This is a genomic window from Paenibacillus nuruki (assembly GCF_001721045.1).
Classification (GTDB): Bacteria; Bacillota; Bacilli; order Paenibacillales; family Paenibacillaceae; genus Saccharibacillus; species Saccharibacillus nuruki.
Genome location: NZ_MDER01000002.1, coordinates 1 through 115,343, shown reverse-complemented (window position 1 = coordinate 115,343; position 115,343 = coordinate 1). Strand labels below are relative to the sequence as shown.

Genomic DNA, 115,343 nt, shown 5'->3' with positions numbered 1-115,343 from the left:
TCGCCAATTTTATGAATTATTAGCTGAAGATCCTCGTATCACGGCTACATCTATTCAGACGGTAGGTAGTAAAGGGTATGATGGTTTTGCGATTGGAATTGTCATCTAGTTAGTGGATTAGATAGACCAGTACATCGGAGCTTCTACACCTAATGTACCTTCAACAGGTCCGCCTTCTTTACGCCAGTATTCGATTCCACCGAGTAATTCTTTAACTGGAAATCCGAGGCGGGCTAATTTGGCAGCGGCTTTGGTTGCTCCATTACAAGCAGGACCCCAGCAGTACGTTATAATCGTTGTGGTTGGATCTAAATGGGCTGTCGTTTTCTCATTGATCTGTCGACCGGTAATATGGATTGCACCCGGAATATGACATTGCTGATAAGTTGATTCGTCTCGTACATCTACTATTACAAAGGGCGGATTTCCTTTTTGACAATCGATCATGACATCGGCGACATCTGTTTCATAAGCAGCTTTAGCTGTGAAATAGTTGTACGCATCGGTTGTATTCGCAGCGGGTGTTTCAAGTGTAAGGGAAAAGCGTGGAGAATGGTTCATCAGTAGACAACTCCTTCAGTCGTAGGTTATGTTGAACACGGATAGGCTATCGATGTTCTGTTATGATTGTATAAAAGACAAAGCATACAAGTGCTGTAGAGTTATAGATACCAACTATCGATCTTATCGATAATACATACGCTATGCGAACAATACAGTACTATCCTTGTGCAAAGGAGTGATCTTAATGGAACTGTTATATCTCAAAACATTTTGTGAATTGGTCAAATGGGGCAACTATACACGTACTGCGCAAGAGCTAGATTATGCGCAATCCAGTGTGACCCATCATATTCAGCGATTAGAACAATTGTATGGTGGACAGCGCTTATTTCAGCGCAAAGGAAATGTTGTGATTTTAACCGCAGTTGGACAAAAGCTGTTACCTTATGCTCGTCAAATGATTGAATTGCAAGAGCAAGCGAAGCAAGCACTTTCTACTACAGATTTGGATCAGACTACACTAACGATAGGTACGATTGAGAGTCTGTCTTTATATTATTTGCCATCTATCTTAGAACAGTTCCGGCAACAGTATCCACATGTACAAGTCAAAATTATTTTAGATCAAGAACAGCAGTTAATTCGCCGTGTGCGAGAGCAACAATTAGATATTGCTTTGATTTTGGATACACCATGTCAGGCATATGGTATCGAAGCCATATCTCTTTTTGATGCGCAAATGAGAGTCGTTATGCACCCACAGCATCCGTTAGCAAGACAATCCTCTATATCTTCGCTAGATCTGCATCAACAACCGTTGATTGTGACGGAAGAAGGATGTACGTATCGAGCGTACCTTATCGACAAAATGAAATCACAAGGACATGCCAGTGATATTCATTTAGAGCTCGGAAATATCGAAGCCATCAAGCAATCGGTCGCTAAAGAATGGGGAATCGCCTTTTTACCTCAGTTTGTGTTGGAACAGGAAAGAAATAATCAGGCACTATGTATAGTGCCTTGGGCAGAAGAAGATCCACAATTGTATAGCCAAATTATTTACAATTCTACAAAATCATTGAGTAGTATAGCGACAGAATGGGTTACTTTATGTAGAGCACATTCGATAATGAAAGTATAAAAATAAAAATTTATACAGTTATTCCTATACAATTAATAGGAATAAACTTCATTTTCATTTGAAATCAAGGTATACTATGGAAGGAAACTTTGAAAAAAGGATTATCTTTTTTTCGCCAAAACAGATTACGAAGGAGTGTCATTATGTCAAAAGTATTAGTTTTTGGTCATAAAAATCCGGACACGGATACGATTACAGCTGCGATTGCGTATGCAGCATTGAAAAAAGAATTAGGTGTAGATGCTGAAGCGATTCGTCTAGGTGAAGTGAACGGCGAAACACAATACGCTTTGGATTATTTTAAAGTAGAAGCTCCACGTCTTGTGGAAAAAGTAGCTGTAGAAGCGAAAGAAGTTATTTTGGTCGATCATAACGAGCGTCAACAAAGCGCTGATGATATTGATGAAGTAACAGTTATCGAAGTGATCGATCATCACCGTATTGCTAATTTTGAAACAAGTGGCCCGTTGTACTACCGTGCAGAGCCTGTAGGTTGCACAGCGACCATTTTGAACAAATTATACAAAGAGCATGGCGTATCGATCTCCAAACAAAATGCAGGATTGATGTTGTCTGCAATTATCTCTGATTCGTTGTTGTTCAAATCGCCTACATGCACACCACAAGATGTAGAAGCAGCGAATGAATTGGCTCGAATTGCTGAAGTGGATATCGCTAAATACGGTCTGGATATGCTTAAAGCTGGAGCAGATTTGAGTGACAAAACCGTAGAGCAATTGATCACTTTGGATGCAAAAGAATTCCAAATGGGTGATGCTAAAGTTGAAATCGCTCAAGTTAATGCTGTAGACGTTAATGATGTATTGTCTCAACAAGCAGCGATCGAAGCAGCACTAACAGCAGTTATTGAGAAAAAAGGTCTGGATCTATTTTTGTTCGTAATCACAGACATTTTGAACAACGATTCTGTTGGTCTTGCTCTAGGTAAACGTACCGATGTTGTCGAAGAAGCATATCAAGTAAAACTTGAAAATAATCAAGCAGTGCTTAAAGGTGTAGTTTCTCGTAAATCTCAAATCGTACCTGTGTTGACAGATACATTTGCTAAATAATAAAATCGTATGCTACATAAGCATATTGTAATCACGAAGGCGGTTGGAGCTAGATTCCAATCGTCTTTGTTGTACATCATATAGGTGTAGGAGGACATATTATATATGAAGACACAAGCTAAATTGATCGGACCTGCACGCTTTAGTGTGGCAGTACATACCCTTGCTGGACTGGCTTCAAATGGTGGGACGTTATCCAGTGCTATGATTGCAGCTCAAGTTCATTCTCATCCTACCTTTTTGCGAAGAATATTAGCGACGTTAGCCAGTCACAATATTGTAGACACCCGTGAAGGAAGAGACGGTGGTTATACGCTACGTATACCTGCGGATCAATTAACATTGTCTGCTATTTATCTAGCAATTCGGATAGAGCAGCCTATTCATGATCTACCTCAGTCCGATGGGATTCAAGATAGTGAAAAGATGAATCAACGGCTGAGTAGCATTATGAAAGGAGCCGAACAACAAGTGATCGATTATCTTGGGCAGTATACACTAGCTGATGTAATCGATGATTCAGATATCACAAAGATGCCTGATAAGTAACTCGTATTAGGTCTATTAAAGTAATCATTACGATATAAAACCACCTATTGATCAAAAGCCTGTAGCCTCTTGATCGATAGGTGGTGGTTGAACGATGATATGATTTTATTATCCTTTGGATGGTTCCGGTGTAGGTGTGCTTATAGCAGTAGGTGGAGCACCGGGAAATGGCTTTTCAGAATGAGCAGGTGAAGATGTTTTTTGAAGTTTGGCTAGTTTTTGCTTTTCCCATAATCCTCTAGCAACGACTAGCATAGCCAGAACAGCTACATACAACATCATCGAACCTAACTCTGGTAACATTTCTTGAAAAGAAGCTCCTCGTAATCCCATACTGCGAAGAAATTTGAACATCCATACAAATGGGAAAAAGTCGCTAATTTGCAAAGCCAAAGGTGGAAAAAGTGCTCTTGCCATCGTGCCACCTGATAGTACAAAAGCAGGCATAAAGATAAAGATCATTCGCCCTATCGCTATGCCTGGATGTGCGGCTCCCCAAGCTACCAGTATATTAATACAGACAGAACCGAATACATAGAGTGCAACAGGGATCATAAATAAAGCCACATTGCCTTCAAATCGACTACCACCGACCCATTTCAAAACCCCCATCGCAAAAATCAATCCTGCTGTTGAGAACAATACATAAGGTAATATACGAATAAGTGGATTGAATGGATTACGGAGTTCACCCGCTAATCGATGCGATACCCGAAGTCTAGCGATGATAGGAAGACTGTTAATATTGAGCATCATAAACGAGAACATACATATAAATGTAAGAATGGACGTATTGTCGTAACTACTGGTCGGATTGAATAATGATCTGACTTCTACCGCCAGATTACTAGCTGTCCCTTGTGCTTGCTCTATACTCATGCCTGTTCTGGATAAGGCAGGGATAGCCAATTGAATATTTTCATAGCCTGTAATTTCTTGCATTGCGGTTCGAATAAAGGTAACTGCTTGAGAATTGGTATTATCTAAAATCAACCCGATTCGATTCGGTAAAGAGCGATTATGATTTTCTTCAAGTCCTTTGGGCAAAGAGATTACAGCTAGATATTGCTCATGGTAAAAGTAAGATTCAGGATTATTCGTATAGGAAATAATCTGATCGACCTGTATATATTGAGAAGCATCTATCTTCTGAATCAATTGCCGGCTATAGGACGTATTATCTTGATCCACTACAATCACTTTGGATTCATTGATCTGGCTGCTTGGCAGTAGCAAAGAGTAAGCTAACACAGCTACCAATGGGAAAATGATCGCAATGATAGGATATTTCGATTTGATTAGATAATGCCATTCATCAAGAAGTGATTTCATCAATATTCACCTCAGTAGTCATGCCGGGCAATAAGCTAGCTGACTTGTCTACATAAATACGAACCTGAAAAGTAGCCACATCGGCTTCGCCTTTTTCGCGTGCCATTTTAAGATTTGCAAATTGAGGAGCAGCGGTAATATAACGAACTTCACCATTTAAGTCTTTGCGAAGAGCAGGAATATTCACTTTTATTTTTTGTTTAGCATGGAATTTGGTGGCTTGATCTTCACTCACATAAAGATCAAAATACATTTTATTCGTCTCTAAGGTAACGATAGGTGCGCCTTGACTGATATTTTCGCCTACTTCTGTACTGATTGCTGTAATTTTGCCGTTACTTGGGGCTTTGAGAATCAATCTTGATTTTTTGAGCAATAATGTTTTTAATTCGATTTGTTGTGCATCTTTTTGTTGTTGAAGTAAATCTACAGCAAGTTCTTGATCTGCTAATTGTTGACGTGCTTGTTGGACAGTATCCAATTGGGTCTGAGAAGTCTGAATCGCTAATTCTGCACCATGTAATTCTGTCTGCGCTTGCGTTACACTTACATTTGCCTGATTGGATTGTTCTACTGCTTGTTGGGTACGTTCATTGGCTTGTGCTCGTTCTTCTAAAGTTGCACCGTTATTCAGCTTCGCTAGCGCTTCTTGTTGTTGGTTTAATTGATTTTTAGCAAGGGTCAAAGACTGTTCTACATTGTCCATATCGGCTTTGGTACTGAGCCCGGAATTGTATAATTTTTGTGTACGATCATAATTGATTTGAGCCGTTTGAAGACTTTGGGTCGCTGATTGGATAGCAATTTGTTGTTGCTTGATATCTTCTGCGCGTGCGCCATTGTTGACTTCTTTTTCAGCCGCTTGTACTTGACGATGAGCAGACTGTGCTTGGCGCTGAGCCGCTTGAGCACTTTTGAGAGCAGACTGACTTTTGCTCTGAGATACTTGGGATTGTTCTATCGCTAATTGGGCTTGTTTTTCCTGTGTGCTTGCTTTGGAATAACCCAATTGAATCGATTTTTGCTGTTGCATGATTTGTGTATCATACTGTTTTATTTGTTTTTGAAGTTTTTCAATTTGCAAGTCGACATCTGTAGAATCAAGAGTCATTAAGATGTCTCCTTTTTTAACTATTTTTTCTTCTGTAAAAGGAATGTTGACGACTTTACCACCTACTTCTTCAAAAGAAACATGGACGCTGTCTGAACTTAAAGTAGAACTTTTGGAAGTCTGTGAGACAGTAACTTGATCATGCCCTTTGGCTTGCAACAAGAATCCACCACTAAGTAAACATACAATAGAAATAACAGGAATAATAAGACTAGCCACTTGACTGCGATTCATGAATTAAACGCTCCTTAATCTAATATAGAGAATGTTATAATGGATTTCTGAAAATAAAGTAAGCCGGCTAACTAAATGATGGAAAAGACACTATTTATGTCTGATCTGATAAGAGTTATAGACTTCTTCACCTTCAGGAATACCTAATTTGATTTTTTGAAGCAATAACAATAGCATTTCTTTTTCTTCTTCAGAAAGACCGCTCATAATCTTAGAAGTACTGAGAAAATGAACAGGTAATAACTCATTCATTAATGCCATGCCGGTATCTGTAAGATGCGCAATACTCATACGACGATCAGAAGGGTGATCTTTTCTAAAAATCAGATGATCACGTTCCATACGTTCTAACAATCCCGTTACGGTTGCTTTGGTAATACCCGCTCTTTCAGCTAGTTCTGATGCAAGAAGCCCTGTATTTTGATTGCGATATAACAAGATCAATAGAGCAAACTTGCCACTAGAGACATCGAATTTTTCAAATCCATTCGAACTGACTTTGAAAATGTTAGAAGCTGTACGCATAAAAAGAAGCATGGCTTCTGTAGCCGAAATATCAATTTCAGGTACAGATTTTGAAAATTCTTGAAGCATTTCTCTGGTAGGTAGATCACGTATATCAAAGTCCATATCTAATTCGTCCCTTTCAAACAGATTAGCCGTCATATCCATGTATAGTGAAGCAATTTCGACAGCTGCCCGATTCGTTATCACCTGATTATACAATGGAAGTTCTTGAGATGTCTCATGTTCTGACGAAATTAAATAATCCAAAAATACCAAACTCCTTCATTGTTTATTTTTTTAGTAAGCCGGCTAACCATTTGATAAAAAAATATAGAACGACTTTTAGAATAGGATTGTGATTCCTTTAGCTACGTTATAATAATTCAAATTTATTCTTTTGACAAGCTAAATATTTTTGAATATCCTACTTCTTAGCATCCCCAAACCTGAAGAGGCGCATATGTAAACGCCATCTCCAGAAGGGAACAAGATCATTTTTTAGCTGTTATTATTTCTTAATCCAATCGGTTGTCTGTTGCTCTTCTTTAGCAGCGCGACGTGCAAACCATGTGGCTAACAATGATCCGGAAATATTATGCCATACACTGAAGATTGCGCTTGGAACAGCCGCTAAAGGATTAAAGTGAGCTGCGGCAAGACTTGCACCTAGCCCTGAATTTTGCATACCAGTCTCAAAAACGATCGCTTTACGTTGAGCAGGATTCATACGGATCGCTTTGGCAAATAAATAACCAAGCAGATATCCTAGCCCATTATGTAAAATCACTACTAGGAAAATCAATAATCCTGTTTCTACGATTTTGTCACGATTTAAACCGACCACTATCGAGACAATCAGTACGATTGCGAGTGTAGATACAAAAGGCAACGCCACGGTAGCTGCTTCAGCTTGTTTGCGAAATAATGATTTTACGATTACACCCAGTACAATCGGAACGATAACCACTTTAAGAATATCAAGAATAAGACTGCTCGCACTGATATCCATCCATTGTCCAGCAAGTAATGAGATCATCGCAGGTGTAGCTAGTGGAGCAATCAAAGTCGATACAGAAGCAATAGATACCCCAAGCGCTACATCTCCTTTAGATAGAAAAGTCATCACATTAGAAGATGTTCCACTTGGACAACAACCGACTAGAATAACACCTACAGCAATATCCGGTGGAAGTTGTAACGCAATCGCTAGACCATACGCAAGTAAAGGCATAATAATATAGTGTCCAACTACCCCGAGCGCTACATCCAGTGGACGGCGAAAAACTTCGCGGAAGTCAGCGGAAGATAATGTTAACCCCATACCAAACATCACAATTCCAAGCAATAACGAAATCTGTCCTTTCAAACCGGTAAATAAAGTGGGCATAAAAAATCCAAGTAAAGCAAACAATATTACCCAGATCGAAAAGGTATCCCCTACAAACTTACTTACTTTGGCAACAGCATTCATGATGTGATCTCCTATTCTACGTAATATAGTTCATCCAACGTTGATTGTCTCGACAATAATATTCAGGTAGATAGCACCTTAATTATATTATTCTCCACCAACGCTTTAATGCGTAAAAACTAAAGTATGCAAATTTTACTATAAAAGATTTTACATGGCTATTGTTTTTTATTTCACATATAAGGCATGATAGATACATAAAAGCCAACTCGTAACCTCATCACCATCAGAGTAATCGTGATAACTGTCTATTTCATTTGATAAAAAGGAGAGTCAAATATGCCTACAAACAATGATATTGCTCAGCGTTATCAAGTCGGTATTTTGTTATTTGATGAAGTAGAAGTGATGGATTTTGCAGGACCATTTGAAGTATTTTCGCTTGCTGAGACTGTGGATAAGCAGAAATTATTTCAAGTCCATACGTTATCTCCAGATGGTGAACTTATCAGCGCTCGTAATGGATTAAAAGTACAACCTGACTATGCGATTCAAGATATGCCAATACTTGATATTTTGATTATTCCGGGCGGGTATGGGGCGGAAGAGATCATTATTCATGATCCAGTGATTATCGAGTGGATTCGTACACAAGCCACTCAGGTCAAGGTACTAGCTTCTATCTGTACAGGCGCATTGGTGTTAGCAGAAGCGGGATTATTGGATGGACGGGAAGCCACCACACACTGGATGGATCTTGATCGGTTACAACAAGATTATCCTGAAGTAATCGTCAAATCAGGTGTGAAATTTATAGATCAAGGATCGATTATGACCTCCGCAGGCATCTCCGCAGGGATTCATTTGGCATTACATATTGTAAGTAAATGGGTTAATATAGAGTGTGCTCGTACAGTGATTAGACGAATGGATATAGATATTGAGATGTAACAGAAAGCACTTATTATGGAGAAAAGAGTGATTAACGATGTTTCACGGTCAGGCGATTTTGCCAGCAGCCAAAAGTATGAAGCAATTCGAACAAATCTTATCCAGTTCGTATGAATATGGTGTGTTTTTGGATACTCATATTGCACAACTCAAAAATATTTATAAAATGGCAAATCAACATCAGAAGAAAATGTTTTTGCATGCCGATCTGGTACACGGGCTTAAAAACGATGAATATGCCGCAGAATACTTATGTCAGGAAATTAAGCCTCATGGGATTATTTCTACGCGTGGTAATATGATTTTGAAAGCCAAGCAAAAAGGGGTAATTGCGATTCAGCGTGTATTTATGCTGGATACAATCGCATTAGAAAAAAGTTATGCTCTACTGCAAAAAACGCAACCTGATTATATCGAAGTGTTGCCGGGTGTAGTGCCACATATGATTAAAGAAGTGATTGAACGGGCGAATATCCCTGTTTTTGCAGGAGGCTTAATTCGGACTGCTGATGATGTAGAACAGGCGCTTGCGGCAGGTGCTACAGCGGTGACGACATCTAACGATCATCTGTTTGCTCACTACCGTACAGACAAGTGAAAAACACCAATCATGAAGATCACATGAAAATTGTCATGTTGACACCGCTTACATGTTACGATATGATGAACTTATCAAGTTAATAATGTGACGGAGAACCGGAGAGCCACGCAAAGACCCCCTGTACCTAATGGGGTGGTTTGCAGTGGCTTTTTCTGTTGTCTATCGGTTGAAATAACTTGCTACTTTGAATGGAGGGAATTTAATGTCACCATTTATAGCTGAATTAGTAGGAACCATGATTCTTATTGCATTAGGTGCTGGCGTTTCTGCAGGTGTTGCTTTAAAAGGATCATTTGCAGAAAGTTCAGGCTGGATGGTTATCACTGCAGGTTGGGGTCTTGGAGTTGGAATGGCGGTGTATGCCGTAGGCGATATTAGTGGCGCACACTTGAATCCAGCTGTAACTTTAGCACTTGCGTTTAATGGCGATTTTGCATGGAGTCAAGTTCCATCGTATATTTTGGCACAGATGATCGGAGCGATGGCAGGTGCATTGCTGGTCTACTTACAATACTTACCACACTGGAAAGCAACTCCAGATGCGGCTACCAAATTAGGCGTATTTTCAACGTCTCCAGCGATTAAGCATCCTGTGGGAAATATGTTGAGTGAAATTATCGGTACATTTATTTTTGTCATGGTATTGTTATCTATGGGTGCAAATCAATTTACAGAAGGTGTTCATCCATTAATTGTAGGTTTATTAGTCGTTAGTATCGGCTTATCGCTTGGAGGAACAACCGGATATGCGATTAATCCAGCGCGTGATCTCGGACCTCGTCTGATGCATACTTTATTACCGATTGCAGGCAAAGGACCTTCCAATTGGAGATATGCTTGGGTTCCATTTATCGGCCCATTGTTAGGCGGTTCAATTGGCGGCTTATTTTACAAAAATGTATTCCAGGGTCAAAGCACACCGATATTATGGGTGCTGTTAGTGGTGACGGCTGTTTGTTTATTTGTCGCTCATCGTTCAGGTCGCAAAACACAAGATTCTGTTTCTCACAAAGCAACAGCTTAAATTAAATACATTCATATTACGTATATCACTCGAGGAGGAACTTATTTATGGAAAAATATATTATGGCACTGGATCAAGGAACAACAAGCTCACGCGCAATTTTGTTTAACAAAAAAGGTGAAATTGTGTATATGGCACAACGTGAATTCCCGCAATATTTCCCTAAACCAGGTACTGTTGAGCAAAATGCGAACGAAATTTGGAGTTCAATTCTAGCGGTTATCGCTTCTTGCCTTTCTGAATCGGGTATCAAGCCTGTACAGATCGCAGGAATCGGTATTACAAACCAACGGGAAACGACAGTAGTCTGGGATCGTAAAACAGGTGATCCAGTCTATAACGTACTGGTATGGCAATCTCGTCAAAGTGCTGAAATTTGTGATGATCTTAAAAAACGTGATCTTGAACAGACATTCCGTGACAAAACAGGATTGTTAATCGATCCTTATTTCTCTGGTACCAAAGTCAAATGGATTCTGGATCATGTAGAAGGTACACGTGAACGTGCAGAACGTGGTGAATTGATGTTCGGTACGATTGATACATGGCTCATCTGGAAATTATCTGGTGGTAAAGCACATGTGACGGATTACTCCAATGCTTCTCGTACTTTAATGTACAATATTTATGAGCTGAAATGGGACGAAGAATTACTGGATATCTTGGGTGTTCCTGCTTCCATGTTGCCAGAAGTACGTCCGTCTTCCGAAGTCTATGCACATACCGTTGATTATCATTTCTTTGGTCAAAATATTCCGATTGCTGGCGCAGCAGGAGATCAACAAGCTGCATTGTTCGGACAAGCTTGCTATGAAAAAGGATCGATCAAAAACACATACGGTACAGGTTGCTTTATGCTGATGAACACAGGGGAAGAACCGATTCGTTCAGAGCATGGTCTAATTACAACGATTGCTTGCGGTGTAGACGGCAAAATTCATTATGCGCTAGAAGGAAGTATCTTTGTAGCTGGTTCTGCTATTCAATGGTTACGTGATGGTCTACGTATGTTCCGTGATGCCGCAGACAGTGAAGCTTATGCTGCTCGTGTAGAATCGACAGATGGCGTATATCTTGTCCCTGCTTTTGTCGGATTAGGAAGTCCATACTGGGATAGTGAAGTCCGTGGAGCGGCTTTCGGTCTTAGCCGTGGCACAACCAAAGAACACTTTATCCGTGCAACACTTGAGTCATTAGCGTATCAGACCAAAGATGTATTAACCGCTATGGAAAGTGATACAGGGCTCAAAGTCGAATCACTTAAAGTGGATGGTGGGGCAGTGAAGAATAAATTCTTAATGCAGTTCCAAAGCGATATTCTGGGTGTTCCTGTAGATCGTCCTGTAGTGAATGAGACAACTGCTTTAGGCGCCGCTTACCTTGCAGGACTTGCAACAGGATACTGGACAAGTCTAGATGAGATTGCAGCAACACATGAAGAATTGAACGATCAATTTACACCGAATATGGAAGAATCTCGTCGTGAAAGTCTATATGCTGGCTGGCAAAAAGCGGTTCATGCAACTATGGCTTTCAAATAAACGATCCATTTTTATAGCTCTAAAGTAGAACCCTTTCTCGCAGTAAGAGAAGGGGTTTTGCTCTGCCTATTTTCAAAAAGTTAATGCAATACCATTTATAATATGCTAACATTTCAAATGATAATGATAATCTTTATCATTTGAAAGAATCATATACTATAAATAAAAGGCGGTTATAGAGCATGTCTATTTTCAAAACATTCGGTATGATCTTCACCACAATTCTCTGTGTGGCAATTCTAGTAGCTTGTGGTCAAAGTACAACACCAACAGCTTCGACATCTGCACCAACATCAACAGATACACCTGCACCAGTGACTGATTCCACCATTACATATCAAGCGGCAAATGGAGAAGTTAAGGTTCCTAACCATCCTCAGCGTGCTGTAGTACTTGCAGATAGTTATTATGGGTATTTATATGCGCTAGGGATTAAGCCTATTGCAACGATCGATTATGTTTTTCAAAGTACATTTTTGAAAGAGTCAACAGAAGGTGTCACTAATCTTGGCGATAAGCCAGATGTAGAAAAAATATTAGCCCTGGATCCAGACTTGATTGTCGTCTGGGATAATGATGCGAATATAGAAAAATATCAGCAAATTGCACCTACAGTAGCGATTAAGTATGGTCAATATACGTATCAAGAGCAATTACAAGAAATCGGCAAAATGACAGGTACAGAAGATAAAGCCAAAGACTTAGCAGCAACATGGGAATCTAAAATTAAGGAAGCCAAACCTAAAGTACAAGCGGCTGTAGGTGACAAAACCATTTCTATTCTTCAGCCATATGCAAAAGGCATCTATGCTATGGGTGATACCTATGGTCGTGGTGGAGAAATTATCTATGGAGCACTAGGTCTCAAAGCTACACCAATGATGCAAAAAGAAGGAATCGATAGCGGTGCAGGTTTTGCGAGTATTTCTTTAGAAAATCTACCTGATTTTGCAGGCGATTATATTTTCACTTCACCATGGGGTGGAGATGATGATAAAGACGGGAACACCGTATACAACAGTAGCCTATGGAAAGACTTGCCGGCTGTGAAAAGCAATCATGTGTACCGAATTGATCCGGTCGCCTATTATTTCAACGATCCTATTTCAATGAATGCACAGTTTGATTATATTGTGAAAAGCTTAACTCAATCCCAATAGATCGCTCAAAATGTCTAAAAAATTGTCTAAATTCTTTGCTACCCTAAAGCATCTATGGTACAATAGAGTTAACAAGTTAATAATAACGTCATGAGACTTTGGAGAGACCACGAGTACACGCGGTAGATAGTAGCCGTTTTAGTGTAATTATTCGTGGTCTCTTTTTTATTGCTTATGATTGGTAAAATAAACCATGTACAGCGTTAAAAATAAGGAGGACGTAAAAATGAATACAACATTTTCGGCACAAAATAGAGCAAATGCTTTGGAGCATATGAGTAGTGAAGTACTAGATGTATTGGTTATCGGTGGCGGAATCACTGGATCAGGAATTGCACTAGATGCGGTCACACGCGGTATGACAACAGGTCTAGTCGAAATGCAAGATTATGCAGCAGGTACATCCAGCCGTTCTACCAAATTAGTGCACGGTGGATTGCGTTATTTGAAGCAATTTGAAGTGAAAATGGTAGCTGAAGTGGGTAAAGAACGTGCAGTCGTTTATGAAAATGGCCCGCATGTCACTACACCGGAATGGATGCTTCTTCCTTTCCACAAAGGCGGAACATTCGGTAGCTTCAGTACTTCGATCGGTCTACGTATATACGATTACTTAGCAGGCGTCAAAAGAAATGAACGTCGCAAAATGTTGAGTGTCAAAGAAACAATGGGTAAAGAGCCATTGATCAAAAAAGACGGTCTGCAAGGTGGCGGTTATTATGTAGAATACCGTACCGATGATGCTCGCTTAACGATCGAAGTGATCAAAGAAGCGGTAAAACGTGGTGCTTATGCAGCTAACTATACCAAAGCTTCTGAATTTATTTATGAAAATGGCAAGCTGAAAGGTGTTAAAGTCACCGATACGATCAGCGGTCAAGAATATAGCATTTTCGCACGTAAAGTGATTAATGCAGCAGGTCCATGGGTGGATACGCTTCGCCAATTGGATAAATCCAAAAAAGGTAAAGTGTTACAAATGACGAAAGGAATTCATTTGGTGATCGATCATGAGCGTTTCCCACTGGAACAAGCTGTGTATTTTGATACACCAGATGGTCGGATGGTATTTGCGATTCCTAGAGATGGCAAAACGTATGTAGGAACAACCGATACGGTCTACAAAGCAGATCCTATTCATCCGCAAATGACACTGGAAGATCGTGATTATGTATTGAAAGCGATCAACTATATGTTCCCAACAGTTAAAGTAACAGCGGCTGATGTCGAATCAAGCTGGGCAGGTGTACGTCCACTGATCTATGAAGAAGGTAAAGATCCTTCTGAAATTTCGCGTAAAGATGAAGTATGGCAATCGGCAAGTGGATTGATCACCATCGCAGGTGGTAAATTGACCGGATATCGTAAAATGGCTGAAATGGTTATCGATCTAGCTGCTGAATTGATCGGTAAAGAGCAAGGCAAAAAGTTCAAAGCTTGTCAGACCAAACACATGGCGATGTCTGGTGGCGATGTTGGTGGTTCCGCTAACTTACCTGCTTTTATTTTGCAACAAGGGGATAAAGGTAGACAAGCAGGCTTAACACATGAACAAGCTGAATATTTAGCAGGATTCTACGGATCAAATGTAAGTAAATTATTTGATCTGGTACGTCAAGCCGATCCGATTGCAGATGAGCTAGGATTACCAGCAGATATTCGCGCACGTATTGCTTATGCGATTCAAGAAGAAATGACTGTAAAACCTGTCGATTTCTTTATCCGTCGTACAGGCGCATTGTTCTTCAATATCAACTGGGTACATGAATGGAAACAACCTGTGATCGAGTATATGTCTAGACGCTTCAACTGGACAGCTGATCAAAAACGTCGTTATACAGATGAACTAGAAGGTCATTTACATGATGCTGTAGTGCCTTCAGATGCTCCAACTAAAAGCGAATTTGCTGTTTAAAATGGATTGAAATATAAATGTTCTCTAATCCAAGACTCTTCCTTTATAGGGGGAGTCTTTTTTTGTATTTAGAGTAGTCAACTACGACTTTAGTCTAGGGTCTTTTTCTTCTATAGACTGATGAGTTGCTGATCAAGATATGCTACAGTGTAATTAAGAAAAAAGGTATAGAAAAGGGGTGTGTAAGGATTATGATTAAACGGGCTGTTCTTGCACCAGTATTGTTGTTATTAGGAGTATATTTATTTTTGAATCCAGGTGGATCGACAGGAGTAGGTACGATTTTTGCTACATTTTGGCCAACACTATTTGTGATTCCGTTAGGGCTATTTTTTCATTGGTTACACTTTTCGCTTTTGGAATCGAAAAAGACAGGGTTGTTAATTCCAGGAGGTATTTTACTTGGAGCAGGTGTAGTGAGTCAGATTGCTGCATTATTTGATCTATGGTCAGTCGTATGGCCGGGTTACATACTGGCAGTAGCAGTAGGATTATTTGAATTTTACTGGTTAGGTTCGCGTAACAAATGGTTGTTGATTCCGATTAATATTTTAACGGTATTGGGATTGTTGTTTTTGGCTGTATTCTCTTTAGATTCGATGTTGCATCATGTGGTATTTGTACAACCTTTAATCGCACTGGCTTTTCTATTAGGTGGAGCATGGTTGTTAGTAGATCGGAAGCATAAAGTAAAATAACATATCGTACGATGTGCCAAAGGAAAAGTACAAAAAAAAGCGATTAGCCCCTACATAGGATGCTGATCGCTTTTTTTGTGCTTGATATCTAGCCTTTTTTTGAATTTTCTAAAGCATAATTAGCAAAAATGGGTAATATACTTCATATGTCTACATGTATACATACATTGATCTTATATATAGATAGATCATACAAAGGGGAGCAAGGTATGGAATTTTTGAATTTGATATTGGTTATTGTGCTTATTTTATTAACAGCCTTTTTTGTAGCATCTGAATATTCGATTATTCGTGTACGTATTTCTAAGATTAATCAACTGGCTGAAGAAGGCAATAAAAATGCAGTCGCTGTCCAGAATATTATTTCTAAATTGGATGAATTTCTATCTGCTTGTCAGTTGGGGACAACATTAACCTCGCTAGCACTAGGTTGGTTAGGGGAATCGACAATTGAAGAATTACTGCATCCTGTATTTGTTTGGGTACAAGTACCAGCAGGATTGGAATCGATTATATCGTTTATTATTGCTTTCTTATTATTGACCTATTTCGAAGTGTTGATCGGCGAACTGGTTCCCAAATCGTTTGCGATTCAATTGGCAGAGCCGATGGCGTTATTTTTTGCTCGTCCGATGATGGTCTTTTACCGAATCACATATCCGTTTAACTGGGTGTTAAGTCGTTCGGCACGTCTGATTACAGGTTTATTCGGAGTTAAGCCGATCTCTGAGCAAGATGCAGCGCAAAGTGAAGCTGAATTGCGGTTCGCTCTGTCTGAAGGATTCAAAAGTGGAAATATTACACCGACCGAATATCGTTATTTGAATAATGTATTTGAATTTGATGAATTAGTCGGTAGTGAAATTATGGTTCCACGTACAGAGATGAAGTATATTGGACATGAAGCCCAGTTGACTGACTTCTATGAGCTGGTTAAAGAAGAACCGTACAGTCTTATTCCGGTGGCTCTAGATGGAGATAAAGATCGAATTATTGGTTTGCTCAATGTCAAAGAAGTCTTGCGCGATGCTGTTAGTCATCCGCATACACCAACAGATCCTATCGCTCCCTTTATCAAGCCAGTACTACAATTAATAGAGACGGTCCCTGCTCGTGAATTGCTCGGACAAATGCAAAAACAAAATATTCATATGGCGGTATTACTAGATGAATATGGTGGGACAGCAGGTATGGTGACATTGGAAGATATTTTGGAGGAAATTGTTGGTGATATTCCGTCCAAGTCCGATATCGAACCCGCGGCTACGCCTGCTATTCATAAGCTAGGTGACAAGCATTATCGTCTACAACCGTTAGCATTGATTCATGAAGTGAATCGTCGTCTAGGCACAGATATTGAAGCGGGTGAAGCCTATACGATTGGTGGTTGGATCTGGGCGCAGAAATTCAATATTCATGAAGGTGAATCGGTACGTGTGGAAGATTATGAATTTACGGTGACTCGTATGGAAAATCGTCATATCAAAGAAATCGAAGTGACTACGTTTGAGGAAGAATATGAAGAAGAGCAAGACTAATCATTTTCGTCTATTCCATGAGAATGGTATACTATAACAAGTTCGTATACTCAAAGAGGTGATTATAGATGGCTAAGAAAAATAGAGCATCTGCAAGACCGACAGCTACACCAGCACAAGATCGACCAGCCACACTCAAAGACATGCTAAGCGCTGATGTACTGGATAAGCTCAAAGCACAAGCCAATGAGCTTAAAGTCGAAGAGCAACAACGCAAAGAACAACAGCAACAAGAAGCAGATGATGCACGTAAAGCAGAACAAAAACGTCGTGATAACGATTTTGAATATTTGCTTGAAAACACCAAACAAGACTGGAAAAAGTTCAAATAAATAGATCAGTTATGGTGCTGAATCTATAAGCATTATAGTCTTGAACAGGTATACAGAAATGAACTAAATGCCGGTATTGTGCTCGCAGGAGTGCCGTATCGGCATTTGTTATACACATGCTAAATACAGAAAGTAGGAATGAGTTATGAGCGGGCAGACAAGAGCAAATATCAAACCAGGCATTGAAGTCGATATTGTACTCAAACAAGATCAACGAACCAATAAATTAACAAGAGGGATTGTCAAAGATATTTTGACTAATTCACCGAATCATCCACATGGAATTAAAGTGCGTCTTCAATCAGGAGATGTAGGACGAGTTAAAAATATTATTAATAGCAACGTGTAATGTTTAATGTCTAGTAGAAACAGTCGAAAGGATGATCACTAATGAAAAAGAATAGACTCGGTACATCCGATTTAATCGTAGGTGAGATTGGACTAGGTTGTATGTCTCTTGGAACAGACGAGAGCCAAGTAATTCCGCTACTTCATGAAGCGCTTGATCTAGGCATTAACTTTTTGGATACGGCTGATATTTATGATAACGGGCACAACGAAGAATTGATTGGAAAAGCGATCAAAGGTCGCCGCAGTGAAGTGATTATTGCTAGCAAAGTAGGAAATACCCGTGTAGAAGGTCAAGAAGGCTTAGTCTGGAATCCTTCCAAAGCGCATATTATGGAAGCTGTGAAAGACAGCTTACGACGCTTACAGACAGACTATATTGATCTATATCAATTGCATGGTGGTACATTGGATGACAATATGGATGAAACGATCGAAGCTTTTGCGCAATTAAAAAGAGAAGGGCTTATTCGCGAATATGGTATTTCGTCGATTCGTCCGAATGTTATTCGCGAATATGTGGATCGTTCGCATATTGTCAGTGTCATGAGTCAGTACAGTATTTTGGATCGTCGTCCTGAAGAAGAAGTATTGCCATTACTCACGCAAAAAGGGATCAGTGCGATCGTACGTGGAGCTGTCGCAAGTGGAGCATTAGCAGATGGACGTGAAGACAAAGCACAGAAGGGCTACTTGGACATTAGCGGGGAAGATGTTGTAAGTCTACGACAACAATTAGAACCTCTTACACAGGCAGATAGAAGCCTTTCACAGACGGCTATTCAATATGTACTGTCTCATCCAGCAGTTGCTGTACTTGCAGCAGGAGCAAGTTCTTCCCAGCAACTTCGTGAAAACGTAGAAGCAGCTTCTTCACCTGCGTTAACCGATGATGAATTGCAATTGATTCGTTCAATTCGTCCGGCTAATCAATACACACAACACCGTTAAACTTAATCGTTAAATATATGAAAAAGCATTCATATTCGCATTTTAAATAATTATTCTATTTTTTTGTGCTCATATCGGTCTAACGGTCTTATTTTGGGTTAATAATAAGACAGTGTAGTTGAGAGGAGAATAACAATGTGGAATGCGCTAATGTGGGGTGCGATAGCAGGCTCTGCTGTTTTATTGGGAGCTTTAGTTGCAATGTATTTCAATATGCCCAAAAAGATTATCGGCTGGATCATGGCATTTGGTACGGGAACACTGATCGGTGCGGTTGCTTTTGAATTACTATCGGATGCGGTAGAAGATGGAGGGATCTGGGCAACAGGTATAGGATTTATGGTAGGTGCGATTGTATATACGGCATTTGATCTATACATATCCCGTAAAGGGGGAGCCAACCGTAAGCGTTCCTATATGAGCAATGGAGAACCTTCTTCATCGTCTACGTCATCATCCAAAGAAAAAGAAGGAAGCAGTCAAAGTGGACTTGGGATATTTGCCGGTACAGTAATGGATGCAATTCCTGAATCGATTATGATCGGAGCTAGTCTACTTGCAGGTCAAGGTGTTAGTCTGGTATTGGTTATTTCTATCTTTGTCAGTAATATTCCTGAAGGGTTATCCAGTACCGTAGGACTGAAGCAAAGTCATTACTCACGAGGCAAGATTTTTGGTATGTGGGCAGTCGTGTTAGTGATCTCTGCATTAGCATCGATGGCAGGCTATCTATTCTTAGAACTACTACCTAATGAGATCAAAGCAGGTATCGGTGCTTTTGCCGGTGGAGGGATTATTGCCATGATCTGTTCTACGATGATGCCAGAAGCTTATGAAGACGGTGGTCCATTAGTAGGATTGATCGCTTCACTAGGTCTATTAACAGCACTATTATTAAGCATTGGATCGTAATTGTTAATCACATTCTAGCTGTGTTACAAAAAGAGCTTATTCGGTGTATATTCTATCGATAAGCTTTTTTTGTCATCTTCTCAATCATTTGGTATACTAATTGATAATCATTATCAGTAGGGGGAGAGAGTCGTATGCGGGGAACACTTTTTACAGAAATGTACGCAGGTAGAGACTTGCTGATTTATTTACCACCTTCTTATGATAAAGCATCGTATCCGTTGCCAGTGGTATATGTCCATGATGGTGGAGATGTATTTGATTTGGTATTGAACGGGACATTATATAATTTAGAACAACGCTTTGCTGCTGGAACTTTACCTGAATTAATTCTAGTAGGGATTACTGCATATGATCCTCTGGTTGAATATACGCCGTGGTATGCACGTGCTCTTTATCCGGGATTGGGTCATGGGGATTTTGGCGGACGAGCAACTGAATATTTGAATATGATTGTCCATGAGATCAAACCGTGGATTGATCAGCACTTTTATACAGATGATCGTCCAGAGATGACAGGGATTGTGGGTAAGTCTTTGGGTGGTCTGGTGTCTTTATTTGCCGCTTATGTCTATCCCCATGTATTTGGTAGAATCGGATTAATGTCGGCTTCGCTCTGGTATGAAGGCTTTATCGAATTTATGAGAGAGCGTCAGCATTTATCTTCTGATCTGCGGATCTATATGGATCTAGGCAATCTAGAAGGTGTAGGCAAAGCGAATCGTCAGCGCTTGATTCAAACCTGTACAGATGAAGCAGTGGATATTTTGTTAAATAATATTCCAGCATCACATTTCTACTTTGAACGCATCAAAGGTGATGATCATGATCCAGAAACGTTTTATCAGCGTTTTCCTGATCTGATGGGCTGGTTATTTGATAAAAAAACAGTCGGTTTATTGAAATAATGAATCCTTTTAATCCAGTGATCATATACTATTCTTGCTAAATAGGCATAAAGAGCAGATAATAAAGATAGCAACATCTTCATATTAAGAGATTATATTTAGTTATTGTTGCTTTTTAATATCCTAAATCTAAAGGAGGCTTCACTTCCTAATGGAAAGAATAGAATCGGAAGATCAATACCGCAATTTGATTAATGGTGATGACCTGACTGTGATCAAATTTGATACCAACTGGTGCCCGGATTGCAAAACGCTTGATCGTTTTATGGTCGATATTATCGAAAAAAACAACGATAAGCAGTTTTTTGCCATGGATGCTGAGAAGTTTCAAGATTTGGCAGAGCAAAATGAAGTAAGAGGTATCCCAAGTTTATTGGTATATCGCAATGGTGAGAAAATCGCTCATTTGCATAGTAAATTTGCTAAAACACCCACCCAAGTTGCTGAATATCTAGCAACTGTAGAGTAAGACACACAAAAACGCCCGAATGGAATAATTTCCGTTCGGACGTTTTTATATACATATTATAATGCTATAGAGATATAATTAGCTTTGTACAGATAATTCACTTACCGTTAAATCTTTACGCTTCATAATTAAATGTTCCACACTTCTGAAATGCCCTAACAATTCATGAGCCTCATCATCACTTAGACCACGAATACTTTCAACTAATTTATTAGACATGATTTTGTACATGCCATCTAGTGCTTCTTCACCTTTACTGGTGATCGAAATACTCACATATCGGCGATCCTGATCGGATCGTGTACGTTCAATCAACTCTTCTTGTCCTAACTTATCGCAGATTTGTGTAACGGCACTAGTAGTCAGACCTGTTGCCCGGACAATGTCTGTACCATATTGACTGCCGTTTGCTAGCAAGAAGTGTAGGATATACACTTCTGTAGCATTGGACTTAAGTTGTCTCATCAAGGTGGGAAGTTCCATAATACGTGGCATACGATCCACAAGTGTTAAATAACTTTTGAGAAGTTCATTAGACGTTTCCAAATTGTAAATCCTCCTTCGATATATATAAATAAAACTCTTAATTAACTATCGTTGCATACTGCACTATACAACAACAATTAACAGTAAAAAACGAAAGTAAATATGAAAAAGATACTAAGGTTTCGAACATTCTTAAAACTTCCTTAACATTATAGTAATTTGTTACCATACTATCGTCAATGCAAATTCGACAGATTGAGACAAGTAAACGTTATCATTGACGTAAAATTGAACATTTTTTATAATTAAAACTAAAAATATTGTATTTGGCTATCATTTGGTGTGATGACCAATCTATTACAAATCATAAAGGTGGCTGCTATACATTGAATAATTCTTCACTTTCTTTTATAACGATGGATGAAATTGTGCGTGAAGGTGATCCGATTTTGAGGAAAGTGGTCGATCCTGTCAAACTTCCATTATCAGAAGAAGATCGAAAACGCGCGAATCGAATGATGGAATTTCTAAAAAAATCACAGGATGAACAGTTAGCCGAAAAATATGGGCTACGTCCGGGCATTGGATTGTCAGCTAACCAGATTGGTTGGAATGGAAGAGTGTTTGTTGTGTACTTTACGGATGATCAAGATCGTCAACTGGAATATATTTTTTGTAATCCCAAATTAGTGAGCCATTCAACAGCAATGGTATATCTTGAGCATGGAGAGGGATGCTTGTCGGTTGATCGTGATGTAGAAGGGTTCGTACCACGATATGAGAAAATAACAATTAAAGCATTTAATCCTGAGGGTAAGCCGTTTACTTTGAAGTTAAAAGGTTTTGCAGCTGTGGTGATGCAGCATGAATTAGATCATTTGAACGGTGTGATGTTCTATGATCACATGGATAAAAAAGATCCTAACCGCTTGCCAGATGTCGAATTTATCCGCCCACTGTAATGAAGATTGCGGTTATATGTTCTTATTATAACACACCGTTGGATATTATGGATGAAAATGGATTAATATTATTAATAAACTAAGTTATTATTATATCGGTGAAAAGACTGCTGTTATGAAGGCAGTCTTTTTAAATTCGTTATATGATATGATAAATAGAACGAAACAAAATCTCAAAGTATGGTATGATTCTGATTTCTGTAAGCGTTTTATCTAAAACGGCAAACAGATGTTGTAGAAAGTAGGGTGAGTCATGTGGAAGCCGTTTATTGAACGAATTAATAATGTGAAAATAAAAAACAAATTGATTTTTGCATACATTTTTATTGTTGCGCTTCCTATATTGGGAATAGGTGGGGTTGTAGTCGATTATTTTAGACAATCCGCTTTGGACAATGCGATTGCACAGACCACTAATAATGTAGAACGTGTCAAAAACCAGATGGATACGATGTTACGTGTACCGATCGATATTTCCAATAAGTTATTATTTGATTCCAGACTTAGCGATGTAGTCAATACAAGGTACACCAAAGTATATGATCTTGTGGTGGCTTACAATAATTATCAAGAATTTCAAGAATATCTACGCTTATACTCTGAAATCTCAGCAATCCGATTCTATACCACTAATAATACGATTCAAAATAATTTAGAGTTTATGAAAGTAAATAGTGAAGTACGGGATAGTAAATGGTATCAGACCGCTATCAATAGTCGCAAAATCAACTGGATCTATCGTAATGATGTGGAGATTAGTGAGACCAAAAAATTAAGTCTGGTACGCAAAATTAATTTTACTGACTATACAACCAATGGTGTGTTAGTGATTGAACTTAGCCAATCGTATCTTAATTCGATATTGAGTGCAGAGCCATTTGAGACGATGATTCTGGATAACAGCGGGTATGTAGTCGCTGCTAAAGATGTGTCTTTAATCGGCAAAACGTTAGGTGACCCCGAGTTAGGGATTGGAACAGATCTACAAGGTAAAGGAATCTATGAACGCAGTGTCAAAGGACAACTGTCCAATATTGTTGTCGATGAAGTGATGCCAGAAAGCAGTGACAATGGCTTGAAGATCATTTCAGTCTTTGCGAATGAAAGTATTGTTCGAGACTCGAATCGTATTATTCTTATTGGTACTGGGTTACTGGTGTTAATTTTATGTACAGGATTAATGTTCTTATACTTGATCTCTCGCCTGATTACACGCCGTCTATCCGGTCTAAGCCGTCAAATGAACAAAGTAGGTACCGGCGACCTCAAAGTGGTCTCTCATATTGCAGGAGCCGATGAGATCGGTCAATTATCACGTAAATTCAATGATATGGTAGTCAGTATACGGACATTGATGGATCAAGTATATGAATCCAATGAACGTAATACTCGCCTTGAAGTCAGTCAAAAAGAAATTAGCTTTAAAATGTTAGCCAGTCAGATCAATCCGCATTTTTTATTTAATGCGTTAGAATCGATCCGAATGAAAGCTCATATTCGCGGAGAGCAAGAAATCGCTTATATTGTACGTTTACTAGGCAAATTGATTCGTAATAATTTAGAAATTGGTATGAAAAATACAACCTTACAAGGTGAAATGGAATTAATTAAATCATATCTGGAAATTCAAAAGTTCCGATTTGGCGAACGATTGAATTATGAGTTACTGATTGATCCTCAGACCAAAGATGTAGCGATTCCGCCGCTGATTATTCAGCCACTTGTCGAAAATGCGATTATTCATGGTCTGGAAAGCCGTGAAAATGGTGGACTGATTATTATTCGTACACTGCGTATTGATCATGATGTCATGATTGATGTGATCGATAATGGAACAGGAATATCAGAGGAACGATTACAATGGGTCAAAAATTCTCTTAAAGTGGATGAAAGTCAGGAAGGCGATCGTATCGGACTACGCAATGTGCATCAGCGCTTGATTTTGTCTTATGGTGCGTCCTATGGACTTCATATCTCAAGTATGATCGGAGAAGGCACTCAAATCTCATTTAAAGTACCAGCAACAGATTGAATAAAGTCAGGGGGCAATAAATAATGTTTAAAGTAATGATCGTAGATGATGAACCGGCGATTCGTGAAGGACTAAAAACAATTATTAATTGGAACGAGATTGGATTTGAAGTAGTGGATGCTGCGGTGAATGGACGAGATGCACTACAAAAATTTGAGCGTTGGAAACCAGATTTGACGATTATGGATATTCGTATGCCAGGGATGAGCGGGCTGGAAGTGATTGAACAGATCCGAGAACAGTATCAACATGCTCATTTCTTGATTTTGAGCGGACATGCAGACTTTGAGTATGCACGTAAAGCACTTGGATACGGGGTCGATGGATATTTACTCAAGCCTGTTGATGAAGATGAGATGCAAGATGAATTACGCCGTGTGTATGGATCTCTTCATCGGCAACAGCAAGATATGATTGTTCATATTCCTGAGACACCATTATATGAAAAAGTAGAACAATTTCTAGGATCTTCTTCTGCTTCTCAACAAGGAGAGGACATACTTGATCTAGATTGGGAACGTTACCAAATAATTATATTGGAGTTTTGCCATTTGCATGGTGAGGAAAGTATTCAATTATTTGCTCAATTGCAGAAGTTCTCAGATTGTACTTCCGATCAACATCATCGCCTGATTTTTCGAGCAGGTCAATATATCGGGCTACTTACCGAAAAGCCGTATGTCCAAAATCATGAATTAATACAATTGAAAGAACAGCTATGGTCACTTCTACATGCTCAACCTGAAATATATCTAGGGGCAAGTGATGTGGTTAGCGATCAGGAGGATCTTCGTTCCATCTATCAAGAAGCATTATCTTTTATGGGGCAACGATTCTGGTCTGATGATCATGGCGTATTATCGAAAGAACTGGCTGAAATCTGGAAAAAAGAAGAATCCAGTGCTGAAGCTCCGTTAGCAGGAGAATGGTCAGATCGTCTTTATTACACCGTTGATATTCGCAATCTAGCTGCGGCAGAACGTGTACTGAATGAATTATGTGATGTATGTTGGAAAGCTCGCTTATCCGAACGTGAAGTAAAAAGCTTGTGTTCTCATGTGTTATCGCTGGCGCTTAGTCGATTACCTGCTAGTGTGCCAGGTTCAGGATCGGCTGTACAACAATGTCTATCTTTGATTCCTGAATTGTATGCTGTATCTACAACCAAACAGATGATTGCTCTGGTGGTGAGTCGATTAGATCAATTGTTACAGTCGATCAATCATGGGACTCATGAATCGGTGATGAAGCAGATGACTGATTTTATCCAGCGTAATTACAGTGACAATCTCAAGCTTGAACTGCTGGCTGAAATTTTTAACTATAATAGTGCTTATCTTGGCAAAATGTTCAAAACCCATACGGGTGAGTCATTCAACCATTTTCTAGATCAGGTACGGTTAGAGCAAGCCAAATCATTGTTGGCACAAGGAATGAAAGTGCATAAAGTAGCTTCACAAGTTGGCTATGCAAATGTTGATTATTTTCATAGTAAATTCAAAAAATATACAGGAATATCTCCTTCTGCGTATCGAGATCAAGAAAGTACAGACTCCTAATCACTAATTAGCAGGGGGTGTTTAATCTATTTTGGACAAGCTATGGAGGGATAAGTTTACTTTCAAACTGGTAATGTAAGCGATATCTAATTTTTATATGAATTTATGTATAATTTAGAAGGTATAAATAGAAAGCGCTTTCTTTTATAATCGGTATATACCCCTAAGTCGTATGACAATAGGGATGAAGAAGCGGACCCGTAAGGGATGAATGATCGATTATAGGAGGGTGGACTGTATTATGGACACAACAACCAAGCGTGCTTCTTCTAAAAAGGGAGAGCGAGTATCCAAAACAACGATCAAAAGAGGCGGCGGCTTCTGGAAATTATTTAAACAGCAAAGATATCTTTATCTGATGTCACTGCCGTTTGTGATCTGGGCATTTATTTTTAGTTATGTTCCTTTGTGGGGCTGGACCATGGCTTTCCAGAATTATAAGCCAGCCAAATCGTTTTTTGATCAGAAGTGGGTTGGATTTGATCAATTTACAGCCTTATTCGCAGATCAGCAGTTTTACTTAGCTCTCCGCAATACGTTAGCGATGAGCTTTATGGGTCTGATTTTTGGATTCGTTGTTCCTGTAATCTTCGCTATTTTACTTAATGAAGTGAAAGGGATGTTTTTCAAAAGAACGGTACAGACCGTTTCGTATCTTCCTCACTTTGTATCATGGGTCGTTGTAGCAGGTATTGTAACCAAATCGTTATCGACTGATGGTGGTATTGTCAATGAACTATTAGTATCGATGCATATTATAGATCAACCGATTCAATTTATGGCTCAGGGCAAATGGTTCTGGGGAATTGTAACCGCTTCAGATATTTGGAAAGAGATGGGTTGGAATACGATTATCTATCTTGCAGCTATCACGGGTATTGACCAGGAACAGTATGAAGCTTCTCGTGTAGATGGAGCAGGACGCTTCCGTCAGATGTGGCATATTACACTTCCAGGTATGCGCACCACGATTACCGTGCTGTTGATTATGTCGATCGGACATTTGGTGAGTATCGGTTTTGAGAAGCAATTCTTGCTCGGTAACAATTTGGTACAGGATTATTCACAAGTGCTTGATTTATACGCGTTGAAATATGGATTGGAAATGAACCGTTATTCTTACGGTACAGCTATTAGTATTTTCAACTCGGTGATTAGTATTATCTTGTTGTTTACAGCTAATGGAATTTTCAAGAAAACAACCAAAGAAAGCATTATGTAAATAATTCGTATTCAAAAGGAGGCGAGCGACCATGGCAGCAAACAAAGCATTTAATGCGACCAGAGGCGATAAAATATTCGATATTTGTAACACGATAGTGATGTTAATGGTACTTATAGTCACGTTATATCCTTTCTTGAACGTACTGGCTATTTCGTTAAATCAATCGACAGATACGGTTCGAGGCGGTATTCATATTTTCCCAAGAGCGTTCACTTTAGAGAACTATGCAACTATTTTCCAGTATCAAGGATTGTTAACAGGGGCATGGATCTCGGTACTCAGAACAATTGTAGGGACTATACTTGGATTGCTTAGTGCTTCGATGCTGGCATTTACACTAAGTCGGGTCGATTTTCAAGCTCGTAAATTCATTTCTACATTTCTAGCGTTAACGATGTATGTGACTGCTGGTCTTGTGCCTACGTTCTTGTTGATGAGAGATTTGCACTTGATCGGAACATTCTGGGTCTATGTATTACCTGGTATCGTCAGTGCATTTAACGTATTTATTATCCGCTCCTTTATCGATGGCTTACCGTACGCATTACAAGAATCAGCGAAGCTAGACGGAGCGAATGATTTTACAATCTATTGGAAAGTTATTTTGCCACTATGTAAGCCAGTACTAGCTACGATCGCCTTGTTCTTGGCTGTTGGACAATGGAACTCATGGTTTGATACGTATCTGTATAATGCGAGCAGTCCAGAATGGACTACCCTACAGTACGAGTTGATGAAAGTATTGCAACAAAGTACACAACAAAGTGGTGCAGTCAACGCAAACGATATGGCAAAACAGATGGCAAGTATTTCACCAGAATCGATTCGTATGGCGATCACGATTGTAGTAACGTTACCGATCTTGGCTGTGTATCCGTTCTTGCAAAAGTATTTTGTAAGCGGTATGACACTGGGTGCTGTTAAAGCTTAATGTTGGCTATCGGGTGGTGTCTCACCACCTTAGCATATAGTGTTTTCTAACCTGCTCTATGATCAAAGTAATATCTATATTCAAAAGGGAGGCAATTTTAATGCCGAGAAAATTATTCAGATATGCTTTAGCTCCACTATTAGTGGTAGCACTTGCGAGTGTCACTGCATGTGGAAGTTCAGATCCAGTAGAAACAGAAACATCCGATGTATCTACACCGATGACGATTTCATTTTTTGGTTCTGATGCGAACCCAACGTGGAATGGTATGCAAGACGAAGTTGGTAAAGAAATCACAAAAGCAACCAATGTTACAATCAATGCCGAGTACGATGTAAGTGGCGGCGGTACACAGAAAATTGCTTTGATGACGGCTTCAGGTACGTATCCAGATATGATTTTCCCTAAAGGCTCCATTACCAAATTAGTCGAAGCAGGGGCATTGATTGACCTGACTGACCTTATTAATAAATATGGCCCAAATATCAAAAAAGTATATGGAGATGACCTTGCTCGTCTACAATACAGCAAAGAAGATCCTTCGATCTATGTATTGCCAACCAATGCTGGCGTAGGGCAAACAAGCTTTGACGCAGGTGGTGGATTTGAAGTTCAACATGCTGTGATGAAAGAAATGGGCTATCCTAAAATCGAAACTGTTAAAGATTTCGAAAAAGTATTAAAAGATTACAAAGAAAAACATCCAACGATCAATGGACAACCAACGATTCCATTGTCATTGAATGCTGATGATTGGAAAATTATGATTACGGTTACAAACCCTGGTTTCTTAGCGACAGGTGCACCGGATGATGGAGAATTCTATATCAATCCTGAAACGTATGAAGCACAACTTCATTACAAACGTCCAGAAGAAAAAGAATACTTCCGCTGGTTAAACCATATGTATAACGAAGGTTTGTTAGATCCTGAGACGTTCACACAAAAAACAGATCAATACAATTCTAAAATTGCGAGTGGACGTGTTCTAGGTCTAATCGATCAAGATTGGGATTACCAACAAGCTGAAAATGCTTTGAAATCTTCAGGTATGCCTGAACGCACATACGGTCATTATCCTGTACAGTTAAACACAGAAACAAAAGATCGTTCTTTCCAAGATATCGGAGCACCTGTAGGTTATGGTGTAGGGATTACAACATCTGCTAAAGATCCTATTCGTATCATCAAATTCTTAGATTGGATGTCTTCTGATGAAGCTCAAATCTTGAATCAATGGGGTATCGAAGGTAAGCACTATGAAATGAAAGATGGCAAACGCATTATTCCTGCGGATGTTCAAGATAAAAAAACCAACGACAACACGAACTTTGTTAAAACAACGGGTGTCAGTGGATATACTGCATTTGGTGTTCATTATGGGGATGGAGTAAAAGATTCAACAGGTAACTACTACACTACCAACTTCCCTGAACAAATCATTGCTGGTTACACTGCTGCTGAAAAAGAAACATTAAAAGCTTATGGTGCAACAACATGGAAAGATATCTTCCCACAAAAAGATGAATTCCCTGTTAAACCATGGGGTGCGGCTTATAACTTACCAGCACCAGATGATCAAGAGTACACAGTAAACTTCCAAAAAGGACAAGATATTGTTCGCAAACGTATTCCTGAAGCAATCTTAGCTTCTCCAGAAGAGTTTGATACTGTTTATGATGAAATGGTTGCTGAGCTAAGTACAGAACCGATGAAAAAAATGGAAGCATCGTATACACAATTAATCAAAGATACGGTTGAATTGTGGAGCAAACCTGTAGCTGCCAAATAAACAGAAACTACACATCACAAAAAAGGTAACACCATAACAAGAGGGGCTTCGGATTCACGAAGCCCCTTTATGTATGAATTGAATAGGGAGGTCAAAATATGATCGATCAACAGAGCAAGCCATTATGGCAACTATGGTACAACCAACCTGCGCAACTCTGGGAAGAAGCGTTGCCTATTGGAAATGGTCGTCTGGGTGGAATGGTATTCGGAGGAATCCAGCATGATCGTATTCAATTAAATGAAGATACATTATGGTCAGGTAAGCCTCGTGAGACAGTCAACAGAAGTAGCCTAACTCAACTGTCCAAAGTACGAGAACTTATTCTGGATGAGCAATTAGAAGAAGCACAGTCGATTATTAATACTCAAATGTTAGGGCAAGATACAGAAGGGTATCAACCGGCTGGTGATCTGTGGGTGGATCTCGAGTATTCTTCCGATGAACCTGTGATTACAGATTACCGACGTGAGCTACTATTGGATCAAGCTCTAACTCGTACTTCATGGCAAGCAGATGGACAATATATAGAAAAAGAAGTATTTGTCAGCCATCCGCAACAAGTTATGGTCTACCGCTTGCGTACTCATGGAGAACAGCCACTGAATATCCGTGTGCGTTTAGATAGTGTGCAACCTCATCGAATCTATACACAAGATCATGAATTATCTTTAAGTGGATATTGCTTACCAAGTATCGAAGATTATCGCCAGTATGAACCACCGTACAACTATGATGCCGAAGCAGAACATGGTATTCATTTTCATATGGGGGTCAAAGTGTATCTGGATCACGGTCGTATTCAGGCTCAAGAGGAGCAATTATGGATTCAAGATGCTCATGAAATCATGATTGTATTGTCGATAGTAACTGATTTTGAAGGGTACGATAAGCCCTCTGGAAGCAGTGGACGTATCTTGTCCGAAGAAAGTCTAGCGTTTATCAATGAAGCAGGAAGTATCGGATACGAATTATTGTTACAACAGCATGTCGATGATTACAGCCGTCTATTTAACCGTGTAGAGTTAGAACTAGGCGATGAACAAGCTCAGGAGACCTCCACTTCTGTTGTCAATCATGAATTACCGACGGATCAACGACTACAGCAGTATCAACAACATCGTCATGATCCAACATTAGAAGCACTTTATTTCCATTATGGAAGATATTTGTTAATTGCGTCTTCGCGTCCGGGAAGTGAGCCTGCTAATCTACAAGGGATATGGAATGAACATGTCCAAGCACCGTGGAATAGTGATTATACAACCAATATCAATACCCAGATGAATTATTGGCCTGCTGAAGTATGTCAGTTGTCTGAATGTCATCAGCCGTTATTCCGAATGATTGAAGATCTGAGTCAGAGTGGTCAAGAAGTGGCGAAAGTACACTATGGGGCTAAAGGTTGGACGACACATCACAATAGTGATCTCTGGCGACTGGCTGTACCCACTCAAGGCGATGCAAGCTGGGCATTCTGGCCATTAGGGGGTATCTGGTTATGTGCCCATTTGTGGGAGCATTATGAATACAATCGAGACTTGGACTTTTTACGTGATTCTGCTTATCCCATTCTCAAAGAAGCTGCACAATTTGCGCTTGATTGGTTAGTAGAAGATCGTCAAGGTTATCTCGTGACGATTCCGTCCACTTCACCAGAAAATAAATTTCTGACCACAACAGGTGAACCTTGCAGTACATCAGCGACATCAACTATGGATATGACTCTGATCCGTGAATTATTTCAGCATTGTATTACCAGTACAGCATTGCTAGAAGTCGATCAAGAGTGGGCAATCACACTCCAAAAGGCTTCTGAGCGCCTATATCCTTTTCATATTGGTCGTCATGGTCAGTTGCAAGAATGGTATCGTGATTATGAAGAGCACGAGCCAGGTCATCGTCATGTGTCTCATTTGTATGGTCTTTATCCCGGCAATGAGATCAATCGTTATCAGACTCCTGAGCTTGTAGAAGCTGTGCGTGTCTCGCTGGAACGACGTATTCAGCATGGTGGCGGACATACAGGTTGGAGTTGTGCATGGTTAATTAATCTCTATGCTCGTCTATTAGATGGAGAGACGGCTCATGAATTTGTAAGTACATTACTGGCACGTTCTACATATCCCAATCTGTTTGATGCTCATCCTCCATTTCAGATAGATGGTAATTTTGGTGGAACAGCAGGTATTGCTGAAATGTTGCTACAGAGCCATTTACAAGAACTGCATCTACTCCCTGCTTTGCCAAAAGTATGGAATAAAGGCAAAGTTAAAGGGCTGCGTGCGCGTGGTGGATATATTGTTGATATGAGCTGGCATCAAGGAGAACTGCTTGAAGTCACAGTAGAATCACCGTTTCATGGAACATGTCGATTAGTGAGTTCTACGGCTTTGCAATTAGATGATCCGTTGACTGCTTGTACGGTTACTGAACCGAATCATTCACAACATGACTTTGTACTGGAGTTTACTGCTGAAGCGGGCAGAAGTTATAGATTGATAGCAAATAGCTAAATATCGCAACTTATTCGTTGCCAAAATCAATGAATATGACGCTTATTTATCTTTTTCCTTCTATATATAAATATATTCTTATTGAATATGAAATTATTATTATAATAATGAGATCGAGAAAAAAAGTCATACTTTCTGTTCAAAGCAGAGAATATGGCTTTTTTCTATAAGAATATTCACGATTTGTTTATATTTTCAAAGAAATAAAAGAGAAATTAAAAGAATATGAATGAATACCGAATCAAAAAGGGTGAATTGTGGTAATAGATACTATAACCTAGCAACGTAATTGGTAAAGTGCTCCTACATTTGGAGTCACTATGGCTACTAACATGAAGAGGGGAGTGCTTTAATCATGGCGACAAATACAAAAGGCCGTTCAAATTCACCCGGAAAAAATGCTCGTGGATTAACTCGTTTGCTAACGATCATCGGTTGGATCGCTTTTGCTGTGGGTGTAGTAACGATTATTTTGAATATCCAACCTTTTAACGATAACAATGCTGGACTGATGATGGGGATCGGATGTGTAGTAGGTAGCGTGTTTATCTACTTTATTGGTAAATCGATCGGTTCAATGCAAGTGCGTAATGAAGAAGGAAAAGAAAGTATCAACGACGATTAAACATATCTTTTGTAACAGAACGTTAACTTTTTCAATTAAATACATGCTCCTTTAAGAATTAGTTCTTAAAGGGGCTTTTTTACGGAATCACAATATGATAATATATAAATAATGTGAAAAGATTCACGATAACCTGTTAATAAATTGACAGATTTGTTAACAAGTCAAAAAAATGTGGAATTTACACCTTCTATGGATACGCAAATAGCACACTTAGTGTTAACATAGAAATGTGTGGTTTCAATATTATGAACGTCTTAAACGTTATGTGAGAAAGGGGATTAAGATGAACAAAAAACCGGGTTCTCGTCTTATGATGTGGGTTATGATTATTGTGTCGGTTCTGTCACTGGCTTTGACAGTATGGGCGCTTTATGCAGGTAGCCACAATTACTTTGTTCTCGATCCGAAAGGACCTATTGCAGCAGGACAAAGAGATCTAATCGTGATTTCAACGATTCTAACTGCCATTGTTATTGTTCCGGTAACAATACTCACTTTTGTTATAGTGTGGAGATACCGTGACAAACCAGGTAGAAAGGCAAAATACGATCCGGATTTCAACCACAGCACCAAACTTGAAACCATCTGGTGGGGGATTCCAATCATCGTTATTGCTGTACTTGGTATTGTAACTGTTCGTTACACCTATGCATTAGAACCTTCTGTAGCGATTCAATCACAGAAGCAACCTATTACAATCCAAGTAGCATCTATGGACTGGAAATGGTTATTTATGTACCCGGAAGAAGGTATCGCTTCTGTGAACTCGATTACGATTCCAGAAGATACACCTGTACGATTTGAACTGACTTCTGATGCACCTATGAACTCATTCTGGGTTCCAGAACTTGGTGGACAAATTTATACGATGTCGGGTATGGCTATGACATTGTATCTACAAGCTGATCATCAAGGAACATTCTTTGGATCAGGTGCTAACTTCAGTGGTGAGCACTTTGCCCAAATGAGATTCGATGTGAATGCTGTATCTGACGAGCAATACCAGACTTGGGTGAATAAAGTTAAAACCGAGTCTAAACCTATGAGTATGGAAACATACCAATCACTAACGGTTCCAGGAACAGCTGACAAACAGACGTTCTCTGCATTCCCAGAAGGATTGTTCCAACAACTCGTAACCAAATACTTGCCAGGTGGTTTGGCAGGCGGTAAAGATCGTGCTACTCATACCACTCCTTCAACTCAGATCAATGAGAAAGAAAGTGAAGAAGGACAAAGTGATATGGGAACCAATGAGCATGATGGTATGGAAATGAACGATCAAGAAAGCACGGACACGAATACTAGCAATTAAGTTCAAAGTTATTTGAAATTAGTTGTACCGTAGCGTGTGACATAAAAGACAGGGAAAGGAGCTCCCCGATGCTCGAGAAAATTAAAGATTTTGCATCTGACTTTTTCGTCACCGGCGACCCACTAATTTACGGTGCAGATGTATCTATCGGACTTGCGATGATTGCTATCGTTGTGGGACTCACCTATTTCAAAAAATGGGGCTGGTTGTGGCGTAATTATTTAACAACAGTTGACCACAAAAAAATCGGTATCATGTATATTCTTGCTTCGATTTTGATGTTGTTCCGTGGTGGCGTGGATGCCATTATGATGCGTACTCAACTCGCATTCCCAAATCTCGAATTTTTACATCCTGAACATTATAATCAGGTCTTTACCACGCATGGCGTAGTTATGATCCTGTTTATGGCGATGCCATTTATGTTCGGTCTCTTTAATATCGTGGTGCCTCTTCAATTAGGAGCACGCGATGTAGCTTATCCATTCTTAAACGCACTAAGTTTCTGGTTGTTCTTCTTGGGCGCAATGTTATTTAACTTATCTTTCGTTATCGGTGGTTCACCGGATGCAGGATGGTTAAGTTATCCACCGCTATCAGAACTACAATTTAATCCAGGACCTGGACAGAACTTCTACATCTGGGGTATTCAGATCTCAGGTATTGGTTCACTTGCAACAGGTATTAACTTCATAGTAACGATTATCAAAATGCGTGCTCCAGGCATGACATTTATGAAGATGCCTATGTTTACATGGTCTGTATTTGCAACATGTGTCATTATCATTTTCGCTTTCCCAATTTTGACTGTTACACTAGCACTATTATTTATTGATAGGTTTGCGGGGGCTCACTTCTTTACACTCGATGGTGGCGGTAACCCGATGATGTATATCAACTTGATCTGGATGTGGGGTCACCCTGAGGTATACATTGTTATATTACCGGCGTTCGGTATTTTCTCCGAAATCGTCAGCGTATTCTCACGTAAAAAGCTATTTGGTTACACATCCATGGTATTCGCCATGTTGATTATTGCATTCGTATCCTTCTTTACCTGGGCGCATCACTTCTTCACGATGGGTTCCGGCGCAGATGTTAATGCGTTCTTCGCATTATCTACGATGCTTATCGCTATTCCAACAGGGGTTAAAATCTTTAACTGGTTGTTTACGATGTATCGCGGTCGAATCAGGTTCGATCTACCGATGCTCTGGACGATCGGATTTATCCCATGTTTTATTATCGGTGGTATGACAGGGGTTCTATTGTCTGTAGCTCCTGCTGACTTCCAGTATCATAACAGTTACTTCCTTATTGCTCACTTCCACCAAGTTCTTATCGGTGGTGTAGTATTCGGTTACTTTGCTGGTATGTACTACTGGTGGCCAAAAATGTTCGGTTTCAAACTGAACGAAACATTAGGTAGATGGGCATTCTGGTTCTGGAACATTGGTTTCTATGTATGTTTCATGCCTCAATACTTGCTTGGTCTAATGGGTATGACTCGTCGTATTAGTACATTTGATTGGGACACTGGCTGGGGTCCATTAAACGTTGTATCCACTATGGGTGCATACTTGATGGGTGTTGCGTTCTTGTTCCAAGTTCTACAAATTGCTTACAGTATCAAACATCGTGAAGTCGATACGACTGGCGATATCTGGGACGCTCATACTTTGGAATGGAGTATTCCTTCTCCTGCACCAGAGTATAACTTTGCAGTGGTTCCAGTTGTGGATAGTAGAGATCCGCTATGGGTTGAGAAACAGCGTCGTGCGGCTGGTAAGCTTCCGAAAAATCCGCCGAAACCTGTATATGCACCAATTCATATGCCGAAAAACTCTTCTATTCCAATTATAATGTCAACATTCTTCTTTATTGCCGGATTCGGCTTTGTCTTCTTATGGACATGGATGGCGGTTCTTGGTCTGATTGGTGTAGCAGGTTGTATGATTGCTCGCTCGTTCCAATACGACACCGACTATTACATTCCAGTTGAAGAAATTGAGAAGACGGAAGCATCGATAAGGGGGACGGTCTAATGGCACAAGCTGTATCACAGCATGGTCACGACCATGATCATAGTCATGACCACGGGCATCACGATCCGCAAGAAATGAAACTTCTTGGTTTCTGGATCTTCCTAATTACCGACGTTATCTTGTTCGGTACTTTATTTGCAACGTATGTGGTTCTTCATAAAAACACTGCCGGTGGTCCCGGTGGTGCAGAAATATTCGAAATGCCCGGCGTTATTGCTGAGACATTTATCTTGTTAACAAGTAGTTTCACAAGTGGACTTGCTGTACTTGCTATGAACAGAGGAAATGTTAAACAACTGATTTCTTGGTTGATCGTTACTTTTGTTCTAGGTGCGGCATTTATCGGGCTTGAAGTCACTGAGTTCGTGAAATTGATTGGTGAAGGACACGGAATCTCTGCAAGTGCATTCCTAAGTGCATTCTTCACGCTTGTCGGGACTCACGGACTTCACGTTTCAGTTGGTCTCGTCTGGATGTTGTTATTGATTATTCAATTGTCACGTCGTGGAATCACTGATGTGACACGCGGTAAGATTAACGTCATCAGCTTGTACTGGCACTTTTTGGACGCGGTATGGATCTTCTTGCTATCCGTCGTCTACTTGTTGGGGGTGATGTAATATGGCGCAGCATTCAACAGATTCACATGCACATGGTGAAGATCATGCTCATGGCTCGCTTAAATCTTATATCATTGGTTTTATCCTTTCGATCATCTTAACGATTATTCCGTTGGTTGTTGTTATGAACCATATGTTCCAAGCAACAGCAACGATTCTAATCATTATGATCACTGCGGTATTGCAGTTCGTTGTACAGCTATTCTTCTTCATGCATGTACGCGATCGTACGGGTAACCAACCTCGTTGGAACGTTATGGCTTTGATCTTTGGTCTAGCGATTGTACTGGTTGTTGTATCTGGTTCTGTGTGGATCATGGCTTACAACGGCGTAGGATACTAATCTACAGATAAAAGACTTAGCAGTATGATAGTACAATAAGAGCTTTCTTGTTCAATCGGATACAGATGTTATTGATCTGTAGAAGAAAGAGCAAGAAAGCTTTTTTTATATGCTTGATTGTAATAGAAGATTAATTTGTTCTATTTCAAAGGTGAAAAATCTAATCAAACATGTACATATCTAGCTAAATATGTACATGTTTAGCTAATCACACCATAGCAAATTCAACACTTTTCTTATAGATTCATACAATACAGGCAGTATAGCAAAAAGAGACGGATTCTACTGTGATAAAAAGTAGAATTCGTCTCTTTGATATCAATAAAGAAAAATAAATGAATACGATAGATATTATGAGTTATTGCTGTATAGATCGATGTTTTCAACGAAATACCCATAATTTACTGACAGTATAATTGATACCAAGACCGAATATAGTCACTACTATTTTGGCGATCCAGACAGGAATATGATCAGCAACCAGACTAATCGCACACGCTGTAACCGTAGCTACTGCTATATTGACCAGTAAAAAGCGAATCATTTCACGAATATCCCAACCAGTGCCCTGTGCAAATGTCCAACGTCGATTCCATAGATAACTGTTGAGTGTACCTGCACCATATCCGATAAATTGAGCGGCTACAACGCCAGTAAAACTCTGTAATAGCATAAATACGATAAAGTCGATTACTGTATTGGAGACGCCGACGGTAGCAAAGCGAACCGCTTGATTCGCAAACCATTTAGAAACCAGCATGACGTTGTTCGCTTACGAAACGACGTTTTTCTGGTAAGGATTCATGGGCAGATAGCGGTTGTTCTTGCGCAAAATTTCGAGTCTGTTGTATCAGATACAAAGGACGTTGCTTCACCTCATCATAGATCCGACCAATATATTCACCGATAAGACCGAGAATAACTAATATAATTCCATTTAAAAATAAAATCGTTGCCACAATCGAAGCCCAACCCGGTGTTGTAGAGAAGTGTAATAATTTCTGAGCAAGTACAAAAATTAGATAAAAGAAGCTGAATAGCGATACAACACTACCTAGAATACTGGCTAATTTTAAAGGCTTGAGCGAGAAGGCAACCAGTGCATCCGATGCAAAGCGGATCATTTTCTTGAGTGGATATTTAGTTTCACCTGCAAACCGTTCTTCGCGTACATAACTGATCGAAGTCTGACGGAATCCGACCCAGCTCACAAGACCACGAACAAAGCGATTGTTTTCTTTCATTGTTTTCATTGCTTCACATACTTTACGATCAATTAAGCGAAAATCACCTGTATCTAATGGAATATCAATATCGCTTAATTTGTTCAGTGTGCGGTAGAACATCGAAGCTGACCATTTTTTGAAGCCTGTTTCACCTTTACGTTCTGCCCGAGTGGCATAGACAACATCGAAGCCTTCTTTCCATTTCTCAATCATTTGCAAAATTAACTCGGGTGGATCTTGAAGATCGGCATCTATCACTACAATCGCTTCGCCTTGAGCATGATCCATCCCGGCGGTGATCGCAATCTGATGACCAAAGTTACGGGAAAAGTCGATCCATTTCACAGAAGCATCACTTGCACAAAGTTGATTAACAATCGAAGCGGTCTGATCACGGCTTCCATCATTTACAAAAATTAATTCATACGATTCATGAGTCTGTTGCATCACTTCAGTCAGACGACGATAACATTCCAGAACAACGGCTTCCTCATTATATACAGGTACAACGATTGAATAGCGCATAGTTCATTCCCCCTTATAGATAAACCTTGATCTTATAGAGACAGACCATAAAGTTAAGATTGATGTAATTCATATAATGTAAGTTGAGAACTTCTTCCACTGCCAACACGCTGAGAACTTGAAGATACTGTATCTACTGCTGTTGTAGCTTCAGCACTCCATTCACTTTGTGAAATAACAGTACCATGTGTTTGCACCCATGTGGTTAAGTCTGAACTTCCGCTGCCCATACCACCACCCAGAACTACATATTTGAGTTCGCCATCGGCTACTAGAGCCTCTAATTGAGTAGTAGTCAGTGCAGTATCAGAGCCTTTGAACCCACCCCATGCGATAACAGGAGAGCCTGTAGCTAGAATCATAGGCGTTGCTGTCTGAGAAGAAGAAGTAGCAACTAGATATTTTTCACCTGTGTTATGTTGTTGCAAATAAGTAATCAAACCTTCATCAACACTGCTACTGTTACTGCGTCCACTGGATGTTGATAGTTCGGGTCCAGCAGAAGGTTGTGTGGAATTGCCACCATAAAGTGCTGGAGTCATCGACCAGTAAGCAGGAGCTACCAATAAAGCAACCAGAGTAAGTGCCAAAGATAAGGTTGATGTCATGTGATGAGTACGAAGTGCAATCACCCAAGCGATAACACCGATCACAGCAGTTGCGATCCCGAGAACCATTTGATCTAAAGAAATAGTGATATATAATCCAGTGGCGATACCGACAAACATAAATATCGTCAACCAGCGCTTGTGTATATTTTGCCATAGATGAGCGATCGCTGCACCTGTCAGAGCCGCAATCGCAGGAGCCATCATAATAAAGTAATATCGATGTATATGCCCTGCAATACTAAAAAAGAGAACCATAGGCACTAACCATGCTACCCAGAATAAAATGATATGTCGTTGCTCACGCCGTTGAATCCATAACATCAGCGCGCTTAATAAAGCTAAAGGAAGGAACCATGCGATTTGTCCAGCATTGGCTGTACTGAAAAGTCGAAAAACACCAGCATTACCAGCATCATTACTACCTCCAGAACTACCCATGCCACCACCGCCAGATCGTCCGTTTCCTCCATCATTACCGTCACCAAAACCACTTTGTGGTGGAGCAGTTCCGCTTATAGCGTTGGTTGGAGTAGATGCTGTATTCGAAGCGGTTGTCTGTGTTGCCTGATCAGATAGTGTTGTAGCTGTTGTAGACTGAGATGTGCCTGCTGAAGCTTTCGCTGTCGACGATGCATCTTTACTATTTACAGCACTGGCAGTACTACTGTTACGACGACTATCAGGTGTACCAGCAGGCATATTGCCACCACCACCACCAGATTCTCCAGTTAAACGACTAATACCGTTGTACCCGAGAGCCAATTCAAGTACAGAATTGGATGTACCGCTACTACCTACATAAGGACGTTGATCCGCAGGAGTGACATCCACAATGACCGCCCACGATAACGAGATCACTCCCAATAATACACTGGCGGTTAGTAAATGAAGCCCTTTTTGCTTCCATTGCCCTTTGCGAGCGAACCAGTAAAGCAGATAGAAAGCAGGAAGAACCATAAACGCTTGAAGCATTTTTGTATTGAACCCTACACCCACCAGTCCAAATGCTATACATAAGGTGAGTAATTTTCCACTACGTACACTTTTGAATAAAAAATAAGAGGCTAGCATTAGGAAGAATACAAGGGTACTATCTGCATTGTTGGTGCGACTGACAGCTACAGCTATCGGAGTTAAAGCTAAGATTAAAGCCGCTATTCGTGCTGCGGTAACTCCAAAGTGAGGCTTGATGATCAGATATAGTAAAATGACCGATCCAGCCAGTCCAAGTGCTGAAGGTAAGGCCAAGCTCCAACTATGAATCCCAAATAGTTTGGCGCTCATTGCTTGAAGCCAAAAAGCGACAGGAGGCTTATCAATCGTAATAAATCCACCCGGATCATAAGCATTGAAAAAGAAATTATGCCAGCTCTGCACCATGCTTGTTATAGCAGCAGTATAGTAACTGTTCAGATCACCTGATTGATTAATGTTATATAGCGAAAGACCCGCAGCTAGTATAACCAGTATAGCTAGTATGGGATCTATCCTTCGAATGCGGGATTCTTTCACCTGTATATCCTCCTTTGTGGATCACGTCTGTGCAACTTTATGTAAAAAATATAACAAGGCTTTATGAACAAAAAATGAACGTTCCCTTAAAGGCGGTTAAAGATTGCTATAATTCCATATAAAAAAGCGAGAAACCCTTAAGGAACAAGGAATTTCTCGCTTGATGAATAGCAGATGAGTAGAGCCTGAATCGGTAAAAAGATTTTTTGAATTTCATGAAAGTATAATGATCTCAAAAAGATAGATACATTTGTATCCTCATGTAGGGGTTAGCGGTAAAAAGACAGTCATTGTAGTACCTTGTCCATCTTCACTGTTCCCTTCGATGCGTCCGCCATGTAAGCCAATAATTTTCTGCACAATCGATAGCCCTAATCCGTTCCCTCCTGTCACAGAAGTACGCGAAGTATCGACTTTGTAAAAGCGATCGAAAATATGTTCTAAATGCTCAGGAGTGATCCCACAACCTGTATCTTGCACCGATACTTTGATCCATTGTTGATCTTGAGTAAGCGTTATATAAATATTGCCTTGTTCAGGTGTAAACTTAATCGCATTAGACAGTAAATTAATCCAGACCTGACTGAGTAAATCTTCATCACCGTTAAATGTGATCTTATCGAGATCCGCCGAAAGATCGATATTTTTCTCTGTCCAAAGAGGCACGCAAGAAGCAACAGACATCCGTATCTGTTCATCAAGGCGGAAAGGCACCATGTGTAGCTTCACGACATCTAACGAAGCTAACTTCAACAGATTACTACTGAGCTTCGATAAACGTTCACTTTCCTGTTCGATAATCGTTAAATGCCGAACTTGCTCAGGCGAAGCACTATCTCGCAAAGCACCTGCAAAACCACGAATAGAGGTAAGCGGGGTCTGAATCTCATGCGATACATTGGATACAAATTCTTGGCGCATCGCTTCAATTTTAGATAGTTCTCTGATCATCCGGTTAAAGTTACGACTTAATTCACCAATTTCATCTTTGCGCCGTAGATTCACACGAACTTGATAATCACCTTTGGCTACACGCCGGGTCGCTTCAGATAATTTGGCAATAGGTTTGGCAATTAAGCGTGCTGCAAATAAAAACAACACCACACCAATCACTAACATGACAGACAAGACCAGAATCATCCACCGATTAAATTGATTGACAAAATGACCGGGTGCTGGGCGAGCAAAAAGAGCATAGTTTTGACCATCACGTTCAAAGGGTACACCCACATAACGAGGTTCTTTTTCATCTTTAGTATTAAACAGTGAGAGATTAAAACTAGGCACTTCGGTATTGGTAGTCGGTATAGCTGTAGGATGATAGATTTGACCATTTAATACTTCTTGCTTGATCGTTTCTGGAATATTCCATTGATTCAAAGGATCTGCTGGAAGTTTTGGCTTGGGTTTGCTCGAAAGATCCGATGTATCTGTATCCGCTGTTGAATCCGGAGGCGTCGGAGGCACAGGAGGTGGAGAAAGACCAGGTGGACCTCCGGGACCATCACCAATCGAACGGTAGGTCGTTCCATCTGCTCCTATAACGACAATCTGCATCTGTCCGCCTTGACTATCCAGATATTTCTGAATCATATTTTTGGGGATAGAAGATTGAATCTCAGCCATAGATTTGGCATCTGTCAAAATGCGATCTTCTACAAAGTTAACTTGTTGCCTTTGAAATACCCAATCTGACATGAGTAACGTAATCACAAAGCTAGCGACGACGACTGCGATAAAGGTAAGCACAAGTTGACTGTATATATTTTTCAAACTTATTTCACCTCAATCCGGTAACCAATGCCCCGAATCGTCTGGATCGCAAATCCATTTGCTTCTGTAAAACGATCACGTAGACGCTTGATATGCACATCGACCGTACGCTCATCACCATCGTAATCATGTCCCCATATCTTCTCGATCAATTGATCACGTGTAAAGATTTGCCCCGGGAATCCAGCAAGTGTATACAATAGATCAAATTCTTTAGCAGGTAAGGCTTGTAGACTGCCATTCGTATCAGCTTCTTTGGTCGAAGCATCCAGTCTTACATTGCCTATCGACAGCGATTCTCCTGAAAAAATACGATAGCGTCGTAATAACGCTTTGACACGCATCACCAATTCTTCTGCGACAAAAGGCTTCGCTAAATAATCGTCTGTTCCTAAGCGAAATCCTTTAATTTTATCTTCAGATTCCCCTTTAGCTGTGACCAGTAGAATCGGTACATCTCCATAATAACGGCGAATATCTTGAGTCAGTTGCCACCCATCCATATGAGGCATCATCACATCGAGAATAATCAGATCCCATTTGCCATTGCTAAGCATATCGAATGCTTCTTTGCCGTCTCGTGCGGTATGCACACTATATCCTTCACGACTTAAATACATATGAATTAATTCCAAAATGGAAGGATCATCATCAGCGATCAAAATACGTACCATATCATAACGCTCCTTTAAATGTAATTAGAAATAGTATGCCAAGTGCTTAAACTATCATATCAGATCAATATGAAGAATAGATGAACAGCAAATCGTTCATCTATCGTCGATCTTACCATCAACGGAATTAGGATTATATCAACGTATTTGAAAAAAAATCCAAAAAGTAAGATTAATCTCTTCACAAAATGAACGATATGAACTAAAATGAACTTATGTGAACGTAAAGTATAAAAAATTGCACTTATTGAGAGGATGACTATTAATGGAAAACCGCTATGTGTCTCACCCGAATGATGTGAAATCTTTTGATACCAATCGACTGCGTGAAGAATTTTTGATCGAATCTTTATTTCAAACGGATGAACTTGTAACCGTTTACAGTCATGTGGATCGTTATATTGTAGGTTCGGCTGTTCCTGCGTCCAAAGAGATCAAATTAGAAGTAAATCTTAAAGATATTGGAACAGACTTTTTCTTAGAGCGTCGTGAGATTGGGATTATCAATATTGGAGCTCCCGGTAAAGTAACCGCAGATGGTCAGGAATATGAAGTAGCTGCTAAAGAATGTCTGTATATTGGACTGGGTACCAAAGAAGTTACTTTTTCAGGTAGTGGTAATGAACCTGCTAAATTTTACTTTGTATCCACACCAGCTCATCATCAATATCCAACCGTAAAATCAACGCAAGAAGATGCTACACCTAGTCATCTGGGAGATATCAAAACATCGAACGAACGTACCATTTATAAATATATTCATCAAGGCGGTATCAAAAGCTGTCAGTTAGTGATGGGGATTACAGAACTTGCTCCCGGTAATATGTGGAATACAATGCCTTGTCATACTCATAACCGTCGTTCAGAAGTGTATCTGTATTTCAACTTGGATGAGAATGCGACTGTGTTCCACTTTATGGGCGAACCGCAAAATACCAAACACCTTGTTGTACGTGATGGACAAGTAGCAATTTCTCCAAGCTGGTCGATCCACAGTGGTGTCGGTACGAGCAATTATACATTCTGCTGGGCAATGGCTGGAGAAAATCAAACGTTCGATGATATGGACGCGGTTGCTATGAAAGATTTAAAATAAACCCAAAACCATTCCGGAATGATACTGGAAGGGACGGGGGAATTATGAGTGCATTAAAGCGTCATGAGCGCATTATGGAAATATTAATATCTCATCAAGAAGTAACGGTTAGTCAATTGAGTGAGATGATGAATGTAACCGGTAAAACGATTCGCGAAGATTTAGCCAAGCTTGAAGATATGGGATTATTAACCCGTGTTCATGGAGGAGCGGTTCTGGCACAGAATGATCAATATGGTATTCTATCCGGTCAAGGCACGAATACTAAGCATATGCCTGAAAAAGCAGAAATCGCAGAGCGAGCTCTTCGCTATATTCAGCCGAACGATATTATTGCGTTAGATGGAGGCAGTACCACGCTTGAGATCGCCAAAAGACTGCCTTCTTTTCCATTAACCGTAGTTACTAATGATCTATTTATCTTAAGTGAACTGGCAAAGCGTGAACAAGTACGGTTGGTTGTACCGGGCGGAGAACGGACACGAAATATGTTGATCAGTTCGCAGGCGGTAGAGTATGTACGGGGGCTTAATATTCACAAAGCATTTGTATCATCGACAGCTCTTCATCCTGAATTTGGATTGTCGATCTATACCGGTGATCTGGTTCCTTTCAAAAAAGCATTGGTCGAAACAGCGCAACACGTCTATGGTGTGGTCGATCATCAAAAGTTCGGACAATTTGCACTATGGACATTTGCGACTTGCCAACAGCTCGATATGATTATTACCGATAGCGGTTTGTCTACCGAGCAAGTAGCTCATTTCCAACAATCTAATATTCCACTGGATATCGCTTAAAGTAATTCGCTTGTGAAGAGAGGATGATTATATTCATGAATAGTTTTGATTTGACGGGTAAAGTAGCTCTAGTGACGGGATCAAGCGGAGGTCTAGGACAAGGAATGGCACTAGGGCTTGCTCAAGCAGGCGCAGATATTATCTCGGTCTCGTATTCGAGTAGTAAAGATACGGTTGAGAAAGTACAAGCTTTAGGACGTGAAGCGCTTGAGATCGAAGCGGATCTAAGCAAGCATGATACGTTAGAAGATGTAGTCCATCAGGCGTTAGCTTTTAAAGGCAAAATCGATATTCTGGTTAACAACGCAGGGATTATCCGACGTGCTCCAGCGGTTGAACATCCGTGGAAAGATTTTGCAGATGTGATTGATATCAACTTGGAGACGGTGTTCTATCTATCTCAATTGGTTGGTCGCCATATGATTGAGCAAGGAAGCGGTAAAATTATCAGTGTAGCTTCGATGTTATCGTATCAAGGTGGTATTAATGTACCGGGTTATACCGCAAGTAAGCATGGTGTAGCAGGGATTACCAAAGCCTTAGCCAATGAATGGGCAAGCAAAGGGATTCAGATTAATGCGATTGCACCGGGCTATATGTTGACTGATAATACAGCACCGATTGTTGCTGATCCTGCGCGATTCGATGCGATTACAGATCGTATACCAGCCGGTCGTTGGGGAACTGCCGCAGATATGCAAGGACCGGTCGTCTTTTTGGCATCCAAAGCGTCTGATTATCTGAACGGGCATGTTATTTGTGTAGATGGCGGATGGATGGCGCGTTAATTGGAACTTTATCATCATTAATTTCAGCAGAATGTAGATGCTAGAATGAACCCAAGAAAGGCAGTGTGATGATGAAACAAGGAGTACTTGCACATATCTATGGACAATTACCGCTTACCGAACTAGCTGCTAAAGTATCTGAAGGTGGATTCACTTCGGTTCAGTTAGCACTTGCCAAAGCGATCTCAGATATCGATACGTCTAATGGTCGATTAAGCCCGGGGCTTGCGAATCATATTGCTGAACAGTTTGATCGTCAGGGCGTACGGATTGCGGTACTGGGTTGTTATATTGATCCTGTTCATCCTGATCTTAGTGAACGTCGTCATGGTATTGAGCGATTCAAAGAACATTTGCGATATGCACGTGACTTTGGCTGTAGTATGGTCGCTACAGAAACAGGCGGATATACCACATATCAAGCATCCGAGCCAGAACGTTATGCTGAGGTGGGTTGGCGTGTTCTACAAGAAACCATGTCTGAACTAGCAGAAGAAGCCGATAAATGGGGCGTACATATGGCAATAGAACCTGTTGCTGATCATACGCTTCACTCGACTGAGCTAATGACTCAATTAATAGAGGATATTCCTACAACAGCGATTGGGATGCTTTTTGATCCTTGCAATATGATGAAAAAAGAACATCTGGAGAATCAAGAAGCTTTTCTGCGGGATACATTTGAAAAGTTGGCAGATCGTATGTTGTTGATTCATGCGAAAGATTTTGATTTTGCACCAGATGGCAGCAAGCCTTATCGTACAGCAGGTACAGGTATACTGGATTATCCGTTATTTTTCCGCTTGCTTAAGCAGTATAAGCCACATATCGATATTTCACTGGAAGGTGTACCGTTAGAAGACCTTCCACAAGCTTCATTATATATGCGTCAAATCTGGCAAAACGTACAATCTTAATAGGTGATCGACTACCATTTTTCGATTTCCTCCTCTGAAAGAACAGCCGTATATCAAGGGCTGTTCTTTTTGTATAAATGTAAAATAAATGGCGAAAATCTATTGAGTTAATAGACTTGTCTAGCTAATGTCTGGTTAAACGCTTCCTGCAATAATAAGGTTTCTGCTTTCTGATTGACTGCATGATCGCCAAGTATAGCATCCATAATAAAAGCATCATTTAGCATCTGCTGGTACAAGGAAATAATTTGGCTATCTGACCATTCTGTTAATATCTTTGTTTCGGCTGGAATAATCGGAATATGAGCTTGTTCAACCAAACGAAGATTTTGTTTGATTGCTGTAGCTATCTGGAGTAATGTCTGTTCATTTCTTGCAGTGTCGATATCTACGATTCCATCCTTGGTGTAGAAATGCTTATTAGCAATAGCTATGGCAGTATGCGAAATATGGAAAGCCTGAATATTTGACTGGATATCGTAATGTAAATCTACTAATTTGAAAAGTTGAGCAAGCTGGGTTACTCTTTCAGTTTGTGTTCCATCTATTTCACCAAAAATAGTTCCTTGATGCTTTTCAGTGCTAAATTGGGCATATAAAACACCATTTTTGAGATCTCCGCCTGCACCCGGGAACCCCGGCAGTAATCGATCACCAACAAGATCAAGCCACGCATCATATCCAACAGTGTTAGTCAGGGTAACAATAGTTTGGCTCTGGTTGTTTTTAAGCACAGCAAGAGCAGACTCGGCTTGATCATAACGTACAGGAACAAGGATAAAATCATAAATATCATCGTCAGCAAGCTGTTCAATCGTTGGGATAGAAATGTGCTTGATCGTTCCGCTGTCATTGTATCGCAAGCCATGGTGTTGTAAATCTTTTAACCTTTCGCCTCTGGCTAATACAGTAACATCTACTCCATACTGAGCCAATCGAAGTGCATATATACTGCCAACCACGCCAGCGCCAAATATCAAGATTCTATCTTTAGCTATATTCAATTACATTCTCCCTCTCTGCAAATCATAGTTACAGATTGCTCATGCCATATCTGTCTGATAAAATAATAGTGTTGTCTAATGATGATTTCAATCGACAGATGCAGTGAAAAGTTGTATAAACAACATATTCTGAAGTCTGATGTCTAAGAAGGTGTTCATGATATGGAAAAACAACAAGATCCGAGAGTTTTGCGTACAAGACAGTTAATTCGAGAGTCTTTCATAGAGTTGTTGCAGAGTATTCAATTTGAGTCGATAACGATAAAAGATATTGCTCAAAAAGCTACGATTAATCGTGCTACATTCTATACTCATTATGAAGATAAATATGCACTACTGGATGAGGTTATAGAGCAAGCTTTCAAAGAGATGATTCCTGAACAGGTAATACATGCAGAGGCATTGACAGAAGAAATAGGAGACCAGATCATCTTGCTTACTTATCGTTACATTGTAGATTTTCATCAGACATGCAGGCTGGATTCCAAATCAATTGCTACTCTAGTAGATAGCCAAATCAAAGGTATGCTACAAAAAACAATTGAAGATATATTATCAAAAGAAAAGGAAAATCATCAGTATATAGAGATTCTAGCAGCGATCACAAGTTCAGCAATTTATAGTGCTACTTATCAATGGTTTAGGTTGGAGAAGAATAGCCATGCCGACTTATTGTTAGATATTGTTCGCCCTTATATTATGAGAGGGTTATCTAAACAGTTATAGAGATCTTATTTACCATCTTTAAATATATTTTGAAGAACAGCCTTGATCCTAAGGCTGTTTTTTTTGTAGAATGTGGCAAAATATTAAATGATTGCTATCGTCATAGATAAGCTTCATACTTTAAGTTCATGTTTAATTCTTCTTAACAGCTATATGAAGAAGCAGATAGGAATACCAAGAAGGAGGATATCATGACTCAATTACTACATCATCGCAATCGGAAAGTAGCATTGATTACTGGAGCAGGGATCGGGCTTGGACGAGGCATTGCCAAAGTACTTGCTCATAAAGGATATCGGATTGCACTTACCTATCATTCAGACTCGGATGATATTGATAACGTTACTCAAGAATTATCCCATATTTATGGAGCACAGCCATTTGCCATTCAGACCGATCTGACTCAACCGGATCAGCCGGAATCGATTGTGAAGCAGACGTTAGAGCATTTCGGACGTATTGATCTACTGGTGAACAATGCAGGTGGAGGGATCGGTTCAGCCTTGCTTGATTTGGAAATGAAGAATCTGGATCACTCGATTCATCTGAATTATCGTGCACCGATACTGGCTTCCAAATTTGCAGCTCAAGCGATGATTGATCAAGAAATTGCAGGCAATATTATCTTTATTACTTCTTCTCGTGCTGAACGGGCTTACCCTACAGATAGTATCTACGGAGGGATGAAAGCAGCTCTTATTCGCTCAGCCTCTTCATTTGCGCTTGAATTTGCTCCTTATGGGATACGAGTGAATTGTGTAGGCCCGGGGGCTACGGTCAATCGACTGGAACAAGATGCGATTAAAGAACCTCTAGGTCGCAAAATTCCACTGGGTCGTATGGGAACACCAGCTGATATTGGCGAAGCCGTAGCATGGTTATCTTCAGAAGAAGCTTCTTATATCACAGGTATTAATTTGCGTGTAGATGGCGGTCTGATTTTGCCCGGTATGCCTGAAGATATGTCTCCAGAAGCAGGCTATGGCTGGGGAACGATTCATCATCATTTAGATAAAGATTAATCCTCATTTTATAGGTTTAATACACCAAGCTTGCAGACTTCTATTGTTGAAGTATGCAGGCTTTTTATTATATTTTTGTTATAAATGAAAGTATCCTTCATGAAAACTTCATTTGACTATAAGCTTCATTTTCCTCATAATTGGTAGTAGTTTAGAATGATTATAAATTGTATGCAATTAATTGTAAAAATTATCTATAATGTCTAATTTTATTATCATATACTCAATCATTTGAGTATGGAGATCATACTCATCTTAAAATATGGAGGAATTCAATATGTATAAATCAATTATTGTTGGAACAGGTCCTGCTGGACTTACAGCCGCTATCTATCTTGCTCGTGCTAATCTTAGCCCACTCATTATCGAAGGACCACAACCGGGTGGACAATTAACAACCACTACAGAAGTTGAAAATTTCCCGGGCTTCCCTGATGGAATTATGGGTCCTGAATTGATGGACAACATGCGCAAACAAGCAGAGCGCTTTGGAGCAGAGTTCCGTACAGGTTGGGTCAATAGTGTAGATTTGGCAGATCGTCCGTTCAAATTGCAAGTCGAAGGCATGGGCGAATTGGTAACGGAGACATTGATCATTTCCACAGGAGCTACTGCTAAATATTTGGGTATTCCTAACGAACAAGATAATATCGGACGCGGTGTAAGTACTTGCGCAACGTGTGATGGATTCTTTTTCCGTGGTAAAGAAATCGTAGTTGTCGGTGGAGGAGACTCTGCTCTAGAAGAAGCTAGTTTCTTAACTCGTTTTGCTTCTAAAGTAACACTGGTTCACCGTCGCGAAGAATTGCGTGCTTCCAAAATCATGCAAGATCGTGCTCGTTCTAATGACAAAATCGAATGGGCTTTGAACCAAAACCCACTTGAAGTCGTTGCTGGCGATAGCGGTGTAACAGGACTTAAAGTGATGAACAACAACACAGGACAAGAAGAAATCATTCCTGCACATGGCGTGTTCGTAGCGATTGGTCACCATCCGAATACAGGTTTCTTAAATAATCAATTGACGACAGATGCCAATGGTTATATCGTATCGAATCCAGGTACTTCAGAAACGAATATTCCAGGCGTGTTCGCTTGTGGTGATGTGCAAGATACTCGTTACCGCCAAGCGATTACAGCAGCAGGTAGTGGATGTATGGCTGCAATGGACTGTGAGAAATTTATTGAAGCTTTGGAACATCAAGAAGTCGTTATGGGTTAATATCTACACTAACTTCACATATATAACGTATACAGATAGCAGAATCGCTTCATGTTCTGCTATCTACATAATCTAATTTAATCAAAGGAGTGTTACATTATTATGGAAAAAGCGATCGTTTATACAAGTACAAACTGCCCACATTGCAAGCAGGTGAAAAGTTTTTTGAATGATAAAGGTATTGAGTTCGAAGAGCGTAATATCGAATTGGAAGAAAAATATGCAGAAGAAGCTTGGAACATGGGTGTACGCGCAGTTCCAGTCACATTGATCGGCGAATACAAAATCATGGGTATGAATATGACTCAATTCAACAAAGCTTTAGCAGAAGCATAAAATAAGCAAAAAAATAAACGGTAGCCCGGATAAAGGGTTGCCGTTTTTTTGATGTTGACTGCAACAATAATAACAAAGGAAAGATATCATACTGTGCAAAAAATGAGCTCTAGTTGCTTGAGCAGATATCACGTTTTTTTATTCAAGTTTTTTTCATTCAAGTACTAAGGTGGTATCTAAAACAAAAACTGGGTCACCGCACGAAAAATCATAAAGAATCCAAAACCGGCAATCAAAAAGGAAACGCCCTGTTTGCGTCTTGCTTGTGAGAAGTTAAACACACTCAGGCTGACTAATGGCACGATAATAAAAGAAAATAAAAACAACATTACGTAAAAAGGCAGCGAAATGTCGGCAGTTCCCAACAGATTCATGGTAGCTCTCTCCGTTTCACATTCGTTCGTGTTGCATAACACATAACGAAATTATAGACCGAAAGAGCAACTGATTTTACACTAAAATAAGGCAAATTTACGTCAAATTTAAGATAAATAATTCACAATTGATACCAAAATTAATCAAAAATGTGTCTGACCTCTATTAAATCGATACTTTGACCCGACCTAGAAATTGCGAAACTGCCATATACGCTGTACCAATTACAGTCGATTGATCGCCTAATTCAGAATATTGAATCATTAATTTTTGTCGGTGATACGGCAAGGTGCGTCTGGATACTACTTCTTGTAGGTAAGGATCGATCCAAGGTTCTGCTTGTCTCATATGTCCACCGATAATGACTAATTCAGGATTGAACCCATTGACCAGATTCGTTATCCCGATACCAAGATACTCCCCTATTTTCTGAAATAAATCTCGGGATTCCGGTTCATCGAATTCAGCACGTCTGACCCAATCGGCTGTCGTACTACCCGGAATCGGTTCTTTGATCGAATGATCATAAGCAAGCTCAGAAGCATACAACTCCCAACATCCCTGACTACCGCAAGAGCAGGGAAGACCGTAAGATTCCACAGACATATGCCCTGTTTCCCCAGCATAACCGCGCGAGCCTTTGTACAATTCGCCTTCAATAATAATTCCTGATCCTATTCCTGTGCCTACACTGACATAGACCAGATGTTGTGCTTGTCTACCTGCGCCAAACTGTAATTCCCCGAGTGCCCCCGCATTCGCTTCATTATCGACAATCACCGGAATCTGAAAAAGATGCTCTAATTGCTCCCGCAAAGCCACACCTTCCCATCCTAGATTGGGCGCAAACAATACATTTCCCTGTTCATCCACCATACCCGGTACGCCTACACCCATACCTACAATTCCGTGGATCGAATCAGGTAGATGCTTCAATAATATATTTACCTCTGCTTGTAATTGCGCAATCACATCTGAGACTTGGTGACTGACTAGAGAGGCTGTCGATTTGGCAATAATTTCACCTTCTAGATTAGTCAAAATCAATATAAGTTCATTCACTGTAATCTCGACGCCTGCGGCATAGCCTGCATTTTTATTAAATAGTAAAATGAGTGGCTTGCGTCCGCCACTGGATTGTCCTTGACCGGATTCTAGCACCAGTTGATCATCGATTAGCTCCTGTACTAGATTGGAAACGGTCGCTTTGTTAAGCCCTGTAGATTGCGATACTTGGGTACGTGAGAGTGGAGCATATTGGCGAATATTATCGAGCACGAGCGATTTATTTATTTTTTTGACCAGTGCTTGATCACCTGTGATTTTCATGGTTTTCTTCCTTTCAGATGACTATTCACTAACTTTGTTTAACCGATAGACAAAGTATATCATATATGTTAGGATAGCGATGTAAACGATTTCTTTTTGGTCATAATAGTAATATGATTCTGCCCAATGATTGTTAGATGATCTACTTTAGGCGCACCTTCTCTGCTTGTTAAGCCGCTCTAAAAGAGATTTTTGTAACAATCTCCATACGAATGATAAGAGGAGGATTTTATTGATGGCTTACTTTGCAAATATTGAGAAAATTACTTACGAAGGTGTTCAATCCAAAAATCCATATGCTTTTAAATTTTATAACCCGACTCAAGTGATCGCTGGTAAAACGATGGAAGAACATTTGCGCTTTGGTATGGCTTACTGGCATACGATGGTTGCAGGTGGAGCTGATCCGTTTGGTGTGAATACAGCAGTGCGTCCTTGGGATTCGTATACAGGTCTTGATCTTGCCAAAGCTCGTGCAGAAGCTCTATTTGAATTGATGGATAAGCTAGATATGCCTTACTTCTGCTTCCATGATGTGGATATCGCTCCTGAAGGAGATAGCTTGCGAGAATTTTACAGCAATATTGATACGATTGTCGACCTTTTAGAAGGATATATGAAGCAATCCGGTAAAAAATTGCTTTGGAATACCGCAAATATGTTCAGTAACCCGCGCTTTATGCATGGTGCAGCTTCTACAAGTAATGCAGATGTGTACGCTCATGCAGCTGCTCAGATCAAAAAAGGTCTTGAAGTGGGTAAACGTCTAGGAGCAGAAAACTATGTGTTCTGGGGCGGTCGTGAAGGGTATGAGACGCTACTTAATACAGACTATGCGTTAGAGCAAGATAATATCTCGCGTATGTTCCATATGGCAATTGATTATGCCAAAGAAATTCAGTTCGATGCTCAATTCTTGATCGAACCCAAACCAAAAGAGCCAACAAAACACCAATATGATTTTGATGCAGCCACAACGATTGCATTCTTGCAAAAAAATGGCCTGGATAAACATTTCAAATTGAACTTGGAAGCAAACCATGCCACGCTTGCAGGTCATAATTTCCAACATGAATTACGTGTTGCTCGTACCAACGGCATGTTGGGATCACTGGATGCCAATCAGGGCGATCTATTGATCGGATGGGATACCGATGAATTCCCGGTAGATCTGTATGCGGCGACGTTAACGATGTATGAAGTGTTGCAAAATGGCGGTCTAGGCAAAGGTGGCGTTAACTTTGATGCAAAAGTTCGTCGTCCTTCCTTTGAGCCAGAAGATCTGTTCTTAGCTCATATCGCTGGTATGGATACTTTTGCTAAAGGATTAACAACAGCAGCTCGCTTGATCGAAGATCGTGTATTCGAAGACTTTATCGACAAACGGTACAGCAGTTTCCAAGAAGGTATTGGAGCAGATGTGTTGAGTGGTAAAGCAACATTATCTTCGCTTGCAGAATATGCGCTCAATAACGAAACGCCTCGTGCGAATGAATCGGGTCGTGAAGAGTGGTTGAAATCAGTTCTTAATCAGTATTTGGTGACGGAATAAGAAGGAGACACTTTAAGGATTAGTTTGTGGGAATAGTGGGTGCAGTGGGATGGAGTTAAGGCGCTCCGAGAATTTATTCTTCTTGTCGTCGCTGGTAAGGTTGGATATCTTGGGTAGACTGCTGGGCAGTCGATATCCAACCTTAAAGGCGAGCGCTTCGCTCTTTCAGAAGAATAGATTCTCTTCGCTTGAGCGTGTGGTCACTGTGGATTAAGATCTAAGATTAGAGCAAAAGATAAGGTCAAAGGCATGTCTCCCTTATTCCCTTGTGGGGAGGGAGGCATTTTTTGATGAGGTGAGCATTTTGGGAAAATGCTTTTGGTTTGATTTGGGTAGAAGGACAAGATGAGTATAGTAAGAATAAAGTTGTTGTTGTAATGATACGTGAATAGAATTATGAATTTTGAGATCTATATAACATAAACACATGTACAAGGAGGGGTAAGGATGAGTTATGTAATTGGGGTCGATTTGGGGACAAGTGCGGTGAAGACGGTGTTGGTGGATAAGCAGGGGAATATTGCTTATGAGACATCTGAATCGTATCCGTTATCTCAGCCCAAAGCAGGGTATAGCGAGCAAAGTCCTGAAGATTGGGTGAAAGGGACGCTAACGTCCCTCCGTCGATTGGTTGAGATTTCAGGAGTATCGCCTGATGAAATTGAAGGGTTAAGCTTTTCGGGGCAAATGCATGGATTGGTATTATTGGATGAAGACAACCATGTGATTCGTCCAGCGATTCTATGGAATGATACACGTACCAGCAAGCAGTGTCGTCAGATTGAACAGGTATTAGGCGATGAGTTGTTGCAGATTGCTCGTAATCGGGCATTAGAAGGATTTACGTTGCCCAAAATCTTATGGGTACAGGAAAATGAGCCTGAACACATGGAAGCAGCTCGTGTATTTTTACTCCCTAAAGATTATGTGCGTTATCAATTGACCGGCGATCTAGCGATGGATTATTCAGATGCAGCAGGTACATTGTTATTGGATGTAACAGGGAAAAAGTGGAGTGAGAAGATTGCTTCTGCTTTCCATTTACCGATGTCCTTATGTCCACGTCTAATCGAATCATTTGAAGATGTAGGCGGATTGTTGCCTGAAGTCGCTGAACAAACAGGACTGAGTGTGAATACACGCGTCTATGGTGGTGGCGCAGATAATGCGTGTGGGGCTATCGGTGCAGGGATTCTCAGCGAGGGACAGACGATGTGTAGTATCGGCACATCCGGTGTAGTGTTGTCTTATGAAGAACGTAAAGATTTGGATTTTGAAGGTAAAGTGCATTTCTTTAATCATAGTGAACAAGATGCTTTTTATATTATGGGTGTAACGCTGGCGGCAGGGTATAGTCTGGAATGGTTCCGTGGTGCATTTGGCAAAGATCTTTCTTTTGATCAATTATTGCACGATGTTAATAATGTAGAAGCAGGTGCAGAAGGATTATTGTTCACACCTTATATTGTAGGCGAGCGCACCCCTCATCCAGATGCAGATATTCGTGGAAGCTTTATCGGTATTGATGCCGCGCACAAGTTACCGCATTTTGCACGGGCTGTACTCGAAGGCATTACATTCTCACTTCGTGAATCGATTGATATTTTACGTGAATCAGGCAAAACGATTACTTCTGTCGTCTCGATCGGTGGCGGAGCGAAGAATGAGACATGGCTACAAATGCAAGCCGACATCTTTAATGCCGAGATCGTTCGCTTAGAAAATGAGCAAGGCCCAGCGATGGGAGCAGCTATGCTGGCGGCTTATGGCAGTGAATGGTTCCCGTCTTTGCAAGATTGTGCAGCGGCTTTCTTACGTCCAGCGAAGTCATATCAACCGGATGCGAAGCGAGCTGAGAAGTATAATGAGTTGTTTGCGATGTATCAGGATATTTACGGACAGACAGCTGAATTGAATAAGCGTTTGGCGGCTTTTCGAGGATAGATAGAAGTATAGAACTCAACAATAACTTAAAACAAAAACCTTCTTTTACATTACAAAGAAGGCTTTTTGTTTTAAAGTGAACTTGTAGAATCGTGGTGTTTTTTAATATAAACTTCACTTTTACAAAGAATGTCGAAGGCTAAAAATATTTTTGATAAAAGCTTCTTTATGAGCTGTATATTCTTGAATACCTTCACTTTGAAGATGAACAAAAGATTGTTTAATCGTCTGATATTCTATTTTTTTCTCTGGATGAGTATTTAGATAATCTCTAAAGAAAATAAGATTTTTCCAAATATCACTTTCGAACGGTACCATATGAATAAAATGAGTTTTGATCTCGAAATGAGTATCTTTAAATTTGGCATATACATATTCGTTTTCTCTTTGTACTTTCAAACGATAAAATCCAATCGTTTTCAAATACTCATCATAGGTGTCTACTTGATCTAAATGATCGACTCCAAGAAGAATATCGATGACAGGCTTGGATTTGATATTTGGTATCGCTGTGCTTCCAATATGCTGTACTCTAGATTCTTGTAATGATGTAACAGCACATATACTTGTTTTGATTTCTTTAAATAGTATGTTCCAATAAGGATCATAATCAACAAGCTTTACTTGATTTTTGGCAATTCCCAATTCGTTTTGCATAGAGTTACACATCCTTTAGTATAGATGAAGTATATAACTTGATAACAGCTAATTAGGAAGGATAATCCATATGAAATTGCGTATCCCATTGATACTTTTATCTTTGAGTATAGCTTTATACTTATCCTATTATATAGGCTTGATCTGGGATGATAGTACTCAACAGCTATCTTATAGTTTATTTTTAATAAGTTTTATATTTTTATTTGAAAAAACAAAGATGAGTGAACAAAAAGTGAATAAGTTGGTAGGGTTAGCTATAGGGGGAGCTGCGATGTTTTTAGGCTCTCTAGTAGAAACTCAAGATTGGTCATATCTGATGAACATACTGATATAAAAAAGGAGCAATAGCGATGAAAAACAAAAATATTCCGATCACAATCTGTATTACAGTCGTGATCAGTGCATTTATTTTTCATTTTGGAATAGAGTACTACAAAAAACAAGTCACTCAAGAAGTAATGAATTATTTGGTACTTGAACAAGGTTATCAAAGTACAGATATTGCTGAAATCAAAACGTATATCAGTAAAGCACCTGTAGTCAGCACAAGTGTAATATTCAAAGACGAGCGAAATGCAATGTATATGTATAAATCCAACAATGGGCAAATGGAGCAATACAGTTGTATTCCTGCGATTAATGATTTGAAGCAAAAATATATCCATGCAGAAAATCCATAATTATTATTCTACATATGAGAAATTTAAAAGTATTAATAAAGTAAATTATATTGAAATTATACGTAAGCATTTGGATGCTGATTGCTCTATACTATACTCGTCCTTGTTCTCTTTATCACAAAAATGTTTAGTATCTGAGACTAAATGTGTAATAATAGACATATGTTTAAACAAGTGTCGGAGGAATTCGTTCCATTATACATTTCAAATGTAAGATACATGATTTTTACATTAAAAAGAGGAGGAATCGCAATGGATAGACGGTACTGGTTGATTGGTGGAGTAAGTGGTGCGGTATTAGCACTTGCCGGAACAAGAATGGTATGGAATACAGCGGTCAAAGCGCAGACGCCTAAGCGTATTCCTGTAGAGCGCAAGCCTGATATGCCTTATCAAGATATTGAATTTGTCAGTGACGGACTGAACATTCAAGGATGGTTTATTCCAGCGATGACTACGGAGAAGAAAGAACATTCAGCAGATAACCAAAGCTCCCAAGATCAAGCAGCTCCTGTAACGACAACAGAGCTTGCACCGCTGATGATTATTGCTCATGGTTGGGGTTCTAATCGTTCTCGGGTGCTTCGTTATATTGAACCGTTATGGCAAGCAGGCTATGCGATCTTAATGTATGATGCACGTAGCCACGGACATAGTGATCCAATCGAAGCTCCTTCTGCGTATACATTTCGGGATGATATTTTGGCGGCAATGGATTATGCAATTCGTATTCCTGAGATCGATCCCGAGCGAATCGGAGTGTTAGGGCATTCGATGGGGGGACTGGGCACGATTTTGTCGCTTCCTTATGGATTACCGGTACGAGCAGTGATTACAGATTCGATGCCTGCTCAATTTGAAAGTGTGCTCGAAGCTGAATTTAAGCGCCGGGGGTTACCATTATTTCCGATGGCAAATATTATTCCACGAATCTGGTTTTATCGTTCTCATATTTCACTCAAAGAATATCAGCAGAAAAATACAGTGTTTTCAATCAATGAAGCACGCAAAGAAGCAGATTTGCCCATCTTAATGATTCATTCACGCGGGGATGCCTTTATTCCACCAACAGAGTTAGAATTTGTGATGGGACAAGTTACTCCGCCGATAGAGACTTTATTTGTAAATACGAACGGACATAGTTCTTCGCAAAAAGACCCTCATTTCTGGGCAAAAGTTCTTCCTTTTTTAGATGAACATGTGAAGCATGCAGAGCCTAGAGTCAAAGCTATCACTCCACCACTAGCGATAACCAAAAATGTTACGCAGAAAGTAAACATTCGCAGATGGAAAATTCCAATCACATGGCTCAAATCAGTAAACGAAAAAGCTCCAACAACCGATAAGTAAGATATAGCTATAGAGTAATATTATTCGTTAGTAATATAAAAATGGATACATATATCCGATAAGATAATGCGGTTGTGTACAATCCAGTTTATAACGACTATAATTAAGCGTATAACCTATAAAGCGAATAGAACTCATTCACAGATCATATAAGGAATGATAAAGGTTATGATTGCGAAGTTGCTCACTCACTATAGTTATTCTCACCTATTACCTACACGATGAAGGGCGGTTACGTCTGCATGAATAGATCAAGTCAACTTTGGGTGAAAACCCTTTTAGCAGGAACATTAGTATTCTCTGCGGTTCCAGCGATTTCGTTTAGTGGTAATACTGCATATGCAGCGACTTCACAGATCACAGTCAATAGCACAACTGATATTGTAGATCAATTGTACAAAGGATTAATGAATCGTAGTGCACAAGTCACCTTTACGTACAAAGGAAGTACAGCCAAACTCAAATCCATGTTACAGGATTCGTTTGAGACCGCATTAGAAAAAGATCCTTATACGATGTATATCTTAGATAGCTATGGTCTGACATGGCGCAGTAATGCGTATTCAGCCTTAGTGACTGTAGATATGAAGTATCGGGAAACAGTAACTCAGACCAAATATGTGAATGAAAAAGTCGTTCAAACTGTGGCTCAGATCATCACACCGGGTATGAATGATCACCAAAAAGTCAAAGCTATTCATGACTGGGTAGTACAACATCTGAAATATGATGAAACGTATACTCGTTATACGGCTTATGAAGCATTATACGATGGTACAGCTGTATGTCAGGGCTATGCATTACTTAGTTACGCATTGCTCAAACAAGCAGGTGTAGAAAACAAAATCGTTGAAGGTACAGCAGGCGGTGAACTACATGCTTGGAACCTTGTCAATATTGATGGGAACTGGTACCACATGGATACGACATGGGATGATCCATTACCGGATCAAGGCGATGGCGTCGATACCAATTACTATCTACGTACAGATGCTCAGATGAAACAAGATCATAACTGGACCAAAACATATCCTGCGGCAACTGTTGCCTACAAAGATACGTTGAATACATTGATTGCATCCGGTGGGGATACCTCAGGATTTTACAAGCAATTGGAGCAAAACTTGAATTATGCTGTAGATAATTCGCCAGCCGCTGTAAATTCAGCAGTAGACCTTAAAGAGCAAGTGAAAAATGCTAAAGCAAGCGGACAATCGTCATTGGTGTTTCGTTACAATGGCAATATCACTAGTTTGAAAAGCGATCTAAGTCGCCTATCTGCTGTCGGAATCAAGTCTATCTCGTACACGGTGCAATCGCTAGGTAGTTCAAATGATCTTAAAGTAAATTTATCTTGGAAATAAAAATATAAACACAAGCAAGGATCGGAGCAAGTAACCGATCCTTTTTTTGTATGATTTATAAGGTTAGATAGCAAGGAGCATACTAGGTATAGAAAGCACTTCATTTCTAGAAAAATAAGGGACGGTATCCGATATAAAAAGCTAAATGTTAATTCGGTATTGTTATACCTTGAAGAATGTCTATAAACTTTTAACAACGAATATACTTTTTGAATCCTATATTCTTTTGTTTATTTATTAATATAAAAGCTATTTAATTAACAAATATGTTAACTAAATATACATAAAAATACAAATAAATGGATAGGTTTAAAGTTGCTTTAATATTATATTGTACATAATTGAAAGCGCTTTATAATTAAATGTAGGCGCTAAACGTTGTCAATACAGCATTTGGCGGACTTCGGAAGCAGGAGGCGAACATCATTAATATGAAGCTGAAAAGCAAATTAGTTTTAATGTTGACCTTAACAGCACTTCTTTTTTCTTTTGCACCCAATGGTAAAATTTTTGCAGCACCATGGGCATTATCTGGTGATGTAGGGGTACATGATCCATCCCTAATTAAAGAAGGCAATAGCTGGTATACCTTTTCTACCGGAAAAGGCATTCAAGTATTGAAATCCGACAATGGCACGAACTGGTACCGTGTGCCTCAAGTATTTTTATCTCCTCCAGCTTGGTGGAAAACATACGTACCTAAGCAAGCAGCAAATGATGTCTGGGCTCCAGATGTAAAAACATATAACGGTCGCACATGGTTGTACTATTCGATTTCGTCATTTGGTTCGAATACATCTGCAATTGGACTTGCTTCGGCTAGCAGTATTGGTGCAGGTAGCTGGCGTGATGATGGTCTAGTGTTACGCACGACTGAAGGTTCTAATGATTACAATGCCATTGATCCTGAATTGGTTATTGATGCTTCTGGTAATCCCTGGTTAGCTTTCGGTTCATTCTGGAGTGGTCTTAAATTAACCAAGCTCGACAAAAACACGATGAAACCAACAGGTAGCATTACTTCTATTGCCGCACGTCCTAACAATGGTGGTGCTATCGAAGCGCCATCGATCACGTACCGTAATGGATACTACTATTTGTTCGCTTCTATCGACAACTGCTGTAAAGGTGTAAACAGTACGTACAAAATCGTCTATGGTCGTTCCGCCAATATTACAGGGCCTTATGTTGATAAAAATGGTGTGAATATGCTTAATGGTGGTGGTACAATTCTAGATAGTGGTAACGCTCAATGGAAAGGTCCAGGCGGTGAAGACATCGTCGGTAACAATATTATTGCTCGTCATGCTTATGATGCCAATGATAATGGTGCACCGAAGCTGTTAATCAGCGATCTCAATTGGGATTCCAGCGGCTGGCCCACATATTAACTTTATGATTTAAACGTAAAATAAAAGAACAGATCACGCTATCATATCAAAATAGGTGAAACCAATAACGTAATTGTAAATGATGTCATGCGATGGTTCTGAACATACACTAGGTTAAAAAAGAATTTCAGAAGCACACATTAAAAAAACACCTTCCTACTTCTCTAGCGATTTCGTCATTAGAGAGTGGAAGGTGTTTTTTATTTAATCACAGTATATGCGATAAAATTACTTTTTATCTAAATGAGGTCCACTATTCAGGTCGCATTCGGTTAAAGGCACCACTTTTGTTTTTTTGATTAACTTATATCCAAGCCATAAGATCAAGAACAATGGAACACTAATATAAGAAGCAAAAATAGATTTCCAGTCAATCGCTTCTGGTGTAATATACGACAGACTTTGACCGAGAATAACAATTGCACATAAGATAAATGCAAATAACGGACCGAACGGGAACCATTTTGCTTTGAAAGGTAAATCATCTATACTTTTACCTTGAGCGTAAAAAGCACGGCGGAAGCGATAATGACTGATTGCAATGCCCAGCCATGTAATAAAGCCACACATCCCTGAAGCATTGAGTAACCATTGATACACAATACCATCACCGAACAACGAAGCTAGAAATGCCAGCATACCTACAGCAGTCGTTAACAACAACGCATTTTGCGGAATTCCGCGACGATTTAATCGACCGAACATTCGTGGTGCTTTGCCTTCTTTAGCCAGCGCATATAAGACACGGGTTGAAGCATACATACCTGAATTACCTGCGGATAGAACCGAAGATAGAATAACCGCATTCATGACTGCTGCGGCAAAAGCCAAACCTGCTTTTTCAAAAACAAGTGTAAACGGACTCACTCCGATATCGGTTAAATCACCATTCAACAAAGAAGGTGTTGTATATGGAATAATTAATCCAATCACTAGAATCGCTAAAATATAAAAGATCAGAATACGCCAGAATACCTGACGAATCGCTTTTGGTACATGTTCACGTGGATTTTCACTTTCACCCGCCGCAACTCCGATTAACTCTGTCCCTTGAAAAGAGAACCCGGCTGCCATAAATACACCGATAAAGGCTAACAATCCTCCATTAAAAGGGGCATCGCCCATCGTAAAGTTACTGAATCCTACAGCTTTGCCACCTAGAATCCCGAAGATCATCAACACACCGACCACAAGAAATAGAATAACAACGACAATCTTAATCATCGCAAACCAGTATTCTGATTCTCCATACCCTTTGACTGATAAAATATTAAGCAAAAAGATGACAGCTAGAAATAGCAGACTCCAGATAAAAGAAGAACTCTCCGGAAACCAATACTTGATAATAATTGTTGCCGCAGATAATTCCGCTGCAATCGTGACCGCCCAGTTGTACCAGAAATTCCAACCCATAGCGAATCCAAATGCAGGATCGACATAACGAGCGGCATACGTATTGAATGAACCCGATTCAGGACGATAGGTTGCCATTTCACCCAGACTAGTCATTAAGAAATACACCATAATTCCGACACAAGCATAAGCGAGTAGTGCACCGCCCGGTCCTGCTTGAGCGACGGCGCCACCACTGGCGAGAAATAGACCGGTACCGATCGAACCGCCCAAAGCGATCATCGTCATATGTCTTGCACGTAGACCTGCTTTGAGTTCACGCGGTGGTGAGGATGGAGAAGATGAAGATGCCATAATAGTTAGATACACTCCTTACTGAATTAAGCATGTCAACGCATGCTGAGAATAGATAAAGGAAGCAGACAAACGCAAGAACACAACAAAAAAGACCACGTATATATACGTGATCCTTTAATTATGATCCGCACCATACTTTTCCTTTGTAAAGATAGCTCAACACAGGACACATCCGAAGATGGTTCACTGTGACAGTCCTGTTCCTTTCGGACACAGTCCCAGCATAAGTAACAGAAGAGCGTTACGTATACTTCGGCAACGATACCTTTTTATTTGGGATCAACAGCGGCTCTAACGCTTTCTCCAAATAGACTCATTATAGTTGCGACCTCTACCTCATCGGATATTGTGTGATGAGGCAATTATTATGCAATTAGTGTCATTAATAAGATGACTGTTTTCCAGTATACGTCTAGTCTTTGTTTTTGACAACCACTTATATCATGAAGCTCTTATGAAGAACGAGTAATCACAATAATCATCCGTTATCTTTCGCACGACTTTTCGCCATTTGTTGCCAGATCGTACCTGCGGCTTGTTCACCTGACTCTATCCGTTCAAGCGCCATTTTGGCTTGTAGACTCACTTCAAATTCAGGATCTTCTACAGCTAATTCTAATTCATCACGTGCTTCTTCAGTGCCTACTTCATACAAGAAGCGTGCGGCACGCCAGCGTACTAATTTGCTGCTATCTTTCAGTGTAGTGAGCATCGCAGGTGTTGCCGCAGGATCACCAATATCAGATAAAGTATCACCAGCTGTACGACGAACTGCTGCCGATTTATCTTGTAGTGCTTTGTATAGTAGCTCCATTGCTTCAGGTGTTTTGAGATCTCCGAGATAGACAACGGCTAGACGACGCAATTGCATTTTCTCATCGAATAACGCTTTTTCAATCAAGGGTAAGCTATGCTCGTCTGGTTGCAACAGATCAAAAGCCGCATAACGAACACGCCAGTCTGGATCTTCAAGAGCTATAGCGATATCGTCTGCTTTCATTTCACGACGTTGTTCTACAAATTCTTCCTGACTAGCTCCATGAGAGATCGCTTGCTCAATAATTTTTTTCAATCGATCTTCTGGAAAAGCGGCTTCGATTTCTTGTTCAACTTCACGCGCAATATCAGCAAGTTCACCATAGCGCACACCATAGTCGGTTAATTTGCGTTCTTTGATCATTGTCGCTACAGCTACTTCGGTAACTGCTTGAACAAATCGATCCGCTAGACCGATACGTTCTTCTTTGGTTCCCGATTTCACTCGAATCTGCATCGGAATCCCACGGAAAAATTGTACAAATACTTCTGCTTCTCCAAAGTGCTCACCGGAAAGATCTGTCGGCACTTCGAATTTATTTTCAATTCCTTCTTGACCCATCTGTGCTTGGACTTCATTTAGAATATCAGACCAATCTGCACTTGCTTTGCGATCTAAAGCAACGAAATCAGCAGTATGGAATACACTTTTGACCCCTGCAATATGAAGCATTTGCTGAATAAATAAAGGCGCAGAGCGTTCATTAGTTAATGTATATGTTTTACGGATACCATGAGGTAATTGCTCATCCAGATGCAACATCATCGTATTCGGACTTGGCGTAGGTTCAATCGAAGTGATTTTCATAATACTGTAGATACCCTCCTTAGGAATCAAATGACATCAAGTAGCGTGCCATTTGTTTTAAATTTAATATAATACCATCTTCATATTGTACCCCAAAAAGGGTACTTATGATTGACTCTTTGTTAATCCCACCAGAAATACCAGAACTCTTGCTGTTGCAAATAACTAGCATATTCTCCAATCGAATCAAAGGATTCCAGTACATAAGAACAGAAGATAAAATGTTCTTGAGCCAGTTGTAGTGCTTCTTGATCGGTTTGTGGTCGGCTATGTGCTTGCAGAATCCACATACTTTCATCGACAACGATCGGGATAGCCTTATATTTGGTTTGCCAGTATTGAAATAAAGACGCTTGTAAAAGAGGAGCAGGGCATTCATTGAATCCACCCATCGGAACCATCAGTGGAGCTGTATATTCTTTGCCCACAGGTAAAGGCAACTGTATCCATTCTTTTGTATGTTCACTTTTTGCCTGTAGATCAGGTAATAAAGAAGTTATTTTACTTGGAATCAATGACTCATCTATCAAAGGCATTTCCCATAGACTGCTGTAGGTATGGTACAAGGATGCCCAATCCATACTTTGTACCTGTTCACTCTGGTCAGAGATATCGGTATAAAGTAATTGATGACTGACTAATGTTCGAAATGTATCCAGTACATTCATCTGCTCAACCTGTGCTGACTGTTGATCGACATAATCGGTTAATGAATCGTACTCATCCAGCGTATCTTCCATGATCTCCGCGATATTATCATCAGGAATAATAAGTAAAGAATAAGGGCTACCCTGTGCTTGGATCGGCAGAAAACTATTTTTTGCTTCTATAGATAATGCATTATACGGTTGCAAATAATCTAGAATCTCTGAACTCATTCATATCATGCTCCTTTAGGATATCAAGTATGTATCTTATCCGTAGATTATCTTAAATATAACGTAATGCCTCTAATGAAAACAAATCAAAAACAACCCTTCGATGATAGCAAGGGTTGTTTGGAGTAAATCAACTATACCTATTTGAGTTGTGTGAAAAGGATCATTTGAATTTAGACGACAGCTTGATCATTTTCAACTTGAATCGGATTACGTACTATCTTTACGTCATAAAAAGAGATTTTATTTTCGATCATATAATCTGGCGTAGAGCCATGAGCATGGGATTCACGGAAAGCTTCGCTTTTAGTCCATCCTTGAAAAGCTTCTTTGGACTCCCAACGTGTACTGATTGTGACTTCTTCGAATTCTTTGCTACTCTGATTGACCAATACTTCAAGCCCTAGAAACCCATCCATATATTCCACTTTGCCCACTTTATCAAAACGTTCTACCAACAAGTGCGCACTACCTTTAGTTAATTTAGAAGTGTTTGTTACGATAATCATATTCAATGACCTCCTAATTGATGATGGGGGATTACAGGTAAAATAACCGGATAACCACCCTCAAATTTAATTTGTGCTTGCATATGATAAATGTCTTGGATGAATTGAGCGGTGAGAATATGCTTTGGAATACCCGACGTAGCGACTTTGCCTTGCTTGAGTGCAATCATATAATCACAATAAGCGACTGCTTGTTGCAGATCATGCAGTACCATCACGATCGTTAGACCGGATTCTGCATTGATCCGTCTTAACATATCCATCACTTCAAATTGATGAGCAATATCGAGAAACGTAGTCGGTTCGTCCAGTAACAAAATTTCAGTCTGTTGAGCCAGTGCCATCGCTATTCGTGTACGCTGTTGTTCACCTCCTGATAAAGTATGGAACATGCGATCTTGATAATGTTCAATTCCTGTCCAGTGCATCACCTGATCGATCATGTCTGTATCTGCTGAATCATAAGATCTTTGCCAGCTTCGCTTATAAGGCATTCGGCCGTAAGCAATCAGTTCACGAACAGTCAATTGCGGAAGCATTTCTTTCATTTGCGGTAACATCGTAATCGTTGTCGATAATTCTCGCAGAGAATATGTATTCATTGGACGATTAAGTAGTTGAATCTGTCCGCGATCAGGTTTAAGCAGTCTGGTGAGCAATCGCAATAAAGTCGATTTACCAGAACCATTGGGACCTACAATTGCTGTTAATTGACCTTTAGGTAACGAGATATCAATCTGATCTAATCGAAAATGACCATTTTCAAGACTAAGTTGTTTGCCTTCAATGGCTGCTGTAATAGTCGAAGGATGAATCGCCTCTATCATGATAGACCGAACCTCCCTTTGCGTTTCAAAAGGAATAAAAAGAAGGGTGCTCCGATAACAGCGAGTAAAATGCCAACCGGTAATTCAATAGAGCCGAACCATGAACGTGCTACAGTATCTGCAAATACAACCAGTGTGCCACCGCCGATCATCGAGAAGGGAAGAAGGAAACGATAATCTTCGCCAATCATCAGCCGAATCATATGAGGAACTACCAGTCCGACGAATCCGACCAATCCTGCTACACTTACCGCAGCTCCAGCTAGAAATGCAGATAATAAAATAATAAGCAAACGATTCATTTCGACACGTTGCCCTAACAATTGAGCCGAGTCATCACCAAGCAATAGTATATTGGCAGGCTTGATAGCGAATAACGATAAGATCAACCCGACTACAGCATAAGGAGCCACAAATTCAAGATGATACCAGCTTCGCCCATTCAGTCCACCGGATAACCATGGAAGAACAGCTTGTACCCGATCACTATAGATCACCATGATGCCGTTGGTTAATGCACCAAGCAGAGCATTGACGGCTACCCCTGCTAGAATAATTTTTACCGGCGAAGCTCCGCGATCCCAAGCCAGTAAATAGATCAGTACCGCAGTGACAAAAGCGCCTAAGAAAGCCGTTATCGGAAGTAGATAGCTTAATTGGGGTAACATGACCATTGTGATCATCGCTGTGATTCCACCACCGGCAGAGACACCGATAATGCCTGGATCAGCTAATGGATTTTTCATAACACCTTGTAACAGTGCTCCAGCAGTAGCCAGGCAAGCTCCGACTAACCAACCAATGATGACACGTGGTACACGTAGATCCATTAAGATGGTGCGATAAGCCGATGGTTCATGCCCCCATAAGATAGGTATTACTTCATGCAGTGGAATAGAGATCGATCCATATAAGACACCGTATAGACAAGCGATCAGCGATAAGATAGGCAAAAGGATAGCGACAAGCCATCGCCTGCGATTACGTTGCTGTTTGTTCATCTTATGGAGATACCGGATACAAAGCTTGATGAATCAAATCCAGTGCATCTATTACTTTGGTTCCAGGATTTGTCCCGAATAGATGAGAGGGAAGCACTTCAACCTGATTGTTCTGAACAGCTTTGATACTGCTCCATGCCGGATTGTTTTGCATTTCTTTCAAAAAGCCTGCTTTAACTTCATCTGTATTCCCATGCGTCATAATCATAATGTAGTCAGGATTACTTTGGACGACCTGTTCGGTATTCAACTGTGCATATTGCGGGAAATTTTGTAGACCGGGTAGATCGGCTGCAATATTGCTCCCACCTGCCACTTCAAGAATATTTCCACTTAATGAATTGGGTAGAGCCGCCATATAGGTTCCAGGTGCTCCGTAGACCAGCAATACTTTAGGCTTAACAGCAGTAGAAGCAGACTGACTTAATGTTTGGATATGATCTTGTATCTGTTGATTGAGCTGTTTGGCTTTTGCTTCTTGTTGTAATAGTTGTCCAAACAATGTAATTTGAGATTGAATGTCTTGAATGGAGTTGGCACCTGTTAAGATAAGCTTAGAACCGATTCCTTCGATAGCAGGAATATCTTTTTCATTCATTGGATGATTTCCAAGCACTACATCAGGTTGTAAAAAAGTAATCTTTTCCAGATCGACTTCATGAGTGGAACCAATTTGTTCGACTTCTTCAGCAGCAGGAACAACCGCAGGGCCATTGGAATTGGGTCGACCGACCACTTGACCACCTAACGCATAGATAATATCCATATCCCCATTACTAAGTGCAATAATACGTTGTGGTGACTGAGCAAATGGAATCTGTCGTTGAGCAAAGTCAGTTATAGTAAATTGAGTCGTCTGTGTAGTAGCGGCAATAGCAGAAGGAGTAGCGACATTTGTTGATGCAGATGAACTACACCCGGTTACTGCGAGTAGAAGAACAGCAGATGACCAGAGTAAAGATGATTTCATGAGTATCCTCCTAATTACCATTCGCACTGCAAATGATAATCATTTTCAATTAAACTTTAACTAAATGATAATGAATATCAATTAACTTGTCAACGTAAAATATAATTTTTTTCCACATTTTTGAAATGAAATACAGACTTGATTTGATCGCATATATAGGAAAAGCTTTTTGAGAATAGATACTTAAAATTCATATATCACAGATTTTATGATGATATTAACGTATTGACAAGCACTGGAAGGTTGCTCTAATATCGGAGTTGTATCCACTTTGTTTTGCGATTCTGTATCGTGAAAGGAGAGAGACGACAGCTCATAGCGAGCTTCTTTTTTAATTCTCAATTGAGAATGATAATCAATTAAATTTAAAATAATTAGGAGGAATGCTGTCCATATGTATAAACGATATTCCGTACTTGTACTTTCAATCTTGATGGTGAGTCTGTTTATGATAGGGATGAAGCCTGTATCAATCACACAAGCAGCTTCTTCTTCAGGACTGGCGAATGGTACATATACCCTCAAGTATGATGTGTTAAAGGCGGAGAATAACTCGGTGTCGATGGCAAATGATTACTTTGAAAAACCTGCCAAGTTATATGTTAAAAATGGGAAAATGACGATGCAGGTGCAACTCAACCATAGTGAGTGGACAACGCAATTCAAAGTGAAATACAAAGGTAAAATAATGGATACAAAAGTCATTCAAAGTAACAGTAAAAAAGATACACGGATTGTGCAATTTCCGATTGCAGATATCAAAAATCCAATTGTATCTAAAATTCATGTAACAGTGAGTTCGTACAAATATGATCACGACTATACGATTCGCTTAGCTTTAGATCAAAAAAGTCTGAAAGCGATCAAAAAATAAAATTAAACCTATAGGAGAGTGTTGAAGAATGAACGCAGTTATGAACCGTATGGAAAAAATGGATTTTAAAAAGGTATTTATGATGATCATCTTGGTGGCTTTGGTATTCGCAGTATTGGCTCCATTATCTGCTAAATCGGCACATGCAGCTCTAGCCAATGGCACGTACAGCGTAGATTACAAAGTATTAGCAGATGGTACAGAAAATACGTCTCGTCTGGATAGCTATGTAGTGAAGCCTGCTACAGTCACTGTTGTTAATGGTGTGAATACAGCGCGTTTGACCATCACAAGCAGTAACTTAATTACAGCTTTTAAAGTAGAACAAAATGGTCAATTGGTAGACGCTACTGTAGTAAGCACGAATACGTCTGCGAACACAAGAGTAGTGGAGTTCCCTGTAGCTGACTTGGACAGCAAAGTGAATGCTTATGCAGAAATCAAAATTCCTGTGATTAATTACACAGGTAAATATAACGTACAACTGCAATTCGACACAGACAGCATCTAATGCGTCACGCTATACTATTCTATTGGCATATGAGGTGCAGTAGATAAGTATAGATGAACATGAATAGTTCGAAATATAGATTTATTTTCACACCACATTATGGATAGAAAAGAGGATGGAACTATGAATATGATGATAAATACAGTCGAGAAGTTTTCTTTGAAAAAAGTAATCACGATGGTAATGATGGTAGCTCTAGTATTCGCAGTACTAGCTCCGTTATCTGCTAAATCGGCACATGCAGCGATTCCAGATGGTACGTATGGTATTGATTACACCGTATATGCGGATGGAACGAACAATGCTTCTTATATGGATAATGGTGAATACTCTGTCAAACCAGCGACTTTGATTGTCAAAAATGGCGTAGCTAAAGTCAAAGTCACATTGAAGCACAAAGACTGGATCAAATCGTTCAAAACACAGCAAAATGGTACGTATGTTGAAGCTACGACAACAACAAGTGGCGATACCAAAACATTTGAATTCCCGGTGAGCAATTTATCTACTAAATTGAACGCACAAATTCATGTCGTCGTTCCAGCATCTGTTGCAGGTGTTGCGTATGACCATACGTATACCGTTCAATACTTGTTTGATGAAGATAGCGTATAAGTATTCATTTTAACGAATCATGTATAGAAAAAAAGGATATTGCTTCTCTGGGACAATCTTGTTCCAGAGAAGTCTATTTTATTAACAGGGGGATCATATACATTGAAAAGGCAATTTAGAACTTATTTGATCGTGTGTACGGTATTCTTGATGATGTTATCGTTGGTATCTCCGACGTTATCAGCTGTATTTGCAGAAGAGACAGATTCTTCATCATCAAGCAGTGCAACAGGATCAAGTGTAACTGGCGATACGTATTCTTCTTCAGACACAACGTCCACGACTACAACTCAGGCAACAACCCCTACAACAGAAACAGCAAAACCATTATTTACTGTACAATCTCATGATCCTTCAGTGACGTCTGCTACCTATGATACGTATGCAGATGGCGAATATACGATTGCATATCAAGTGATGCGTACGAATGCTTCTGGAAAAGTAGTAGCATCCAATGTATTCAAATCTTCAGAAAATGCGACCAATCCGGGTCAATTAACGATAGACAATGGTCATTATCATTTCTCCTTCGAGAGTAATAATGCCTATCTATTTACCCAATTCAAAGCCACTCAAAATGAGCAAACTAATGATGCTCAGATCACATTAGCATCTGGAAGTACAACGAAAGGTACAGTTGCATTTGACGTATACGATCTAACCAAAGAAATCAATATTAACTACACATTTAACGAAATGTCTAACAATGAACGTCTCACTCTGAATCCTTCCACTTTGAAAGTTATAGACAAGACACCGCCTGTGATCCCGGTTGAACCGGCTACAGGAACGGAGACTGCTATTGCATATACGGTATTAAAAGATGGAACAACTACAACATCGATGATGGATAGCTATTTGCAAAAACCAGCTAAACTAATCACAAATGGCTCCCAAAAATATGTTCAACTGACGTTGAAAAATAGCAATTGGATTCAAGCTTTACAGACGGATGTAGATAAAGACAGCAACTATACAGATGTTGATCTCATTTCTTCAGACACAGTAACGAATACAAGATTGATACAATTTGCAGCTAATTCATTATCCAAAACCAATCCTGTGATCAATGCCAAAGTGCATGTGGTGATTCCAGCGGGCACGATTCTGAATATGGGTGCTTATGATGAATGGCATACGGTTCAATTGAGCTTTGACCCAGCTTCGATTCCATTATCGTTAGCAGATGGGCAATACAGTCTGACTTTTGCGACACTAAAAGAAAAAACAGATGATGCGTCTTCTATGGCTAATTATTTTGGTAGTCCGGCTACATTAGTCTCCAAAAACGGTAAGTACGAAGTGATTTTGAATATTATCAAAGATAGTTCTGTGATCACATCACTCCAAACAGAGCAAAATGGAATATTCACCGAAACAAGTATAGTAAGTGCAGATAAAACAGCGAATACAAGAGTAGTTACATTCCCTATCGCTAATCTAGAAAGTATAGTGAACGCTAAAGTGCATATCAAAACATCATATGCAGGTTCAGTATACGAATCGGATTATCCTATTCGATTCAAATGGGATACAACGAAGATTGCCCCAGTGATCACACCTATACCGGATAGTTCAACGACACTGAACTATCAAGTATTTAAAGATAACAGTAGCGAAATATCGGTAATGGATGGATATGTGACAAAACCAGCTACATTGATTACCAAAGGTGAGAAAAAGTATATCCAGCTCACACTGAAAAATAGTGCTTGGATCAAATCGTTACAAGTCGATGGCAATGGTGGCAAGAATTATACCGATGTCACGGTCATTTCGACTGATTCAGCAGCGAACACAAGAGTCATTCAATTTGAAGCCAGTCATTTATCCAAAACGAATCCTGTGTTAAACGCCTATACTCATGTGGTGATCCCACCTGAAGTTGTGCCTGATTATGATCATTACTATACGATTCAATTCAAATTTGATAGTACTCAATTGCCAGAACCGACAACACCAATAGTACCAACACCTGTGGTCATCGACAATGGAACCTACACGATCCCGATGTCTACATTAAAATCCACCACAGATGCTGTATCGACAATGGGTAGTTATTTTGATTCCAAAGTCACGTTGACCGCAGTCGATGGTAAATATCAGGCATCTCTCAATGTGATCAAAGATAGCTCGGTGATTACTACGTTTAAAACAGAGCAAAATGGCACACTGACGGATACCGAGGTGATCAGCGAAGACACAACAGCAAATACAAGAGTCGTTACATTCCCTGTGACCGATCCGAGTCGTCCATTGAATGCTCAAGTGCATATCAAAACATCATATGCAGGTTCCGTATACGAAGCCGATTATCCGATTCGCCTTAAGTTCGATCTTGCTAATATGACGTTGGTTCCGACTACACCAGAAGAGCCAACTACACCAACAGTACCAACCAACCCGAATGAAATGGCAGACGGGAAATATAGTGCTGGTTTTACCGCTTATAAGTTTAAAGAAAAAACGTTATCCGTAATGGATGAATATACACTCAAACCAGCTACAGTGATCAAGCGTTCAGGCAAGCTGTATGTCCAGATTACTTTAAAAGAAAGCGATTGGATCAAAACATTTAAAGTAGGCGGTAGCGATGCACAAGTCATTTCGACCAGTGGCAATCAACGTGTTGTTCAATTTGCGGTTAAAGACTTGTCAGAGACAATCGTAGTCAATACCCATGTGGTGATTCCATTAGGTGAAGTTGCAGGTTTAGGGGTATACGATCATACGTACAATGTCGATTTCAAATTCGGTTCACTGGGGCCGTATGAAGAACCCAAAGCTTCGGCGACATCTACACCTTTGATCCCGCTTGATTACGATAAATTAAGCAACGGGAAGTACAATATGCCATTCCAGGTTCTTGTACCTAACTCATCTTCGGATGAGGTATCTCCTGTACAACGTTATATATCCAAAGATCAGCCAGCTCAATTCGTGGTTGAAGGAGATCAACGTTATGCGGTCGTAACTCTTCAAGATGCCAAAGAAGTCAAAGCATTACGTGTTAGCAACAACGGCATCTATACCGATGCAGAAGTGACAGCAACAGATGAACAAGCGAATACCAAAACGGTGCGTTTTAGTGTAGCAGATTTCAAAAAGAATATTTCTGCACAGTTAGTGACAAACAGTGGAGTTAGTATAGCAAGTACTCCTACTGATAGTAACAATGAGACAGTCTATGATTTTGAATTTAAATTTGATACGGCTAAGGTCACCAAAGATACAACCGAGACGACAACCACAGTAGAAAAAGGAACCAATACTATCGAAGATGGTGAGTATACCGCTCCATATCGTATTTTACAAAATGGTAGTGAACAAGATTCGATTCTTGCTGATTATGTAGATCAGACTGCACATCTGACTGCAAAAAATGGCAAAGTCTACGCTACAATTACAATCGAAAATAGTCAGGCTGTACCTACATTCCAGACTGATTTTGAAGGAAAATATACCGATCCAACGATTGTAGCCAATACAACAACAAGTAACGCACGTACCGTTACATTTGAAGTGCCTAATCTGGATCAAAAATTAAGTATCTTCAGTCAAGTGTCTATGCCGGATCGTTATTTGAACGATGAGAAAATGGGCGGGCAAATCCTCTTTGATCGCAATACGCTCAAAGAAAACGGAATGGAGCCCACAGTAACCGCACCTGTTCAAGAAACACAACCAGCAGAACCAACAGAACAAAAATACAAAATAGCTTATAAAGTATACAAAGATCAAAGCAACGAATTATCCGTTATGAATGACTATGTGAACAAACAAGCGACTTTGATCCAAAAAGACGGTAAAACATTTGCTCAAATTACACTGGATAAAAGTAGCTGGATGCCTGTTCTACAAGTGAAGCAGAATGGCACTTTGCAAGATGTAGAAGTGATCTCAACATCGGGTGATCAGCGTGTGGTGCAATTTGAAGTGAATGATTTATCTCAAAAAATCAGTGCATACACCCATGTCATTGTACCGGGCTTAGTTATCGGTGGTGTGGCTTATGATCACTGGTATAGCGTTCAAATCCAATTTGATCTATCCAGTAAAAAAGAGCTGTAAATTCATAAAGATAAGCAACAAAGTCTGTGAGTCTTGGCGCAATTGTGCCAGGACTTGTAGGCATTTAAGGCAGTAACCATAGAAAGAGGGGAAATAAGTGAAACGTTTAGCTTGGTTATGGATGCTTGTTCTTGTATTAGCAGGATGTTCGACAGGCGCTCAAGCAGGGCCATCTACAGCTACCAACGATACGTCTATGAATACCGCTTCGTCTGCACGGATTGTAGCGACAACTGTAGCTATTACTGAGATTACTGCTGCACTGGATCTTCCATTAGTCGGCAAACCAACCAGTACCAAGACATTACCTCCACAATATAAAGATATTCCTGATGTGGGTAACCCGATGAGCCCTGATATGGAGAAAGTATTATCGTTACAACCTACAGATGTATTGTCGGTCACAACGCTACAATATGATCTGGAACCCAAATTCAAAGATTTGAATATGAATGCTGAATTTTTAGATTTTGAAAGTTTGGAAAAAATGGAAAATGAAATTTTGAATATGGGAACACAATTTGATCGCACAACCAAAGCAAAAGAAATCACAGATACCTTAAAGGCTAAAGTGGCTGAAGTGAAAAAGACTGTAGCAGACAAACCTTCTCCTAAAGTATTGATTTTGCTAGGTGTGCCGGGAAGTTATCTTGTGGCTACTGAACACTCGTATATCGGTGATCTTGTGAAGATTGCAGGTGGAACCAATGTAGTCCAAGGAGAAAGTGTTGAATACTTAGCATCCAATACAGAATATTTGCAAAAGTCGAATCCAGATATTATTTTGCGAGCGGCTCATGGGATGCCTGAAGAAGTGGTAAAAATGTTCGATGAAGATTTCAAAACGAATGATATTTGGAAACATTTTAATGCGGTTAAAACAGGACAAGTCTATGATCTGCCAGAACCTTTGTTTGGAACTACAGCTAGCCTGTCCGCTCCTCAAGCATTAGATGAATTACTGCAAATGATGTATCCCTCTTCCTAATCTATGACAAGAAGGATGTTATAAATGATAGCTAAACCATCTACAGAATATTCAAATCTATCTTCTTCTAAAAGTGAGCAGACTGCATATACTCATCAGAATCGTAAGCGACTATGGAGCTTTATAGTTGTCTGTGCGCTACTGATCGGAGTTGTTCTGTATTCAGCGATGACGGGCAGTCTCAAAGTAGGGATATGGCAACTGATACAAGGATTATGGACAGGCAATGATAATCAGGTCAATGTTGTACGAGACTTACGATTGCCTCGTATTATTGTAGCCATGATGGCAGGCGCAGCACTAGCCGTAGCTGGTGTATTATTGCAAGCAGTGATGAAGAATCCATTAGCCGATTCAGGAGTGATTGGCATATCTTCTGGAGCCGCATTAGTTTCACTTATTGCAGTGACTCTATTTCCAACCTTATATTTTTGGATGCCTTTATTTTCGTTTTTTGGCGGGGCTTTGGCTTGCTTAATGGTATACGGGTTTTCATGGAAATCGGGACTGCATCCGATTCGATTGATCTTAATCGGTGTTGCAGTGAACGCTATTTTTTCAGGGCTGGGGCAATCTTTTAATTATCGAGGAAGTTATGCAGTCACCAGTATTAACCAAGTCACCACTTCAACATTAGCTATGAAAAAGTGGGTCGATGTAGAGATCATTTTAATATATGGTGGAATAGGATTAATTCTTGCCATGTTAGTGTATTCATGGTGTAACTTTCTAGCGTTACAAGAAAAAACAGCCAAAAATCTAGGTCTCCATGTTACCCGTACTCGATTGTTGATCTCTGTGATTGCGGTTATTTTGGCGGCTACAGCTACTGCAATCGCAGGAGTGATTGTATTTATCGGATTATTGATTCCTCATATTGCACGCCAACTTGTTGGATCGGATCATAAGTGGCTAATTCCTTTTTCCGCAGTCGCAGGAGCTTTATTATTGTTGCTTGCTGATACGCTTGGAAGAACGGTACTGGCTCCTAATGAAATTCCAGCTTCGATTATTATGGCAGTTATTGGTGGGCCTTTTCTTATTTTCCTCATTACAAGGAGTGACCGTATCTATGGACGTTAACGATATTACTTTTTCATATGATCGTCGTATTGATCGTCTTCATCAAGTCAATGCACAGATTCAGCCAGGGAAAATTACAACGATTATCGGTCCCAATGGATGCGGCAAGTCCACCTTACTGCATGTGATGTCTAATAATGCGGTACCTCGTCTTGGACAGGTGATATTAGATGGCAAAACCATTGCTCAATATAAACCGAAAGAATTAGCACGCAAATTAGCGGTTGTGCATCAGCAAAATGAAGCACCTACGGATCTGACGATCGAAAAATTAGTTAGCTTTGGTCGATTACCGCATCGTACACTATTTAGTTCACTACAAGCAGAAGATGAGCAAGCGATAGAGTGGGCATTAGATTGTACTAATTTACACGAAAAAAGATTCAGCACATTAGATCAATTATCTGGTGGAGAACAGCAACGGGTCTGGATTGCTATGGCACTTGCGCAACGGACGCCCATTCTTTTTCTTGATGAACCGACGACGTATCTCGATATGTATTATCAGTTAGAGATTATGGAATTGATCGATCGCCTGAATAAAGAACATCAATTGACGATCGTGATGGTGCTTCATGATATCAATCAAGCGATTCGTTACAGTCATCATCTGATTGCGATGAAAGCAGGTGCGATTATAGCCAGCGGAGTACCAGATGATATGATTACTCACGATCTTATTCGGGATATCTATGGAGTAGAAGTGCTTGTACGGCATGATGCTGAAGCAGGATTACATCTCATTCCGATAGGTGTAGGTTTGTAAAAGAATCGTTCTCTGATGCACTTATTTGGTCTATTCTATCTATTACTGAACAGACGTAGATTGATACGCTTTTTTGAAAATAGGGTAATAATGGAAGAAGAAAAGCGTTGAGGAGAGTGAGTAGCACATGCCGAAAATTCGTTATAACAATATGGATAATATAAGTACAGATAAGACGCTTAAGCAATTACGGCAATGGCGTGAAGAACGACGACTCAAAAATAAAGATCATTCTTATATCGTTCCTAATCAACCCCCTGAGATCGATTATTTACATAATAATCGTGAAGATGCTTCGATTACATGGGTAGGGCATTCAACCTTTTTTATCCAATATGAAGGATTGAATATCGTCACAGATCCGGTGTGGGCAAGCCGAATGGGTTTTCAAAAAAGGATAGGACAGCCGGGCATCCCGATTGTAGATGTGCCTCCCATTGATGTTATTCTACTGTCTCATGCTCATTACGATCATATGCATATCAGTTCGATTCGTCAGCTTTACCGTAGTTCGACGATGATTATTGTTCCACAAGGACTCAAAGCCAAAATGAAACGTAAAGGATTTGCACGTTGTCATGAAATGCAGTGGTGGGAAACATTCAAAGTAGGCGATATCCATATTACTTTTGTGCCTACTCAACACTGGAGTCGGCGTACCTTATTAGATACCAACACATCACATTGGGGCGGTTATATTATCGAACCTGTTCATCATCCTGTTACGTTACAAGAGGTAGAACACCCAACAGATCATTCTACTGAAGAAAAAGTACCACCAACGATCTATTTTGCTGGAGATAGCGGTTATTTCCCGGGCTTCACTGAAATTGGTAAACGATACAAGATTCATATCACGTTGATGCCGATTGGAGCGTATGAACCGGAATGGTTTATGAGTTCGCAACATACCACTCCTGAAGAAGCGCTTCGCGCCTTTTGCGATGTGAATGCAGAGACGATGATTCCGATGCACTATGGTACATTCCGCCTTGCTGACGATACTGCCCGTGAAGCATTGGATCGCTTAGAAGCGGAACGCCAACGTCTTGAGATTGCTGAAGAGCGTATTCGTGTTCTAGCTCACGGTGAGACTTTAATCGTTCATGGGAATGCTGATACTACTAAATGATACATGGATCTATTTCAATACGCTAAATCTACACATTCAACCGTTTAACGTACCCAAAGTTAAACGGTTTTTTACTTTGCTAGATCACAACTCATCTCTGCTCTATATTTTAAATCATATATCCAATCCCAAAATGTTGATCATATTTTTTTCCAGTTTCCTCAATACTGCTGTTCGATTAGATGGTGTTGTGTGGTATACTATTGCCATCGGCAATTTTATGAAAACAGCGATGCTTATTTTCATGAAGGTCAACATGTTCTACAACAAATACTTCACTAACGATAAGGATGGTAATGAATACATGATCAATACAACAGGTGTCACGCTTCGCTATGGTAAGCGCGCGCTTTTTGAAGATGTAAATATCAAGTTCACGCCGGGTAACTGCTATGGTCTAATCGGTGCGAATGGTGCAGGTAAGTCTACATTTTTAAAAATTCTTTCTGGTGAGATTGAGCCTAACCAAGGCGAAATCCATATTACACCGGGCGAACGTTTAGCTATTCTAAAACAGAACCAATCTGAGTATGATGAATTTCCGGTGCTAGAGACTGTAATGATGGGTCACAAGCGTCTGTACGATATTATGAAAGAAAAAGATGCATTGTATGCCAAAGCTGATTTTACAGATGAAGATGGTATGCGTGCAGGCGAATTGGAAGCTGAATTCGCTGAAATGAACGGTTGGGAAGCAGAATCTGAAGCAGCAGAAATGCTAAACGGTCTGGATATCAACACTGAAATGCAATCCAAATTAATGAAAGAGCTTGGCGGTAACGAGAAAGTTCGCGTATTGCTGGCGCAAGCATTGTTCGGTCATCCGAATATCCTGTTACTGGATGAGCCTACCAACCATTTGGATATCGAATCGATTCACTGGTTAGAAAATTTCTTGGCCGATTATGATGGTACTGTTATCGTAGTCAGTCATGATCGTCACTTCTTGAATACTGTATGTACACATATTGCCGATATCGACTTTGGTAAAATCCAAATGTATGTAGGTAACTATGACTTCTGGTACGAATCCAGTCAGCTTGCGCTACAATTGGGTCGTGAACAGAATAAGAAAAAAGAAGACAAAGTTAAAGAACTACAAGCCTTTATCTTGCGCTTTAGTGCGAACAAATCGAAGTCCAAACAAGCGACTTCTCGTAAAAAAATGCTTGATAAAATCACTTTGGATGATATTCGTCCATCGAACCGTAAATATCCATTTATCAACTTCAAAGGTGAACGTGAAGCAGGTAAACAGTTATTGTTAGTTGACGGTTTGACGAAATCAATCGATGGTGAAAAAATCATCGACAATTTGACTTTCACTGTAAACAAAGGTGATAAAATTGCTTTGGTAGGTCCAAACGGATTGCCAAAAACAACATTATTCCAATTGTTAATGGGTGAAATCGAGCCAGATGCTGGTACATTCCAATGGGGAATTACAACGTCTCAAGCGTATTTCCCGAATGATAACTCATCTTACTTTGATGGCGTAGAAGATTCACTTGTAGACTGGTTGCGTCAGTATTCTAAAGATCCAGACGAATCTTTCCTACGTGGATTCTTAGGACGTATGTTATTCTCAGGCGACGAAGCGCTTAAAAAAGCAAACGTCTTGTCTGGAGGAGAAAAAGTACGTTGTATGCTATCTCGTATGATGTTGATGGGCGGTAACGTTCTACTATTAGACGAGCCTACCAATCACTTGGACTTGGAATCTATTACAGCATTGAACAATGGTTTGACTGATTTCGATGGTACGATTATGCTTACTTCTCATGACCATCAGTTTATCCAAACGATTGCAAATCGTATTATTGAGATCACACCAACAGGTCTGATTGATCGTATGATGAGCTATGATGAATATTTGGAAAATAAAGAAGTTAAAGAAATGCGCGAACGCATGTATCCAGTACAAGTGTAAATATAAGATTAGAGTGAAACAGCGGCTCTTTACGGAGAGCCGTTTTTTTATTTGTGTCCAGAGCAGAATGATTTCGCAAAGGTAGATAAAGATGCGAAATGATTCGGCTTATTTTTCCTGTGGGCAAAAATGTTGGACAATCGTTACAAGATTTCGTCAGTCATACAACATTTGCTTGGTCTCACAACGTTTGATCTAACCTACAACGTTTCTCTAGACCCACTATACATTCATTTGATAAGATGAACGGACGCTCATTGTGGCTAGCTAGGTAAAATTTGTGATCAGTGTAATCTCAGCATTTTCAAATGCTTACTTTTATAGCAGGGGGAACAAAATGGTTGATGTATATCAGAATATTAAAGCAGGGGAACGCGGGGCATGGGTTAGCATTATCAGTTATCTCATCTTATCCTCTTTCAAATTGACCATTGGCTATCTTTTTCTATCCAGCGCACTCAAAGCAGATGGTCTTAACAATTTAACTGATATTGTAGCTTCATTAGCTGTATTGATCGGGCTGAAGATTTCGAGAAAACCGCCTGATTCTGATCATGCGTATGGACATTTTCGTGCAGAGACAGTAGCCGCGCTGATCGCTTCATTTATTATGGCGATGGTTGGAGTGCAGGTGTTAGTAGATGGAGTACAATCTTTATTTGCAGGTCGAGAAGAATCCCCTGCATTATGGACAGCAGGAGTCGCTGTACTATGTGCTGTAGTGATGTATTTTGTGTATCGTTATAATATCAAGCTTTCCCGGCAGACAGGCAGTCAAGCGCTCAAAGCGGCGGCTAAAGACAATCTATCCGATGCTCTGGTTAGTATAGGAGCAGCAGTAGGAATTATTGGGTCTCAATTTGGGATGCCGTGGTTAGATATTGTGGCTGCTCTGGCAGTAGGATTGATTATTTGCAAAACAGCATGGGAAATTCTAAGTGAATCGATGCACCGTTTAACAGATGGCTTTGATGAAAAAGAATTGCCCGGTTTACGTCAAACGATTGAATCAATCGACGGGGTAGAACATATCAAAGATATCAAAGCTCGTGTAAATGGAAGTCAGACGTTGCTTGATGTCGTTATTGAGGTACAACCGGACTTAACCATTATTGAAAGTCATGATATTACCGATGAAATTGAAGCCAAAATGGAACAGGTTCATAATATTCGCTATGTTCATGTTCATGTGGAACCCAAAAATATAAAATAAATACATCCTACCAGAATTACACCATTATATTGGATAAAGGGGCAGCTTATATGTCCATTACACGTTCTAAAGCGGTTCGTATCCGTTTGTGGATCATTTGCATATTAAGTGGAATTATAGCATTACTAATCATTGGAGCAGGAACGTTATACTGGATTGCGGCACCTGAGCGTCCATTGAATTTGGAGTATACGGATGTAGATACCACAGCCAAAATCATCAGTATGGTCGAAACGAAAAAGCTAGAAACCACTATTTCACAAGATGAATTCAATCAATTGGCAAAGCAAGAATTGCTAGATCGCCAACATGAATTTCCTTTGGGACTCAAACTGACCGGTGCACAATTTACATTGCATAACCAGAACGTCACTGCTGATCTAAGAGGGACATATTGGGGAATTCCTTTTGGAGCCTTACTAGACTTTCATATCAAACGTGAAGAAAATCGCTTAGTTCTAGATCATCAAGCCACTCATGTTCGACATGGAGATTTTAGTGGAGCTTGGATCAAACCGATTACCATATCATTGACCAAATACTTCCCAGCTATCGTCAATGTGAATCAAATGGAATTTGCACAAGATCATATTCAAGTATCATTCAAGTTAAACTTGCTGAGTCTGCCCAAGTTATTACTGCGATAATCGCTACGGGCACTTACATATAAGGTATACAGAATATAGTTTGGATAAAAGATAAAAAAACGCTTATCTCTCTAGGAGATAAGCGTTTTTTGGTACATCATCGTATTCAGTTAAGCCTCTACAATGATGTTAGAAGCTTCGTTTTCTGCCTGTGAACAAGCTGATCACGAACAATACCAAGAAGATAAAGAACAACACTTTAGCAATAGAAGCAGCAGCTTCAACAATTCCGAAGAATCCGAAAATACCTGCTACTAATGCGATGATAAGTAAGATAACGGACCATTTCAACATAAGTAATCACCATTCCTTTTCAAATATTAAGTATAATAAAATAACGATTTAAATAAATCGTAAGACGACGTCCATCGAGTATATATGTATGTTTACTCTGAGATGACTCAATGTTGTGATGTCGTTGGTAGTTGTATCTTAACCGACAAACTTTAGCTTGAAACAATTTACATTGTTTAAGCAATCGTATCTTGATGCTCATAACGCTCTCATGTTTCGGTGGTAAAACTGAGGGGTAGTTATTGAGTAACATCTTGAAATGTTGACAGATACTATTTTTACCAGAACACCTTGTAACACCAAATCATATTGAGAAGAAAAGAGAGGGAATGCCATGATTATTGAAATTAGTGTAGCCGTTATCGCATTAGCATTTGTAGCACTCGTTATTTTCCTTATTAAAGTGCTTCAATCTGCTGCAAAATCGTTAGACAATGTATCTTCTACTTTGGTAGACGTACAAAAAACAATTGAGGAATTAACGTATGAAGTGAAACAAACGATTCGTAACGTTAATGATATTACAGTTGATGTAGAGCACAAGTTAAAACAAGTTGATCCGTTAATGGAAACTGTTAAAAACTTGGGTGAAATCTTAAACGATGTAACTTTATCTTCAAAAGACTTGTCTTTACGAGTGATCGAGAAAGTTAAACATATTGGTGAAAGTAAACCGAAGCCGGTTGCTTCTAATCCAACAGGTGTCAACAATAAAGCGACTGCTTCTACACCGCAACAACGTACATTGCAGTCATACTCAGCTACATATAGCCACGCAAATGCTACCAACTGGATGAAATGGGTAGATACAGCGGCTACTGTATGGCAAAGATACCGTAAATAAACCACATTCAGACACGTTGACAGATAATAATTAAGGTATAACCACTAAATATGTATCAAGAGTTTATACCGTAAGAAAGGGTGAGACGATGATTACTCTCATGATGTTACTTGCTGGAATATTGTCCCCTTACTCCGGTTCTGCTCAAGTATCCGATGCTACTCCAGTACAGGCAGTTACAACTGTACAATCTGCTGATTACGAAGCAACACCAGTATTTCATACTGAAGTAGCAACACCTAAGTTAACAGCTTCGACTGCGGTGTATTCAACGACTGACTCTGTTTATGATGAACAATATAGCCGGTTGAATGGAATTTCTTTGGCAGATACTAGAGAAGATGTGCTGCGAATCAAAGGAAAACCATTCCATATTGTTGAAAATGAGTTAGGCGATCAAGAATATCAATATCAAGATGTAAATATTGGTTTTCAAGATCAGTGGATCACTTATATCAGTGTGCCAGCCAAAGTCGGTACAATCACACTGGATGGTCAGAAGATAACGCTAGGTAGAGACGAAATCAGAAAAGCACTGGGCAAGCCTGACTTTTCAGCGGAAGATGGAGAAGGTTATACCAATGGATTATCTGCTCTTAAAGTGTTCACGGATTCGCAAACAGGCGCTCTTCGTAGCGTAGATATATTTGATGCAACTTCGGAATAAGTACTTGTTTGTATGTTTCATTTGATGTTCAGTAAGGTTAATACTATTCAATCATAAGTATACTGAGGAGAGTGGCGAATGATGAGTTCTACAAATTCAACAAATTCCAAAGCTTATGCCAAAGTAGTTGAAAATGGTGTACAGGCTGTAGAAGAAGCTAAAAACTTACAAAAAACAGGATATAGCTTTGAAGAAATTTACGTACTGGCCCATAAAAAAGATATTACTGAAAAAATTGCTGAAACAGCTAATGCCAAAGAAGTGGGTGTGAAAGAAGAAGGAATGTTCGATTCTGTAGCTAACTTTTTCCGTTCACGTGGAGACGAATTGCGCTCCAAAATCACATCGATGGGATTTACGAAAGAAGAGGCTGATTTCTATGAGAGCGAACTTGATTTGGGCAAAGTGCTTGTTATTGCCAATCGTAAATCATAAAGAAATGGTATCAAAATATAAATAAGTAACGATCAACCTTCAATTTTACTTTTCAAAGTAGAGTTGAAGGTTTTTTGACGAATTTTTGATATGGTTCCTTTTGGAGAAAAGCAGTATTTGATTTATAATAGAGATTGCACTTTATTTATGAAGCTAGATCAGTGTTTGTCTAAAAGCTGAAATAAAGCGACAAGGAGAAATTATGCATATATTAATAGTTGATGATAACCCTACTAACGTAATTATTATTCGTGAAATTCTCAAAAGAGAAAAATATACCAATATCACGACTTCCTCTTCAGCACGCGAAATGTTTGGACATCTGGGAATCAATGATGAGGGAGTTGTCAATAAACCGAAAATAAATGAGATTGATCTCATTCTTTTAGATATGATGATGCCTGAAATGGATGGGATTGAAGCTTGCCGCATTGTACAACAATATGATGAATTACGTGATATTCCGATTATTATGGTTACTGCTGTAGGCGATTCCAAAAAATTAGCAGAAGCTTTAGATGCTGGAGCAGTCGATTATGTGACTAAACCGATCAATAAAGTAGAATTGCTTGCGCGAATTCGCTTAGCTTTGCGTCTTAAGCATGAGAAAGATTGGCACAAAGAGCGAGATCAACGTATTCAAGATGAGTTGAAATTAGCTAGTCAGGTGCAACATGCCGTGTTAAGTGTGCCTATTCAAGATCTCAATATTCAGATTGAAGCTTTATATAAGCCTTCTTTTGAATTAGCAGGAGATCTTTATGCATGGTATCCATTAGGCGAAGGTCGATATGGAGTCATTCTACTGGATATGATGGGACATGGTATTTCTTCTTCTTTGTTCTGCATGTTTATCGCTTCGGTACTCAAGGATACAGTGACTACCTATGTAGAACCTGAAAAAGTTATTCAAGAGCTGAACAGACGCTTTAACCAATTGCATATCGAAAATCAGTTAGTGCAATATTACTTCACAGCGATTTATTTAGTAGTCGATACCAAATACAAACGTGTTGATTATGTTAATGCAGGGCATCCACCAGGACTCTTTTTCCATGATGATGGTCAGATGACCAAATTATCTACCACGACATTCCCTGTAGGATTGTTTGATCGTATTGATGCGGAATCCAAAAGCTTCACTTATGAAGGTGATGCTCATCTTGTTCTCTACACAGATGGCTTACTTGAAATGGTTGAAGGAGATCAAGATGTACAGTTAGAGTTCTTGATCAATGAATTGAAATCCAGTCATCATATTAATACCCAACAGATCGAAAAAGTATTTTTTGACGAAATATCTTCACAAGAACGTGATGATGATAAATGTTTAGTATGGATTTCATTGAGTGAAGGAGCGGACATTGGATGAAAATTAGAACCAAGCTGGTTATAGGATTCAGCGTTATCATTATGTTAATGATGACGCTGGCTTTTATCAGTTATGATCGAATGAACTACATGAATGAACAGCTAGATAAAGTATACCAAGATCGTTATCTCAAAGTGAGGTATTCTACCAGCTTGCGTGGAGATATGAACAGTATAGCCAAAGCACTAGCGAACCAGCTATTGAGCGCTTCCTCTGAATCGGTAGCCGAAAGTCGTGCCACTGTTCAAAAGTTAAGTGATGATGCACAGAAGAATGTGAATTTATTACAAGAAAGTGCACAGACGTTAGAAGAAAAACAGATGGTAAATGAAGTAGCTGATGCATGGACCGATTTTGATGCTTATGGAGATCAAGTGTTGAATTTATTAGCAGATAATCAGATTGCTCAAGCAAACAATTATCGTACAGGCACAGGACTCGCTGCGCAAAATAATTTGGGAGCTTTAGCGAATGAATTAGCTGATTATCAAGATCTAGCGATTGATCAAGAAATCAAAAATGCGAATGAAGCGTATCAAAGCTCTATTCAGACCACCACCTATGTTATGTTGGGTGGCATTTTGTTGAGTCTACTCATTATGATGTGGATTATTCCGAGTATTAGCAAAGGTCTAGGAACCGTTTCCTTAATGATCAATGGCTTTTCAGAAGGACGTTTACGTGCAATTAGCCGGATCAAAGTGCAATCCAAAGATGAGATAGGCGATGTAGCCCGTGTTTTTCAAGAAATGGCAGAAGATTTGGAACAACAACGAGAAGCAGAACATCGTTATCAACAAGCACAGCAAGATCAATCTTGGTTGAATTCCAACAGTGCACGTATTACTGAATTATTACGTGGTGTGAGCACACTAGAACAAAGTGCCCAAACGTTTATTAATGAATTCTCTCCAACGCTTGGTGCTCATTTTGGAGCCCTTTATGTACGACCGCTTAATAATCCTAACTCTCTAACTTTACAAGCTTCCTATGCAGGCGAAGGCATGTTAAAAGCGAAGCATTCACTGGTATTAGGCGAAGGTCTAGCAGGACAGTGTGCATCCGATCAACATCCAATCATTTTGGATGAAGTTCCTGATGATTATATTTCGATTCATTCTGCAACAGGACAACATAAACCTCAAAGTCTAATGATCTATCCTATTTTATTTGATGATGAATTATTAGGGGTTATTGAGCTAGCTTCATTAGGTACGTTTACATCATTGCAAAAACAATTATTAGCTCTTTTAACGCACAACTTAGGTGTAATCCTTAACAATATTAATCGTCGTTTGCATATTGAAGAATTGTTACGTGAATCGCAAACGATGACTGAAGAATTGCAAAGTCAATCAGAAGAACTACAGATGCAACAAGAAGAACTTAAACGTTCTAACGAAAATCTAGAAGAGCAGACAGAAGAACTCAAACGCTCAGAAGATTTGTTGCAACGTCAGCAAGAAGAGTTAGAACACTTTAACAATGAACTGATTGCGAAGACACGCGAACTGCAAGAACAAGTTCAACAAGTAGAAGAACAGAATCAAGAAATTGAACAAAGCCGTCATCAATTAGAGCAACAAGCGATGCAATTATCAGTCACAAGTAAATACAAATCAGAATTCCTTGCGAATATGTCTCATGAATTACGGACACCGCTAAATAGTCTATTGATTCTATCTCAATTACTAACTGAAAATAAAAACGGTAATTTGACAGAGAAACAAGTAGAGTATGCAAGTACAATCTATATGTCTGGTGCAGACTTGCTGAAAATGATTGATGAGATTCTAGATTTATCCAAAGTCGATGCAGGCAAAATGGATATTAATCTGGAAGCTGTTCCGATGAAATCTATTGAAACGTTTGTCAATATGAACTTTGCTCCAGTAGCTATCCAAAAAGGAATAGATCTCAATATCAATATAGGCGATCAAGTACCAGAAGCAGTAGTGACCGATGATCACCGAGTGAAGCAAATTCTACGGAATATGTTATCCAATGCATTTAAATTTACAGATACAGGTTATATCAATGTCAATATTGAGCTTCCATCTATCGATCAAGTGCCTCCTTATCTCAATCGTAAGCAAGATTATATTGCGATTACAGTGGAAGATAGTGGTATAGGGATTCCGGCAGATAAGCAGGATATTATTTTTGAAGCGTTCCAACAAGTCGATGGTACCACCAGTCGTAAATATGGAGGTACAGGACTGGGTCTATCAATTAGTCGTGAGTTGTCTCGCCTTTTAGGTGGAGGAATCGGACTACAATCAGAAGAAAATCGAGGCAGTGCGTTTACTCTTTATTTGCCTAGACAAGATGCTTTGAGTGATGAACAAGTAGCGCAATCAGAAGAATCTAACAACCATTACTCCAATAATGAAATGTATATGCCAGCTGACTTCTCAGAGCAAGTTCTTCGTCATTCATCCGATTTCCCGGCTTACAAAAAAGATAGTAATGACGAAAAAATGATTATTCCACAGCCTTTGGCAGATGATCGAGATCAATTGAACAAAAATGATAAGGTCATTTTAATTATAGAAGATGACGTAAACTTTGCTAAAATCTTGTTAGAAATGGCTCGTGGTCGTGGATTTAAAGCATTGGTAGCTATGCAAGGAGATACCGGTATGCATATGGCTAAAACGTATATACCGGATGCGATTATTCTTGATATTCAGCTTCCTGTGATGGATGGCTGGTCTATTTTGAGTGAACTGAAAAGCAATGCACATACTCGCCATATTCCTGTTCATGTGATTTCTGTTGTCGATGATGTCAAACAAGGACTGATGATGGGGGCTATCGCTTATCTCAAAAAACCATCCAGTAAAGAATCGCTAGAACAAGCATTTTCACATCTAGAATCGTATACGTCACAAAGTCTTAAGCAGTTATTGATTGTTGAAGATGACGAGAATCAGCGTAAATCGATTATTGAATTAATCGGTCATGACGATGTAGCGATCACCGCAGTATCCACAGGTGTAGAAGCATTACATGAGCTGCGAAGCAAACGTTATGATTGTATGGTGCTTGATCTGATGCTTACGGATATGACAGGGTTTGAATTATTAGATCGTATTCGAGATGATCAACAATTAAGTGATCTGCCGATTATTATTTATACAGGTAAAGAACTCGATAATAAAGAAGAGACACAATTACGCAAATATGCAGAATCGATTATTATCAAAGATGTGAAATCTCCAGAGCGTTTGCTGGATGAGACTACATTATTCTTACATCGCGTCGAAGCAGATTTGCCAGAAGACAAACGTCGTATTTTGCAAAAACTTCATAATAAAGAAACGTTATTTGAAGGCAAGCGAATTCTATTGGTTGATGATGATGTCCGTAACGTATTTGCTTTATCCAGTGTGCTTGAAGGCTATCGTATGGATGTAACATTTGCAGAAAATGGAAAAGAAGCCATCGACATTTTACAACATGAAGATTTCGATCTAGTATTAATGGATATGATGATGCCTGAGATGGATGGTTATGAAGCAATGCGTATTATTCGTCAGATTCCAGCTTATGAGAAATTGCCGATTATCGCATTGACTGCCAAAGCTATGAAAGATGATCGTGCGAAGTGTATTGAAGCAGGCGCTTCTGACTATGTGAAAAAACCAATTCAAACCGATCAACTTTTATCATTAATGCGTGTATGGTTGTATTCGTAAGTGAATAATTTGGGTAATGGATATTAATACTCGAATTTTATAAATGACTATACCTTAAAGAGCTTCAACCTATAAAAGTAATTTGAATCGGGGCTGAATATAATGACATCAACAAAACGTGACCAATTAGCAAGCCAATCCGAACCGCCCCAAGCGGATGAATTGATTGTCAATAATCTAGCAGAACGCGAAAATATTGAAGTTGATTTACTGATGGATGGAGTACATCGTCTGTATGGATATGATTTTCGTAATTATGCTAGAGCTTCGCTAACGAGACGCATCTGGCATCATGTACATGCCGAGAATCTTAAATCGATCTCGGCTCTTCAGGAAAAGGTACTGCATGATCGAGCTTGTTTTGAACGTTTAGTCCAAAATTTATCGATACCTGTCACTGAAATGTTCCGTGATCCTTCTCTTTTTCGTATGTTCCGTGAAAAAGTGGTTCCTTTATTGCGAACTTATCCGTATATTCGGATATGGCATGCTGGATGTTCTACAGGGGAAGAAGTATATTCGATGGCAATCTTATTACATGAGGAAGGTTTGCTAGATAAAGCCAGAATCTATGCAACAGATATGAACAATCGCTCGTTGCAACAAGCACGTGAAGGCGTATTTGGAATAGAACGTATGCAACTCTACACTAAAAATTATCTAGAAGCGGGCGGGAAGCGTTCGTTTTCTGAATATTATACAGCGAAGTATAGTTCTGTGATCTTTCAACCTTTTTTACGTAAAAATATGATCTTTGCTGAGCATAATTTAGCGACAGATCGTTCGTTTAATGAATTCAATGTCATCCTTTGCCGGAATGTAATGATATATTTTAACGACGAATTACGTGATCAAGTTCACGGATTGTTTCACGAAAGTTTGAGTCGTTTTGGAATCCTAGTCTTAGGTTCTAAAGAATCTATGCAATTTACAGAGTACAGTGATAGTTATGAGTTATTGGATCGCGTAGAGAAAGTATATCGGAAAATTAATTAGAGATTGTAGGGGGATTCCATGAGGTTTCATGAACCGATTCATATCTTATTGGTAGATGATCGACCAGAAAATTTGCTCGCTCTGGAAGCCGTTCTTGAGAGTGAACGTTATAATCTGATTAAAGCAACATCTGGAGAAGAAGCATTACGCTGTCTGCTCAAAGATGAGTTTGCTGTGATTGTACTAGATGTACAAATGCCAGGGATGGACGGGATTGAAACGGCAAAACTCATCAAAGCGCGCGAGAAAACTAAAGAAATTCCAATTATTTTTATATCGGCAAATAGTAAAGAATCGGAGCACTTATTCGCAGGCTATTCTGCGGGTGCGATTGATTATATGGTCAAACCATTTATTCCACAAATCCTCAAGTCGAAAATTGAAGGATTTGTCAGTATGTATTTGACCAATAAGCGTCACAAAACACAGTCGATGTTGTTACAACAGAAAACATTAGAACTGGAGAAAATCAATCAAGAACTAACGGTGGCAAAAGAAGCAGCAGAAATTGCAGCCAAAGCCAAAACTGAATTTTTAGCGATGATGAGCCATGAAATTCGGACACCGATGAATGGTGTGATTGGCATGATTGATCTGCTTATGGATACAGAATTGCAAGAAGAGCAGAAAGAATATGCTTCGATCATACGTAGTAGTGCAGACACACTTGTTATGGTGATCAACGATATTCTTGATTTTACCAAAATGGAATCTGGAAAAATGGAATTGGAAGAACATCCATTTTCGCTGGAAGCATGTATTTCCGAAGTGTTCAGTCTGTTTTCTGTCGATGCAGGCAAAAAAAATCTAGAACTTATGTATTCAATAACAGAAGATGTTCCAACGTATCTATATGGAGATATGGCTCGCTTACGCCAAGTGTTGATCAACTTAACCGCCAATGCGATTAAGTTCACTGAGCAAGGTGGTGTGTACTTGGAAGTGACGATCAAAGACAAGCTTGCTGAACGATTGGAACTTGAATTTAAAGTAAAAGATACAGGGATTGGCATCGCTGAAGAAAAGCGTGAACAATTATTCCAACCTTTTTCACAATTAGATTCGTCGATGACCCGTAAGTATGGTGGAACAGGACTAGGATTAGCCATTTGCAAAAATCTAGTGCAGATGATGGATGGAGAAATCAGACTCGAAAATACACCGCTTCAAGAAGGTTCTGGAGCTGTGTTTGTTTTTACCATTTGTACTGGTGAATATGTTATGGAAGATCCCACTTTAGGATTGTTAGAAGAACGTGCAGATCAATTATGGTCTAATCGTAGTACTGAAGCTCCTAATATTCTGGTCGTGGATGATCATCCAATCAATCAGAAATTAATGGTAAGTATGCTGAATCGATTGGGATATAGTCCGGATATGGCAGATGATGGTGAAGAAGCGATTCGAATGGCTTCGGTTCATCAATATGATTATATTTTTATGGACGTTCAGATGCCTAATATTGATGGTCTAGAAGCAACCAAAATGATTCGTAATCTGCAAAAAGATGAGAATCCGGTTATTATTGCGATGACTGCCGATGTGATGGAAGGAATCAAAGGACGCTGTTTTGCAGCAGGCATGGACGACTACATTAGCAAGCCTGTCAAAATGGCTAGCGTTAAAAATATGTTAGAACATTACTCAATTAATCATCGTAACTATGAAACGAAAAAAAATGTTTTTTAAATAAATGGTTTCTTTAAAATAAGAAAATAAATTTTATTTCCTGCCTTTAATACGGATAACAAGAGATAAAATTATTTTCTGGACAATATATTTGTTTAAACAACAAAAATAGGGTAATATTATCTTCTGTTTCGGATGTTTCAGAAGTTTTACAGTTGGGTTATTAGTAAAGAAACCATTGTTCAGGGGAGAATGTCTATGACTACTAATAAAAATGAGAAATTTAATGTTGTAACTGAAATGGATGAAAGAGCATGTACCGTATTTTTGAGTGGGGAAATGGATTTATCGGTTGCTCCGGAATTCCGTCTTGTAATGGAACCTCTTGTTGGGGAAGCAGAACAAGATCTAATTATCAATATGAAAGACCTGAAATATATTGACAGTACAGGTATTGGTATTCTACTTTCGATTCTCAAAGCACGGCATGGTATGAACGCCAGCTTTACTGTTGAAGAAGTTCCTCCACAGATTCAAAAATTATTTGAAATGACAGGTATTGCTAAGTTTTTTGTCCCTCAGGAGAATTCCCAATAGGAAAGGATCGAACATCGTATGAATGCTGATACTCAAAAAGTAGTTCTTAATTTGCCAGCGACGGCAGAATTTGTGGACGTAGTTAGACTAAACTTGTACGGAATTGCTTCTAAAATGGGCTTTTCCTATGAAGATATTGAAGATATGAAAGTAGCAGTCTCTGAAGCTTGTAATAACTCTGTGTTGTATGCGTACGGACAAGAGGGAGGACATGTGGAAGTGACTTTTGAAGTTGGTGAAGAAACATTATCCATTATTGTCGAAGATGAAGGGGAGAGCTTCGAATCAGTAAAGGATATGGGACAGAACAATACACTTCATGATAAAGACCTACACGATGTACAAATCGGTGGCTTAGGTTTTTATTTGATGCAAGCATTAATGGATAATGTGAGTATCGAAAATTCTGCTGGTCAAGGTACTCGTGTAATATTATCCAAAAACCTTGCTCTAAGCGAGGAAACTGTATGAGTGAAAGATTAACTCCCCCCGAGTCTATGGACGAGGCAATCAGTATGATCTGGGAGTATCAACAAACAAAAGATAATGACATCGCTACAGTACTGATCAAAAAGTACGAGCCTATGGTCAAAATGGCTTCGGGTAAAATTGCCCGTAACCGACCAGACTTGTATGAAGATTTGTACCAAGTAGGTCAGATGGCATTAATCCGTTTGTTGCAGCAATACGATATCTCACTTGGGATTCCGTTTGAACCATATGCCATGAAGAGTATGATCGGGCATATGAAAAATTTCTTGCGCGATAAATCTTGGTACATACAGGTTCCCCGCCGTATTAAGGAAAAGGGAGCGTTAGTACAACAAGCTATCGATGAATTAACCATGAAGTTAGAACGTTCACCCCATGTGCGTGAGATTGCTCACTTTCTAGATCTATCTGAAGAAGAAACGATTGAAGTTCTAGCTGGACGTGAATGCTATCACTATGTATCGTTGGATTCTCCTCTATCACAAGAAGAGAGTGCAGCTACACTTGGTGAATTGATTAGTGCAGATGTGAATGATTACGATTCTGTAGAGAAACGTATGGATTTACAACAAGCACTTAGTCAGTTAAAAGAGCAAGAACAGAAAGTACTGCTATTGGCTTTCCAGGAAGGTCAATCTCAACGTGCGATTGCTCAGAAACTTGGTGTTTCTCAAATGAGCGTATCTCGTATCCAAAAACGAGCAACTGAAAAGTTGAAGCAGATTATGTCGAATGCTTCTACTTCCGGATAAATACGTTTAATGTATGTTACGAAGTGTAGCAACGATGCTAGGATACTTTGGAAAATAGATGAGTATTAAAATGCGCTGTATTGTTCCGGAAAGGAATAGTATAAGCGCATTTTTTGTGCTATCGACTATTAACAGATCAAAAAACCTCTATATTCAATGCCTAAATCACATAAGGTGATTCATTGAATGTAGAGGTTTTTTGACTTTGATACTCATAATGATCACTATTATCTGCCTTGAGAAGCTTTAACATAGTCTAGAATTTGAGCAATATAGTTTCCAATAAGAGGTAGAGAAACCATTTGGCTTAAAATAAAACCGAGAATAGCTAGAATTACAATCGTACCTAGAGATAATCCTAGACCACGTGCTGCACCTGCTACAAAGTTAACCACGAGCCGACGTTTCACACTGCTATAGTTCTCAATAATATCTTGAATCTCTGCTTTATCTAACGATTCTGCAATCTGATCCAGACGTTCATTGAGACGTTTCACTTCGTGACGTAATTCAAAAGGATGTTCGCCGATTGCCTCAGGTGGCTTAACGAGTTCTGGAGAGCGTGGTGATACTTCTTTGTTGTCATGAGCCATAGATGTTCCCTCACTTTCGTATAAATAATAAAATAAATTAAGTATAAATATCCGATATTCTATGAACGAGACATAAAAATAGCCGACTACAATGAGCCGGCTATTTGTGAATCACTATTAACGTGTAGGGAAGCTTGTGTTGTTACTACCCGGTGTAGACGTTGTAGAGTTCACTTCTTTTTTAACTTCATTGGTTTTGTTTTGAGCTTCTTTAGCTACATCGTTAGAAGCATCTTTCACATCTTTACTTACGTTGTCAGAAGCATCTTTGATATCTTTAGCTACGTTTTGAGCAGCATCAGACAAAGAACTGCTTACTGTTTCTTTGTTATCTGTAATTGATTTAGCTACATCTTTAGCTTTAGTAGAAACGGTTTGAGCTAGAGAAACAGCAGAATCGCTTACTAGACCCGCTACTTGAGAAGTTTGATCTGCTACAGTTGTAGCAATCTCTTTCGTACGGTCTGTTACATTACCAGCAACTTCTTTAGTTTTGTCTGTAGCTTCTACAAACTTCTCAGAGATATCTCCGCGTAATTCGCGACCTGGTTTTGGTGCAAACAACAATGCTGCTGCTGCTCCCAACAATCCTCCGATAAATACACCTTTTACAAATGTAGAACTTGTTTGAACTGGGTACTGTTTTTCTACTTCATTCATTATTAATCACTCCTTGATTTAATTTAGATCGATTTGTCTAAGCAGATCAACCTTTGTAAGTAAGAAAAGAATGCAGCCATATGTTATTCCTTAGTAAAGCTGTTCTTGAAGTTTAAGTATTATGTGTAGCTTACTTTAAGTATGGCTTGTATATGTGATGCGAGGACAAGGTTCAGGCTGTTCTTCTGAACAATCTGGAAACCAAACCAAGCAAAAACACAAAGATAGCAGTACCTAGTATAGCAGGAATAATAGCAAAATCTCCAATAGTTGGACCGAAATTACCAAATACTAAAGCACCTAACCAAGCACCTACAAACCCAGCAATAGCAGCACCTATAATGCCACCTGGCATTTCATTACCTGCAAGCGCATTACCAATAACACCAATAATGACTGCCATTACGATACTGATAATAATGCCCCACATAGTAATCGTCTCCTTTGCTGTACAATGAAATATGTTGATCATTATACCAATCAGTTAGCAGTTTGTCTTACTTCGTATATAAACCCAGTACCAAAAGGTGAAACATTCCATTTCTGTGATCAATAACGAATAGAAGTCCTTTGTGGATCGGATTTTCGCCATAAGTGCAAAGAATACGCACATGCAGTCAGCCAAAGTGAACCAGCAATATAACCACCAATGATATCTGTAGGATAATGCACGCCAAGATATACTCTCGACAAACCAATACCTACAATCAGAAGAATACCGCAAACAATAGGAAGAGTAAGTGATAATTGATGTCTTTTGCGATGCATGCCCCAAATGACAAAGAGCATACCGTACATAGCAGCTGCAATCGTAGAATGACCACTGGGGAAGCTATACCCTGAAGCATGGGTCCAGAATTCTAGATCAGGACGTGGACGCATAAAGAAAGATTTAAGCAATACATTGATTTGCCAAGCACCTGCGGTTGTGACAAGAAGAGCAAGGCCTTCGCGATACATATTATGAACCATCAATAGAATCGAAAAGGATAAAGCAACAAATACAGTAGAATAGAATGAACCCATATAGGTGAAAAAGAGCATAATCGTGCGAATAGGTTCTTCGTGGAATGTCCTTACATAAGATTGAAATCCTTTTTCCCATGTGTGTATATCGTATAATGCTATAGATTCAACACCCCATACGATTCCCCTCAATAATAGGAATGAAGCTATACCTCCTCCTACTAATATCATAATAATCAGTAGCCAAACAGGAAGAGATGAGAATCGTTGTGGCTGTTCGTTGTTAGAGTTGGAAAATTGCTCAGATGACATCGGTATCGCCTTCTTTCTTTACATAGAGTTATGTTTAATTTAACCCTAGTTTAACAAATGAATCGAATATAAAAAAAGCCTTCCCTATAATTAGGAAAGACTCATTCGTTTTATTTATTTTTTGCGTAAACGTCCTAATTCAGAAACTAAGGCTTCAACTTCGCTAATACTAAGGTTCGGATTGTTCATCACAATATCATAGACCTCTTGAATATCTTCGTATTGTTCGGTAGAAAAAGCAGAAGCTTGCATTGCCGCTCCACTTGCCATCCGAAGTTTTGTTTTGATGCCTTCAATCATAAAAGCTATATTTTCTTGGGTAGGTTGAGACAAATCCATGAATGGGTTCTTCCTTTCTTCATTAAGCATAGGCTTATTTTTTGTATTGTATCATGGATAATGAGGTCAAACCAATTATTTTGCGGTAACTTCTTGCATAGGGTAAAATGAGTATCGACAAGATGTATGATGTATTTGCCTATCTGATAGGTATATACGTTTATTAAAGGAGGGACATGGTTTTTATTATGATCAATCGTCGTTCCAGTCTGCTTCCTTACAATGATCAGGATCGTCGCAATGTAAATACACATGGATTGACTGATTTTTTTCGTGGTATAGCAGCTCTTCATTCTATAGATCAATTAGCTTTTGTCTGTATTGGTACTGACCGTTCTACTGGAGATGCCTTAGGTCCTTTAACTGGTAGTGGACTGGCTGCATATGGTTTACCTCATATTATAGGAACAATGGATTTTCCATGCGATGCTCACAATCTTCACGAACGTATTCCACAGATTCCCGATCATCTACAAATTATTGCTATCGATGCTTGCCTAGGTAGACATCATACTGTCGGGTTATATAGTATAGGTGAAGCTCCACTTTTCCCGGCTTTATCGGTAGGAGGACGTTTTCCAGGAGTAGGTAATTACAGTATTGCTGCGATTGTAAATGAAAATGGCCCCAAACCTTATTGGACACTTCAGACGACTTCACTGTATAAAGTAATGAATATGTCACAAGATATTGTCCAAGCTGTTGTTCAAGGCCTAGGTATATTAAAATAAGATAGGAGATGGATATATGAGTCAGCCAACCGAACAGCAACCGATTAAATTACACTTTTCAGATAATGGTCAAGGTGAACCGATTGTATTATTACACGGTTTTCTAGGAAGTTCCGCATATTGGGATGAAGTGATTCCTCTTTTATCGAGACATTATCGGTGTATCGTGCCTGATCTGCGTGGACATGGTCATAGTCCTGTATCGACAGATCCTTATACAATAGAAGATATGGCAGCTGATGTGGTTACCTTATTAGATGAGCTTGATCTGAAGCAGGTCACTCTACTAGGGCACTCAATGGGTGGTTATGTAACGTTAGCACTTGTAGATCAATATCCTTCTTATATCAAGTCTTGGGGACTTGTACATTCGACTGCTTATGAAGATACAGAAGAAGCTAAGCAAAAGCGTTTAAATACGATTACACAGATTCGTACCAGAGGTATGATCGACTTTGTAGATGGATTTGCAGAAGGATTGTTTGCGCCACATTTGGTCTATAAATTGCCAGACTCGATTTTGAAAGTAAAAGAGATCGGTTATATCACTTCTCCTGAAGGTGGATGTGGAGCAGCGGCTGCGATGCGTGAGCGTCCTGAACGATTGTCTATTATCCAAAATGCTAATGTTCCTGTATTATTAGTAGCCGGGGAATACGATCCGATTGCTCCACCAGATCGAATGTTTGTTGCAGACTCTACACGTATAACCACAGCAGTTATTCCAGATATTGCACATATGAGTATGATGGAAGCACCTGAACAGTTAGTCAATATTATTCATGATTTTATGCAAAATCAATTGAAAGATTAATATTAAAGGCGGGATAGGAATGTTCAGAAATGATTACCTTATGGGTATGATCGAAGATATGGCATCAGTCATTTCTAAAGTGTTCGGATTGAAGCAACAGAAGAAATTGACAGAAGCCCTCTGGGAACTGGATGATATGGTTCGCCAGAAGTTCCAATTGAATAATGGATTGATTAATCGGTTACCCGCAGAAGAAGTGATCGAATTATTCCGTATCGGTTCAGTCGTTGAAGTCGATCGCCTGCAAGCATTGGCCCGACTGATGCGTGAAGAAGCAGATATTTACGAGTTAAGTGAGAAAGAGCAAGAAGCGGTTGTGCGCCGGATCAAGTCATTACATTTATTTTTGTATTGCGCTGTAAATGATGCCGATCGGACGATGTTTGATTATCCCGAGCAGATTGATCAATTGACAGATGAATTAGCAGATTATGGGCTACCCCCTGCAATAGAACATCTCTTTATCCAGTATGAAGAGCAAGAAGGGTATTATGATAATGCTTTAGATGCACTCAAGCGCCTAACAGAGCTTGATCCTGCATTAGCAGAGACAGAAGGTCACGCGCTGTATCAACGCCTATTAGGGTTAAACGATGAGCAGCTAGAAGAAGGTGGCGTATCTCGAGCAGAACTTACAACAGCCTCTGCCGAGCTAGAAGCCAAGTCAAATTAAGTTGAAAGACAGAAAGCGAGCTGTACATCATGGATTCATTGCAACGATTAATTACTCAATGTATCGAAGCTGGCGAGCTAATTACAGCAACACTTAGCCAACTTCGCAAAAAAGATAACGATTCTTTTACCAAAGTCATTATCAAACCGGTTGAATTGAAAAAGCAACTTCATTATCAATTTGCCTATCATTACAGCAACAAGGTAACTCACGATAATGTGCTACCTACAGAAGCGATACAAGTATTGTTCGCTTTATTACAAGAAACGATGCGTCAAGGATTACTGTGTACCCAAGAAGCTGATTATCAAGTATTGATCAGCAAAAAGTACAAAGTTTCTATTTTAACCAAAACACCGACCAAAACGTCTACCGATCTCAGTCATAATCGCAAAAAGCAATATATCCTTGAAGATGGCGAACCTGTTCCTTTTTTAATCGAACTGGGCATTATGAATGCAGATGGTAAAGTGTTGGCTCGTAAATATGATAAGTTCCGCCAGATCAATCGCTTTTTGGAAATGGTACAAGATGTATTACCATCTTTGCCTGTAAACAAAGAACTTACGATTGTAGATTTCGGTTGTGGTAAATCGTATCTTACATTTGCCTTGTACCATTATCTAAATATTCAACAACATCGTCCGCTCAATATTGTAGGTCTAGACCTCAAAGCCGATGTGATCGAACATTGTAGCCAATTAGCCGAAAAGCTTCATTATGATCAATTGAAGTTTTTAGTAGGCGATATTGCAGATTATAACGAGCTTGAGCAAGTGGATATGGTGGTCACTCTGCATGCTTGTGATACAGCGACAGATGCAGCTTTAGAAAAAGCAGTGCGCTGGAACGCGTCTGTGATTCTATCGGTTCCTTGTTGTCAGCATGAATTGTTCAATCAGATTCAGAATGATACGATGAGCCCATTACTATCACACGGTATTCTTAAAGAACGATTTTCTGCGTTAGCGACAGATGCTTTGCGTGCCAAATTACTAGATCTGTTGGGCTACAAAACACAATTGCTCGAATTTATAGATATGGAACATACACCAAAAAATATTTTAATTCGCGCAGTGAAAGCAGAAAATGAACAAAATGCTGAAATGTGGCAGGAATATACTGCATTTCGAGATATGATTCAAGCGAAGCCGTATCTTGAAAATGCTTGTAAAGACCTTCTACAGTCCTATCAAAAATCATTAGTATAATGAACATTTTATGGTATAATCCAAGCTGGATTCGCTGTTCCAAAGTGAATTCAGCTTTTTTCATGGTAAGCTAGGTCATATATGCTTACGTACATAGTGGAATGGGTTCTGATGGCTGTGCTAAAATAACAGAACATCATGAATGCTGGCTTACTTGTACCGACATGGGAATACATACAGACAGGGATAAAGAGATAAAAGATACAAAGATAGAGTAAATCATAAGGAGGACTGGTGGAGATTATATCTGATATTATTGCCCAATTGTTACACTGGGTTCAACAGCTTGGCTATTTTGGAATTATGCTTGGATTAATGATTGAAGTGATCCCAAGTGAAATTGTATTGGCTTATGGTGGATACCTTGTATCTACAGGAGCTATCAATTATTTTGGAGCTGTCTTTTTCGGAACAGTGGGTGGCGTGATCGCTCAACTGTTTATCTACTGGATTGGACGCTATGGGGGTAGACCGGTACTTGAGAAGTATGGCAAATATATTTTGATCAAGAAAAGCCATATCGATCATGCCGAAGCTTGGTTTGATAAATACGGCTCAGGTGTTATTTTTACCGCACGCTTTATTCCTGTAGTAAGACATGCGATTTCGATTCCAGCGGGTATCTCTCGTATGTCACATATGCGTTTTATTCTACTGACAACATTGGCTATCATTCCTTGGTCTGCTCTTTTTGTATATCTAGGAATGGCACTTGGAAGTCAATGGGAGCATATTGATGATATCGCTAGTAAATATACATTACCGCTTATTGTAGCAGCGATTGTGCTGTTAGCAGCTTACTTTTTGGTTAAATGGAAGATGAAGAACAAAAAGAAGGGTGGATAATACGATGAACAAACCGAACTTAGCAGATAAATGGGAACAGGGCATTTCTCCTGAACAATTTATGGAGGGTATGACTAAAAATAAAGAAGAATTCCATCATGGATATGAGTTATTCAATTGGACTGATTTAGATGATCATGAGTTTTTTAAATTGTTAGCTCACCGTGATGATCTGCGTTCACTTATCTTAGCAGCAGATTGGTGTGGAGATGTGGTTCGCAATGTGCCGGTTGTTCTACGTGCGTTTGAAGAAGCAGAGATTCCTACCAAAATTTTGATTTTGGAAGAGAATTTTGACACGATGGATGATTATTTAACGATGGGTGGTCGTTCTGTACCTGTCGTAATTATTACAGATACAGGCGGACATGTACTTGCTCATTGGGGACCTCGTCCAGAGCACGTACAAGAATTAATGATCGCTTTCAAACAAGAGAATCCAGATCGTGAAGCAGCAGACTATCAAGAGAAGATGGCTGTTGTACGTCAAGGTATGGCGGAGCGTTATGGAGAAGGTTCGGCTTCGCACGCTATGATTATTCGTGAATTGCGTGAAATTTTATCGGGGGTGTAATGCATTTTGTTCAAAATAGAAAGTTTTTCATTAGGACCCTTACAGACCAATGCTTATTTATTAATCGCTGAAAATAGTTCCAATGCGATTGTGATTGATCCAGGTATGAATCCGGGAGCTTTGGTGCGTCGCATACAATCATTGAATCTAAATGTAGAAGCGATTCTCCTGACTCATGCTCACTTTGATCATATGGGTGGATTAGAAGAAGTACGTACATTATGTAATTGTCCTGTGTACCTTCATGATCTAGAAGCCGAGTGGTTAACCAATGCTAAGCTTAACGGTTCAGCGAATTGGTCTCAAGTCACACCACCGATTACAGCAGAACCTGCAGAATATGCGTTAGATGAAGGACAACAGTTGAAATTGATCGGACATACCTTCACGGTGTATCACACACCAGGTCATTCGCCGGGCAGTGTCAGCTTCCTTTGTGGCAAAGATTTATTTGCAGGCGATGTTCTTTTCCGTATGGGCGTAGGTCGTACAGATCTTACCGGGGGTAGTGAACGTCAATTGATCGATTCTATTCGTACCAAATTGTATCGTTTGGCAGATGATGTAACCGTTTATCCAGGACATGGTCCAAAAACAACAATCGGTGCAGAAAAATCAAGCAATCCTTATGTTCCTGCTTAATTTCAGCTTATAAATGTAACATAATGAAAAAATGAGTCATCAAAAACACGTAAATGGGTGCAAGGCGCCTGTGTACGTGTTTTTGTTTTATTTATATTGGGTATCTAACAGTAAATGACATTAATCGACTTTTAATACGATATTAATGGTTATGCAAGTGTAATTAGCCTGATTTTTGGTAATAAAATTGGACATCATTATTTTTTTTTAGTATGATACAGAAATAAAGTAGATAAAGCTAGGGGGAGTTACACGATGCTGCATTTAGGAGAAAAAATCGTAGTTGTCGCTGATACCTTTGAGCAAAGTCTGCCTGTAGGAGATTACGGATATGTTATCGCATATGACCGTAACCCTGATAATGCCTTCGATTATGTCATTCGTATTCCTAAGGTCAATCGTAATTTCTTTGTACCTTCCGGTGATGTTGAGCCTGAAGAACGATTGCTCCAACAAGAAGCTGAACGAGTCGGACGCGAGGCGCTAATCGATTATGCTCTAGCGACACATAATGAGAAATTATTTTATCATATCATGAATGGTGAAGAGCTTCCCTTTGTTGAGGAGCCTTTAACGGATACTGTAGCGCAAGCAGATTTTGTGAAACAAATTAATTTGCGTGCATGGATTTAAAGAGTCGGCTTGCCGGCTCTTTTTTATTATCTACAAATAAGTCCAGATTTATTATAGAACTTCAATTGAATTGTCACCTTATGTACCCTATAATGAAAAAAGTTATTTTTAGCGAGGGAGGAAATCAAATTGAGTATCAATATCAATGATGTAGAGCATGTAGCTAAGCTAGCACGTTTGGATTTGAGTGAGCAGGAGAAAGAAATGTTTACTGCACAGCTAAGTGCTATTTTGAAATATGCAGAAAAATTAAAAGAATTAGATACAGATGACGTGGAACCAACTACCCATGTATTACATTTAAGCAATGTCATGCGGGAAGATGAAGTTCACGAGAGCCTTCCGATTGAGAAAGTGCTACGCAATGCACCGGACGAAGAAGATGGACAATTCAAAGTACCTGCTGTACTGGAATAGATGCTTCAACAAGATAAATAACCATGAACAACAGAATTGAAGGAGGAATAGGCATTGACTTTATTTGATTTGAGTCTGAATGAAATACATAATCGGCTTCATGCCAAAGACTTGGCAGTCACCGACCTTGTAGCTCAAGCATTCAAGACCATCGGTGAACAAGACGACAAAATACAAGCATACCTTACACTCAACGAAGAAGGAGCAACCGAATCTGCCAAAGCACTCGATGAAAAGCTAGTGAGTGGAGAAGCACGGGGTCTACTTTTTGGTCTTCCTGTAGGGGTGAAAGACAATATTGTAACAGAAGGTCTACGTACAACATGTGGTAGCCAATTTCTGAAAAATTATGATCCTATCTATAATGCAACTGTAGCAGACAAGCTTCGTCAAGCAGATGCTGTGACGATCGGTAAGCTGAATATGGATGAATTTGCAATGGGCGGTTCGAATGAAAATTCTAGCTTTGCACCTGTTCGCAATCCTTGGAATCTGGATTATGTACCTGGTGGTTCAAGTGGGGGTTCAGCGGCAGCAGTAGCGGCAGGTGAAGCCTACTTTACACTGGGATCAGATACAGGCGGTTCTATTCGTCAACCTGCTTCGTATTGTGGAGTGGTTGGATTGAAGCCTACTTATGGTCTGGTATCCCGTTTTGGATTAGTGGCATTTGCTTCTTCTTTGGATCAAATAGGCCCATTAACCAAAAATGTAGAAGATTCTGCTTATGTCTTACAAGCGATTGCTGGTTATGATGCTAAAGATTCTACATCTGCTAAAGTCGATATTCCTGATTATGTGAGTGCATTATCTGGAGAGATCAAAGGTCTCAAAATTGCTGTTCCTTCTGAATACATCGGTGAAGGTGTCGATCCAGAAGTGAAGCAATCCATTATGGATGCTTTGGCTGTCTTAGAAGGATTAGGAGCAGAGTGGGAAGAAGTTTCTTTGCCACATACAGAATATGCAGTAGCTACGTATTATTTACTTGCTTCTTCTGAAGCTTCTTCTAATCTGGCTCGTTTTGATGGTGTTCGTTATGGTGTACGTGCAGAGAACCCGGGCAACTTGTTAGAGTTGTATCATCAATCCCGTAGTGAAGGTTTTGGAGATGAAGTAAAACGCCGTATTATGTTAGGAACTTATGCTTTAAGTTCTGGTTATTATGATGCTTACTACCTCAAAGCACAAAAAGTACGTACATTGATCAAACGTGATTTTGATAATGTATTTGAAAAATATGATGTTATTATTGGACCTACTGCACCTACAACAGCTTTCAAATTAGGTTCGCAATTGGATGATCCTTTAACGATGTATCTTAACGATATTTTGACGATTCCGGTAAGTCTTGCAGGCGTTCCAGCGATTAGCGTTCCTTGTGGATTCGCTTCCGGTCTACCTGTAGGTATGCAAATTATCGGCAAAGCCTTCGACGAACAGACGGTTTTGCGCGTGGCACATGCTTTTGAACAAAATACCAATCATCAACAACGGCCGCAGCTCTAAAACCGTGTGAAGAAGGAGGAAGCTATCAGTATGTCCAATTACGAAACAGTCATCGGACTTGAAGTTCACGTTGAACTACATACCAAGTCCAAAATCTTTTGCGGTTGTTCTACAGCATTTGGTGCACCTGCTAATACGCATACATGCCCTGTTTGTTTAGGTCATCCAGGTGTATTGCCTGTATTGAATCGTCAAGCTGTAGACTACGCCATGAAAGCAGCACTAGCTATCAATTGTAAAATAGGCGATGTGAGCAAATTTGATCGCAAAAACTATTTCTATCCGGATTCCCCTAAAGCTTATCAGATTTCTCAATTCGACCAACCGATCGGTGAACATGGTTGGGTTGATATTGAAGTGAATGGTACAACTAAGCGTATAGGGATTACCCGTTTACATTTAGAAGAAGATGCAGGTAAATTAACACATACATCAGGTGGATACGATTCACTGGTTGATTTTAACCGTGTGGGCACACCACTGATTGAAATTGTATCTGAACCGGATATTTCTTCGCCGGAAGAAGCTCGTGCTTATTTGGAGAAAATTCGTGCGATTATGCAATATTGTGATGTGTCTGATGTGAAAATGGAAGAAGGATCACTTCGTTGTGATGCGAATATCAGTCTTCGTCCAGCAGGGCAAAAAGAATTTGGAACTCGTGCTGAACTTAAAAACATGAACTCTTTCCGTGGTGTACAAAAAGGGTTAGAGTATGAACAATACCGTCAGGCTGAGATTTTGGATGATGGTGACAAAGTGATTCAAGAAACACGCCGCTGGGATGAAGCTCAGGGCAAAACATTATCAATGCGTGGCAAAGAAGAATCGCATGATTATCGTTATTTCCCTGATCCAGATCTAGTGACTTTGCATATTGATCAAGCATGGAAAGATCGTATTCAGGCTTCTATTCCTGAATTACCAGATGCACGTAAAGCGCGTTATACTTCTGAATATGGGTTACCTGAATATGATGCAGGTGTGATTACATCTTCCAAGCCTTTGGCTGATCTATTTGAAGAGAGCCTAACGTATACTAGCGATGCCAAATCCGTCGCGAACTGGATGCAAGGAGAATTACTTGGTTATTTGAATGCCAATAATCTTGAATTAGCAGCCGTTCCTTTAACAGGGCAAGCATTAGGTGAATTGATCGGACTGATCGAAAAAGGCACTATCAGTAATAAAATTGCCAAAACGGTATTCAAAGAAATGCTTCAATCCGGCAAACTACCACAGCAAATCGTGGAAGATCAAGGATTGACTCAGATTAGTGACGAAGGTGCGATCAAAGGCATTGTTGAAGCTGTGATCGCCGCCAATCCACAGTCTGTAGAAGATTATCAAGCAGGCAAAGACAAAGCGATCGGCTTTTTAGTGGGGCAAGTTATGAAGCAAAGTAAAGGCAAAGCGAATCCGGGCATGGTTAACAAACTATTGGCTGAATTATTGCCTCGCTAATCTGGCATAATCCCGGGATGATAAACAGATATAGGGGCATGCCATATGGCATGTCTCTTTTTTTAGCAGATAGTACTTTTGCCAATACTATATGGGGAAGTAAAGGAGTGATCTTGTGATCCAGAAATGCATATTAGAAGATGACCATACGGTTCAGCAGATATGGGCATTACAACATATTGCTTATCGCTTAGAAGCACAGCTCATTGGCTTCAAAGAACTTCCACCATTACTGGACACGGTAGAGACTATTCGTCGGTGCCGTGAAACCTTTTATGCGTATGTGAATGAATATGAAGAAATTCAAGGTGTAATTTCTATTGAAAGAGAAGAGCATGATACATTAACGATTGCTCGTATGATGGTCCATCCTTCTGCTTTTCGTCAAGGGATTGCAAGTCAATTGATTGAACATGTATTTGCAGAGTATCCTGATGTACCTTTATATATCGTATCAACAGGTCAACTCAATCAGCCTGCGGTATCGTTATATAAAAAGTATGGATTTTACCCGATTGAGACGTTTGAAGTAGCGCCAGGTGTCAAATTAACTACTTTTCATCGTCCTAATCCTGCTTTAGCTCACACAGGGGAGGATTCGAGTGACTAATGTCTGATCCCTGGTATATTACCAATGTTCATATTTTACTTCGTTTACTAGCTTCAATGCTGATGGGCGGATTGATTGGTTGGGAACGAGAGCGATCTAGCCACGCAGCAGGGCTACGAACGCATATTTTAGTTTGTGTAGGTTCTACTTTGATTATGATGTTATCAGTCTACGGATTTGCTGAATTTGTCAAAGAACCGAATGTGCGACTGGATCCAGCTCGTTTAGCAACAGCTGTTATTTCTGGTATCGGATTTTTGGGAGCAGGGACAATTTTATTTACAGGTAAAGCGATTACTGGTTTGACAACAGCAGCTTCGCTTTGGGTAGTGGCTGCCATCGGTTTGGCTATCGGAGCTGGTTTTTATTTTGCAGCTTTTGTATGCACATTGATCGTTCTATTGAATTTGTGGGTACTTAATATCGTAGAACAACGTTATATTCGTCGTAGCAAAGATCATCAGATTACGATCGAAGGGATAGCAGGTACGTTAACATTGGATAAAATATCCCGTTTTATGGATAGCGAACATATTCAGATTAAAAAAGTAACCTATGTCAAAGAACGTGGTGGCATTAGCATGACATCTGAAATGTTGGTTACCGAACTTCGCTTGAATGTCATTATCAAGCATGAATATGATTCTTTAGAGTTGATAGGTAATATTCAAAAGATCGAAGGTGTGACCGCAGTAGCTATTGAGTAAAGGCAAAGAACAAGGAGGCATGATCAACAGTGAAAAAGACCCCTGCCAAACTACCACTCAAACGCAAATTTATCGCTGTTTTTATCGCTGCTATTCTTCCTGGATTCGGTCATATGTATCTAGGATTGGCACAAAGGGGAATACAATTTATTGCTATTTTACTGCTTGATATTGCTGCCCTTTTTTATTTTACATCCAAAGGCATTCAGATCAACGTTCCTCTTTTGATATTATTAGCACTGATGATTCCAGTTATTTATTTCTATAATGTGTATGATGTTCTGCAATCTACAGATTGGATTAACGATCATATCCGTGCGCTTATTCCCAAATACAAGCGCCGTAAATCGTTTGCAGGAGTACGCGGAATTTCATTTGGTTTAGTCTTAATGGCAGAAGGATTACTGATCTTTATGTTTTTAGTACGACCGTATTGGCTGCGTAATGTTGTCAGCTTCTGGGGCGGTTATATTACAGCAGTCATTTGTATTGTGATCGGTGTAGGGTTACTTGCTTTTCAAATTGTACGGATTTATCGATCGATTCATAAATCAACGTCATCTGCTAAATCTCAGGCTGTAGGAGGTGCTAGCAATGACAGGCAGAATTAGAGTAGGACGAATAACAGCTTCATTGTTATGGATAGCCTTAGGTATTTTAATTAGTGTGGATCAATGGAGTGGTGGCAGTCAGCTACTTATTTTACTTCAATGGTGGCCACTTATTCTAGTATGTTGGGGTTTGGAATATATTATATTTTATATCCTTTCCCGTCGTAAACGAATGAGATTCCGCTTAGATATCAAAGGAATACTGACTGCTGTGATTGCAGCGGCGGCTATTTTTTTCGTGACCGAACAGAATCAATATTTATATCTATGGAGTAAAGTTAGTCTCGATTTAACAGCGGCTTCTTCCGAATTTAGTGAGGCTTCGGGTAATCGAATCGAATTAACACCTGTATCGATTCCAGTCGATGAAGATACCGACGAACTGACCATAGAAGGAATCAATGGAGACTTGATCGTTCATCGTGGCGATGTAGATAAGATTGAAGTACGTCCGGTAGTCTGGATCGATGAGATTGAAGCCGATGAAGCACAGAAGATTGCGGACGCTACGACTATCGAAGTGTCAGAAGGGGATGAGATTTCGATTCGTCCACAGACACAGACGTATGGTGAATCCAATAATCGTCAGCCTAGAATCAATATGGAGATCACTTTACCTGAAAAGAGTCGGTTAGATATTAATGCTCAGACAACGAATGGTAAAGTGACTATGACTAATGTAGAAGCATTACGTAATATTGCAGTACGTTCAGGTAACGGTAGCTTAATTATGCGTAATCTAGTCGGCGATATCAAAGCACAGACCGTTAACGGAAATATGGATATTTCATCGATTCTTGGTAATGTCGATGCAGATACCAAACAAGGCACATACAAAGCGAGCGATATCAGTGGAGTGGCTAAGCTGTATACACAAGTCGGCGATGTTTCACTAACAAGCGGTCTTGGTGATATTGATGTAAATACAAGAAATGGTAACGTGATGGTAGATGAGGCGAATTTTGCAGTCAAAGCTGAATCGTTAAATGGAAATATTGAGATTCGTTCAGTAAGTATTGGTGGAGATTGGTCTGTGTATAGTGCAGTCGGTGTGATTCATCTCTACTTACCACCAACCGGCGATTACAAAGTGTCAGGTTCCAACAGCTATGGAACAATCAATACTGATTTGCCTTTAAAAGTAGAAAAAAGAACCATCACAGGTGAATTTGGTACAGCCGATCATGCGATACAAGTAGATGGTAATGGCGACTTGAATATTATGCGTAATAGTGATGCTATGGTTAAAGACAATGACGACCAAACGATTGATCCAGCGAACCCAGAAGAGACTGATGCTTCTTCAAATTCAGGATCACCAAGCACCACAGAAAGTAAGAATACTACCAATACCGATGAACCAGTGACAGAGTCTCCATCAACGAACTAAAAGAGGTTGCGTTGACAATCCTCTTCATCTACCCGTACAATTAAAGTTGACGAATGTCTGCCTTGTCTGGTCACTTTCTTCTTTTATTAGTTCTTACCGGACATACAGTTTTTTTCGGAAAGTTCAATAAGGCGGTGAATAAGATGACGACAAGTGTGCAACACGCATTGGAACAGCTCAAAGTCAGCGGCGTACGGATTACACCGCAACGTCATGCGATTTTAAGTTATTTACTAGAATCCATGGAACATCCAACAGCAGATGAAATTTATCGTTCGTTAGAACCTCAATTTCCAAGTATGAGTGTAGCTACGGTATATAATAATTTGAAAATGTTTATTGAAGCAGGAATGGTGCATGAATTAACATACGGTGATAATTCAAGCCGATTCGATGCTAATATTACAGATCATTATCATGTGATCTGTCAGCAGTGTGGCAAAATCGAGGATTTTAGTTATCCTTCGTTAGAAGCAGTAGAACAACAAGCAGCTAGGCATACAGGATTTCAGATTTCTGGGCATCGGATGGAGCTTTATGGAACTTGCGCAGATTGCAGAGGCTTGAATCAACAGTAATTTCAAAAGCGCGAGAAACCATATGGTTTTTCACGCTTTTTTTATTAAAGTCATGCATCAAACGCTATTTAACAACAAGAGCTTGAATAACAAAGCACAAGGAGGATACTTTGAATAGAAAAGAACGAGCACATCTACACAGATCAAACAAACGTCGTTGGTGGGTATTAGGTTTTGTAGCTTTTTTAATAATCGGTTGGATTATATTTGAGATTTTCCCTAACCCTTTACATAAAGACCCGGATTGGAAAGGACTAGCTAAACCTATTTTTATCAAAGGTGAGATACTACCTTATTCGGCTATCGGAACAGGAGATTCTTTACAACTCCCTTTACCGGTTTTACAAGAACAGATCGATCCTAACATTCGATATGAAGAAGCAACACAATCCGTCATTCTAACAACAGATCGTAATCTCGTACAACTACAAAGTGGAAGTAAAGACGCACAACTTAATATGAAATCAGTACAATTGCGATTTGCTCCTCAACAAGAAGGGGAGGTTTTGTACGTACCACTCGCTCCGCTCAAAGAAACCTATGGCATTAATGTCTACGAAGATCCTACAACAGGTGCTGTAATTTTGTTAAAAGCAGGCGAGAAAGTCCAATACGCACATACTGTAACCGCAGGAGCAGATCAGACGGTTGCCTTACGTGTAGAAGCAGATATTCATTCTCGTATTTATACAGATGTCCCTCAGAATGCTAGATTGCGCATATGGGAGACAGGAGAAGAATGGTATACAGTACAGTTAGATAATGGATATGTCGGGTATATGCAGAAGGATAGCGTAGCTTTAGACGATTTGGAGACAGTATCCGTCCCGAAGATGCCTGATAACCGAGTAAACAGGGACTGGGCAGGGAAAAAAGTAAATCTAACGTGGGAAGCCGTCTATGAGCGTCAACCAGACACCACCAAGATCGGTGAGTTACCTGGAGTTAATGTAGTCAGTCCTACATGGTTTGAGATCGTTGATAATACAGGCAATGTACGTAGTAAAGCAGACATGCATTATGTAAATTGGGCTCATAATCGCAACAAAGAAGTATGGGGATTGATCAGCAACAACTTTGATGCAGATATGACCACAGGTGCTTTATCAACCTATGAGAATAGAAGTCGAGTCATATCACAAATATTAGAATATGCTGATCTTTATCAACTAGATGGGATCAATATTGATTTTGAAAGTGTGCATACAAGCGATGGACCTAATGTAACTCAATTTGTACGTGAATTACGACCACTCGCTCTTCAGAAAGACCTTGTACTTTCGATGGATGTAACACCAAAATCCAACAGCGAGCTATGGTCCAAATTTTTAGATCGTGAAGCATTAGCACCTTCTTTAGATTATATGATGCTGATGGCGTATGACGAACATTGGGCAGCTAGCCCCAAATCGGGTTCAGTCGCTTCATTACCATGGGTGGAAAAAGCAGTGAATCGTGTTCTAGAAGAAGATGAAGTTCCGGCAAATAAATTGATTTTGGGAGTTCCTTTATATTCACGCGTATGGACAGAGAAGACGGAAGATGGCAAAACCAAAGTCTCATCCAAAGCATTAGGAATGAATGGGATCGCAGAGTTAATCAAAGAAAAGAAATTGTCACCGAAGTTCGATCAGACGACAGGACAGAACTATGTAGAATACCAAGAAGAGGGTACACTCAAACGGATCTGGATCGAAGATGAAGTTTCTCTAACAGCAAGAGTACAACTTGCCCAAAAGCTCAATCTTGCTGGAGTCGCTTCATGGACACGTAGTTTAGGTGACGAACGTGCATGGAATACACTATCTAAGATTGAAAAATAAGATGGAGCAAGCAATAAGATGACACAGTAAATATAGAACAACTATATGAATGCAAAGGCTAGAATACTTACTCAGCATCGTCTGATAGGTATTCTAGCCTTTTTTTACATAGTCAAATGATTTCAAAGAATACAATAAAATTACGCCTTTATGTAAATTACTTAGATTTCAAGCAGGAAAGGTATTCCAAATTGTAGAAATAAGTTCTATAGCTATAAAAACGATGAGTCAACTTTCAACCAAATGAAGGAGGACAATGTGGAATTAACTAACCTTTCTTTTCTACATGCACAATCCAATCACCGTAAGATTATCGGAGCCGTTGCATCGAAAAGTCAAAACCAGCAATTCAATGGTTCACTTTTACATGATTTTGAAGTTCTTATTATCGTTGTATGTAGCTACCATGAACAAGTCGAAATCATCGAGCATCGTATTGATGGATCGAATACTCACGTACAAGTGATATATGTGGATCAAGATATGTTAGAGCATTGTATGATAACCGGAGACAATCGTATGATGATTGAACACTTTCTGAATGGCGAACTACTCTGGGATACAGATGAACAGATAGACAAGTTAAGACAACAATTCATGCACTTTTCCAGTCCTCTACGAGAGCGTAGAATATTTTTAGAATTCACCCATTTTTTAACGTTGTATGTAGAAGCAAAGCACTATATGAAGCAGAACCAAGTGATGGATGCTTATAATAGTATTTTTCAAGCATTACAACACTGGGCAAGAATTGATTTATCTGAAAAAGGCATCTATCCAGAATCAGCAGTCTGGGAACAAGTCAGAACCTTAAAGCTTGATGTATACAAATTATACGAGCAACTGGCTTTCAGTGTAGAAACGATGGAGCAGCGAGTAGAATTAGTTTTGCTAGCTTGCGAATTCTCTGTGATGTCCAAAATGAGAGAATGTTCATCTATACTCTTCCAAGTTCTTCGAAGTCGCAAACAACCATGGAGTGTCAAAGAATTAGTACAACATCCTGATCTATCGCATGTAGGCAATATGCTACCTATGGTTATTCGTAAGCTTGTATACCGTTCATTGATCAATGAAGTGGTATCTTGGCGGCCTGAACAAGCAGGAGGAGAAAGAGAAATACGTTATTGGCTCAACCGATAACAACCGAAGAAATCAACAATTAGAAACGAAGCGGAATATAACTATATTCGACTCCTAATCATTTGCTAAATAAGTAGTTGACTTGGATCAACATTCTATGATAAATTATAAAACGTTCCGCTTCAACGGATACAGTCATCAACACCATATAATTCTTCTATATAAGAGAAATCTTATAAACGAAAATTAAAAAGTTCTTCAAAAAAAGTGTTGACAAAATGAAATGAGCATGATATATTATAAGAGTTGCTGATGCGATAACGCGTCGGTGCACAAAAGCAAAATAACGAAATGTTTGATCTTTGAAAACTGAACAACGAGTGAGTAATGAAGGTCTTAGCCGACCTTTAAAAATAGAGAACTTCGGTTCTCGCCAGTTTAAGAATTGAGCAAGTCAAACACTTTATGGAGAGTTTGATCCTGGCTCA

General features: G+C 39.6%; 112 protein-coding genes and 1 riboswitch (1 of these 113 running past the window's edge). Of the genes, 84 read left to right on the top strand and 28 right to left on the bottom strand.

Annotated elements, in window-relative coordinates; translation table 11 throughout:
- A protein-coding gene (locus tag PTI45_RS00985) for an O-methyltransferase (protein ID WP_069325682.1) crosses the window boundary here: on the top strand, positions 1-109 show its 3' end. Its footprint begins 560 nt before the window's first position; only the last 109 of its 669 coding nucleotides appear in the window; the start codon falls outside the window, past its left edge; its stop codon occupies positions 107-109.
- A gap of 8 nt (positions 110-117) precedes the next feature.
- On the opposite strand, the gene PTI45_RS00980 is transcribed toward PTI45_RS00985, so the two are convergent.
- Complete coding sequence (locus tag PTI45_RS00980) at positions 118-561, bottom strand: rhodanese-like domain-containing protein (protein ID WP_069325681.1); 444 nt, start codon at positions 559-561, stop codon at positions 118-120.
- Between the two features lie 187 nt (positions 562-748).
- Between PTI45_RS00980 and PTI45_RS00975 the strand changes: the two genes are divergently transcribed.
- The 3 genes from PTI45_RS00975 (at position 749) to PTI45_RS00965 (ending at position 3,267) form a co-directional block, all read left to right on the top strand.
- Positions 749-1,645: a LysR family transcriptional regulator gene (locus PTI45_RS00975; RefSeq protein ID WP_069325680.1), complete on the top strand. Its 897-nt coding sequence runs from the start codon at positions 749-751 to the stop codon at positions 1,643-1,645.
- Between the two features lie 143 nt (positions 1,646-1,788).
- Positions 1,789-2,718: a manganese-dependent inorganic pyrophosphatase gene (locus tag PTI45_RS00970; RefSeq protein WP_069325679.1), complete on the top strand. Its 930-nt coding sequence runs from the start codon at positions 1,789-1,791 to the stop codon at positions 2,716-2,718.
- A gap of 105 nt (positions 2,719-2,823) precedes the next feature.
- Positions 2,824-3,267, top strand: a complete 444-nt coding sequence (locus PTI45_RS00965) for an RrF2 family transcriptional regulator (protein ID WP_069325678.1) — start codon at positions 2,824-2,826, stop codon at positions 3,265-3,267.
- Positions 3,268-3,375: 108 nt separating this feature from the next.
- Here PTI45_RS00965 and PTI45_RS00960 read toward each other — a convergent pair whose 3' ends face one another.
- From PTI45_RS00960 to PTI45_RS00945, 4 genes are all read right to left on the bottom strand, one after another.
- A complete protein-coding gene (locus PTI45_RS00960) occupies positions 3,376-4,599 on the bottom strand; it encodes an ABC transporter permease (RefSeq protein ID WP_083243280.1) in 1,224 nt (407 codons plus the stop codon).
- The gene (locus PTI45_RS00955) at positions 4,583-5,944 is read right to left on the bottom strand and encodes an HlyD family secretion protein (protein WP_069325677.1); all 1,362 of its coding nucleotides are present in this window, start codon (positions 5,942-5,944) and stop codon (positions 4,583-4,585) included. Before PTI45_RS00955 ends, PTI45_RS00960 begins: the two co-directional genes overlap by 17 nt.
- A gap of 90 nt (positions 5,945-6,034) precedes the next feature.
- The gene (locus PTI45_RS00950) at positions 6,035-6,718 is read right to left on the bottom strand and encodes a MarR family winged helix-turn-helix transcriptional regulator (protein WP_241669443.1); all 684 of its coding nucleotides are present in this window, start codon (positions 6,716-6,718) and stop codon (positions 6,035-6,037) included.
- Positions 6,719-6,959: 241 nt separating this feature from the next.
- Positions 6,960-7,922 carry a bile acid:sodium symporter family protein gene (locus tag PTI45_RS00945; protein ID WP_069325676.1) on the bottom strand — a complete coding sequence of 321 codons (963 nt, stop codon included), beginning with the start codon at positions 7,920-7,922 and terminating at the stop codon, positions 6,960-6,962.
- A 297-nt stretch (positions 7,923-8,219) separates the two neighbouring features.
- On the opposite strand from PTI45_RS00945, the gene PTI45_RS00940 reads away from it, so the two are divergent.
- The 14 genes from PTI45_RS00940 to PTI45_RS00875 all read left to right on the top strand — a co-directional run bounded on the left by PTI45_RS00940 (position 8,220) and on the right by PTI45_RS00875 (position 21,210).
- Entirely contained in the window at positions 8,220-8,813 is a 594-nt protein-coding gene (locus tag PTI45_RS00940) for a DJ-1/PfpI family protein (protein WP_217492684.1), read from the top strand.
- A gap of 37 nt (positions 8,814-8,850) precedes the next feature.
- On the top strand, positions 8,851-9,411 hold the full coding sequence (locus tag PTI45_RS00935) for a glycerol-3-phosphate responsive antiterminator (protein ID WP_069325674.1): 561 nt from the start codon (positions 8,851-8,853) through the stop codon (positions 9,409-9,411).
- A gap of 205 nt (positions 9,412-9,616) precedes the next feature.
- Positions 9,617-10,438 carry an MIP/aquaporin family protein gene (locus PTI45_RS00930; protein ID WP_069325673.1) on the top strand — a complete coding sequence of 274 codons (822 nt, stop codon included), beginning with the start codon at positions 9,617-9,619 and terminating at the stop codon, positions 10,436-10,438.
- A 47-nt stretch (positions 10,439-10,485) separates the two neighbouring features.
- Complete coding sequence (gene glpK / locus PTI45_RS00925) at positions 10,486-11,979, top strand: glycerol kinase GlpK (protein ID WP_069325672.1); 1,494 nt, start codon at positions 10,486-10,488, stop codon at positions 11,977-11,979.
- A gap of 182 nt (positions 11,980-12,161) precedes the next feature.
- On the top strand, positions 12,162-13,139 hold the full coding sequence (locus tag PTI45_RS00920; RefSeq protein WP_069325671.1) for an iron-hydroxamate ABC transporter substrate-binding protein: 978 nt from the start codon (positions 12,162-12,164) through the stop codon (positions 13,137-13,139).
- A 226-nt stretch (positions 13,140-13,365) separates the two neighbouring features.
- Positions 13,366-15,054 (top strand): glycerol-3-phosphate dehydrogenase/oxidase, encoded by a 1,689-nt coding sequence (locus PTI45_RS00915; RefSeq protein WP_069325670.1) that lies wholly within the window; start codon positions 13,366-13,368, stop codon positions 15,052-15,054.
- A 191-nt stretch (positions 15,055-15,245) separates the two neighbouring features.
- Positions 15,246-15,752, top strand: coding sequence for a hypothetical protein (locus PTI45_RS00910; protein WP_069325669.1), 507 nt, complete (start codon positions 15,246-15,248; stop codon positions 15,750-15,752).
- Between the two features lie 209 nt (positions 15,753-15,961).
- A complete protein-coding gene (locus PTI45_RS00905; RefSeq protein ID WP_069325668.1) occupies positions 15,962-17,290 on the top strand; it encodes a hemolysin family protein in 1,329 nt (442 codons plus the stop codon).
- 68 nt (positions 17,291-17,358) lie between these two features.
- Complete coding sequence (locus PTI45_RS00900; protein ID WP_069325667.1) at positions 17,359-17,622, top strand: YqkE family protein; 264 nt, start codon at positions 17,359-17,361, stop codon at positions 17,620-17,622.
- A 145-nt stretch (positions 17,623-17,767) separates the two neighbouring features.
- Complete coding sequence (locus PTI45_RS00895; protein ID WP_069325666.1) at positions 17,768-17,971, top strand: YwbE family protein; 204 nt, start codon at positions 17,768-17,770, stop codon at positions 17,969-17,971.
- Positions 17,972-18,012: 41 nt separating this feature from the next.
- Positions 18,013-18,921: an aldo/keto reductase gene (locus PTI45_RS00890; protein ID WP_069325665.1), complete on the top strand. Its 909-nt coding sequence runs from the start codon at positions 18,013-18,015 to the stop codon at positions 18,919-18,921.
- Between the two features lie 135 nt (positions 18,922-19,056).
- On the top strand, positions 19,057-19,833 hold the full coding sequence (locus PTI45_RS00885; RefSeq protein WP_069325664.1) for a ZIP family metal transporter: 777 nt from the start codon (positions 19,057-19,059) through the stop codon (positions 19,831-19,833).
- 134 nt (positions 19,834-19,967) lie between these two features.
- Entirely contained in the window at positions 19,968-20,741 is a 774-nt protein-coding gene (locus tag PTI45_RS00880; RefSeq protein ID WP_069325663.1) for an alpha/beta hydrolase, read from the top strand.
- A gap of 151 nt (positions 20,742-20,892) precedes the next feature.
- Positions 20,893-21,210: a thioredoxin family protein gene (locus PTI45_RS00875; RefSeq protein ID WP_069325662.1), complete on the top strand. Its 318-nt coding sequence runs from the start codon at positions 20,893-20,895 to the stop codon at positions 21,208-21,210.
- Between the two features lie 78 nt (positions 21,211-21,288).
- Here the strand turns inward: PTI45_RS00875 and PTI45_RS00870 are convergent, their stop codons facing one another.
- Positions 21,289-21,756, bottom strand: a complete 468-nt coding sequence (locus PTI45_RS00870) for a MarR family winged helix-turn-helix transcriptional regulator (protein ID WP_069325661.1) — start codon at positions 21,754-21,756, stop codon at positions 21,289-21,291.
- A gap of 326 nt (positions 21,757-22,082) precedes the next feature.
- Between PTI45_RS00870 and def the strand changes: the two genes are divergently transcribed.
- The 12 genes from def to cyoD all read left to right on the top strand — a co-directional run bounded on the left by def (position 22,083) and on the right by cyoD (position 37,664).
- Positions 22,083-22,658, top strand: a complete 576-nt coding sequence (gene def / locus PTI45_RS00865) for a peptide deformylase (RefSeq protein ID WP_069325660.1) — start codon at positions 22,083-22,085, stop codon at positions 22,656-22,658.
- 253 nt (positions 22,659-22,911) lie between these two features.
- Positions 22,912-24,690: a sensor histidine kinase gene (locus PTI45_RS00860; RefSeq protein ID WP_069325659.1), complete on the top strand. Its 1,779-nt coding sequence runs from the start codon at positions 22,912-22,914 to the stop codon at positions 24,688-24,690.
- Positions 24,691-24,713: 23 nt separating this feature from the next.
- Positions 24,714-26,249 (top strand): response regulator transcription factor, encoded by a 1,536-nt coding sequence (locus PTI45_RS00855; RefSeq protein WP_069325658.1) that lies wholly within the window; start codon positions 24,714-24,716, stop codon positions 26,247-26,249.
- 241 nt (positions 26,250-26,490) lie between these two features.
- The gene (locus PTI45_RS00850) at positions 26,491-27,471 is read left to right on the top strand and encodes an ABC transporter permease (RefSeq protein WP_069325657.1); all 981 of its coding nucleotides are present in this window, start codon (positions 26,491-26,493) and stop codon (positions 27,469-27,471) included.
- Positions 27,472-27,502: 31 nt separating this feature from the next.
- Positions 27,503-28,405 carry a carbohydrate ABC transporter permease gene (locus PTI45_RS00845; protein WP_069325656.1) on the top strand — a complete coding sequence of 301 codons (903 nt, stop codon included), beginning with the start codon at positions 27,503-27,505 and terminating at the stop codon, positions 28,403-28,405.
- A gap of 100 nt (positions 28,406-28,505) precedes the next feature.
- Positions 28,506-30,197 carry an ABC transporter substrate-binding protein gene (locus PTI45_RS00840; RefSeq protein ID WP_069325655.1) on the top strand — a complete coding sequence of 564 codons (1,692 nt, stop codon included), beginning with the start codon at positions 28,506-28,508 and terminating at the stop codon, positions 30,195-30,197.
- 98 nt (positions 30,198-30,295) lie between these two features.
- Positions 30,296-32,713: a glycoside hydrolase family 95 protein gene (locus PTI45_RS00835; RefSeq protein ID WP_069325654.1), complete on the top strand. Its 2,418-nt coding sequence runs from the start codon at positions 30,296-30,298 to the stop codon at positions 32,711-32,713.
- Between the two features lie 355 nt (positions 32,714-33,068).
- Positions 33,069-33,338, top strand: a complete 270-nt coding sequence (locus tag PTI45_RS00830; RefSeq protein WP_069325653.1) for a hypothetical protein — start codon at positions 33,069-33,071, stop codon at positions 33,336-33,338.
- A gap of 286 nt (positions 33,339-33,624) precedes the next feature.
- Positions 33,625-34,656, top strand: a complete 1,032-nt coding sequence (gene qoxA / locus PTI45_RS00825; protein WP_069325652.1) for a cytochrome aa3 quinol oxidase subunit II — start codon at positions 33,625-33,627, stop codon at positions 34,654-34,656.
- Between the two features lie 68 nt (positions 34,657-34,724).
- On the top strand, positions 34,725-36,701 hold the full coding sequence (locus PTI45_RS00820) for a cbb3-type cytochrome c oxidase subunit I (RefSeq protein ID WP_069325651.1): 1,977 nt from the start codon (positions 34,725-34,727) through the stop codon (positions 36,699-36,701).
- Positions 36,701-37,321, top strand: coding sequence for a cytochrome o ubiquinol oxidase subunit III (gene cyoC, locus PTI45_RS00815; protein ID WP_069325650.1), 621 nt, complete (start codon positions 36,701-36,703; stop codon positions 37,319-37,321). Before PTI45_RS00820 ends, cyoC begins: the two co-directional genes overlap by 1 nt.
- 1 nt (position 37,322) lies before the next feature.
- On the top strand, positions 37,323-37,664 hold the full coding sequence (cyoD, locus tag PTI45_RS00810; protein WP_069325649.1) for a cytochrome o ubiquinol oxidase subunit IV: 342 nt from the start codon (positions 37,323-37,325) through the stop codon (positions 37,662-37,664).
- A 382-nt stretch (positions 37,665-38,046) separates the two neighbouring features.
- On the opposite strand, the gene PTI45_RS00805 is transcribed toward cyoD, so the two are convergent.
- The 5 genes from PTI45_RS00805 to PTI45_RS00785 all read right to left on the bottom strand — a co-directional run bounded on the left by PTI45_RS00805 (position 38,047) and on the right by PTI45_RS00785 (position 43,985).
- Entirely contained in the window at positions 38,047-38,424 is a 378-nt protein-coding gene (locus tag PTI45_RS00805) for a GtrA family protein (RefSeq protein WP_069325648.1), read from the bottom strand.
- Positions 38,411-39,415 carry a glycosyltransferase family 2 protein gene (locus PTI45_RS00800; protein ID WP_069325647.1) on the bottom strand — a complete coding sequence of 335 codons (1,005 nt, stop codon included), beginning with the start codon at positions 39,413-39,415 and terminating at the stop codon, positions 38,411-38,413. Before PTI45_RS00800 ends, PTI45_RS00805 begins: the two co-directional genes overlap by 14 nt.
- A 53-nt stretch (positions 39,416-39,468) precedes the next feature.
- Positions 39,469-41,538 (bottom strand): ArnT family glycosyltransferase, encoded by a 2,070-nt coding sequence (locus PTI45_RS00795; RefSeq protein WP_069325646.1) that lies wholly within the window; start codon positions 41,536-41,538, stop codon positions 39,469-39,471.
- 258 nt (positions 41,539-41,796) lie between these two features.
- Positions 41,797-43,311 carry a sensor histidine kinase gene (locus tag PTI45_RS00790; protein WP_069325645.1) on the bottom strand — a complete coding sequence of 505 codons (1,515 nt, stop codon included), beginning with the start codon at positions 43,309-43,311 and terminating at the stop codon, positions 41,797-41,799.
- A 2-nt stretch (positions 43,312-43,313) separates the two neighbouring features.
- The gene (locus tag PTI45_RS00785) at positions 43,314-43,985 is read right to left on the bottom strand and encodes a response regulator transcription factor (RefSeq protein WP_069325644.1); all 672 of its coding nucleotides are present in this window, start codon (positions 43,983-43,985) and stop codon (positions 43,314-43,316) included.
- Positions 43,986-44,250: 265 nt separating this feature from the next.
- On the opposite strand from PTI45_RS00785, the gene kduI reads away from it, so the two are divergent.
- From kduI to PTI45_RS00765, 4 genes are all read left to right on the top strand, one after another.
- The gene (kduI, locus tag PTI45_RS00780; RefSeq protein ID WP_069325643.1) at positions 44,251-45,081 is read left to right on the top strand and encodes a 5-dehydro-4-deoxy-D-glucuronate isomerase; all 831 of its coding nucleotides are present in this window, start codon (positions 44,251-44,253) and stop codon (positions 45,079-45,081) included.
- Between the two features lie 44 nt (positions 45,082-45,125).
- Positions 45,126-45,881: a DeoR/GlpR family DNA-binding transcription regulator gene (locus tag PTI45_RS00775; RefSeq protein WP_069325642.1), complete on the top strand. Its 756-nt coding sequence runs from the start codon at positions 45,126-45,128 to the stop codon at positions 45,879-45,881.
- A gap of 35 nt (positions 45,882-45,916) precedes the next feature.
- Positions 45,917-46,669 carry a 2-dehydro-3-deoxy-D-gluconate 5-dehydrogenase KduD gene (gene kduD, locus PTI45_RS00770; protein ID WP_069325641.1) on the top strand — a complete coding sequence of 251 codons (753 nt, stop codon included), beginning with the start codon at positions 45,917-45,919 and terminating at the stop codon, positions 46,667-46,669.
- 68 nt (positions 46,670-46,737) lie between these two features.
- Positions 46,738-47,586 (top strand): TIM barrel protein, encoded by an 849-nt coding sequence (locus PTI45_RS00765; protein WP_069325640.1) that lies wholly within the window; start codon positions 46,738-46,740, stop codon positions 47,584-47,586.
- Positions 47,587-47,693: 107 nt separating this feature from the next.
- Here the strand turns inward: PTI45_RS00765 and PTI45_RS00760 are convergent, their stop codons facing one another.
- Positions 47,694-48,590, bottom strand: coding sequence for a ketopantoate reductase family protein (locus PTI45_RS00760; RefSeq protein ID WP_069325639.1), 897 nt, complete (start codon positions 48,588-48,590; stop codon positions 47,694-47,696).
- 162 nt (positions 48,591-48,752) lie between these two features.
- Here PTI45_RS00760 and PTI45_RS00755 point away from each other — a divergent pair, with 162 nt between their 5' ends.
- From PTI45_RS00755 to PTI45_RS00740, 4 genes are all read left to right on the top strand, one after another.
- Positions 48,753-49,316 (top strand): TetR/AcrR family transcriptional regulator, encoded by a 564-nt coding sequence (locus PTI45_RS00755; RefSeq protein ID WP_069325638.1) that lies wholly within the window; start codon positions 48,753-48,755, stop codon positions 49,314-49,316.
- Positions 49,317-49,507: 191 nt separating this feature from the next.
- The gene (locus tag PTI45_RS00750) at positions 49,508-50,338 is read left to right on the top strand and encodes an SDR family NAD(P)-dependent oxidoreductase (RefSeq protein WP_069325637.1); all 831 of its coding nucleotides are present in this window, start codon (positions 49,508-49,510) and stop codon (positions 50,336-50,338) included.
- 277 nt (positions 50,339-50,615) lie between these two features.
- Positions 50,616-51,560, top strand: coding sequence for a thioredoxin-disulfide reductase (trxB, locus tag PTI45_RS00745; protein WP_069325636.1), 945 nt, complete (start codon positions 50,616-50,618; stop codon positions 51,558-51,560).
- A gap of 102 nt (positions 51,561-51,662) precedes the next feature.
- On the top strand, positions 51,663-51,896 hold the full coding sequence (locus tag PTI45_RS00740) for a glutaredoxin family protein (RefSeq protein WP_069325635.1): 234 nt from the start codon (positions 51,663-51,665) through the stop codon (positions 51,894-51,896).
- A gap of 176 nt (positions 51,897-52,072) precedes the next feature.
- Here the strand turns inward: PTI45_RS00740 and PTI45_RS00735 are convergent, their stop codons facing one another.
- Together PTI45_RS00735 and PTI45_RS00730 are read right to left on the bottom strand one after the other, a co-directional pair.
- On the bottom strand, positions 52,073-52,270 hold the full coding sequence (locus PTI45_RS00735; RefSeq protein WP_069325634.1) for a hypothetical protein: 198 nt from the start codon (positions 52,268-52,270) through the stop codon (positions 52,073-52,075).
- A gap of 166 nt (positions 52,271-52,436) precedes the next feature.
- Positions 52,437-53,600, bottom strand: coding sequence for an ROK family protein (locus PTI45_RS00730; protein ID WP_069325633.1), 1,164 nt, complete (start codon positions 53,598-53,600; stop codon positions 52,437-52,439).
- Positions 53,601-53,835: 235 nt separating this feature from the next.
- On the opposite strand from PTI45_RS00730, the gene xylA reads away from it, so the two are divergent.
- Positions 53,836-55,152 (top strand): xylose isomerase, encoded by a 1,317-nt coding sequence (xylA, locus tag PTI45_RS00725; RefSeq protein WP_069325632.1) that lies wholly within the window; start codon positions 53,836-53,838, stop codon positions 55,150-55,152.
- Positions 55,153-55,599: 447 nt separating this feature from the next.
- Complete coding sequence (gene xylB, locus PTI45_RS00720) at positions 55,600-57,096, top strand: xylulokinase (protein WP_069325631.1); 1,497 nt, start codon at positions 55,600-55,602, stop codon at positions 57,094-57,096.
- Between the two features lie 120 nt (positions 57,097-57,216).
- Here xylB and PTI45_RS00715 read toward each other — a convergent pair whose 3' ends face one another.
- A complete protein-coding gene (locus PTI45_RS00715) occupies positions 57,217-57,753 on the bottom strand; it encodes a GrpB family protein (RefSeq protein WP_069325630.1) in 537 nt (178 codons plus the stop codon).
- A 70-nt stretch (positions 57,754-57,823) separates the two neighbouring features.
- Between PTI45_RS00715 and PTI45_RS00710 the strand changes: the two genes are divergently transcribed.
- From PTI45_RS00710 to abnA, 5 genes are all read left to right on the top strand, one after another.
- Positions 57,824-58,090, top strand: a complete 267-nt coding sequence (locus PTI45_RS00710; protein ID WP_069325629.1) for a hypothetical protein — start codon at positions 57,824-57,826, stop codon at positions 58,088-58,090.
- 16 nt (positions 58,091-58,106) lie between these two features.
- A complete protein-coding gene (locus PTI45_RS00705) occupies positions 58,107-58,436 on the top strand; it encodes a DUF3139 domain-containing protein (RefSeq protein WP_069325628.1) in 330 nt (109 codons plus the stop codon).
- 252 nt (positions 58,437-58,688) lie between these two features.
- Entirely contained in the window at positions 58,689-59,786 is a 1,098-nt protein-coding gene (locus PTI45_RS00700) for an alpha/beta hydrolase (RefSeq protein ID WP_069325627.1), read from the top strand.
- Positions 59,787-60,028: 242 nt separating this feature from the next.
- On the top strand, positions 60,029-61,150 hold the full coding sequence (locus PTI45_RS00695; RefSeq protein WP_069325626.1) for a transglutaminase domain-containing protein: 1,122 nt from the start codon (positions 60,029-60,031) through the stop codon (positions 61,148-61,150).
- A 458-nt stretch (positions 61,151-61,608) separates the two neighbouring features.
- Positions 61,609-62,541, top strand: coding sequence for an arabinan endo-1,5-alpha-L-arabinosidase AbnA (abnA, locus tag PTI45_RS00690; RefSeq protein WP_245703385.1), 933 nt, complete (start codon positions 61,609-61,611; stop codon positions 62,539-62,541).
- Between the two features lie 228 nt (positions 62,542-62,769).
- Here the strand turns inward: abnA and PTI45_RS00685 are convergent, their stop codons facing one another.
- From PTI45_RS00685 to PTI45_RS00655, 7 genes are all read right to left on the bottom strand, one after another.
- Positions 62,770-64,248: an amino acid permease gene (locus tag PTI45_RS00685; protein WP_069325624.1), complete on the bottom strand. Its 1,479-nt coding sequence runs from the start codon at positions 64,246-64,248 to the stop codon at positions 62,770-62,772.
- Between the two features lie 147 nt (positions 64,249-64,395).
- A riboswitch (Lysine riboswitch) is annotated at positions 64,396-64,593 on the bottom strand.
- A 136-nt stretch (positions 64,594-64,729) separates the two neighbouring features.
- Positions 64,730-65,875, bottom strand: coding sequence for a virulence factor (locus PTI45_RS00680; protein WP_069325623.1), 1,146 nt, complete (start codon positions 65,873-65,875; stop codon positions 64,730-64,732).
- A gap of 122 nt (positions 65,876-65,997) precedes the next feature.
- Entirely contained in the window at positions 65,998-66,753 is a 756-nt protein-coding gene (locus tag PTI45_RS00675; RefSeq protein ID WP_069325622.1) for a DUF4253 domain-containing protein, read from the bottom strand.
- A 173-nt stretch (positions 66,754-66,926) separates the two neighbouring features.
- Positions 66,927-67,262 carry a heme oxygenase gene (gene isdG, locus PTI45_RS00670; protein ID WP_069325621.1) on the bottom strand — a complete coding sequence of 112 codons (336 nt, stop codon included), beginning with the start codon at positions 67,260-67,262 and terminating at the stop codon, positions 66,927-66,929.
- 2 nt (positions 67,263-67,264) lie between these two features.
- Positions 67,265-68,089 (bottom strand): ABC transporter ATP-binding protein, encoded by an 825-nt coding sequence (locus PTI45_RS00665; protein ID WP_069325620.1) that lies wholly within the window; start codon positions 68,087-68,089, stop codon positions 67,265-67,267.
- Complete coding sequence (locus tag PTI45_RS00660; protein WP_069325619.1) at positions 68,086-69,090, bottom strand: FecCD family ABC transporter permease; 1,005 nt, start codon at positions 69,088-69,090, stop codon at positions 68,086-68,088. The genes PTI45_RS00665 and PTI45_RS00660 overlap by 4 nt, the downstream gene beginning before the upstream one ends.
- A gap of 1 nt (position 69,091) precedes the next feature.
- The gene (locus PTI45_RS00655) at positions 69,092-70,060 is read right to left on the bottom strand and encodes an ABC transporter substrate-binding protein (protein WP_069325618.1); all 969 of its coding nucleotides are present in this window, start codon (positions 70,058-70,060) and stop codon (positions 69,092-69,094) included.
- Positions 70,061-70,454: 394 nt separating this feature from the next.
- Here PTI45_RS00655 and isdC point away from each other — a divergent pair, with 394 nt between their 5' ends.
- The 11 genes from isdC to PTI45_RS00600 all read left to right on the top strand — a co-directional run bounded on the left by isdC (position 70,455) and on the right by PTI45_RS00600 (position 83,890).
- Entirely contained in the window at positions 70,455-70,934 is a 480-nt protein-coding gene (gene isdC, locus PTI45_RS00650; RefSeq protein WP_069325617.1) for a heme uptake protein IsdC, read from the top strand.
- A 28-nt stretch (positions 70,935-70,962) separates the two neighbouring features.
- Positions 70,963-71,445: an NEAT domain-containing protein gene (locus PTI45_RS00645; protein ID WP_069325616.1), complete on the top strand. Its 483-nt coding sequence runs from the start codon at positions 70,963-70,965 to the stop codon at positions 71,443-71,445.
- A gap of 123 nt (positions 71,446-71,568) precedes the next feature.
- Positions 71,569-72,060, top strand: coding sequence for an NEAT domain-containing protein (locus PTI45_RS00640; RefSeq protein WP_069325615.1), 492 nt, complete (start codon positions 71,569-71,571; stop codon positions 72,058-72,060).
- Between the two features lie 102 nt (positions 72,061-72,162).
- On the top strand, positions 72,163-76,131 hold the full coding sequence (locus tag PTI45_RS00635; protein ID WP_083243276.1) for an NEAT domain-containing protein: 3,969 nt from the start codon (positions 72,163-72,165) through the stop codon (positions 76,129-76,131).
- 121 nt (positions 76,132-76,252) lie between these two features.
- A complete protein-coding gene (isdE, locus tag PTI45_RS00630) occupies positions 76,253-77,119 on the top strand; it encodes a heme ABC transporter substrate-binding protein IsdE (protein ID WP_069325704.1) in 867 nt (288 codons plus the stop codon).
- A 24-nt stretch (positions 77,120-77,143) separates the two neighbouring features.
- The gene (locus tag PTI45_RS00625; RefSeq protein ID WP_083243275.1) at positions 77,144-78,202 is read left to right on the top strand and encodes a FecCD family ABC transporter permease; all 1,059 of its coding nucleotides are present in this window, start codon (positions 77,144-77,146) and stop codon (positions 78,200-78,202) included.
- Complete coding sequence (locus PTI45_RS00620; RefSeq protein ID WP_069325614.1) at positions 78,192-78,968, top strand: ABC transporter ATP-binding protein; 777 nt, start codon at positions 78,192-78,194, stop codon at positions 78,966-78,968. Before PTI45_RS00625 ends, PTI45_RS00620 begins: the two co-directional genes overlap by 11 nt.
- 127 nt (positions 78,969-79,095) lie before the next feature.
- On the top strand, positions 79,096-80,100 hold the full coding sequence (locus PTI45_RS00615; RefSeq protein ID WP_069325613.1) for an MBL fold metallo-hydrolase: 1,005 nt from the start codon (positions 79,096-79,098) through the stop codon (positions 80,098-80,100).
- Positions 80,101-80,404: 304 nt separating this feature from the next.
- On the top strand, positions 80,405-82,030 hold the full coding sequence (locus tag PTI45_RS00610; RefSeq protein WP_069325612.1) for an ABC-F family ATP-binding cassette domain-containing protein: 1,626 nt from the start codon (positions 80,405-80,407) through the stop codon (positions 82,028-82,030).
- Between the two features lie 337 nt (positions 82,031-82,367).
- Positions 82,368-83,243 carry a cation diffusion facilitator family transporter gene (locus PTI45_RS00605; RefSeq protein ID WP_069325611.1) on the top strand — a complete coding sequence of 292 codons (876 nt, stop codon included), beginning with the start codon at positions 82,368-82,370 and terminating at the stop codon, positions 83,241-83,243.
- A 50-nt stretch (positions 83,244-83,293) separates the two neighbouring features.
- On the top strand, positions 83,294-83,890 hold the full coding sequence (locus tag PTI45_RS00600; RefSeq protein WP_069325610.1) for a hypothetical protein: 597 nt from the start codon (positions 83,294-83,296) through the stop codon (positions 83,888-83,890).
- A 129-nt stretch (positions 83,891-84,019) separates the two neighbouring features.
- Here PTI45_RS00600 and PTI45_RS23600 read toward each other — a convergent pair whose 3' ends face one another.
- Complete coding sequence (locus PTI45_RS23600; RefSeq protein WP_083243274.1) at positions 84,020-84,184, bottom strand: DUF1328 domain-containing protein; 165 nt, start codon at positions 84,182-84,184, stop codon at positions 84,020-84,022.
- A 334-nt stretch (positions 84,185-84,518) separates the two neighbouring features.
- On the opposite strand from PTI45_RS23600, the gene PTI45_RS00595 reads away from it, so the two are divergent.
- The 10 genes from PTI45_RS00595 to PTI45_RS00550 all read left to right on the top strand — a co-directional run bounded on the left by PTI45_RS00595 (position 84,519) and on the right by PTI45_RS00550 (position 95,669).
- Entirely contained in the window at positions 84,519-85,028 is a 510-nt protein-coding gene (locus tag PTI45_RS00595; protein WP_069325609.1) for a DUF948 domain-containing protein, read from the top strand.
- Positions 85,029-85,116: 88 nt separating this feature from the next.
- The gene (locus PTI45_RS00590; protein ID WP_069325608.1) at positions 85,117-85,695 is read left to right on the top strand and encodes a hypothetical protein; all 579 of its coding nucleotides are present in this window, start codon (positions 85,117-85,119) and stop codon (positions 85,693-85,695) included.
- A gap of 78 nt (positions 85,696-85,773) precedes the next feature.
- Positions 85,774-86,130, top strand: a complete 357-nt coding sequence (locus PTI45_RS00585) for a YflT domain-containing protein (protein ID WP_241669431.1) — start codon at positions 85,774-85,776, stop codon at positions 86,128-86,130.
- 202 nt (positions 86,131-86,332) lie between these two features.
- Entirely contained in the window at positions 86,333-87,502 is a 1,170-nt protein-coding gene (locus PTI45_RS00580; protein WP_069325607.1) for a PP2C family protein-serine/threonine phosphatase, read from the top strand.
- Positions 87,499-91,203 carry a response regulator gene (locus PTI45_RS00575; protein WP_069325606.1) on the top strand — a complete coding sequence of 1,235 codons (3,705 nt, stop codon included), beginning with the start codon at positions 87,499-87,501 and terminating at the stop codon, positions 91,201-91,203. Before PTI45_RS00580 ends, PTI45_RS00575 begins: the two co-directional genes overlap by 4 nt.
- A gap of 213 nt (positions 91,204-91,416) precedes the next feature.
- Entirely contained in the window at positions 91,417-92,199 is a 783-nt protein-coding gene (locus tag PTI45_RS00570) for a CheR family methyltransferase (protein ID WP_241669433.1), read from the top strand.
- Between the two features lie 18 nt (positions 92,200-92,217).
- A complete protein-coding gene (locus PTI45_RS00565) occupies positions 92,218-93,888 on the top strand; it encodes a response regulator (protein WP_069325605.1) in 1,671 nt (556 codons plus the stop codon).
- A gap of 198 nt (positions 93,889-94,086) precedes the next feature.
- Positions 94,087-94,425, top strand: a complete 339-nt coding sequence (locus PTI45_RS00560) for an STAS domain-containing protein (protein ID WP_069325604.1) — start codon at positions 94,087-94,089, stop codon at positions 94,423-94,425.
- A gap of 18 nt (positions 94,426-94,443) precedes the next feature.
- Complete coding sequence (gene rsbW / locus PTI45_RS00555) at positions 94,444-94,896, top strand: anti-sigma B factor RsbW (RefSeq protein ID WP_069325603.1); 453 nt, start codon at positions 94,444-94,446, stop codon at positions 94,894-94,896.
- Positions 94,893-95,669, top strand: a complete 777-nt coding sequence (locus PTI45_RS00550; RefSeq protein ID WP_069325602.1) for a sigma-70 family RNA polymerase sigma factor — start codon at positions 94,893-94,895, stop codon at positions 95,667-95,669. Before rsbW ends, PTI45_RS00550 begins: the two co-directional genes overlap by 4 nt.
- Positions 95,670-95,896: 227 nt before the next feature.
- Here PTI45_RS00550 and PTI45_RS00545 read toward each other — a convergent pair whose 3' ends face one another.
- The 5 genes from PTI45_RS00545 to PTI45_RS00525 form a co-directional block, all read right to left on the bottom strand.
- The gene (locus tag PTI45_RS00545) at positions 95,897-96,262 is read right to left on the bottom strand and encodes a DUF5665 domain-containing protein (protein ID WP_069325601.1); all 366 of its coding nucleotides are present in this window, start codon (positions 96,260-96,262) and stop codon (positions 95,897-95,899) included.
- 117 nt (positions 96,263-96,379) lie between these two features.
- Positions 96,380-96,922, bottom strand: coding sequence for a YtxH domain-containing protein (locus PTI45_RS00540; protein WP_069325600.1), 543 nt, complete (start codon positions 96,920-96,922; stop codon positions 96,380-96,382).
- Positions 96,923-97,094: 172 nt separating this feature from the next.
- On the bottom strand, positions 97,095-97,352 hold the full coding sequence (locus PTI45_RS00535) for a GlsB/YeaQ/YmgE family stress response membrane protein (protein ID WP_069325599.1): 258 nt from the start codon (positions 97,350-97,352) through the stop codon (positions 97,095-97,097).
- A gap of 119 nt (positions 97,353-97,471) precedes the next feature.
- Positions 97,472-98,200: a phosphatase PAP2 family protein gene (locus PTI45_RS00530; RefSeq protein ID WP_069325598.1), complete on the bottom strand. Its 729-nt coding sequence runs from the start codon at positions 98,198-98,200 to the stop codon at positions 97,472-97,474.
- Between the two features lie 114 nt (positions 98,201-98,314).
- Entirely contained in the window at positions 98,315-98,539 is a 225-nt protein-coding gene (locus tag PTI45_RS00525) for a DUF1128 domain-containing protein (RefSeq protein ID WP_069325597.1), read from the bottom strand.
- A gap of 188 nt (positions 98,540-98,727) precedes the next feature.
- Here PTI45_RS00525 and yyaC point away from each other — a divergent pair, with 188 nt between their 5' ends.
- The 18 genes from yyaC (at position 98,728) to PTI45_RS00435 (ending at position 114,915) form a co-directional block, all read left to right on the top strand.
- The gene (yyaC, locus tag PTI45_RS00520) at positions 98,728-99,270 is read left to right on the top strand and encodes a spore protease YyaC (protein ID WP_069325700.1); all 543 of its coding nucleotides are present in this window, start codon (positions 98,728-98,730) and stop codon (positions 99,268-99,270) included.
- A gap of 16 nt (positions 99,271-99,286) precedes the next feature.
- On the top strand, positions 99,287-100,084 hold the full coding sequence (locus PTI45_RS00515; RefSeq protein WP_069325596.1) for an alpha/beta fold hydrolase: 798 nt from the start codon (positions 99,287-99,289) through the stop codon (positions 100,082-100,084).
- A gap of 19 nt (positions 100,085-100,103) precedes the next feature.
- The gene (locus PTI45_RS00510) at positions 100,104-100,757 is read left to right on the top strand and encodes a DUF6483 family protein (protein WP_069325595.1); all 654 of its coding nucleotides are present in this window, start codon (positions 100,104-100,106) and stop codon (positions 100,755-100,757) included.
- Positions 100,758-100,786: 29 nt separating this feature from the next.
- Complete coding sequence (locus PTI45_RS00505; protein WP_069325594.1) at positions 100,787-101,968, top strand: class I SAM-dependent methyltransferase; 1,182 nt, start codon at positions 100,787-100,789, stop codon at positions 101,966-101,968.
- Positions 101,969-102,202: 234 nt separating this feature from the next.
- On the top strand, positions 102,203-102,814 hold the full coding sequence (gene uptA, locus PTI45_RS00500; RefSeq protein WP_069325593.1) for an undecaprenyl phosphate transporter UptA: 612 nt from the start codon (positions 102,203-102,205) through the stop codon (positions 102,812-102,814).
- A 4-nt stretch (positions 102,815-102,818) separates the two neighbouring features.
- On the top strand, positions 102,819-103,388 hold the full coding sequence (locus PTI45_RS00495) for a thioredoxin family protein (RefSeq protein WP_069325592.1): 570 nt from the start codon (positions 102,819-102,821) through the stop codon (positions 103,386-103,388).
- A gap of 6 nt (positions 103,389-103,394) precedes the next feature.
- Positions 103,395-104,030, top strand: a complete 636-nt coding sequence (locus PTI45_RS00490; RefSeq protein ID WP_069325591.1) for an MBL fold metallo-hydrolase — start codon at positions 103,395-103,397, stop codon at positions 104,028-104,030.
- 255 nt (positions 104,031-104,285) lie between these two features.
- Complete coding sequence (locus tag PTI45_RS00485; protein WP_069325590.1) at positions 104,286-104,663, top strand: ATPase; 378 nt, start codon at positions 104,286-104,288, stop codon at positions 104,661-104,663.
- A 129-nt stretch (positions 104,664-104,792) separates the two neighbouring features.
- Positions 104,793-105,080 (top strand): Asp-tRNA(Asn)/Glu-tRNA(Gln) amidotransferase subunit GatC, encoded by a 288-nt coding sequence (gene gatC / locus PTI45_RS00480; RefSeq protein WP_069325589.1) that lies wholly within the window; start codon positions 104,793-104,795, stop codon positions 105,078-105,080.
- A 54-nt stretch (positions 105,081-105,134) separates the two neighbouring features.
- Positions 105,135-106,589, top strand: a complete 1,455-nt coding sequence (gene gatA, locus PTI45_RS00475; RefSeq protein ID WP_069325588.1) for an Asp-tRNA(Asn)/Glu-tRNA(Gln) amidotransferase subunit GatA — start codon at positions 105,135-105,137, stop codon at positions 106,587-106,589.
- A 30-nt stretch (positions 106,590-106,619) separates the two neighbouring features.
- A complete protein-coding gene (gene gatB / locus PTI45_RS00470) occupies positions 106,620-108,053 on the top strand; it encodes an Asp-tRNA(Asn)/Glu-tRNA(Gln) amidotransferase subunit GatB (protein WP_175425093.1) in 1,434 nt (477 codons plus the stop codon).
- 115 nt (positions 108,054-108,168) lie between these two features.
- Positions 108,169-108,663 carry a GNAT family N-acetyltransferase gene (locus PTI45_RS00465; RefSeq protein WP_069325587.1) on the top strand — a complete coding sequence of 165 codons (495 nt, stop codon included), beginning with the start codon at positions 108,169-108,171 and terminating at the stop codon, positions 108,661-108,663.
- Complete coding sequence (locus tag PTI45_RS00460) at positions 108,663-109,370, top strand: MgtC/SapB family protein (RefSeq protein WP_069325586.1); 708 nt, start codon at positions 108,663-108,665, stop codon at positions 109,368-109,370. Before PTI45_RS00465 ends, PTI45_RS00460 begins: the two co-directional genes overlap by 1 nt.
- Before the next feature lie 29 nt (positions 109,371-109,399).
- Entirely contained in the window at positions 109,400-109,981 is a 582-nt protein-coding gene (locus PTI45_RS00455; RefSeq protein ID WP_069325585.1) for a hypothetical protein, read from the top strand.
- Positions 109,965-111,371 carry a DUF4097 family beta strand repeat-containing protein gene (locus PTI45_RS00450; protein WP_069325584.1) on the top strand — a complete coding sequence of 469 codons (1,407 nt, stop codon included), beginning with the start codon at positions 109,965-109,967 and terminating at the stop codon, positions 111,369-111,371. Before PTI45_RS00455 ends, PTI45_RS00450 begins: the two co-directional genes overlap by 17 nt.
- A gap of 143 nt (positions 111,372-111,514) precedes the next feature.
- Positions 111,515-111,949, top strand: a complete 435-nt coding sequence (gene perR / locus PTI45_RS00445; protein ID WP_069325583.1) for a peroxide-responsive transcriptional repressor PerR — start codon at positions 111,515-111,517, stop codon at positions 111,947-111,949.
- A 110-nt stretch (positions 111,950-112,059) separates the two neighbouring features.
- Positions 112,060-113,772 (top strand): glycosyl hydrolase family 18 protein, encoded by a 1,713-nt coding sequence (locus PTI45_RS00440; protein WP_069325582.1) that lies wholly within the window; start codon positions 112,060-112,062, stop codon positions 113,770-113,772.
- 258 nt (positions 113,773-114,030) lie between these two features.
- Positions 114,031-114,915, top strand: a complete 885-nt coding sequence (locus PTI45_RS00435; RefSeq protein WP_069325581.1) for a nucleotidyltransferase-like protein — start codon at positions 114,031-114,033, stop codon at positions 114,913-114,915.
- Positions 114,916-115,343 lie beyond the last annotated feature (428 nt).

Bases quoted from the DNA above. Each gene is read 5' to 3' on its own strand.
- PTI45_RS00980 (WP_069325681.1), bottom strand. From the start codon at position 561: ATGAACCATTCTCCACGCTTTTCCCTTACACTTGAAACACCCGCTGCG.
- PTI45_RS00975 (WP_069325680.1), top strand. From the start codon at position 749: ATGGAACTGTTATATCTCAAAACATTTTGTGAATTGGTCAAATGGGGC.
- PTI45_RS00970 (WP_069325679.1), top strand. From the start codon at position 1,789: ATGTCAAAAGTATTAGTTTTTGGTCATAAAAATCCGGACACGGATACG.
- PTI45_RS00965 (WP_069325678.1), top strand. From the start codon at position 2,824: ATGAAGACACAAGCTAAATTGATCGGACCTGCACGCTTTAGTGTGGCA.
- PTI45_RS00960 (WP_083243280.1), bottom strand. From the start codon at position 4,599: ATGAAATCACTTCTTGATGAATGGCATTATCTAATCAAATCGAAATAT.
- PTI45_RS00955 (WP_069325677.1), bottom strand. From the start codon at position 5,944: ATGAATCGCAGTCAAGTGGCTAGTCTTATTATTCCTGTTATTTCTATT.
- PTI45_RS00945 (WP_069325676.1), bottom strand. From the start codon at position 7,922: ATGAATGCTGTTGCCAAAGTAAGTAAGTTTGTAGGGGATACCTTTTCG.
- PTI45_RS00935 (WP_069325674.1), top strand. From the start codon at position 8,851: ATGTTTCACGGTCAGGCGATTTTGCCAGCAGCCAAAAGTATGAAGCAA.
- PTI45_RS00930 (WP_069325673.1), top strand. From the start codon at position 9,617: ATGTCACCATTTATAGCTGAATTAGTAGGAACCATGATTCTTATTGCA.
- glpK (WP_069325672.1), top strand. From the start codon at position 10,486: ATGGAAAAATATATTATGGCACTGGATCAAGGAACAACAAGCTCACGC.
- PTI45_RS00920 (WP_069325671.1), top strand. From the start codon at position 12,162: ATGTCTATTTTCAAAACATTCGGTATGATCTTCACCACAATTCTCTGT.
- PTI45_RS00915 (WP_069325670.1), top strand. From the start codon at position 13,366: ATGAATACAACATTTTCGGCACAAAATAGAGCAAATGCTTTGGAGCAT.
- PTI45_RS00910 (WP_069325669.1), top strand. From the start codon at position 15,246: ATGATTAAACGGGCTGTTCTTGCACCAGTATTGTTGTTATTAGGAGTA.
- PTI45_RS00905 (WP_069325668.1), top strand. From the start codon at position 15,962: ATGGAATTTTTGAATTTGATATTGGTTATTGTGCTTATTTTATTAACA.
- PTI45_RS00900 (WP_069325667.1), top strand. From the start codon at position 17,359: ATGGCTAAGAAAAATAGAGCATCTGCAAGACCGACAGCTACACCAGCA.
- PTI45_RS00895 (WP_069325666.1), top strand. From the start codon at position 17,768: ATGAGCGGGCAGACAAGAGCAAATATCAAACCAGGCATTGAAGTCGAT.
- PTI45_RS00890 (WP_069325665.1), top strand. From the start codon at position 18,013: ATGAAAAAGAATAGACTCGGTACATCCGATTTAATCGTAGGTGAGATT.
- PTI45_RS00885 (WP_069325664.1), top strand. From the start codon at position 19,057: ATGTGGAATGCGCTAATGTGGGGTGCGATAGCAGGCTCTGCTGTTTTA.
- PTI45_RS00880 (WP_069325663.1), top strand. From the start codon at position 19,968: ATGCGGGGAACACTTTTTACAGAAATGTACGCAGGTAGAGACTTGCTG.
- PTI45_RS00875 (WP_069325662.1), top strand. From the start codon at position 20,893: ATGGAAAGAATAGAATCGGAAGATCAATACCGCAATTTGATTAATGGT.
- PTI45_RS00860 (WP_069325659.1), top strand. From the start codon at position 22,912: ATGTGGAAGCCGTTTATTGAACGAATTAATAATGTGAAAATAAAAAAC.
- PTI45_RS00855 (WP_069325658.1), top strand. From the start codon at position 24,714: ATGTTTAAAGTAATGATCGTAGATGATGAACCGGCGATTCGTGAAGGA.
- PTI45_RS00850 (WP_069325657.1), top strand. From the start codon at position 26,491: ATGGACACAACAACCAAGCGTGCTTCTTCTAAAAAGGGAGAGCGAGTA.
- PTI45_RS00845 (WP_069325656.1), top strand. From the start codon at position 27,503: ATGGCAGCAAACAAAGCATTTAATGCGACCAGAGGCGATAAAATATTC.
- PTI45_RS00840 (WP_069325655.1), top strand. From the start codon at position 28,506: ATGCCGAGAAAATTATTCAGATATGCTTTAGCTCCACTATTAGTGGTA.
- PTI45_RS00835 (WP_069325654.1), top strand. From the start codon at position 30,296: ATGATCGATCAACAGAGCAAGCCATTATGGCAACTATGGTACAACCAA.
- PTI45_RS00830 (WP_069325653.1), top strand. From the start codon at position 33,069: ATGGCGACAAATACAAAAGGCCGTTCAAATTCACCCGGAAAAAATGCT.
- qoxA (WP_069325652.1), top strand. From the start codon at position 33,625: ATGAACAAAAAACCGGGTTCTCGTCTTATGATGTGGGTTATGATTATT.
- PTI45_RS00820 (WP_069325651.1), top strand. From the start codon at position 34,725: ATGCTCGAGAAAATTAAAGATTTTGCATCTGACTTTTTCGTCACCGGC.
- cyoC (WP_069325650.1), top strand. From the start codon at position 36,701: ATGGCACAAGCTGTATCACAGCATGGTCACGACCATGATCATAGTCAT.
- cyoD (WP_069325649.1), top strand. From the start codon at position 37,323: ATGGCGCAGCATTCAACAGATTCACATGCACATGGTGAAGATCATGCT.
- PTI45_RS00805 (WP_069325648.1), bottom strand. From the start codon at position 38,424: ATGCTGGTTTCTAAATGGTTTGCGAATCAAGCGGTTCGCTTTGCTACC.
- PTI45_RS00800 (WP_069325647.1), bottom strand. From the start codon at position 39,415: ATGCGCTATTCAATCGTTGTACCTGTATATAATGAGGAAGCCGTTGTT.
- PTI45_RS00785 (WP_069325644.1), bottom strand. From the start codon at position 43,985: ATGGTACGTATTTTGATCGCTGATGATGATCCTTCCATTTTGGAATTA.
- kduI (WP_069325643.1), top strand. From the start codon at position 44,251: ATGGAAAACCGCTATGTGTCTCACCCGAATGATGTGAAATCTTTTGAT.
- PTI45_RS00775 (WP_069325642.1), top strand. From the start codon at position 45,126: ATGAGTGCATTAAAGCGTCATGAGCGCATTATGGAAATATTAATATCT.
- kduD (WP_069325641.1), top strand. From the start codon at position 45,917: ATGAATAGTTTTGATTTGACGGGTAAAGTAGCTCTAGTGACGGGATCA.
- PTI45_RS00765 (WP_069325640.1), top strand. From the start codon at position 46,738: ATGATGAAACAAGGAGTACTTGCACATATCTATGGACAATTACCGCTT.
- PTI45_RS00755 (WP_069325638.1), top strand. From the start codon at position 48,753: ATGGAAAAACAACAAGATCCGAGAGTTTTGCGTACAAGACAGTTAATT.
- PTI45_RS00750 (WP_069325637.1), top strand. From the start codon at position 49,508: ATGACTCAATTACTACATCATCGCAATCGGAAAGTAGCATTGATTACT.
- trxB (WP_069325636.1), top strand. From the start codon at position 50,616: ATGTATAAATCAATTATTGTTGGAACAGGTCCTGCTGGACTTACAGCC.
- PTI45_RS00740 (WP_069325635.1), top strand. From the start codon at position 51,663: ATGGAAAAAGCGATCGTTTATACAAGTACAAACTGCCCACATTGCAAG.
- PTI45_RS00735 (WP_069325634.1), bottom strand. From the start codon at position 52,270: ATGAATCTGTTGGGAACTGCCGACATTTCGCTGCCTTTTTACGTAATG.
- PTI45_RS00730 (WP_069325633.1), bottom strand. From the start codon at position 53,600: ATGAAAATCACAGGTGATCAAGCACTGGTCAAAAAAATAAATAAATCG.
- xylA (WP_069325632.1), top strand. From the start codon at position 53,836: ATGGCTTACTTTGCAAATATTGAGAAAATTACTTACGAAGGTGTTCAA.
- xylB (WP_069325631.1), top strand. From the start codon at position 55,600: ATGAGTTATGTAATTGGGGTCGATTTGGGGACAAGTGCGGTGAAGACG.
- PTI45_RS00715 (WP_069325630.1), bottom strand. From the start codon at position 57,753: ATGCAAAACGAATTGGGAATTGCCAAAAATCAAGTAAAGCTTGTTGAT.
- PTI45_RS00710 (WP_069325629.1), top strand. From the start codon at position 57,824: ATGAAATTGCGTATCCCATTGATACTTTTATCTTTGAGTATAGCTTTA.
- PTI45_RS00705 (WP_069325628.1), top strand. From the start codon at position 58,107: ATGAAAAACAAAAATATTCCGATCACAATCTGTATTACAGTCGTGATC.
- PTI45_RS00700 (WP_069325627.1), top strand. From the start codon at position 58,689: ATGGATAGACGGTACTGGTTGATTGGTGGAGTAAGTGGTGCGGTATTA.
- PTI45_RS00695 (WP_069325626.1), top strand. From the start codon at position 60,029: ATGAATAGATCAAGTCAACTTTGGGTGAAAACCCTTTTAGCAGGAACA.
- abnA (WP_245703385.1), top strand. From the start codon at position 61,609: ATGTTGACCTTAACAGCACTTCTTTTTTCTTTTGCACCCAATGGTAAA.
- PTI45_RS00685 (WP_069325624.1), bottom strand. From the start codon at position 64,248: ATGGCATCTTCATCTTCTCCATCCTCACCACCGCGTGAACTCAAAGCA.
- PTI45_RS00680 (WP_069325623.1), bottom strand. From the start codon at position 65,875: ATGAAAATCACTTCGATTGAACCTACGCCAAGTCCGAATACGATGATG.
- PTI45_RS00675 (WP_069325622.1), bottom strand. From the start codon at position 66,753: ATGAGTTCAGAGATTCTAGATTATTTGCAACCGTATAATGCATTATCT.
- isdG (WP_069325621.1), bottom strand. From the start codon at position 67,262: ATGATTATCGTAACAAACACTTCTAAATTAACTAAAGGTAGTGCGCAC.
- PTI45_RS00665 (WP_069325620.1), bottom strand. From the start codon at position 68,089: ATGATAGAGGCGATTCATCCTTCGACTATTACAGCAGCCATTGAAGGC.
- PTI45_RS00660 (WP_069325619.1), bottom strand. From the start codon at position 69,090: ATGAACAAACAGCAACGTAATCGCAGGCGATGGCTTGTCGCTATCCTT.
- PTI45_RS00655 (WP_069325618.1), bottom strand. From the start codon at position 70,060: ATGAAATCATCTTTACTCTGGTCATCTGCTGTTCTTCTACTCGCAGTA.
- isdC (WP_069325617.1), top strand. From the start codon at position 70,455: ATGTATAAACGATATTCCGTACTTGTACTTTCAATCTTGATGGTGAGT.
- PTI45_RS00645 (WP_069325616.1), top strand. From the start codon at position 70,963: ATGAACGCAGTTATGAACCGTATGGAAAAAATGGATTTTAAAAAGGTA.
- PTI45_RS00640 (WP_069325615.1), top strand. From the start codon at position 71,569: ATGAATATGATGATAAATACAGTCGAGAAGTTTTCTTTGAAAAAAGTA.
- isdE (WP_069325704.1), top strand. From the start codon at position 76,253: ATGCTTGTTCTTGTATTAGCAGGATGTTCGACAGGCGCTCAAGCAGGG.
- PTI45_RS00625 (WP_083243275.1), top strand. From the start codon at position 77,144: ATGATAGCTAAACCATCTACAGAATATTCAAATCTATCTTCTTCTAAA.
- PTI45_RS00620 (WP_069325614.1), top strand. From the start codon at position 78,192: ATGGACGTTAACGATATTACTTTTTCATATGATCGTCGTATTGATCGT.
- PTI45_RS00615 (WP_069325613.1), top strand. From the start codon at position 79,096: ATGCCGAAAATTCGTTATAACAATATGGATAATATAAGTACAGATAAG.
- PTI45_RS00610 (WP_069325612.1), top strand. From the start codon at position 80,405: ATGATCAATACAACAGGTGTCACGCTTCGCTATGGTAAGCGCGCGCTT.
- PTI45_RS00605 (WP_069325611.1), top strand. From the start codon at position 82,368: ATGGTTGATGTATATCAGAATATTAAAGCAGGGGAACGCGGGGCATGG.
- PTI45_RS00600 (WP_069325610.1), top strand. From the start codon at position 83,294: ATGTCCATTACACGTTCTAAAGCGGTTCGTATCCGTTTGTGGATCATT.
- PTI45_RS23600 (WP_083243274.1), bottom strand. From the start codon at position 84,184: ATGTTGAAATGGTCCGTTATCTTACTTATCATCGCATTAGTAGCAGGT.
- PTI45_RS00595 (WP_069325609.1), top strand. From the start codon at position 84,519: ATGATTATTGAAATTAGTGTAGCCGTTATCGCATTAGCATTTGTAGCA.
- PTI45_RS00590 (WP_069325608.1), top strand. From the start codon at position 85,117: ATGATTACTCTCATGATGTTACTTGCTGGAATATTGTCCCCTTACTCC.
- PTI45_RS00585 (WP_241669431.1), top strand. From the start codon at position 85,774: ATGATGAGTTCTACAAATTCAACAAATTCCAAAGCTTATGCCAAAGTA.
- PTI45_RS00580 (WP_069325607.1), top strand. From the start codon at position 86,333: ATGCATATATTAATAGTTGATGATAACCCTACTAACGTAATTATTATT.
- PTI45_RS00575 (WP_069325606.1), top strand. From the start codon at position 87,499: ATGAAAATTAGAACCAAGCTGGTTATAGGATTCAGCGTTATCATTATG.
- PTI45_RS00570 (WP_241669433.1), top strand. From the start codon at position 91,417: ATGGATGGAGTACATCGTCTGTATGGATATGATTTTCGTAATTATGCT.
- PTI45_RS00565 (WP_069325605.1), top strand. From the start codon at position 92,218: ATGAGGTTTCATGAACCGATTCATATCTTATTGGTAGATGATCGACCA.
- PTI45_RS00560 (WP_069325604.1), top strand. From the start codon at position 94,087: ATGACTACTAATAAAAATGAGAAATTTAATGTTGTAACTGAAATGGAT.
- rsbW (WP_069325603.1), top strand. From the start codon at position 94,444: ATGAATGCTGATACTCAAAAAGTAGTTCTTAATTTGCCAGCGACGGCA.
- PTI45_RS00550 (WP_069325602.1), top strand. From the start codon at position 94,893: ATGAGTGAAAGATTAACTCCCCCCGAGTCTATGGACGAGGCAATCAGT.
- PTI45_RS00545 (WP_069325601.1), bottom strand. From the start codon at position 96,262: ATGGCTCATGACAACAAAGAAGTATCACCACGCTCTCCAGAACTCGTT.
- PTI45_RS00540 (WP_069325600.1), bottom strand. From the start codon at position 96,922: ATGAATGAAGTAGAAAAACAGTACCCAGTTCAAACAAGTTCTACATTT.
- PTI45_RS00535 (WP_069325599.1), bottom strand. From the start codon at position 97,352: ATGTGGGGCATTATTATCAGTATCGTAATGGCAGTCATTATTGGTGTT.
- PTI45_RS00530 (WP_069325598.1), bottom strand. From the start codon at position 98,200: ATGTCATCTGAGCAATTTTCCAACTCTAACAACGAACAGCCACAACGA.
- PTI45_RS00525 (WP_069325597.1), bottom strand. From the start codon at position 98,539: ATGGATTTGTCTCAACCTACCCAAGAAAATATAGCTTTTATGATTGAA.
- yyaC (WP_069325700.1), top strand. From the start codon at position 98,728: ATGATCAATCGTCGTTCCAGTCTGCTTCCTTACAATGATCAGGATCGT.
- PTI45_RS00515 (WP_069325596.1), top strand. From the start codon at position 99,287: ATGAGTCAGCCAACCGAACAGCAACCGATTAAATTACACTTTTCAGAT.
- PTI45_RS00510 (WP_069325595.1), top strand. From the start codon at position 100,104: ATGTTCAGAAATGATTACCTTATGGGTATGATCGAAGATATGGCATCA.
- PTI45_RS00505 (WP_069325594.1), top strand. From the start codon at position 100,787: ATGGATTCATTGCAACGATTAATTACTCAATGTATCGAAGCTGGCGAG.
- PTI45_RS00495 (WP_069325592.1), top strand. From the start codon at position 102,819: ATGAACAAACCGAACTTAGCAGATAAATGGGAACAGGGCATTTCTCCT.
- PTI45_RS00485 (WP_069325590.1), top strand. From the start codon at position 104,286: ATGCTGCATTTAGGAGAAAAAATCGTAGTTGTCGCTGATACCTTTGAG.
- gatB (WP_175425093.1), top strand. From the start codon at position 106,620: ATGTCCAATTACGAAACAGTCATCGGACTTGAAGTTCACGTTGAACTA.
- PTI45_RS00460 (WP_069325586.1), top strand. From the start codon at position 108,663: ATGTCTGATCCCTGGTATATTACCAATGTTCATATTTTACTTCGTTTA.
- PTI45_RS00450 (WP_069325584.1), top strand. From the start codon at position 109,965: ATGACAGGCAGAATTAGAGTAGGACGAATAACAGCTTCATTGTTATGG.
- perR (WP_069325583.1), top strand. From the start codon at position 111,515: ATGACGACAAGTGTGCAACACGCATTGGAACAGCTCAAAGTCAGCGGC.